Source organism: Agrobacterium sp. ICMP 6402 (assembly GCF_009498615.1).
In the GTDB taxonomy this organism is placed as follows: domain Bacteria; phylum Pseudomonadota; class Alphaproteobacteria; order Rhizobiales; family Rhizobiaceae; genus Agrobacterium; species Agrobacterium burrii.
Window position 1 is genome coordinate 1 of record NZ_QSNV01000012.1, and the last position, 114,108, is coordinate 114,108.

The 114,108-nt window shown below is 60.0% G+C and carries 108 protein-coding genes (1 of these 108 only partly in view); 57 read left to right on the forward strand and 51 right to left on the reverse strand.

The features are described 5' to 3' along the window. Nucleotides 1-199 precede the first annotated feature (199 nt). A complete protein-coding gene (locus DXT96_RS23285; protein ID WP_153516677.1) occupies nt 200-1,477 on the reverse strand; it encodes a D-tagatose-bisphosphate aldolase, class II, non-catalytic subunit in 1,278 nt (425 codons plus the stop codon). Next, nucleotides 1,474-2,463, reverse strand: a complete 990-nt coding sequence (locus DXT96_RS23290) for a sugar kinase (protein WP_153516678.1) — start codon at nt 2,461-2,463, stop codon at nt 1,474-1,476. The genes DXT96_RS23285 and DXT96_RS23290 overlap by 4 nt, the downstream gene beginning before the upstream one ends. A gap of 330 nt (nt 2,464-2,793) precedes the next feature. Here DXT96_RS23290 and DXT96_RS23295 point away from each other — a divergent pair, with 330 nt between their 5' ends. The 10 genes from DXT96_RS23295 to DXT96_RS23345 all read left to right on the forward strand — a co-directional run bounded on the left by DXT96_RS23295 (nt 2,794) and on the right by DXT96_RS23345 (nt 13,058). Next, complete coding sequence (locus tag DXT96_RS23295; protein ID WP_194287724.1) at nt 2,794-4,107, forward strand: sugar ABC transporter substrate-binding protein; 1,314 nt, start codon at nt 2,794-2,796, stop codon at nt 4,105-4,107. Nucleotides 4,108-4,373: 266 nt separating this feature from the next. Then, complete coding sequence (locus tag DXT96_RS23305; protein WP_153516680.1) at nt 4,374-5,144, forward strand: galactitol 2-dehydrogenase; 771 nt, start codon at nt 4,374-4,376, stop codon at nt 5,142-5,144. 16 nt (nt 5,145-5,160) lie between these two features. Further along, nucleotides 5,161-6,171 carry a D-altritol 5-dehydrogenase gene (locus DXT96_RS23310; RefSeq protein ID WP_153516681.1) on the forward strand — a complete coding sequence of 337 codons (1,011 nt, stop codon included), beginning with the start codon at nt 5,161-5,163 and terminating at the stop codon, nt 6,169-6,171. A gap of 116 nt (nt 6,172-6,287) precedes the next feature. Beyond that, the gene (locus DXT96_RS23315) at nt 6,288-7,304 is read left to right on the forward strand and encodes a LacI family DNA-binding transcriptional regulator (RefSeq protein WP_153516801.1); all 1,017 of its coding nucleotides are present in this window, start codon (nt 6,288-6,290) and stop codon (nt 7,302-7,304) included. A 262-nt stretch (nt 7,305-7,566) separates the two neighbouring features. After that, nucleotides 7,567-8,925 (forward strand): NAD(P)H-dependent oxidoreductase, encoded by a 1,359-nt coding sequence (locus DXT96_RS23320; protein WP_194287725.1) that lies wholly within the window; start codon nt 7,567-7,569, stop codon nt 8,923-8,925. Between the two features lie 17 nt (nt 8,926-8,942). After that, entirely contained in the window at nt 8,943-9,245 is a 303-nt protein-coding gene (locus DXT96_RS23325) for a putative quinol monooxygenase (protein WP_149901475.1), read from the forward strand. Nucleotides 9,246-9,257: 12 nt separating this feature from the next. After that, complete coding sequence (locus DXT96_RS23330; protein ID WP_153516683.1) at nt 9,258-10,160, forward strand: NAD(P)-dependent oxidoreductase; 903 nt, start codon at nt 9,258-9,260, stop codon at nt 10,158-10,160. A 21-nt stretch (nt 10,161-10,181) separates the two neighbouring features. Beyond that, nucleotides 10,182-11,177, forward strand: a complete 996-nt coding sequence (locus DXT96_RS23335; RefSeq protein WP_149901473.1) for a DctP family TRAP transporter solute-binding subunit — start codon at nt 10,182-10,184, stop codon at nt 11,175-11,177. A 55-nt stretch (nt 11,178-11,232) separates the two neighbouring features. Beyond that, nucleotides 11,233-11,781, forward strand: coding sequence for a TRAP transporter small permease (locus DXT96_RS23340; RefSeq protein WP_153516684.1), 549 nt, complete (start codon nt 11,233-11,235; stop codon nt 11,779-11,781). Beyond that, a complete protein-coding gene (locus tag DXT96_RS23345; protein ID WP_149901471.1) occupies nt 11,778-13,058 on the forward strand; it encodes a TRAP transporter large permease in 1,281 nt (426 codons plus the stop codon). Before DXT96_RS23340 ends, DXT96_RS23345 begins: the two co-directional genes overlap by 4 nt. Nucleotides 13,059-13,082: 24 nt before the next feature. Here the strand turns inward: DXT96_RS23345 and DXT96_RS23350 are convergent, their stop codons facing one another. Next, nucleotides 13,083-13,979 (reverse strand): LysR substrate-binding domain-containing protein, encoded by an 897-nt coding sequence (locus DXT96_RS23350; RefSeq protein WP_153516685.1) that lies wholly within the window; start codon nt 13,977-13,979, stop codon nt 13,083-13,085. Nucleotides 13,980-14,064: 85 nt separating this feature from the next. Beyond that, the gene (locus DXT96_RS23355; RefSeq protein ID WP_153516686.1) at nt 14,065-15,273 is read right to left on the reverse strand and encodes an MFS transporter; all 1,209 of its coding nucleotides are present in this window, start codon (nt 15,271-15,273) and stop codon (nt 14,065-14,067) included. A gap of 123 nt (nt 15,274-15,396) precedes the next feature. On the opposite strand from DXT96_RS23355, the gene DXT96_RS23360 reads away from it, so the two are divergent. Then, entirely contained in the window at nt 15,397-16,251 is an 855-nt protein-coding gene (locus DXT96_RS23360) for a helix-turn-helix domain-containing protein (protein ID WP_153516687.1), read from the forward strand. Here the strand turns inward: DXT96_RS23360 and DXT96_RS23365 are convergent. Beyond that, nucleotides 16,248-17,138, reverse strand: a complete 891-nt coding sequence (locus DXT96_RS23365; protein ID WP_153516688.1) for a helix-turn-helix domain-containing protein — start codon at nt 17,136-17,138, stop codon at nt 16,248-16,250. The two genes, DXT96_RS23360 and DXT96_RS23365, sit on opposite strands and share 4 nt — an antisense overlap. Before the next feature lie 93 nt (nt 17,139-17,231). On the opposite strand from DXT96_RS23365, the gene DXT96_RS23370 reads away from it, so the two are divergent. The 6 genes from DXT96_RS23370 to DXT96_RS23395 all read left to right on the forward strand — a co-directional run bounded on the left by DXT96_RS23370 (nt 17,232) and on the right by DXT96_RS23395 (nt 25,149). After that, complete coding sequence (locus DXT96_RS23370) at nt 17,232-18,503, forward strand: sugar ABC transporter substrate-binding protein (protein WP_153516689.1); 1,272 nt, start codon at nt 17,232-17,234, stop codon at nt 18,501-18,503. Nucleotides 18,504-18,768: 265 nt separating this feature from the next. After that, nucleotides 18,769-19,629, forward strand: a complete 861-nt coding sequence (locus tag DXT96_RS23375) for a carbohydrate ABC transporter permease (protein ID WP_153516690.1) — start codon at nt 18,769-18,771, stop codon at nt 19,627-19,629. Further along, nucleotides 19,626-20,462, forward strand: coding sequence for a carbohydrate ABC transporter permease (locus DXT96_RS23380; RefSeq protein ID WP_153516691.1), 837 nt, complete (start codon nt 19,626-19,628; stop codon nt 20,460-20,462). The genes DXT96_RS23375 and DXT96_RS23380 overlap by 4 nt, the downstream gene beginning before the upstream one ends. An 11-nt stretch (nt 20,463-20,473) precedes the next feature. After that, on the forward strand, nt 20,474-21,559 hold the full coding sequence (locus DXT96_RS23385; RefSeq protein ID WP_153516692.1) for an ABC transporter ATP-binding protein: 1,086 nt from the start codon (nt 20,474-20,476) through the stop codon (nt 21,557-21,559). A gap of 38 nt (nt 21,560-21,597) precedes the next feature. Further along, nucleotides 21,598-23,601 carry an aldo/keto reductase gene (locus tag DXT96_RS23390; RefSeq protein WP_153516693.1) on the forward strand — a complete coding sequence of 668 codons (2,004 nt, stop codon included), beginning with the start codon at nt 21,598-21,600 and terminating at the stop codon, nt 23,599-23,601. Nucleotides 23,602-23,916: 315 nt separating this feature from the next. Further along, on the forward strand, nt 23,917-25,149 hold the full coding sequence (locus DXT96_RS23395) for a Xaa-Pro peptidase family protein (protein WP_153516694.1): 1,233 nt from the start codon (nt 23,917-23,919) through the stop codon (nt 25,147-25,149). 7 nt (nt 25,150-25,156) lie between these two features. Here DXT96_RS23395 and DXT96_RS23400 read toward each other — a convergent pair whose 3' ends face one another. The 3 genes from DXT96_RS23400 to DXT96_RS23410 all read right to left on the reverse strand — a co-directional run bounded on the left by DXT96_RS23400 (nt 25,157) and on the right by DXT96_RS23410 (nt 27,141). After that, a complete protein-coding gene (locus tag DXT96_RS23400; protein WP_153516695.1) occupies nt 25,157-25,474 on the reverse strand; it encodes a cupin domain-containing protein in 318 nt (105 codons plus the stop codon). A 42-nt stretch (nt 25,475-25,516) separates the two neighbouring features. Further along, on the reverse strand, nt 25,517-26,254 hold the full coding sequence (locus DXT96_RS23405; RefSeq protein ID WP_149901459.1) for a FadR/GntR family transcriptional regulator: 738 nt from the start codon (nt 26,252-26,254) through the stop codon (nt 25,517-25,519). A gap of 89 nt (nt 26,255-26,343) precedes the next feature. Beyond that, nucleotides 26,344-27,141, reverse strand: a complete 798-nt coding sequence (locus tag DXT96_RS23410; protein ID WP_153516696.1) for an NAD(P)-dependent oxidoreductase — start codon at nt 27,139-27,141, stop codon at nt 26,344-26,346. A gap of 137 nt (nt 27,142-27,278) precedes the next feature. On the opposite strand from DXT96_RS23410, the gene kduI reads away from it, so the two are divergent. The 6 genes from kduI to DXT96_RS23440 all read left to right on the forward strand — a co-directional run bounded on the left by kduI (nt 27,279) and on the right by DXT96_RS23440 (nt 33,099). Then, the gene (kduI, locus tag DXT96_RS23415; RefSeq protein WP_153516697.1) at nt 27,279-28,103 is read left to right on the forward strand and encodes a 5-dehydro-4-deoxy-D-glucuronate isomerase; all 825 of its coding nucleotides are present in this window, start codon (nt 27,279-27,281) and stop codon (nt 28,101-28,103) included. Further along, entirely contained in the window at nt 28,100-28,843 is a 744-nt protein-coding gene (gene kduD / locus DXT96_RS23420) for a 2-dehydro-3-deoxy-D-gluconate 5-dehydrogenase KduD (RefSeq protein ID WP_153516698.1), read from the forward strand. Before kduI ends, kduD begins: the two co-directional genes overlap by 4 nt. Before the next feature lie 114 nt (nt 28,844-28,957). Further along, a complete protein-coding gene (kdgD, locus tag DXT96_RS23425; protein WP_153516802.1) occupies nt 28,958-29,869 on the forward strand; it encodes a 5-dehydro-4-deoxyglucarate dehydratase in 912 nt (303 codons plus the stop codon). 24 nt (nt 29,870-29,893) lie between these two features. Continuing rightward, nucleotides 29,894-31,030: a D-galactarolactone cycloisomerase gene (locus DXT96_RS23430; RefSeq protein WP_149901455.1), complete on the forward strand. Its 1,137-nt coding sequence runs from the start codon at nt 29,894-29,896 to the stop codon at nt 31,028-31,030. Beyond that, a complete protein-coding gene (locus DXT96_RS23435) occupies nt 31,027-31,905 on the forward strand; it encodes an amidohydrolase family protein (protein WP_153516699.1) in 879 nt (292 codons plus the stop codon). The genes DXT96_RS23430 and DXT96_RS23435 overlap by 4 nt, the downstream gene beginning before the upstream one ends. 99 nt (nt 31,906-32,004) lie before the next feature. Beyond that, the gene (locus DXT96_RS23440; protein WP_153516700.1) at nt 32,005-33,099 is read left to right on the forward strand and encodes a glycoside hydrolase family 105 protein; all 1,095 of its coding nucleotides are present in this window, start codon (nt 32,005-32,007) and stop codon (nt 33,097-33,099) included. A gap of 60 nt (nt 33,100-33,159) precedes the next feature. Here the strand turns inward: DXT96_RS23440 and DXT96_RS23445 are convergent, their stop codons facing one another. From DXT96_RS23445 to DXT96_RS23465, 5 genes are all read right to left on the reverse strand, one after another. After that, the gene (locus DXT96_RS23445; RefSeq protein ID WP_246670635.1) at nt 33,160-35,664 is read right to left on the reverse strand and encodes a TonB-dependent receptor; all 2,505 of its coding nucleotides are present in this window, start codon (nt 35,662-35,664) and stop codon (nt 33,160-33,162) included. A 91-nt stretch (nt 35,665-35,755) separates the two neighbouring features. After that, nucleotides 35,756-36,706: a FecR family protein gene (locus DXT96_RS27245; protein ID WP_153516701.1), complete on the reverse strand. Its 951-nt coding sequence runs from the start codon at nt 36,704-36,706 to the stop codon at nt 35,756-35,758. After that, a complete protein-coding gene (locus DXT96_RS23455; RefSeq protein WP_188356150.1) occupies nt 36,703-37,227 on the reverse strand; it encodes an RNA polymerase sigma factor in 525 nt (174 codons plus the stop codon). The genes DXT96_RS27245 and DXT96_RS23455 overlap by 4 nt, the downstream gene beginning before the upstream one ends. Before the next feature lie 98 nt (nt 37,228-37,325). Then, nucleotides 37,326-37,493 carry a hypothetical protein gene (locus DXT96_RS23460; RefSeq protein ID WP_194287726.1) on the reverse strand — a complete coding sequence of 56 codons (168 nt, stop codon included), beginning with the start codon at nt 37,491-37,493 and terminating at the stop codon, nt 37,326-37,328. Nucleotides 37,494-37,700: 207 nt separating this feature from the next. Continuing rightward, nucleotides 37,701-37,937, reverse strand: coding sequence for an acyl carrier protein (locus DXT96_RS23465; protein ID WP_046800405.1), 237 nt, complete (start codon nt 37,935-37,937; stop codon nt 37,701-37,703). Between the two features lie 309 nt (nt 37,938-38,246). Between DXT96_RS23465 and DXT96_RS23470 the strand changes: the two genes are divergently transcribed. Further along, complete coding sequence (locus DXT96_RS23470) at nt 38,247-39,344, forward strand: acyltransferase (RefSeq protein ID WP_153516703.1); 1,098 nt, start codon at nt 38,247-38,249, stop codon at nt 39,342-39,344. Nucleotides 39,345-39,726: 382 nt separating this feature from the next. On the opposite strand, the gene DXT96_RS23475 is transcribed toward DXT96_RS23470, so the two are convergent. The 13 genes from DXT96_RS23475 to DXT96_RS23525 form a co-directional block, all read right to left on the reverse strand. After that, complete coding sequence (locus DXT96_RS23475; RefSeq protein ID WP_153516704.1) at nt 39,727-40,014, reverse strand: hypothetical protein; 288 nt, start codon at nt 40,012-40,014, stop codon at nt 39,727-39,729. Nucleotides 40,015-40,601: 587 nt separating this feature from the next. Then, entirely contained in the window at nt 40,602-40,739 is a 138-nt protein-coding gene (locus tag DXT96_RS26990) for a hypothetical protein (RefSeq protein WP_174374970.1), read from the reverse strand. Between the two features lie 87 nt (nt 40,740-40,826). Then, on the reverse strand, nt 40,827-41,099 hold the full coding sequence (locus DXT96_RS23480) for a hypothetical protein (protein WP_149901448.1): 273 nt from the start codon (nt 41,097-41,099) through the stop codon (nt 40,827-40,829). A gap of 146 nt (nt 41,100-41,245) precedes the next feature. Next, a complete protein-coding gene (locus tag DXT96_RS23485; RefSeq protein ID WP_149901447.1) occupies nt 41,246-41,461 on the reverse strand; it encodes a hypothetical protein in 216 nt (71 codons plus the stop codon). A gap of 34 nt (nt 41,462-41,495) precedes the next feature. Continuing rightward, complete coding sequence (rpsU, locus tag DXT96_RS23490) at nt 41,496-41,732, reverse strand: 30S ribosomal protein S21 (RefSeq protein ID WP_046800410.1); 237 nt, start codon at nt 41,730-41,732, stop codon at nt 41,496-41,498. A 27-nt stretch (nt 41,733-41,759) separates the two neighbouring features. Next, nucleotides 41,760-42,047, reverse strand: coding sequence for a cold-shock protein (locus DXT96_RS23495; RefSeq protein ID WP_149901446.1), 288 nt, complete (start codon nt 42,045-42,047; stop codon nt 41,760-41,762). 104 nt (nt 42,048-42,151) lie between these two features. Further along, nucleotides 42,152-42,361 (reverse strand): cold-shock protein, encoded by a 210-nt coding sequence (locus DXT96_RS23500; RefSeq protein WP_046800412.1) that lies wholly within the window; start codon nt 42,359-42,361, stop codon nt 42,152-42,154. Between the two features lie 266 nt (nt 42,362-42,627). After that, complete coding sequence (locus DXT96_RS26995) at nt 42,628-42,801, reverse strand: hypothetical protein (protein WP_194287727.1); 174 nt, start codon at nt 42,799-42,801, stop codon at nt 42,628-42,630. A gap of 334 nt (nt 42,802-43,135) precedes the next feature. Continuing rightward, nucleotides 43,136-44,371, reverse strand: a complete 1,236-nt coding sequence (locus DXT96_RS23505; protein WP_153516705.1) for a Gfo/Idh/MocA family protein — start codon at nt 44,369-44,371, stop codon at nt 43,136-43,138. 19 nt (nt 44,372-44,390) lie between these two features. Then, entirely contained in the window at nt 44,391-45,212 is an 822-nt protein-coding gene (locus DXT96_RS23510; RefSeq protein ID WP_153516706.1) for a sugar phosphate isomerase/epimerase, read from the reverse strand. A gap of 24 nt (nt 45,213-45,236) precedes the next feature. Continuing rightward, nucleotides 45,237-46,400 (reverse strand): dihydrodipicolinate synthase family protein, encoded by a 1,164-nt coding sequence (locus DXT96_RS23515; protein ID WP_371418982.1) that lies wholly within the window; start codon nt 46,398-46,400, stop codon nt 45,237-45,239. Between the two features lie 10 nt (nt 46,401-46,410). Next, complete coding sequence (locus tag DXT96_RS23520) at nt 46,411-47,553, reverse strand: Gfo/Idh/MocA family protein (protein ID WP_188356149.1); 1,143 nt, start codon at nt 47,551-47,553, stop codon at nt 46,411-46,413. 246 nt (nt 47,554-47,799) lie between these two features. Then, nucleotides 47,800-48,498 carry a TetR/AcrR family transcriptional regulator gene (locus tag DXT96_RS23525; protein WP_153516707.1) on the reverse strand — a complete coding sequence of 233 codons (699 nt, stop codon included), beginning with the start codon at nt 48,496-48,498 and terminating at the stop codon, nt 47,800-47,802. A 118-nt stretch (nt 48,499-48,616) separates the two neighbouring features. Here DXT96_RS23525 and DXT96_RS23530 point away from each other — a divergent pair, with 118 nt between their 5' ends. The 4 genes from DXT96_RS23530 (at nt 48,617) to DXT96_RS23545 (ending at nt 52,885) form a co-directional block, all read left to right on the forward strand. Next, nucleotides 48,617-49,906, forward strand: coding sequence for an ABC transporter substrate-binding protein (locus DXT96_RS23530; RefSeq protein WP_153516708.1), 1,290 nt, complete (start codon nt 48,617-48,619; stop codon nt 49,904-49,906). Nucleotides 49,907-49,987: 81 nt separating this feature from the next. After that, a complete protein-coding gene (locus DXT96_RS23535; RefSeq protein ID WP_149901489.1) occupies nt 49,988-50,866 on the forward strand; it encodes a carbohydrate ABC transporter permease in 879 nt (292 codons plus the stop codon). Further along, entirely contained in the window at nt 50,859-51,734 is an 876-nt protein-coding gene (locus DXT96_RS23540) for a carbohydrate ABC transporter permease (RefSeq protein ID WP_063949899.1), read from the forward strand. Before DXT96_RS23535 ends, DXT96_RS23540 begins: the two co-directional genes overlap by 8 nt. Before the next feature lie 77 nt (nt 51,735-51,811). Next, complete coding sequence (locus DXT96_RS23545; protein ID WP_149901440.1) at nt 51,812-52,885, forward strand: ABC transporter ATP-binding protein; 1,074 nt, start codon at nt 51,812-51,814, stop codon at nt 52,883-52,885. Between the two features lie 174 nt (nt 52,886-53,059). Here the strand turns inward: DXT96_RS23545 and DXT96_RS23550 are convergent, their stop codons facing one another. Genes DXT96_RS23550 through DXT96_RS23565 form a run of 4 tightly spaced genes read right to left on the reverse strand, consistent with a single transcriptional unit; the run spans nt 53,060 to nt 57,783 of the window. Then, nucleotides 53,060-53,842 (reverse strand): sugar phosphate isomerase/epimerase, encoded by a 783-nt coding sequence (locus DXT96_RS23550; protein ID WP_153516709.1) that lies wholly within the window; start codon nt 53,840-53,842, stop codon nt 53,060-53,062. Beyond that, nucleotides 53,839-54,855 (reverse strand): hydroxyacid dehydrogenase, encoded by a 1,017-nt coding sequence (locus DXT96_RS23555; protein WP_153516710.1) that lies wholly within the window; start codon nt 54,853-54,855, stop codon nt 53,839-53,841. The genes DXT96_RS23550 and DXT96_RS23555 overlap by 4 nt, the downstream gene beginning before the upstream one ends. Then, nucleotides 54,852-56,729, reverse strand: a complete 1,878-nt coding sequence (locus DXT96_RS23560) for a DUF2264 domain-containing protein (RefSeq protein WP_153516711.1) — start codon at nt 56,727-56,729, stop codon at nt 54,852-54,854. The genes DXT96_RS23555 and DXT96_RS23560 overlap by 4 nt, the downstream gene beginning before the upstream one ends. Further along, the gene (locus DXT96_RS23565; RefSeq protein ID WP_153516712.1) at nt 56,722-57,783 is read right to left on the reverse strand and encodes a LacI family DNA-binding transcriptional regulator; all 1,062 of its coding nucleotides are present in this window, start codon (nt 57,781-57,783) and stop codon (nt 56,722-56,724) included. The genes DXT96_RS23560 and DXT96_RS23565 overlap by 8 nt, the downstream gene beginning before the upstream one ends. A gap of 111 nt (nt 57,784-57,894) precedes the next feature. Here DXT96_RS23565 and DXT96_RS23570 point away from each other — a divergent pair, with 111 nt between their 5' ends. From DXT96_RS23570 to DXT96_RS23600, 7 genes are all read left to right on the forward strand, one after another. Then, the gene (locus tag DXT96_RS23570; protein WP_153516713.1) at nt 57,895-59,187 is read left to right on the forward strand and encodes an ABC transporter substrate-binding protein; all 1,293 of its coding nucleotides are present in this window, start codon (nt 57,895-57,897) and stop codon (nt 59,185-59,187) included. Between the two features lie 160 nt (nt 59,188-59,347). Continuing rightward, nucleotides 59,348-60,277 carry a transcriptional regulator gene (locus DXT96_RS23575; protein ID WP_149901434.1) on the forward strand — a complete coding sequence of 310 codons (930 nt, stop codon included), beginning with the start codon at nt 59,348-59,350 and terminating at the stop codon, nt 60,275-60,277. A 121-nt stretch (nt 60,278-60,398) separates the two neighbouring features. Next, nucleotides 60,399-61,910: an alpha-N-arabinofuranosidase gene (locus DXT96_RS23580; protein WP_153516714.1), complete on the forward strand. Its 1,512-nt coding sequence runs from the start codon at nt 60,399-60,401 to the stop codon at nt 61,908-61,910. A 7-nt stretch (nt 61,911-61,917) separates the two neighbouring features. Beyond that, complete coding sequence (locus DXT96_RS23585; RefSeq protein WP_153516715.1) at nt 61,918-62,991, forward strand: ABC transporter ATP-binding protein; 1,074 nt, start codon at nt 61,918-61,920, stop codon at nt 62,989-62,991. A 72-nt stretch (nt 62,992-63,063) separates the two neighbouring features. Further along, entirely contained in the window at nt 63,064-64,338 is a 1,275-nt protein-coding gene (locus DXT96_RS23590; RefSeq protein ID WP_153516716.1) for an extracellular solute-binding protein, read from the forward strand. A gap of 69 nt (nt 64,339-64,407) precedes the next feature. Beyond that, nucleotides 64,408-65,292: a carbohydrate ABC transporter permease gene (locus tag DXT96_RS23595; protein ID WP_194287728.1), complete on the forward strand. Its 885-nt coding sequence runs from the start codon at nt 64,408-64,410 to the stop codon at nt 65,290-65,292. Next, a complete protein-coding gene (locus DXT96_RS23600; protein ID WP_046800433.1) occupies nt 65,289-66,116 on the forward strand; it encodes a carbohydrate ABC transporter permease in 828 nt (275 codons plus the stop codon). Before DXT96_RS23595 ends, DXT96_RS23600 begins: the two co-directional genes overlap by 4 nt. 18 nt (nt 66,117-66,134) lie before the next feature. On the opposite strand, the gene DXT96_RS23605 is transcribed toward DXT96_RS23600, so the two are convergent. The 6 genes from DXT96_RS23605 to DXT96_RS23630 form a co-directional block, all read right to left on the reverse strand. Beyond that, a complete protein-coding gene (locus DXT96_RS23605) occupies nt 66,135-67,259 on the reverse strand; it encodes a sn-glycerol-3-phosphate import ATP-binding protein UgpC (RefSeq protein ID WP_153516717.1) in 1,125 nt (374 codons plus the stop codon). 40 nt (nt 67,260-67,299) lie between these two features. Further along, on the reverse strand, nt 67,300-68,184 hold the full coding sequence (locus tag DXT96_RS23610; protein ID WP_153516718.1) for an ABC transporter permease subunit: 885 nt from the start codon (nt 68,182-68,184) through the stop codon (nt 67,300-67,302). A 7-nt stretch (nt 68,185-68,191) separates the two neighbouring features. Further along, nucleotides 68,192-69,082 (reverse strand): carbohydrate ABC transporter permease, encoded by an 891-nt coding sequence (locus tag DXT96_RS23615; protein WP_149901428.1) that lies wholly within the window; start codon nt 69,080-69,082, stop codon nt 68,192-68,194. A gap of 87 nt (nt 69,083-69,169) precedes the next feature. Next, entirely contained in the window at nt 69,170-70,513 is a 1,344-nt protein-coding gene (locus DXT96_RS23620) for an extracellular solute-binding protein (RefSeq protein WP_046800504.1), read from the reverse strand. Between the two features lie 258 nt (nt 70,514-70,771). Then, complete coding sequence (locus DXT96_RS23625) at nt 70,772-71,245, reverse strand: VOC family protein (RefSeq protein WP_149901427.1); 474 nt, start codon at nt 71,243-71,245, stop codon at nt 70,772-70,774. A gap of 156 nt (nt 71,246-71,401) precedes the next feature. After that, nucleotides 71,402-71,992, reverse strand: a complete 591-nt coding sequence (locus tag DXT96_RS23630) for an isoprenylcysteine carboxylmethyltransferase family protein (protein ID WP_153516719.1) — start codon at nt 71,990-71,992, stop codon at nt 71,402-71,404. A gap of 299 nt (nt 71,993-72,291) precedes the next feature. On the opposite strand from DXT96_RS23630, the gene DXT96_RS23635 reads away from it, so the two are divergent. From DXT96_RS23635 to DXT96_RS23645, 3 genes are all read left to right on the forward strand, one after another. Further along, nucleotides 72,292-74,076, forward strand: a complete 1,785-nt coding sequence (locus DXT96_RS23635; RefSeq protein ID WP_371418983.1) for a methyl-accepting chemotaxis protein — start codon at nt 72,292-72,294, stop codon at nt 74,074-74,076. Nucleotides 74,077-74,293: 217 nt separating this feature from the next. Continuing rightward, nucleotides 74,294-75,202 (forward strand): lytic transglycosylase domain-containing protein, encoded by a 909-nt coding sequence (locus DXT96_RS23640; RefSeq protein WP_371418989.1) that lies wholly within the window; start codon nt 74,294-74,296, stop codon nt 75,200-75,202. A gap of 148 nt (nt 75,203-75,350) precedes the next feature. Continuing rightward, the gene (locus tag DXT96_RS23645) at nt 75,351-75,764 is read left to right on the forward strand and encodes a hypothetical protein (RefSeq protein ID WP_153516722.1); all 414 of its coding nucleotides are present in this window, start codon (nt 75,351-75,353) and stop codon (nt 75,762-75,764) included. 68 nt (nt 75,765-75,832) lie between these two features. Here the strand turns inward: DXT96_RS23645 and DXT96_RS23650 are convergent, their stop codons facing one another. From DXT96_RS23650 to DXT96_RS23665, 4 genes are all read right to left on the reverse strand, one after another. After that, nucleotides 75,833-79,420 carry a TonB-dependent receptor domain-containing protein gene (locus DXT96_RS23650; RefSeq protein ID WP_246670636.1) on the reverse strand — a complete coding sequence of 1,196 codons (3,588 nt, stop codon included), beginning with the start codon at nt 79,418-79,420 and terminating at the stop codon, nt 75,833-75,835. 147 nt (nt 79,421-79,567) lie between these two features. After that, nucleotides 79,568-80,494, reverse strand: a complete 927-nt coding sequence (locus tag DXT96_RS23655; RefSeq protein ID WP_371418984.1) for a FecR domain-containing protein — start codon at nt 80,492-80,494, stop codon at nt 79,568-79,570. Between the two features lie 86 nt (nt 80,495-80,580). Then, entirely contained in the window at nt 80,581-81,090 is a 510-nt protein-coding gene (locus DXT96_RS23660; RefSeq protein WP_065116490.1) for an RNA polymerase sigma factor, read from the reverse strand. A 141-nt stretch (nt 81,091-81,231) separates the two neighbouring features. After that, on the reverse strand, nt 81,232-82,134 hold the full coding sequence (locus DXT96_RS23665) for a hypothetical protein (protein WP_153516723.1): 903 nt from the start codon (nt 82,132-82,134) through the stop codon (nt 81,232-81,234). Nucleotides 82,135-82,317: 183 nt separating this feature from the next. Here DXT96_RS23665 and DXT96_RS23670 point away from each other — a divergent pair, with 183 nt between their 5' ends. Next, nucleotides 82,318-83,298: a 3'-5' exonuclease gene (locus DXT96_RS23670; protein ID WP_153516724.1), complete on the forward strand. Its 981-nt coding sequence runs from the start codon at nt 82,318-82,320 to the stop codon at nt 83,296-83,298. A gap of 46 nt (nt 83,299-83,344) precedes the next feature. Here the strand turns inward: DXT96_RS23670 and DXT96_RS23675 are convergent, their stop codons facing one another. After that, nucleotides 83,345-84,061: a GntR family transcriptional regulator gene (locus DXT96_RS23675; RefSeq protein WP_153516725.1), complete on the reverse strand. Its 717-nt coding sequence runs from the start codon at nt 84,059-84,061 to the stop codon at nt 83,345-83,347. An 84-nt stretch (nt 84,062-84,145) separates the two neighbouring features. Then, nucleotides 84,146-84,976 (reverse strand): hypothetical protein, encoded by an 831-nt coding sequence (locus DXT96_RS23680; protein ID WP_153516726.1) that lies wholly within the window; start codon nt 84,974-84,976, stop codon nt 84,146-84,148. A gap of 566 nt (nt 84,977-85,542) precedes the next feature. Between DXT96_RS23680 and DXT96_RS23685 the strand changes: the two genes are divergently transcribed. From DXT96_RS23685 to chrA, 5 genes are all read left to right on the forward strand, one after another. Further along, nucleotides 85,543-86,442, forward strand: coding sequence for a hypothetical protein (locus DXT96_RS23685; protein ID WP_153516727.1), 900 nt, complete (start codon nt 85,543-85,545; stop codon nt 86,440-86,442). Nucleotides 86,443-86,491: 49 nt separating this feature from the next. Next, nucleotides 86,492-88,360 (forward strand): tyrosyl-tRNA deacylase, encoded by a 1,869-nt coding sequence (locus tag DXT96_RS23690; RefSeq protein WP_153516728.1) that lies wholly within the window; start codon nt 86,492-86,494, stop codon nt 88,358-88,360. Between the two features lie 227 nt (nt 88,361-88,587). Continuing rightward, nucleotides 88,588-89,130 (forward strand): hypothetical protein, encoded by a 543-nt coding sequence (locus tag DXT96_RS23695; protein ID WP_149901415.1) that lies wholly within the window; start codon nt 88,588-88,590, stop codon nt 89,128-89,130. A gap of 119 nt (nt 89,131-89,249) precedes the next feature. Then, entirely contained in the window at nt 89,250-89,732 is a 483-nt protein-coding gene (locus DXT96_RS23700) for a hypothetical protein (RefSeq protein WP_149901414.1), read from the forward strand. 186 nt (nt 89,733-89,918) lie between these two features. Continuing rightward, nucleotides 89,919-91,127: a chromate efflux transporter gene (gene chrA, locus DXT96_RS23705; RefSeq protein WP_153516809.1), complete on the forward strand. Its 1,209-nt coding sequence runs from the start codon at nt 89,919-89,921 to the stop codon at nt 91,125-91,127. Between the two features lie 6 nt (nt 91,128-91,133). On the opposite strand, the gene DXT96_RS23710 is transcribed toward chrA, so the two are convergent. Next, nucleotides 91,134-92,012 carry a LysR family transcriptional regulator gene (locus DXT96_RS23710; RefSeq protein ID WP_153516729.1) on the reverse strand — a complete coding sequence of 293 codons (879 nt, stop codon included), beginning with the start codon at nt 92,010-92,012 and terminating at the stop codon, nt 91,134-91,136. Between the two features lie 133 nt (nt 92,013-92,145). On the opposite strand from DXT96_RS23710, the gene ampC reads away from it, so the two are divergent. The 3 genes from ampC to DXT96_RS23725 all read left to right on the forward strand — a co-directional run bounded on the left by ampC (nt 92,146) and on the right by DXT96_RS23725 (nt 96,438). Continuing rightward, the gene (ampC, locus tag DXT96_RS23715; protein ID WP_153516730.1) at nt 92,146-93,303 is read left to right on the forward strand and encodes a class C beta-lactamase; all 1,158 of its coding nucleotides are present in this window, start codon (nt 92,146-92,148) and stop codon (nt 93,301-93,303) included. Nucleotides 93,304-93,503: 200 nt separating this feature from the next. Further along, nucleotides 93,504-94,913, forward strand: coding sequence for a diguanylate cyclase domain-containing protein (locus DXT96_RS23720; RefSeq protein WP_153516731.1), 1,410 nt, complete (start codon nt 93,504-93,506; stop codon nt 94,911-94,913). Between the two features lie 196 nt (nt 94,914-95,109). After that, the gene (locus DXT96_RS23725; protein WP_153516732.1) at nt 95,110-96,438 is read left to right on the forward strand and encodes a solute carrier family 23 protein; all 1,329 of its coding nucleotides are present in this window, start codon (nt 95,110-95,112) and stop codon (nt 96,436-96,438) included. Here the strand turns inward: DXT96_RS23725 and DXT96_RS23730 are convergent. Further along, a complete protein-coding gene (locus DXT96_RS23730) occupies nt 96,435-97,283 on the reverse strand; it encodes a LysR family transcriptional regulator (protein ID WP_174375005.1) in 849 nt (282 codons plus the stop codon). The two genes, DXT96_RS23725 and DXT96_RS23730, sit on opposite strands and share 4 nt — an antisense overlap. 104 nt (nt 97,284-97,387) lie before the next feature. On the opposite strand from DXT96_RS23730, the gene DXT96_RS23735 reads away from it, so the two are divergent. Then, complete coding sequence (locus DXT96_RS23735; RefSeq protein WP_153516733.1) at nt 97,388-98,722, forward strand: aspartate aminotransferase family protein; 1,335 nt, start codon at nt 97,388-97,390, stop codon at nt 98,720-98,722. A 172-nt stretch (nt 98,723-98,894) separates the two neighbouring features. Here DXT96_RS23735 and DXT96_RS23740 read toward each other — a convergent pair whose 3' ends face one another. Next, complete coding sequence (locus DXT96_RS23740; protein WP_153516734.1) at nt 98,895-99,806, reverse strand: 2-dehydro-3-deoxygalactonokinase; 912 nt, start codon at nt 99,804-99,806, stop codon at nt 98,895-98,897. Nucleotides 99,807-99,921: 115 nt separating this feature from the next. Here DXT96_RS23740 and DXT96_RS23745 point away from each other — a divergent pair, with 115 nt between their 5' ends. The 9 genes from DXT96_RS23745 to DXT96_RS23785 all read left to right on the forward strand — a co-directional run bounded on the left by DXT96_RS23745 (nt 99,922) and on the right by DXT96_RS23785 (nt 109,648). Then, nucleotides 99,922-100,830, forward strand: coding sequence for a dihydrodipicolinate synthase family protein (locus tag DXT96_RS23745; protein ID WP_153516735.1), 909 nt, complete (start codon nt 99,922-99,924; stop codon nt 100,828-100,830). After that, a complete protein-coding gene (locus DXT96_RS23750) occupies nt 100,827-101,993 on the forward strand; it encodes a mandelate racemase/muconate lactonizing enzyme family protein (RefSeq protein WP_153516736.1) in 1,167 nt (388 codons plus the stop codon). Before DXT96_RS23745 ends, DXT96_RS23750 begins: the two co-directional genes overlap by 4 nt. A gap of 24 nt (nt 101,994-102,017) precedes the next feature. After that, nucleotides 102,018-103,289 carry a sugar ABC transporter substrate-binding protein gene (locus tag DXT96_RS23755; RefSeq protein ID WP_153516737.1) on the forward strand — a complete coding sequence of 424 codons (1,272 nt, stop codon included), beginning with the start codon at nt 102,018-102,020 and terminating at the stop codon, nt 103,287-103,289. Nucleotides 103,290-103,371: 82 nt separating this feature from the next. Further along, a complete protein-coding gene (locus DXT96_RS23760; protein ID WP_153516738.1) occupies nt 103,372-104,298 on the forward strand; it encodes a carbohydrate ABC transporter permease in 927 nt (308 codons plus the stop codon). A gap of 10 nt (nt 104,299-104,308) precedes the next feature. Next, complete coding sequence (locus tag DXT96_RS23765) at nt 104,309-105,139, forward strand: carbohydrate ABC transporter permease (RefSeq protein WP_153516739.1); 831 nt, start codon at nt 104,309-104,311, stop codon at nt 105,137-105,139. A 2-nt stretch (nt 105,140-105,141) separates the two neighbouring features. Further along, nucleotides 105,142-106,224, forward strand: a complete 1,083-nt coding sequence (locus DXT96_RS23770; protein WP_153516740.1) for an ABC transporter ATP-binding protein — start codon at nt 105,142-105,144, stop codon at nt 106,222-106,224. Then, nucleotides 106,221-107,204 (forward strand): NAD(P)-dependent oxidoreductase, encoded by a 984-nt coding sequence (locus DXT96_RS23775; RefSeq protein ID WP_153516741.1) that lies wholly within the window; start codon nt 106,221-106,223, stop codon nt 107,202-107,204. The genes DXT96_RS23770 and DXT96_RS23775 overlap by 4 nt, the downstream gene beginning before the upstream one ends. Continuing rightward, entirely contained in the window at nt 107,201-108,883 is a 1,683-nt protein-coding gene (locus tag DXT96_RS23780) for an SMP-30/gluconolactonase/LRE family protein (protein WP_153516742.1), read from the forward strand. The genes DXT96_RS23775 and DXT96_RS23780 overlap by 4 nt, the downstream gene beginning before the upstream one ends. A 3-nt stretch (nt 108,884-108,886) precedes the next feature. Next, nucleotides 108,887-109,648: an SDR family NAD(P)-dependent oxidoreductase gene (locus DXT96_RS23785; protein WP_153516743.1), complete on the forward strand. Its 762-nt coding sequence runs from the start codon at nt 108,887-108,889 to the stop codon at nt 109,646-109,648. A 63-nt stretch (nt 109,649-109,711) separates the two neighbouring features. On the opposite strand, the gene DXT96_RS23790 is transcribed toward DXT96_RS23785, so the two are convergent. The 6 genes in view from DXT96_RS23790 to DXT96_RS23815 are tightly spaced (at most 32 nt apart) and all read right to left on the reverse strand, a layout consistent with a single transcriptional unit that may run on beyond the window. Then, nucleotides 109,712-110,518 carry an inositol monophosphatase gene (locus DXT96_RS23790; protein WP_153516744.1) on the reverse strand — a complete coding sequence of 269 codons (807 nt, stop codon included), beginning with the start codon at nt 110,516-110,518 and terminating at the stop codon, nt 109,712-109,714. Then, entirely contained in the window at nt 110,515-111,351 is an 837-nt protein-coding gene (locus DXT96_RS23795; RefSeq protein ID WP_153516745.1) for a glycerophosphodiester phosphodiesterase family protein, read from the reverse strand. The genes DXT96_RS23790 and DXT96_RS23795 overlap by 4 nt, the downstream gene beginning before the upstream one ends. 2 nt (nt 111,352-111,353) lie before the next feature. Beyond that, nucleotides 111,354-112,388, reverse strand: a complete 1,035-nt coding sequence (locus tag DXT96_RS23800) for an ABC transporter ATP-binding protein (RefSeq protein WP_153516746.1) — start codon at nt 112,386-112,388, stop codon at nt 111,354-111,356. An 8-nt stretch (nt 112,389-112,396) separates the two neighbouring features. Next, a complete protein-coding gene (locus tag DXT96_RS23805; protein WP_153516747.1) occupies nt 112,397-113,221 on the reverse strand; it encodes an ABC transporter permease in 825 nt (274 codons plus the stop codon). Between the two features lies 1 nt (nt 113,222). Continuing rightward, a complete protein-coding gene (locus DXT96_RS23810) occupies nt 113,223-114,071 on the reverse strand; it encodes an ABC transporter permease subunit (protein WP_336510816.1) in 849 nt (282 codons plus the stop codon). A gap of 32 nt (nt 114,072-114,103) precedes the next feature. Next, a protein-coding gene (locus DXT96_RS23815; protein WP_153516749.1) for an extracellular solute-binding protein crosses the window boundary here: on the reverse strand, nt 114,104-114,108 show its 3' end. 1,147 nt of this gene lie beyond the right edge of the window; 5 of the gene's 1,152 nt are visible here — the last part of the coding sequence; the start codon falls outside the window, past its right edge — the gene reads right to left on this strand; the stop codon is at nt 114,104-114,106.

A 114,108-nucleotide genomic window follows, 5' to 3' on the forward strand; every position in this document is an offset into this window, starting at 1 on the left:
CATCCACACCAGCAATAACAGCACCGATGGCGCAAGCATTACCCGCGCAAGGCCGCTCGTGTTTCGTGTTGCCATTGGTAGTCCTCCCTCACGAATACAGTTATAAGTTTGAGCGGGATTTCAGATGAAAACCGCTCGCACTTCCCCCATTTCGCTCCGGCGGCCTCTGCCGCAGGGGCATCCGGATTTATGATTGCCGTCAGTGGCGGCCTTCGCCCGTCGCCGCGTGATAGGTCGCCAGCACCTGATCCACAGCCGCGATCAAAATCTCTTCCGCGTCCTCGCCCGCAACCGTTGCGAGCGGCAATTCGCCGAGATATTGGCGCAGCAGGGTTTCGGGAATAGTCTTCCCATCCAGCGCCTTATGCAAGGCGGAAACGGCTGCAAGCGCCTCCGGTCGCGTCCAGTAATAGCGGATGCGGTCGCTGTAGCTATAGTGGCGCTGCAATCGGAGCGTGATGTCGTCACCATGGTAATGGCCCTGCCAGTCGCCCGGTGCGCTTAACATCAATTTTTCCATGGTCCGCGCCAGCGGCCGCTCACCATAAGAGCCGACCATTTCGGAGGCGATCATATCAAGGGCGTAAAGCGCTTCCCGGTAAGCGAAGGTCAGGCCCGGTCCCACTTTGAGGATCGGATATCCGTCATGCACGAGGGCGGCGAGCGCGGTCTCGGTCTGGTAATCGGTCGAATGGGCTTCGAAGACCAGCTGCGGTTCGCCGTCCAGCACGGCGCTGAGCGCTGTGGCCGCCTGCGGATCATAAGCGACGACATTGTCGCTGCCGAATTCCACGCCGGGCTGCACGACAAAGGCGATGACCCGTTCGAACGCTTGCGAAAGACCGTGCTGCGCGAATATTTCGCGGTGCAGATCGATGGTGTTGCGCGCCGCCTGCGGCTGCGTTGGTGCGACCGTGTCCAGCACGTGGTCTGCACCGCCCGGTACCGGCACTTCGGTGCCGAGAATATAAAGCGGCTTGGGCAGGCCGGCCTCAGCGGCGGCCTTTTCGGCGACGGCCGCGAGTTTCGCGGCGCGGTGGGCAATCGTCACGTCGTCCAATGCCGCCGGCTCACCGGCGCAGCCCATCGAGGCATCGAGGTGGATCTTGCGAAAGCCCGAGGTCACATAGGCCTCGACCATGGCGGCGGCTTTTGTCAGCGCTTCCTCGGCCTTCTCCTTGCGCCACGGGTTGGGGCCGAGATGATCGCCGCCGAAAATCAGAAGCTCGCCGGGCAGCCCTTCTTCCGAAGCGATGGCGTTGACGAAGGCGATAAAGTCACGCGGGGTCATGCCGGTATAACCGCCGAGATGATTGACCTGATTGCAGGTCGCCTCGATCAGCACGGATGTCCGGCTGGCGGCGGCACGGCGGATTGCGGCGCGCAGGACGACGGGGTGGGCCGAACAGACGGACGTGATGCCCGCGGGCTTGCCGGCGCGACGCGCCGTGGCGAGATTTTCCAGAACCCCGGTCATAGCGTTTCCTCCGACAATTGTGTGGCGATGAAGGCGTCAAGTTCGGCAAGGCTGGCGGCACCCTCCATCGGGCCGCGCCTGATGACGTTGTGGGCGCCTGATGCGTTTGCATAAGCGAGCGCCTGTCGGGGATGCATGCCGAGGCGGCGGCAGGTGAGGTAGGTTGCGCCGAAACAGTCGCCGGCACCCGTTGGGTCGATTTCCTCCACCCTCAGGCCGGGGGCGTCGATGCGGCCATGGGCGCGGCTGAAATGGCTTGCGCCGTTAGCGCCGCGTTTCAGCACGATCTCGCCGATGCCCGACGCGAGCAGCTTTTCGATCGCCGCGTCCTCGTCATCCAGACCCGAGGCGGCCTGAAGCTCCTCGCCGGAGGGCAGCAGGAGGTCCGTGACGCCAAGGAGATCATCGATCAGCCTGCGGCCTTCGTCACCCTGCACCAGTTCCTTGCGAATGTTCGGATCGAAGGAGACCGAACCGCCGCGCGCCTTGATGTTTCTGATTGCCTCGACAATGATCGCGCCAATGCCGGCAATCGCAAAAGCCGATCCCATGACGTGCACATGACCCGCCTTTTCGATGAGCGCCTGCGCCTCATCCGTCATCCGCGTTTCGCTGGCCGCCGAATGGGCAATGTTGAAAACGAAATCGCGTGCGCCGTTTTCGCGGTAGCGCACGAAAGCGCTGCCGGTCGGCCGGTCCGCTATGGTGGCGATGGCCGAGACATCCACGCCGTCGCGACGCAGCCGCTCAATATTGAGGCGGCCGAAATCATCGTCGCCCACCGCAGCGATGATGCCGGCGGTCCCGCCGCACCGCGCCACCTGATCGATGAAGATGGCGGGCGCGCCGCTCGGAAAAGGGCCGATCAGCGTCTGCGGCTCCAGAAAACCGTTGCCCACCGTCGTCGCCATGATCTCCACGAGGATTTCGCCGGCCGTGATGGTCGGGCCTTTCATGTGCGGCGCCAGTGCGGATGCCTGCCTCATCGTCTCCTCCATATACAGTCGGCTCCCATCCTTCCGGCGGGCAAAAATCCCGGGAATTCCGGGTTCGTTGTTTTCCGGATATCAGTTAAAATTTACGCGCGTCAAGATATTAAATGATGAAAAACATGTTGCGTCGCAGCAAGAGAAATCGGCTTGCTAATAATTTTTGTTGACAATATTCGCTATAAAACAAAGGTTTAACGTCTTTTGCGCAAGCGTTGTCACGTCCTCGTTTATTTTTGGATGTTGACAACAAGCGCGGTTTTGCGAGATAAAAAATTTACGCATGTATTATTGTGCGTGGACATCCGTAAAGGAGGAGCGGGTCTCATGAACAAATTCATCGGAATTCTGTCGTCGTCTGTGGTGGGAGCAGGCCTTCTGGCCGGGCTGGCACAGGCGGAAGAAATCAACATCGCCACCGTCAACAATGGCGACATGATCATCATGCAGAAGCTTTCCAGCGCCTGGGAGAAGGAAACTGGAAATAAGATCAACTGGATCGTGCTGGAAGAGAATGTTCTGCGCGAACGGGTCACCACCGATATCGCCACCAATGGCGGCCAGTTCGACGTCATGACCATCGGCGGTTACGAAGCGCCGATCTGGGGCAAGCAGGGCTGGCTGGCCCCGGTCGACGATCTCGGCGACGATTACGATTACGCCGATCTGCTAGACCCGATCAAGAAGGGCCTGACGGTGGATGGCAAGCTTTATGCCGTGCCGTTCTACACCGAAAGCTCGTTCACGCTTTACCGCAAGGACCTGTTCGACGCCGCCGGCCTGAAGATGCCTGACAATCCGAGCTACGCCCAGATCAAGGATTTCGCCGCCAAGCTGACCGACAAGTCGAAACAGCAATATGGCATCTGCCTGCGCGGCAAACCGGGCTGGGGCGAGAACATGGCTTTCCTCGGCACCATGATCAATACCTATGGCGGACGCTGGTTCGACATGGACTGGAAGCCGCAGCTGACGAGCGAGCCGTGGAAAAAGGCGATCGCCGATTATGTGGCGCTGATGAGCTCTTATGGTCCGCCCGGTGCGGCCGCCAACGGCTTCAACGAGAACCAGACCCTGTTTTCCTCCGGCCGTTGCGCCATGTGGATCGACGCCACCTCGGCGGCGGGCCGCGTCTATGATCCCAAGCAGAGCCAGGTTGCCGACAAGACCGCTTTCACGCGCGCGCCGGTCGAAGCGACGCCGAACGGGTCCAGCTGGTCGTGGTCGTGGAACCTTGCGATCCCGAACACCACCAAGAAGCTGGAAACCGCCAAGTCCTTCGTCAAATGGGCGACATCCAAGGCCTATGTGAAGACGGTCGGCGAAAGCGAAGGCTGGGTCGCGGTGCCGCCGGGGACGCGCAAATCCACCTATGAGTTGCCGGAATACAAGAAGGCCGCGCCCTTTGCGGATACGGTGCTGAAAGCCATCATGTCCGCCGATCCGTCCAAACCGACAAAGGATCCGGTTCCCTATACCGGCGTGCAATTCGTCGCCATACCGGAATTCCAGTCCATCGGCACGGTTGTCGGCCAGCAGATCGCGGCAGCCCTTTCCGGCCAGCAGACAGTAGAAGCGGCGCTCGATGGCGCGCAGAAACAGGTCGAGCGTGACATGACCCGCGCGGGCTACATCAAGTAGCCGCGTCCTCCCGACGTGCCGCCCGTTCGCCTTCTGGTGGCGGGCGGCATGGGTGGGTTCACACACCCGCCGCCCTCATTCCTGTGCTTGTCACAGGAATCCAGCCAGCCCAAGTCCTTGGGCTGAAAAGACTCTCTCGCCGCGTAGACACGCGTCGGCTGGATTCCTGTGACAAGCACAGGAATGAGGGGGGTGGAAAAATCGCATCTAACAACAAACGCAGGGCCGAATTCATCGACTGCCCGCCATGCATCACGGAGATCGACATGAGATTGAACAACAAGGTTGCGCTGATCACCGGCGCTGCCCGCGGCATCGGCCTTGGTTTTGCGCAGGCTTTTGCCGCTGAGGGTGCAAAGGTCATCATCGCCGATATCGATATCGCCCGCGCGACGGCGTCCGCCGCCGCCATTGGCCCCTCGGCAAAGGCGGTGCGGCTGGATGTGACCGACCTCACCGGGATCGATGCGGTGGTAAAGGCGGTGGATGAGGAATTCGGCGGCATCGATATTCTCGTCAACAATGCCGCGATCTTCGATATGGCGCCGATCAACGGCATTACCGAAGAGAGTTATGAGCGGGTGTTCGACATCAATCTCAAGGGGCCGCTGTTCATGATGAAGGCTGTCTCCAATGTGATGATCGCCCGGGCGCGCGGCGGCAAGATCATCAATATGGCAAGCCAGGCCGGACGGCGCGGCGAGGCGCTGGTGACGCTTTATTGCGCCTCCAAGGCGGCGATCATTTCCGCCACGCAATCGGCGGCGCTGGCGCTCGTCAAACACGGCATCAACGTCAACGCCATTGCGCCGGGTGTCGTGGATGGCGAACACTGGGAAGTGGTCGATGCGCATTTCGCCAAGTGGGAAGGACTGAAGCCCGGCGAGAAGAAGGCGGCGGTGGCCAAATCCGTGCCGATCGGCCGTTTCGCCACGCCTGATGACATCAAGGGGCTGGCGGTTTTCCTCGCCTCTTCCGACAGCGATTATATTCTCGCCCAGACATATAATGTCGATGGCGGCAACTGGATGAGCTGAAAAGCCGGAGATGACCATGCATGCCATTCAATTCGTCGAGAAGGGACGCGCCGTTTTGGCGGACCTTCCCGTCGCCGATCTGCCGCCGGGCCACGCCCTTCTCCGGGTCAAGGCTTCCGGCCTGTGCTACACCGATATAGACGTGCTGCATGCGCGTTATGGTGACGGTGCGTTTCCCGTTATCCCGGGGCACGAATATGCCGGCGAAGTTGCGGCCGTGGCTTCCGATGTGACAGGCTTCAGGGCCGGTGACCGTGTGGCCGTCGATCCCAATTTGCCATGCGGCATCTGTGCCAGTTGCAGGAAGGGGCTGACCAATCTTTGCAGCTCGCTGAAGGCCTATGGCGTTTCCCACAATGGCGGCTTTGCGGAATTCAGCGTTGTGCGCGCGGATCACCTGCACGGCATTGGTTCGATGCCCTATCATGTCGCGGCACTTGCCGAACCGCTCGCCTGCGTCGTCAACGGCATGCAGAGTGCTGGCATCGGTGAGAATGGTGTGGTGCCGGAAAGTGCGCTGGTGTTTGGCGCCGGTCCCATCGGCCTGCTGCTTGCCCTGTCGCTGAAAGCACGCGGCATTGCGACGGTGACGATGGCCGATATCAATGAAAGCAGGCTGGCCTTTGCCGAAAGTCTCGGGCTTAAGGTGGCAGTTTCCGGCTCGGAAGCACTGCTTCGGCAAGTAAAATCTTTCGATTTTGTGGCCGATGCGACGGGTATTGCCCCCGTCGCGGAAGCGATGATCCCGCTGGTTGCGGATGGCGGCACCGCGCTGTTCTTCGGTGTCTGCGCGCCGGATGCCCGCATTTCGGTGGCACCCTTCGAAATCTTCCGGCGTCAGCTGAAGCTTGTCGGGTCGCATTCGCTGAACCGCAACATACCGCAGGCGCTTGCCATTCTGGAGACGGATGGTGATGTCATGGCGCGGCTGGTGTCGCATCGGCTGCCGCTTGCGGAGATGCTGCCGTTCTTTACGAAAAAACCGTCCGATCCGGCGACGATGAAAGTGCAATTTGCGGCCGAATGATCTTTTGGCCGTTGATAACCGCGTTCGACCGGCTTTTCGTGCGAAGGCCGGTCGATATAGAGTACCACATGTAATATTTCATGGGGGCAAGCACTTTGGCCAAATCTATCAGGACGATGGAAGAGTTTTCGGAATTCGTCGGCCTTTCCCGCCCGACCGTTTCGAAATACTTCAATGATCCGGCCTCGGTCCGCAAGAAGACGCGCGACGCCATCGAGGAAGCGCTGAAGAAATCGGGCTTTCGGCCCAACATCTTCGCGGTCAACCTCAACCGCCGCCGCTCCAATATCATCGGCATCATCATTCCGAATTCGACCGACCCCTTCTATATGGCGCTGACGAGCCGTATCGAGCTGATCGCCAACGAGGCGGGGTTCCTCGCCTTCGTGCTGTCGTCGGATGGCAAGGCGGAAATCGAAGACCGCGCCATCCGCACCTTCAAGTCGATGAATGTCGCGGGCGCGATCATCGCCCCGCTCGGCGTCAAATCGCACCGCGCCACGCTGGAGCAGCTCGCGGCCAGCATTCCGATCGTTTATGTCGATTCGCCGCTCGATGAGACCTCGGCCTTTGTCGGCACCGATAATCGCCAGAGCGTGGGGCTGATGGTGGATTACCTCTGCCGTTCGGGTGAACCGCCCTGTTTCTTTGACATGCCGCAGGTCAACACCAACGCCGCGACACGCCGCACCGCTTATGTGGAGGCGATGCAGCGTCTCGGTTTCGAACCGCATGTGCTTGAGGTGCCGGATATCGTCACCTGGGATTTCGAGCGTTTCGCTTTTGATGAGGCCGGCCGGTTCTTGGACCGGACGGAGCTTCTGCCATCGCGCACCATCCTGTGTTCCAACGACCGTATCGCCTTCGGCGTCATTGCCGCCGCTTTCCAGAAGGGCATCAGGGTCGGCCATGGCGCGGATTACGATCTCAGGGTCGCCGGCCATGACGACCATCCGCTGTCGCGTTATGCCTGTCCGCCGATTACCACGGTGGCGCAGAATTACAACGAGATCGGCAGGCTGTCGATCGAGCTTCTGCTACAGAAGATGAACGAGGGGGCGGATGATGCCGCCACCCGGATGCGGGAGCGCATCCTCCTCAGCGCCGATCTGATGCTGCGCAAATCAGCCTGATGATCTGTTAGAAAAATTAAACGAAAAATCTGATTTTCTAAATAGAACTAATATTTGAACGCTCCTACTCTGTTCTCAAGGTTGCTTTGGGAGGCGACCGCGAGAGCCGGCGCAAAAGCGTGCCGGGATCCGGGAGGAACGCAGAAACGTCATGTCGCCGGTGCCGCGAGGGTTGACCCTTCGCCGCCTCGGTATCGCATGGCCTTCGCCGGGCAGACTGGACACTCTCGCCAGCAATTTCCCCAGCGAAGGATGTCAAAACATGAATCTCTATTCTCTTCTGTCAGCGCGTGCAGCCGGCGGCAAACCTGTGCGGGTTGGTCTCATCGGTGCCGGCAAGTTCGGCTCCATGGTGCTGGCGCAGGCGCAGCGCATCGCCGGTTTCCATATGGTCGCCGTTGCCGATCTCAATGTCGGCAAGGCCCGCGAATCGCTGGAACGCGTCGGCTGGGCGAAGGAGCGTTATGATGCGACGAGCTGCGCCGACGCGCTGAAAAGCGGCAAGACCTATGTTACCGATGATGTGAACGAGCTTTTCGCCTGCGGCGAAATCGAATGCGTCATCGAGGCGACCGGCCACCCGCTGGCCGGTGCGCGCCATGCGCTCGGCGCCATCGAACACAACAAACATGTCGTCATGGTCAATGTGGAAGCCGACGTCATGGTCGGGCCGATCCTGGCTGAAAAGGCGCGGGCCAAGGGCCTGATCTATTCCATGGCCTATGGCGACCAGCCGGCGCTGATCTGCGAGCTGGTGGACTGGGCGCGGGCTTCCGGTTTCGAGGTGGTCTCCGCCGGCAAGGGCATGAATTTCGAGCCGCGTTATCGTTATTCGACACCGGACACGGTCTGGAGCTATTTTGGCTGGACGGACGAGGAAGTGGCCAAGGGCGACTTCAATCCGAAAATGTACAATTCCTTCACCGACGGCACCAAGGCGGCCATCGAAATGGCGGCGGTCGCCAACGGGACGGGGCTGGATTGCCCGGATGACGGTCTGGCCTTCCCGCCCGCCGGCCTGCATGATCTCGCCCGCGTCTTCCGCCCCGCAGCCGACGGCGGCCGCATGGCGCGTTCCGGCCTCGTGGACATTGCCGCGAGCCAGGAGCCTGACGGACGCGAGGTGTTCAACAACATCCGTTACGGCGTTTTCGTCACCTTCAAGGCGCATAATGAATATGCCCGCGCCTGCTTCAAGCAATATGGCCTGCTGACCGATCCTTCCGGCTGGTACGCCTCCATGTGGCGTCCGTTCCACATCATCGGGCTGGAAACCTCGATCAGCGTGTTGTCCGCCGTGCTGCGTAACGAGGCCACCGGTTGCTCCAAGGAGTTCCGCGGCGATGCCGTGGCCACGGCGAAGAAGGATATGCAGCCTGGCGAAATGCTTGATGGCGAGGGCGGTTACGCGGTCTGGGCCAACGCCATTCCGGCCACCCGCAGCCTCGACATCAAGGCGCTGCCGATCGGCCTTGCCCACAATGTCAAGCTGAAGCGCGCCATCAAGAAGGACCAGATCGTCAGCTTCGACGATGTCGAGCTGGTGAACGATCTTGATGTGGTGAAGCTCCGTCAGGACATGGAAAACAACTTCCGCCCGCAAAAAGACGCTGCGGCGTAATGGGCGGAGAAACCGAAATGTCGAACGGTGCTTTTGTGGTGATCGCGGAATTTCGGGTGAAGCCCGGTTCGATGGACGCCTTTCTCGCCGCCGCGCGCGATGACGCCACCCATTCGGTTCAGGACGAACCGGGTTGCCGGCAATTCGACGTGGTGCGGCCGGAAACGGGAAACAATGTGGTGTTCTATGAGGTCTATGACAGCCGTCAGGCTTTCGACGACCATCTGAAAACACCGCATCTCGACCGGTTCCGCGAGGCTTTTCCCGCCCTCATCGAAGAAGAACTGCCGGTACGCTTTTTAAACCGGCAATGGCTCTGAAAGATGGAAACGATGGCTGACATTCGCCAGATCGCCGTTATCGGAACGGGTATCATGGGAGCCCCCATGGCGGGGCGTCTGGCGGAAGCCGGGTTTTCCGTCAAGGCCTGGAACCGCAGTGCTGAAAAAGCTGCGGTTCTGGCGGCAAAGGGCGTGCAGCCGGCGGCCACGGCTGCCGAAGCTGTGGCCGAAGCCGATGTCGTCATCTGCATGCTGAGTTCCGGGCCGGTCTGCGACGAGGTTCTGCTCGGTGCCTCGGGTGTCGTTTCCGTCATGAAGCCCGGTGCTATTCTGCTGGTGATGAGTTCCATCCCGGTCGACAGCGCACGGGAACAGGCGGAGGCGGCAAAAGCTCATGGCGTCGCTTATGTCGACGCACCGGTTTCCGGCGGTGAAAAAGGGGCGATTGAAGGAACGCTCGCCATCATGGCCGGCGGAGAGCAGCGGGATGTGGACGCCTTGCGGCCACTCCTCAATTGCCTTGGCCGCGTCACCCATGTCGGGCCGGTGGGCTGCGGCTCATTGGCCAAGCTTGCCAACCAGTTGATCGTCGCCTCGACAATCTGCGCCGTTGCCGAAGCTTTGACGCTGGTTGAAGCAGGGGGAGCCGACCCGGCGCAGGTGCGGCAGGCTTTGCTTGGTGGTTTTGCCGATTCCACCGTCTTCCGCCAGCACGGAAAACGCATGGTGGAAGGCGATTTCCGCCCCGGCGGGCCGGCGAAATATCAGGTGAAGGATACGTCGACGGCGCTGGCTTTCGCCAAAAGCCGTGGCCTGAAGTTACCGGTTGGCGAGGAGGTTGACCGGCTGTTCCGCTCCATGGTCGAGCATGGTGCGGGCGAGCTTGATCACAGCGGCGTGATCCTTGAAATTAAACGCATAAACGCGTTCGGAGGAACGCGCGAAACAGTCTAGAGACAACAAAGGGAGGAACACATGAAAATTTCAAAACTTTACGGGCTGGCTCTCGCCGCCACCATGCTGGTCGCATCGATTGCACAGGCCGAAACACTCACTCTTTCGACGCCGGATCCGGATAATTCCGAAATTACGCTGGCCGCCAACAAGTTCGCGGAGCTGGTGTCGGCAAAAACGAATGGCGAAGTCACCGTCAAGGTCTTCCCGAACGGCTCGCTTTATGGCGGCGATCCGTCGGGCGCCGTCAAACAGCTGGCGGGCGGATCGCTCGACATGCTACTTTTGGCGACATCGCTTTATGCGAATTTCGACCCGCGTTTTTCGGCGATCTCCATTCCCTATCTTTTTGACGATGAAGAACAGCTTCGCACCTATCTGGAAGGTGAGCAGGGCAAGGAGCTGATTGCCGGGCTGGAAAAGATCGGCATCAAGGCGGTAGATCTGTGGCCGCGCCCCTTCCGCCAGATGACCAATTCCAAGCGCCCGATAACCTCGCCGGATGATCTCAAGGGTTTGAAGTTCCGCGTTCCCAACAATCCGCTCTGGGTGGAATTCTTCAAGAAGATGGGCGCCGCACCAACGCCGCTCGCCTTTGCCGAGGTCTATAATGCCCTGCAGCTGAAAGTCGTCGACGGGCAGGAAAATCCGATCAACGTGCCGCTGTCGGCAAAATTCTACGAGGTGCAGAAATACGTCTCGATCACCAACCACATGGGTGACGGCTGGGTGCTGGGCATCAGCCCCGCCAAGTTCAATGCGCTCAGCGATGCGCACAAGGCGGCCGTCGAGGAGGCGGCGAAGGAAGCGGAAGTGTGGAAGGTGCAAAACGACGCCTCGAGCGCGGAAACGACGATCGCCGAACTGCAGAAACACGGCATGGAGGTCAATCGCCTGACGCCCGAGCAGCAGAAGGCGTTCGTGGAAGTCTCGAAGGGTCTTTATCCCGTCTTCGCCGGGCTGGTGAAGGATCAGGCTTTCTTTGACAAGACGATTGCTGCCGTCGGCAAGAAATAAGGCAATCAGGTCTTCCGGGCCGGCGCACAGCCGGTCCGGTCGGGAGGACAGGTTTATGGACGAAACGTCATCATTTTTCGGCAGGGTCATCAGATTGGCGACCGACGTGCTGGCCGGTCTGGCCGCCATCGGGGTTCTGGCTGTCGTGCTTTTGCAGGTGTCGACCCGTATGTGGGGAAGCCCGGTTTCCTGGACCGAGGAAGCGACACGATATCTTTTCATATGGATGGTGTTCCTGGGTGTGGCGGGCAGCTTCCGCACCGCCGACATGGCGCGGGTAACGGTGTTCATCGCCCTGATGCCGGCCTTTGTGCGGCGTCTCGCGCTGCCCATCTACGTTCTGTCGTCGGTCGTCTTTTTCGGCCTGATGATCTGGACGGGCTGGACGCTGGTGCGCCAGCAATATGTGATGAATGAAGCCGCCGCCACGCTTGCCACGCCCATGTGGATGATCGGCGTCATCATTCCGCTCAGCGCGGCTCTCGGCATTGCCGCCATCGTGGAATCCCTGCGCCAGCATCGCGACCGCATCGAGCTGCCGGAAGGCCTGCAGCCTCTGGCCGATGCCGATCTGGTCGCTGGAAATATGGAGAAACGGCCATGAGCCTGACGCTGCTTGGACTTTTCCTTCTCATGAGCGCCTTCGGCGTTCCGCTTGCCGTCGCACTCGGACTGGCCAGCGTCGCCTCCATCGCGCTTTACACATCGATGCCGATGGACCTTCTGGCGCAAACCATGTTTTCGGGCATGAACTCATTCCTTCTGGTCGCGGTGCCGCTTTTCATTCTTGTCGGTGTTCTGATGGAACGGGGCAAGGTCGCCGAACGGCTGTTTGACTTTGCCGAGGCGATTGTCGGCTGGCTTCCCGGCGGTCTCGGCCACGTCAATGTCGCCTCGTCGGTGATTTTCGGCGGTGTCTCCGGTTCGTCCGTTGCCGATATCGCCTCGATCGGCGCTATCGAGATCAAGGCCATGGAGCGTCACGGTTTTCCGAAGGGATATGCCGTGGGACTGACGCTCTGCACCTCCACGCTTTCTTCGATCATCCCGCCGTCGATCCTTATCGTCATCGCCGGCTCGGTCGCGAACGCTTCCATCGGAACCCTGCTCGTGGCAGGGTTGGTGCCGGGATTGTTCCTCGCATTCGTCTTCATGGTCTACAATCACATCTATGCGGTGCGCAACGGCTTCAACCCGCCCACGCCTTTTAATGTCCGGCGTGTGGTGACGACCGGCCTTGCGGCCATCCTGCCGATGCTGACGCCGGTGATCCTGCTGATCGGTATTGTCGATGGCTATTTCACGCCGACGGAAGCGGCCGGCATTGCCGTTGTCTACACGCTGTTTCTGGCCGTCATACTTTACCGCACGATCCCGTTTTCGGCGCTGCTCGGCATCTTCATGGAAACGGCGCGGACATCCGGCTCGATCCTGTTCATCGCAGCGACGGCAAAACTGGCGGCCTGGGTTTTCACCTTTGACGGCCTGCCGGCGCAGGTTGCGGTTTTCCTTGGCCATATCAGCACCGGGCCGACCATGGCCATGGTTCTGATCTTCCTGTTCCTCATCGTCGTCGGCATGTTCATGGATGCGATTGCCGCCATGTTCATCCTGATCCCCGTGCTTATGCCGCCGGCCGTCTCGCTTGGGGTCGATCCGATCCACTTCCTGATCGTCATGGTCATCACCCTGACGCTTGGGCTTGTCACGCCTCCGGTCGGTGTATGCCTGTTTGCGGTGGCGCAGGTGGCAAAAATGTCGATCGAGGATGTGATCAAGGGCTCGCTTGCGCCGATGTCCATCCTTGTCGCCGCAATCCTCGCCCTTGTGCTGTTCCCGGATCTGACACTCGCGCCGATCAGGCTGATGGGTCTTTACTGACGCGGAGCCGGACTGCCTGAAACATCAGACAACGCGACGGGTTTGCCACTCGTCGCGTTGTTTTCGCATCCACTCCAGAAACAGCATGACTTTTCTCTGCCGCAGATGGGAATGCGGGCAAACGATCCATTGCGTCACGAGCTTGATACGCGGCGCGTCCGTCACGGCCGGGACCAGCATTTTGTCCTGCAGCTCCCGCTCCATCATCAAGGTGCTTTCCAGCGCCACGCCGATGCCGAGCACGGCAGCATCGATGGCCATGTGGCTGCGGTCGAACAGGACGCGCCGCCAGCGCTTTTCAGCCGTGACACCGGCCAGCGGAAACCAGTGGTTCCATTGCGCCTGCGCCTTGACCGAGTGGATCAGCCGCTGGTTCTGCAAGTCTTCGGGCAGAAATTTGCCCGCACCCGGATGGTTTGGTGAGCAGACCGGCAGGAATTCCTCCTCCACCAGCCCTTCCACGAACAGTCCCGGCCAGCGGCCATCGCCATGGCGAAGCTCGATATCGACGAGTTCCTGCGAAAAATCGGTCGGTTCATTGGTGCCGTCAAGGCGCACTTCGAGTTCGGGGTGCTCCTCCAGAAAAGAGCCGAGGCGCGGCAACAGCCATTTGTTGGAAATGGTGGGCGTCGCCCGGATCGTCAGCGTCGTGACCGAACGGAAGCCGCGAATGCTGTCGGTGGCGTCTGATATCTGCTCGATCTGGGCGGTGATCATCGAGAAATAGCGCTCACCGGCTTCCGTCAACGTCACCTTGCGGCCAGTGCGCGCCATAAGCGTCGTGCCGAGCTGGCCTTCCAGCAACTGGATCTGCTGGGAAACGGCCGATGGCGTCACGCTCAACTCTTCCGCCGCCCGCGAAATGCTGCCCGCCCTTGCCGCGGCGTGGAAAACGAGGATCGATTTTATGGGGATTTGCATGGATAGGGCTTTGCTCAACGGATTACGGCGGTCACCTGAGTATCACAGGTGACCGCCGTGTTGAAAAGCGTTGAACGCGAAGCTCTTAGCGGTGGCTTGGCAGTTTTGGCAAAAGCACCGTCAACAGGCCGAGCAGCGGCATGTAGGAGCAGATGCGATAGACGAATTCGATGCCTTCCTTATCCGCATAGACGCCGAGAACCGCAGCCCCGATGCCGCCGAAACCGAAGGCGAAACCGAAGAACATGCCGGCGATGAGACCCACACGACCCGGCACCAGCTCCTGCGCGAACACGACGATGGCCGAGAAGGCGGAGGAGAACACGAAGCCGATGACGACGACGAGAATGGCCGTCCAGAACAGGTTCGCATAGGGCAGCATCAGCGCGAAGGGAATGACGCCGAGGATCGAGAACCAGATGACGACGCGCGAGCCGAACCGGTCGCCGATCGGGCCGCCGAAGAATACGCCCAGTGCCGAAGCGCCGAGGAAGAGGAACAGCAGAACCTGCGCATCCTGTACGCCAAGGCCGAACTTCTCGATGGTGTAGAAGGTGAAATAGCTGGAAAGGCTGGCGAGATAGGCGTTTTTGGTCGCGGTCAGAACCACCAGCACCGCCAGCGTCATCATCACGGTGCCGCGTGCGAGCGGCAGGGTGCGGCTGGCCGGGGCCTTGCCGACATTCGCGCGCCGGTGGCGGGTGTACCAGACGCCGACCCAGGACAATACGCCAAAACCAACAAGCGCAATCACTGAAAACCAGCTGAGGCTGGACTGGCCGAGCGGGATGACGATGAAGGCGGCGAGCAGCGGGCCAATGGCCGTGCCGGTATTGCCGCCAACCTGGAAGAAGGATTGCGCCAGACCATGACGGCCGCCGGAGGCCAGGCGTGCAACGCGGGAGGCTTCGGGATGGAAAATGGCCGAGCCGATACCGATGAGGCAGGCGCCAATCACCAGAACCTCGAAACTATGGGCGAAGGCGAGCGTGATGAGGCCGGCGCAGGTGGACAGCATGGCGACCGGCAGGGAGAACGGCATGGGCCAGCGATCGGTCACCATGCCGACGACCGGTTGCAGCAGCGATGCGGTAACCTGAAAGGCGAAGGTGAGCAGGCCGATCTGCATGAAATCGAGCGCGTAATTGGCTTTCAGCAGCGGATAGAGCGACGTCAGCAGCGATTGCATGATGTCGTTCAGCATGTGGCAGAAGCTGGCGGCTGCGATGATCGAAAACGCCGTGCGTTGCGGGTTGAAGCTGTTGCCGGCGCTGGCGCTGGTGACGGTGGCCATGATGTAGTCCTCTTGGGTTCCCGGCGGAAGACGGGAAACATGTCTTTATTTCCTCCCGCTTTTATTCATATTGTTTCTGGCCTGCATCTGTGTTCTGGACGATTTTCTTTGTGAGTGGGCCAAATGGCAAAAATCAATTCCGTGATGTTCGGCTCCTTTTCTGCCGAAGATCATAATTACATGCTGAAACTGATCGATGGCACCAACGAGCCGGTGCTGGCGATTTGCCGCACCTACGCCAAGGGACACCGGGCGCCAGTCCACAGCCATCTGCGGGCGCAGATCTGGCACGCCCGCCAGGGTGTGGTTCTGGTCAGCACCGCAGATGGTCGCTGGATGATACCGCCCGGCCACGGGCTGATTATTCCCGCCGGGCTGGAACACGAGTCGGAGACCATCTCGACGGTGGAAATGCAATCGATCTACGTGCATCCCGACCTGTTTCAGGCCGAAGTGCCGCGGGTGGTGGAAATCACCGATCTCGCCTCAAGCCTGATTGCCGAATTGCTGGGCGAGGAGCATCAGCCGACCGCTTTTCATCGGCGCGGTCTGGTGCGGGCGCTGTTGCTGGACGAGATCAACCGCCTGCCGGACCGACCGCTCGGATTGCCTTTTCCCGATAATGAGCGTCTGGCGGCGCTGTGCCGGGATTTCCTGAAAAAGCCGGTGGCGCGGGTGGAGATCGATGACTGGGCGGCGGCCATGGGTATCAGTCGGCGCTCGTTTACGCGGCTGTTCCGCAGGGAGCTGGGGGTGAGTTTCGTCACCTGGCGTCAGCAGGCCTGTATCTTCGCCTCCCTGCCGCGACTGGCGGCCGGCGAAGCGGTGACGAATGTGGCGCTGGATGCCGGTTATGAAAACATCCCGGCCTTCACCACCATGTTTCGGCGCATGCTGGGCAGCTCGCCCCGGGCCTATCGTCAGGCGGCGCGGCAGCGCAGCGCTGCGTTTTCCGATCTGGAAGACAGCGCGGATTAAGCCGCAGTTGCCCGCATGTCGCGGCGGAAATCGGAAGGCGACATGCCTGATATCTGGCGGAACGCCTTGTTGAAGGCGCTGACGGAGCCGAAGCCGCTTTCCATGGCGATCTGCAATATATTGTCCTTGCCGGTCATCAGCATCGCCTGTGCGCGGGAAAGCCTGAGCAGGGTCAGATATTTGATCAGCGTCATGCCGGTGGATTTGCGAAACAGGTTCATCGCATATTTCGGATGCAGCGAGGCGGCGCGGGCGATCTCGGTTGCGTCTATGTCGTCGAGAAAATTGGCGGCGATGAAGTCGCACATGCGCACCACGCCGATGGAGGGCGCCATGCCTTCGTCATCGCTCTCCCGTTTGCCATTCACGGCGGCAGAGATGATGGAATAGGGCTCAAGGAACATGCGCTCGACCCTGAGCAGCAATTCCTCCACGGCGTGCTGGGCTTTGGCCGGATCGCCCGAAGTGACGTAACGGAACCAGCGGCCGAAATTTTCCGCGTCGGCCCGGTCCGTCTCACCGCTCACCATCGTCGCACCACCCATCAACAGGCCGGAGACGGCGGCGGGCAGCCGCATGCGGAAGAAATGCACCAGCGGCAGGTGCGCGCCGGTATAAAAGGAATCGTCGGAAGAGCGATCCATCTGGTGCGGTTGTCCGCCCCAGAAGATGCACATCTGCCCGGCATTGAGCGTCAGGTCATGATCGCCCATGCGGTAATGCACCGATCCCGACATCACGTAATTCACCTCTACCTGCGCGTGCCAGTGGGGCCGGAGCATGATGGGCGGATGATTGTGAAAAAGCTGCAGCGTCGTCGGCATGCCTTCGATGCTGCTCGCACCCGGCTGGTAAAAGGCTCTTTCAGCAATCTTACTTTCCGCCAAATCGATGTTCCCTTTTTACGAGACAGATTTCCTGCCGCCGCTAATGTGCCCATGTTCGCTAAAGAACGGCAATTGAAAAAAGGGAGGTTTTCAATGTGCTTTAAATTTCTTGGCGCGTCTACGGCTCTGGTGCTCCTCGCAGCCCCGGCTTTCGCGCAAACAGAAACCGTCACCATCTGGAGCTGGAATGTCGCGGCTTCCGCGCTGAAATCCACGGTGGAAGGCTTCAACAAACAGAATCCTGACATCAAGATCGTCGTTGAAGACCTTGGAAACAATCAGGTTTTTGACAAGACGCTGGCAGCTTGTGCGGCCGGTGGCGATGGTCTTCCTGACATAGTCACCGTCGAGAATTTTGAGGCGGAGCTGTTCTGGAGCCGTTTTCCCGATTGTTTCGCCAATCTGACCGAGCTTGGCTACACGCCTGAGAAACAGGCGCTTTTTCCGGATTTCAAGCGCACGGAGCTGGAGGTTGACGGCACCGCCTACGCCGTTCCGTGGGACTCGGGTCCAGTGGCAGTGTTTTATCGCCGCGACTTCTATGAGAAGGCAGGTGTCGATCCGGCAACCATTAAAAGCTGGGATGATTTCATCGCCGCCGGCAAGAAGGTCATGGCCGCCAATCCCGGCACCGTCATGGCGCAGGCCGATTTCAACGGCGACAGCGAATGGTTCCGCATGATCGCCAATGAGCAGGGATGCGGTTACTTTTCGACCGATGGCGCAGGCATTACCATCAACAAGCCGGCCTGTGTCGCGACCCTTGAAAAGGTCAAGGAAATGAAGGATGCGGGCATCATCACGGCCGCGATCTGGGATGAGAAAATTCAGGCCAATACGGCCGGCAAGGCCGCAAGTCAGATGTATGGCGCCTGGTATGAAGGCACGGTTCGCTCCGGTTCTCCCGATCTCTCCGGTAAGTGGGGCGTGTATCTCATGCCGAGCCTGACGCCCGATGGTCCGCATGCGGCCAATCTCGGCGGCTCGTCACTGGCGATCAGCTCGACATCCAAGAACAAGGAAGCCGCGTGGAAATATATCGATTACGCGCTCACCACCAATGAGGGGCAGGTGACGATGCTGAAATCCTTCGGCCTCGTTCCATCGCTGCTTTCCGCCATCGATGATCCTTTCGTGAAAGAAAAGCAGCCCTATTGGGGCGGGCAGGCGGTGTGGAGCGATATTCTGGCGACCCTGCCGAAGATCGTGCCGAGCCGTGGCACGGCGTTCCAGTCGGATGCGGATGCGATCTACAAGGCGACGCAGACGAAATATTTCGCAGGCGGGTATCCGGATGCGAAAGCGGCGCTGGATGATGCGGCCAAGCAGATTGAAACGGCCACGGGTTTGCCCGTCGCGGAATAAGGCGACGGTTTATGGGCCGAGCGGGTGCCACGAATTTCTTCTCCCCGAGGGGGAGAAGTCCGCGGCAGCGGGATGAGGGGGCAAGGGTGCGATTTGTCACTGGCGTTGCCCCCCCATCCGACCCTTCGGGCCACCTTCTCCCCCTCGGGGAGAAGAAACCTGCCGCACTGCCTTGCTATGGCCTCGCCCTCGCCCTGAAATGGGGCCGGCCTCTTCCAAGCTCTTTCCATTTATCCGGCTTATCATCCGGCATCTGGAGGTCGTCATGCCGTCTAGGAACAGGATCGCCTATGCGTTCCTTGCGCCCTATCTCCTGATTTTCGCCACCTTCTGGGTCTGGCCGATCATCAGTTCGTTCATGCTGTCGTTCCAGAATACGCGCATCAATCCGTGGCGGTTCGCACCCTCCATGAACTGGGGGCGGCTGGTTACCGATCCGGCATTTTATAATGCGCTCTACAATACGCTGATCATTCTGGTCATTCAGGTGCCGGTCATGATCGCGCTTGCCACCGTCATGGCAGTGCTGCTGAACTCGCCGCTCCTGAAGGTGCGGCCGCTTTACCGTTTCGCCTTCTTCGCGCCTGTGGTCGTCGGCGAAGTCGCCTATGCGGCTGTCTTCAGGCTGATGTTCAGCGCCGATTTCGGCATCATCAACAAGCTCATCACGTCCATTGGCCTTTCGCCCATTTCCTGGTTCGACAATGCCAATGCGGCCATGGCGCTGGTCATCATCGCCGTCACCTGGCGGTGGGCGGGGTATAATGCCATCATCATCCTCGCAGGGCTGCAATCCATCCCCGGCGATGTCTACGAGGCGGCGACGCTGGACAAGGTCAGCAAGCGCCAGCAGTTCTTTTACATCACGCTGCCGTTGCTTAAACCCATCATCCTCTTCTGCGTCGTCCTGTCGGTCATCGGCACCATGCAGCTTTTCGCAGAACCCTTCCTCATCACCAACAGGGGCGGGCCGGGCGGCGGCACGGAGACGCTGGGGCTGTTCCTGTACCGGCAGGGCTTCACCTCGCTCAATTTCGGTTATGCCTCGGCCATTGCCTACACCATGGCGGCGCTCGCCATCGCCATTTCCCTGCTTAATCTCTGGGTCGGGAGGGAGCCGAAATGAGATCGAAATCCAGAACGCTTTTCTGGCAGAAGATCGCGCTGCATGCGGCGCTGACCCCGCTTGCCATCATCTGGCTGTTTCCGCTGTGGATGATGTTCGTGTTCTCGACCATGCCGGATTATGGCATTTTCAGCCCTGACATCGTGCTGGTGCCCTCCACCAACTTCATCGAGAACTTCCAGAACCTGCAGGCGGACACCAATTTCCTGCGGGCCATGTTCATCTCGATCACCGTTGCCGTCATCTATACCGTTCTTTCGGTGTTCCTGACGTCGATGGCGGGCTGGGCGCTGGCGCGGTATCGTTTTGCCGGTCGCGGGGTGGTGATCGCCATCATTCTCGGCACCATCACCCTGCCTTTCGCGGTCGTGGTCATTCCGCAATTCATCATGGTGGCGCGGGAGTTCAAACTCGCCAACACCTGGGTGGCGCTGATCGTGCCGCCGCTGTTCAACTCGCTCGGCGTTTTGTTCATGCGGCAATCCTTCTCGATGATGCCGACGGAGCTTTTCGACGCGGCACGGGTGGAAGGCGTCAAGGAATGGCAGATCTTCCTGCGCATCGCCTTGCCCTTGGCGCGGCCCACCATGGCGGCGCTCTCCATCATTCTCTTCCTGGCCTCGTGGAATAATTATCTCTGGCCGCTTCTCATCAATTCCCGCCCAGGAATGATGACCGCTCCCGTGGCGCTTGGCACCCTCATCGGGCTCACCAAAGTGTCATGGGGCGGCATCATGGCGGGGGCGGTGCTGCTCACCGCGCCCATCCTCGTGGTTTTCGTGGCTTTGCAGCGCCACTTCATCGCCGGCATTTCCGCCGGGGCAGTCAAGTAAGGGGAGGCCGCATGGCGGAACTTTCGCTCAAGAACGTGGTCAAGCGTTATGGCGCGCTGGAAGTCATCCACGGCGCCGATCTCGATATTGCCGATGGCGAATTCGTCGTTTTCGTCGGTCCCTCCGGCTGTGGCAAATCCACGCTGCTGCGCATGATCGCCGGGCTGGAAGATATATCCGACGGTGATATCAGCATCGGCGGCAGGACGGTCAACGATGCCGATCCGGCCGATCGCGGCATTGCCATGGTGTTCCAGTCCTATGCGCTTTATCCGCATATGACGGTGGCCGAAAACCTGTCCTTCGGCCTTAGAATGAACGGCAATCCCAAGGCCGATACGCAAAAGCGCGTCAGTCGCGCCGCCGACATCCTGCAGATCAACGAATTGATGCAGCGCCGGCCGAAGCAGCTTTCCGGCGGCCAGCGCCAGCGCGTCGCCATCGGCCGCGCCATCGTGCGCGAACCGCAGGTCTTCCTGTTCGATGAGCCCTTGTCGAACCTCGATGCGGAGCTGCGGGTGCAGATGCGGGTGGAAATCTCGCGGCTGCACAAGCAGCTCGGCACCACGATGATCTATGTGACCCACGACCAGACCGAGGCGATGACGCTCGCCGACAAGATCGTCGTGCTGCGGGCAGGCAATATCGAACAGGTCGGCGCGCCGCTCGATCTCTATGACGATCCCGCCAATCGCTTCGTTGCCGGTTTCGTCGGTTCGCCGAAGATGAATTTTCTCGACGCCACTATCATCGGCAGCGGCGCGGAGAGCGCCACGCTGTCGCTCGACAGCGATCCCGCGGTGCGGCTGACCCTGCCGATAAGGGACCGTTTGAACGAAGGAAGCAAAGTCTCGCTCGGCATCCGGCCCGAACATTTTGCCGATGCGGGTGGGGGTGATGCCGATCTCACCGTGCATGTCGATGTCGCCGAACATCTCGGCAATACAAGCTATGTCTATGCCCGTACCGCAGGCGACGAGCAGCTTATCATCGAGCGGCCGGAATCGCGCGATGTCGGCAATCGCGACCGGCTGACGGTCGGCCTTTCCGCCCGCAAGGCCTTTCTTTTCGATAGCGACGGCACCCGCCTGCGCTGAACCTTTTCCCAAGCACCCACATCAAAGACGAGGATTTCATGACGACCGAACAACCGATCCGCTGGGGCATCATCGGCCCGGGCACCATCGCGAGAACCTTTGCTGACGGTATCGCCCATTCCCGCACCGGCAGGTTAGAGGCCATCGCCACCCGCAATCCGGATAAGCCTGGCCTTGCCGAGGCTTTCGCCGGTGCGCGCATCATCCATGGGTACGACGCGCTGCTTGCCGATCCCGATATCGACGCGGTTTATATCGCCACACCCCATACCGGCCATGCCGAATGGGCGATCAAGGCGATCCGCGCCGGCAAGAACGTGCTGGTGGAAAAACCCATCGCGCTTTCCGCCTATGACGCCGACGCCATTTTCCACGAGGCGAAAAAGGCAGGCGTTTTCGCCGGCGAGGCCTATATGTATCGCCTGCATCCACAGACGGCGAAACTGGTCGAACTGGTGAAGAGCCGTGCGGTGGGCGATATCCGCATCATCCGCTCCAGCTTCGGTTTCAACATGGGCTCGTTCCGGGCCGATCACCGGCTTTTCGCCAATGAAACGGCGGGCGGCGGCATTCTCGATGTCGGCGGTTATCCGGTTTCCATGGTGCGGCTGATCGCCGGTGCCGTGGAGGGCAAACCCTTTGCCGAGCCGGAAAAGGTGGCGGGCGTCGCCCATCTCGGCCAGTCGGGTGTGGATGAATGGGCCTCCGCCGTGCTGAAATTTTCAAACGGCATCGTCGCCGAAGTGTCGTGCTCGATCATGGCGGGGCAGGACAATGTGCTGCGCATCATCGGTTCGGAAGGCCGGATCGAGGTCAAGGATTTCTGGTTCGCCGCCGGCCACAAGGGCGGCACCGGCCGGATCGATATCATCAGGGGCGACAAGGTCGAAACCATCGAGGTGCCGGAGGATCGCTGGCTTTATTCCTTCGAAGTCGATGCGGCCGGCGAAGCAATTCGCCAGGGCAAAAAGGAATTCGATGCACCCGGCATGGCCTGGGCCGATAGCCTCGGCAATCTGCGTGTCATGGACCAGTGGCGGGCTTCCGTCGGGCTGGAATACAGCGTCGAAAAGGCGACATCGCGCAGCGGAAATATTGCCGGTGGCACGGTCGTTGCCGGAAATTCGGTTCCGAAGCGGCAGATACCGGGCCTTGCCAAACCGGCCTCCGTGGTCGCGCTCGGTTTCGAGTTCTTCCCCAATTTCGCCTCCGCATCCCTGACGCTGGATGCCTTTTACGAGGCGGGCGGCAATCTCTTCGATACGGCCTATGTTTATGGCGCAGGCAGGACCGAGGCGATTTTCGGCGACTGGCACACCAGCCGCAACGTGCCGCGCGAGGAAATCGTGCTGATTGGCAAGGGCGCGCATTCGCCGCTCTGCTACCCGGATGTGATCGCGCGCCAGCTCGACCAGTCGTTGGAGCGACTGAAAACGGATTATGTCGATGCCTATTTCATGCATCGCGATAATCCCGACGTGCCGGTCGGCGAATTTGTCGATGCCATGGATGCCGAAGTCCGGCGTGGACGCATTCGCGGCATCTTCGGCGGATCGAACTGGACGCGGGAACGCATGGATGAAGCGGCGGTTTATGCGCAGAAGAATGGCAAACAGGCCCCCGGCGCGCTTTCCAACAATTTTTCGCTTGCCGAAATGCTCGATCCCATCTGGGCGGGCTGCGTTGCTGCATCTGATGACGAGTGGAAGACATGGCTGCAATCGTGCCAGATCCCCAATTTTGCCTGGTCCAGCCAGGGGCGCGGTTTCTTCACCGACCGGGCAGGGCGCGACAAGCATGACGATGAGGAGATCGTCCGCGTCTGGTATTCCGACCGCAATTTCGACCGCCGCGACCGGGCAATCGAGCTTGCGCAGAAACTGGGCCGCCACCCGATCCACATCGCGCTCGCTTATGTCATCGCCCAGCCTTTCCCGGTCATTCCGCTGATCGGGCCGCGCACGATTGCGGAGCTGGAGGACAGTCTTTCGGCGCTGGATATCGCGCTGACGGATGAGCAGGTGAAGTGGCTGGAGGCTTGAAAGACAATGAGGCGGCGGGTTTCCCGCCGCCTCTGTTCGATAGGCAATACGGTGCCACGTGTTTCTTCTTCCCGCCGGGGAGAAGGTGGCCCGAAGGGTCGGATGAGGGGGCAAGCTCTCCGAATATCTCTACCCTTGCCCCCTCATCCCGCTGCCGCGGACTTCTCCCCGGCGGGGAGAAGAAACAAGTTGCATCCGCTCGCTTCAACTGGCGATTCTCAGGGTGGAGATGTTATCTTCCACCTTCTTTCCTCTCCCGGTGACTGCTAAAGCCTAGGTTCAGAAACGCGTTGCCAAACAATCACCGGGGTTCCCATGACCGATATCAACCGAAGCCGTGCGCAGCAGCTGATGCGGGAGGCGGAGATTGAGGCGCTGGTGCTGTTCCAGCCCGAAGCCTTCCGTTATGCGCTCGGGGTTCCTGCCGGCGTGGCGACGATGTGGGGCAGGGCGGGCTCAGCGATTGCGCTGGTGCCGGCAGACGCCGGGGCAGGGCTCGCCGCCGTCGTCAGCGATCATGCCGCCGCGCTCGTCGGGAAGGCCGCGCCTGATGTCGATCTGCGCTGCCATCGCATCTGGATCGATATGGTCGAACTTTCGGGTGTAGAAGCCGCCACGCAGGTGGACGATGCCTATCGCCGCAACAATTCCGGTGGGCCGCGGCCGGAGACATTCGATCGTGCCGCCTGTTTCGGCCTGCTCTCCGATCTGCTGCGGGAGCGTGGGCTGTCTGCGGCGCGCATTGGTGCCGACCTCGAATTCATGCCCGCCGCCGATTTTTTCGCTTTGCGTCAGGCCCTTCCCGGTGTGACCTGGGTGGACGGTTCGACGGTGCTGAAACGTCTGAGGGCGGTAAAATCCGAACGCGAAATCAAACTTCTCAGGCAGGCGGCAGCCGCCGCCGAGGCTGGGTTGGTCGAGATGGCCGCCGCCGTCCGACCGGGAGCAGCTCTTGGTCAACTCTCCGCCGCCTGGAAATCCGGCGTGCAGGCATATGCTGCAAAATCCGGTTTTTCGCTGAGCGGGCATTGGGACTATATTTCCGTCGGTCCGGCCCTGTCGGATATGACGGCGGCGGTCACTCCGGGCGCGCTGATCAAGGCCGATGTCGGCACGCTGGTAGACGGTTATTCCTCTGACGGTGCGCGGACCTTTTCGTGGGGGCCGGTCTCGGCTCTTGCTGCCGATATTTTCAAGGCGCTGGAAGCGGCTTTCGCCTGCGGGCTGGAAGCGCTCCGCCCCGGCAATAGCTTTGGCGCGGTGCACGCCGCCATGCTGGCCTCGATGCGCAGGCAAGGTTTCGGCGAATATTATCGCGGTCATTTCGGCCATTCCGTCGGCGGTGGCGTTGGTATCGAGGAATGGCCGTTCTTTTCCCATGACAATCCGGAAATCATTCTTCCCGGCATGGTGGTTGCGCTCGAAGCGCCTTTTTACGGCGAAGGGATGGGCGCACTGATGATCGAGGATCAGTTCCTCGTGACATCAACAGGCGCAGAGTGCATGAACAGCCTGCCACGCACTCTCAAGGATTTATCCGGGGACTGACGCCGGTTTAGAGAAAGTCGTCGCGGCGCGGGGTGAAGCAATCGATCAGCTCACCCTCTTCCAGACACAGGCAGCCGTGTTCGACATGGCCGGGAATGATCAGGCTGTCGCCCTTTTGCAGATCATAAGCTTCGCCATCGCGGTAAAAGCGGAAGCTGCCGCTGGCGACGTAGGTGGACTGCACATGCGGATGGCTGTGCAGCTTGCCTTCCGCGCCAGTCTTGAAACGGAAGGACACAACCATCAGCTCTGGCGCTTCGGAAAGCACGGTGCGCTCCACGCCGTCATCGGGCGAAACGGTGGGGAATTTGGGAAGCTGCTGCATGTCGTTCTCCTTGGTCTTTTAATGCGGTTGAGGCCGGCCGTCTCAGCGCGGCGCGCGCAGCATGGCGCGATAACGCGTCTGGCTGCTTTTCAGATGGTTGCGCATGGCGCTTCGCGCCGCGTCCTCGTTGCCGTCCTGTATGGCGATCAGGATCGCTTCATGTTCGCCGACGAGGCGGCTGAGATCGGCGGGGGAAAGCACGGTTTCCGAGCCGTTTTCGGCCACGGCGCGGCGCGGAATGACGGTTGAGCCGAGCACCTGCAGGAACTCGCTGAAGCGCGGATTGTTGGTCGCTTCGGCCACGGCAAGATGAAAGGCGAAATCGGCTTCGGCCGTGGGAATTCCCTTTGCGGCGCTGGCGCGGAAGGCGTCGAAGGCCTCGATGATCTTTTCTTCCTGCGCCGGAGAGCGGCGAATGGCGGCAAGGGCAGCGGCATCGCCTTCCACGGCGGTGCGCAGTTCCAGCATTTCGATCAGCGAGGAAACCCGGGCGAGATCGACATTGTGAAAGGGGCGTCGCTCCACGGGTGCGGGCTCCAGCACGAAGACGCCGGCGCCCTGACGCGGCTCGACCAGACCGTCGGAGCGCAGCGAGGCGATGGCCTCGCGCACCACTGTCCGGCTCACGCCGAATTCCTGCGTCAGCTGCGCCTCGGAGGGCAGGCGCTCGCCCGTCTTGTAACGGCCCTTGGCGATCTGGCTGCGGAGTTCCTCCGAAACCTTCACCACAAGCGTCTTGGCTTGCGGAGCTGCCGGTTCGGAGGTTGTCGCTTTTGTCATCTGTGTCGCCGTTCTAAAAAGGGTGCGGGGTTGCTTCCGGATGTCCTCGATACGTTATTCGCGGCCCGGCTTGCAATCCCGCTGATCACTCAGCTCTGCTTGAAGATCGGGTTGTCGACAAACGTGCCGCCCTGAAACCGCACCAACGCATCCTTCGGGTCCGGCTTCGGGGTCGTCTCGGCTATATGCTGACGGAAGGCCTCGGCATTGTCCTTCGGTTTCCAGCCCAGGAAGCCGAGATGCGAATTGTCCCACCAGCCGGCCTCATTGGCCGATGCGCCCCAGACGATGGGGCAGCCGAGCACGGGCGCGCGGAACGTCGCCTCGATCAGCGACACGAAATCATCGTAGGAAAACCAGGTGGACAGCATGCGGTAATTGACAGGCTCCGGGGTGCAGGAGCCGATGCGCACCAGCGCCGTCTCCTGTCCGAATTTATCGAAATACATGCGGGCGAGGTTCTCGCCGAAACATTTGGAGACGCCGTAAAGACCATCCGGCCGCACCGGAACATCGGGGCCGAGCCGCTCGGTTTGCGGGTAATAACCGATCGTATGGTTGGAACTGGCAAAGACGATCCGCGGCTGGCCATGGGCGCGGGCGGCCTCATAGAGATTATAAAGCCCGATGATATTGCCCTGAAGGATCTGCTCGAAGGGCTTCTCCACCGATATGCCGCCCAGATGAACGATGCCGTCGCAACCGGCAACCATGGCATTCACGGCATCCGCATCCGCAAGGTCGCATTGCACGCATTCCTCGTTCGGCCCTGCCGGCTCGAGCGGGGAAAGATCGGCAAGACGCAATATCTCGGCCATCGGCGCCAGACGTTCACGCATGACGCGGCCAAGCTGGCCCGCCGCACCGGTAACAAGAAGCCGTTTCATTGCCATTCTCCCTCAGCTTTGCCCGTCTGCGACGTGGTCGAGATATGGCGTGCCTCTTGACCTTGTCATACAGATCGTACAAAAAGCGGATAACATATATTATGTGCCATACGCAACAATCATGAAGGATGAGTTTGATGTTGACCGTCGAAACAAGGCAGGCCGTGAACCCGGAATATGCAAAAACGCTGGATACCGAAGGGCTCCGCCGGCATTTCCTCGCCAACGACATGTTCCGTTCCGGTGAAATCAGGCTGATCTATACCCATTACGACCGGTTCGTGATGGGTGGCGCGGTGCCGAATGGCGCACCGCTGACGCTCGACAAGGTGGAAGAGACCAAGACGCCGTCCTTCCTCGACAGGCGCGAAATGGGCATCGTCAATATCGGCGAGACCGGCACGGTCAGCGCCGGCGGCGAGACCTACACGCTCAATCGCGGCGATGTGCTTTATCTCGGCGCGGGCAGCGGTGCTGTCACCTTTGACGGGGCAGGCCGGTTCTACATCACTTCCTGCCCGGCGCATCGCAGCCTGCCGGCCAAGCTCGTCACGCTTGCCAATAGCAAGGAAGTCAAGCTCGGCGCGACGGAGACCTCCAACAAGCGCACCATCAACCAGTTCATCCATCCGCTCGTCATGGAAAGCTGCCAGCTGGTGCTGGGTTATACGATGCTGGAGGACGGTTCCGTCTGGAACACGATCCCCTCGCACATTCACGATCGTCGCATGGAGGCCTATCTCTATTTCGGCATGGATGAAAAGTCGCGCGTGCTGCATCTGATGGGCGAGCCGCAGGAAACCCGCCATCTGTTTATTTCCAATGAAGAAGGCGCGCTTTCACCGCCCTGGTCCATCCATTCCGGCGCGGGCATCGGCTCCTACACCTTCATCTGGGCAATGGCTGGCGACAATGTCGATTATACCGACATGGACTTCATCCAGCCGGGGGATCTGAAATGAGAAACCCCTTTTCGCTTGAAGGGCGCAAGGCGCTTGTGACGGGCGCGAATACCGGTCTTGGCCAGGCGATTGCGGTGGGTCTTGCCGCTGCCGGCGCGGAGGTTGTCTGCGCCGCGCGCCGCGCGCCGGATGAAACGCTTGATATCATCGCCAGGGATGGCGGCAGGGCCAGCGCGCTGCTCATCGATTTTGCCGATCCGCTGGCGGCGAAGGACAGTTTTGCTGACGCCGGTTTCGATATTCTCGTCAACAATGCCGGCATCATCCGCCGTGCCGATTCCATCGAGTTCTCCGAACTCGACTGGGATGAGGTGATGGACGTCAATCTCAAGGCGCTGTTTTTCACCACGCAGGCTTTCGCGAAAGAGCTGCTGGCGAAAGGCCGTTCCGGCAAGGTGGTCAATATCGCCTCGCTCCTGTCGTTTCAGGGCGGCATTCGCGTGCCGTCCTACACGGCGGCGAAACATGGCGTCGCCGGTCTCACCAAGCTTCTGGCCAATGAGTGGGCCGCCAGGGGCATCAATGTGAATGCCATAGCACCCGGTTATATCGAAACCAACAATACCGAGGCGCTGCGCACGGACGCCGCCCGCAACAAGGCCATCCTCGAGCGTATTCCGGCAGGCCGCTGGGGGCACTCGCAGGATATTGCCGGCGCGGCGGTATTTCTGGCTTCGCCGGCGGCGGATTATGTGCATGGCGCCATTCTCAATGTCGATGGCGGCTGGTTGGCGCGATAATCTGTGACAGATTTTCTAAATTCATCATACAACATGTATGATGAGTTATTGACAAAGGTGCGGCAAGCGGCTTAGGTGGCTTTCAGTCAGTGAACTTGCAGAGGAATTTCGATGATGAACCCCGAACAAATCAAGACGGCGCTCGGCTCCGGTCTGTTGTCCTTCCCGGTCACCCATTTCGATGCCGAGGGTCGTTTTGCGGCCGATAGCTACAGGGCGCATGTCGAATGGCTTGCCGGTTACAAAGCGCCGGTGCTGTTTGCCGCCGGCGGTACGGGCGAGTTCTTCTCGCTGAAGCCGGATGAAATCCCCACCATCGTCGCCGCCGCCAAGGAAGTGGCCGGCGAAACGGCCATCGTTTCCGGCTGCGGTTACGGCACCGAAATTGCCGTCGATATCGCCCGCTCGGTCGAAAAGGTAGGTGCCGATGGCATTCTGCTTCTGCCGCATTATCTCATCGATGCGCCGCAGGAAGGTCTTTACGCGCATATCAAGAAGGTGTGTCAGTCGGTCGGCATCGGCGTCATGGTTTATAACCGCGACAACTCCGTGCTGCAGGCCGATACGCTGGCGCGTCTCTGCGACGAGTGCCCGAACCTTGTCGGTTTCAAGGATGGCACCGGCGATATCGGTCTCGTGCGCCAGATCACCGCCAAGATGGGCGACCGACTGATGTATCTCGGCGGCATGCCGACGGCGGAACTGTTTGCCGAAGCCTATCTCGGCGCCGGTTTCACCACCTATTCCTCGGCCGTCTTCAACTTCGTACCCGGCCTTGCCAACGAGTTTTACGCGGCGCTACGTGCCGGCGAGCGCGCCACCTGCGAGCGCATTCTCGTAGATTTCTTCTATCCGTTCATGGCCATCCGCAACCGCGCCAAGGGTTATGCCGTCTCCGCCGTCAAGGCTGGTGTGCGCCTGCAGGGCTTCAACGCCGGGCCGGTGCGTGCGCCGCTGAAGGACCTGACCAATGAGGAAATCGGCATGCTCGAGGCCCTGATCGGCACGCATAAGCGTAACGCCTGATCACGGCATAACGGGAGGGGAGCCATGAAAATCACTGCGGTGCGTACGCATCTGCTCGAACACCGGCTGGACACGCCGTTTGAAAGCGCCTCCATGCGCTTTGATCGTCGCGCCCATATTCTGGTGGAGATCGAATGCGATGACGGAACGGTCGGCTGGGGCGAATGCCTCGGCCCGGCCAGACCGAACGCCGCCGTGGTTCAGGCTTACGCCGGCTGGCTTATCGGCCAGGACCCGCGCCAGACCGAAAAGCTCTGGGCCGTGCTTTATAATGCCCTGCGCGATCAGGGCCAGCGCGGCCTCAGCCTCACGGCGCTTTCCGGCATCGATATCGCGCTGTGGGATATCAAGGGCAAACATTACGGCGCTTCCATCTCCATGCTGCTTGGCGGGCGCTGGCGCGAAAGCGTACGCGCCTATGCCACCGGCAGCTTCAAGCGTGATGGCGTCGACCGTGTGTCCGACAATGCCTCGGAGATGGCGGAGCGCCGGGCGGAAGGCTTTCACGCCTGCAAGATCAAGATCGGTTTCGGCATCGAAGAAGACCTCCGGGTCATCGCCGCCGTGCGCGAGGCGATCGGGCCGGATATGCGCCTGATGATCGACGCCAATCACGGTTATACCATCACCGAAGCCATCATGCTCGGCAACCGCGCTGCCGACTATGGCATCGACTGGTTCGAAGAGCCTGTTGTTCCCGAACAGCTGGATGCCTATGCCCGCGTGCGGGCCGGCCAGCCGATCCCGGTTGCTGGCGGTGAGACCTGGCATGGGCGTTATGGCATGTGGCAGGCGCTTTCCGCCGGTGCCGTGGATATTCTCCAGCCCGATCTCTGCGGCTGCGGTGGTTTTTCCGAAACGCAGAAGATTGCCACGCTCGCCACGTTACATGGCGTGCGCATCGTGCCGCACGTTTGGGGCACGGGTGTGCAGATCGCCGCCGCGCTGCAATTCATGGCGGCGATGACGCCCGATCCGGTGCGCGTCAATCCGATAGAGCCGATCATGGAATTCGACCGCACCTATAATCCGTTCCGGCAGGCGGTTCTGAGCAAGCCGATCGAGGCGGTCAATGGCGTTGTCGCCATTCCCGATGGTCCGGGTCTTGGCATCGAAATAAACCGTGATGCCCTTACCGAATTCAGGATGCCAGACGCATGAGTGAGCTTGTACGCCAGCTGACGGGGGAAGCGCCGAACCCTGTTTTTCCGAGGGGCGCCGTCGATACGCAGATGCATCTTTATCTGCCCGGCTACCCCGCCTTGCCGGGCGGGCCGGGCCTGCCGCCGGGCTCGCTTCCCGGTCCCGCCGACTACCGAAAGCTGATGCAATGGCTCGGCATCGACCGGGTCATCATCACCCAGGGCAATGCCCACCAGCGCGACAATGCCAATACGCTTGCCTGTGTCGCTGAAATCGGCGAAGCGGCCCGCGCGGTTGTCATCATCGATGCGAGCACCACCGAAAAGGACATGGAAAGCCTCACCGCTGCCGGTACCGTCGGGGCGCGTATCATGGATCTGCCGGGCGGTGCGGTGAACCTGTCCGAGCTGGAAGTGGTGGATGAGCGCGCCTATGCGGCCGACTGGATGGTGGCGGTGCAGTTTGATGGCAATACGCTGCTCGATCACTTGCCGCGCCTTGAAAAAATTCGCTCACGCTGGGTGTTCGATCACCACGGCAAGTTCTTCAAGGGCATCAAGACCGACGGCCCGGAGATGACGGCACTCCTGAAGCTCATCGACCGCGGTAATCTCTGGTTCAAGTTCGCCGGCGTCTATGAAAGCGCGCGCGACAGCTGGCCTTATGAAGACGTTGCCGCCTTTTCGCGGGCGATTGCGGCCCATGCGCCGGAACGCATCGTCTGGGGCACCAACTGGCCGCATAATTCCATCAGGGAGACCGCAGCCTATCCGGATGATGCAAGGCTTGCGGAACTGGTTCTCGGCTGGTTGCCGGATGACGCTGCGCGCCATCGTGCGCTGGTGGAAAATCCTGAAGCCCTGTTCAAGCTGCCGCCATTCGCCGGGGCATGATTTCAGTCGAGACGATTGGGCAAGGCAGGCCCATCATCCCTGACTGAAGGGTCTTGGCATGTCGGGCTGGCAGGCGTTGTAATCTTGTTGAGAAAACTCATGAAAGCCACTGATTATTTTGATCAATTCTCAAAACAATACCGGCACTACAAGGGTGGCAGCTGGTGTTATGAGGATGGATGTATCTATCGGGGGCTGCAGCTTCTGTTTCAGGCAAGCGGAGACCGGCGCTGGAGCGAGCATCTTCATCGTCTGACTGATGCGCAGATATCGGCCGATGGAACGCTCGCCGGTTACGCGCCGGAGGAATATAATATCGATCATGTTCTCGCCGGTCGCGTCCTCTTTCCGCTGGCGGCGGAAACGGGTGAGGCGCGTTATCTGGCTGCCGCAGAACATCTGGCAGGCCAGCTCCACAGCCATCCGCGCATCAAGGCGGGCAATTATTGGCACAAGAAGCGTTACCCGCATCAGGTCTGGCTGGATGGGCTTTATATGGGGCTGCCTTTCCAGATCGAATATGCGCAGGCGACAGGTCAGCCTGAACTGATCGATGATGCACTTCGACAATTCGCAACCGCGCTTGCACTGACGGCGGATGCCGGCGGGCTTTATGTCCATGGCTATGATGAAAGCCGCGACCAGCGCTGGGCCGATCCTGCAAGCGGCAAATCACCGGCCATCTGGGCGCGTGCGGTGGGCTGGCTTGCCATGGCGCTGGTGGATGCGCTGGTCATCCTGCCGGATGATGACAGGACGGCGGAGCTTCGGGAAAAGACGCGTCTGCTTCTGGCCGGAATTGCCGCACGGCAGACGGAGAACGGCCTGTGGATGCAGGTGCTCGACAATCCGGACCTTTCCGGCAATTACCAGGAAACCTCGGCCTCGGCAATGTTCGCCTATGCCTTGCTGCGGGCGAGCCGGCTGCGGCTTTTATCAGGTAAAGAGGCGGATGTTGCCCGCGCGGCTGGCCGTCGGGCGCTTGATGCATTGCTGGAAACGCGGCTCAAGGCTGACGAAGAGGGTGTCGTCCGCCTTACCGGCATCGTCCATGTTGCCGGCCTTGGCGGCTTTGAGGGCAATTATCGCGATGGCTCCCCGGACTATTACCTGTCCGAGCCGGTTGTCTCCGATGACGCCAAAGGCGTCGGGCCGCTGATGATGGCCTATGCCGAAAGTCTTCAACTAAAGTGATCAACGGGTGAGGGGGCGGAAACGGTTTCCGCCCTCTTGGTTTTCAGCTTGCTACACCGCTTAGAACCTGCGGCTGATCGACAGCTTGAAATTGCGGCCCGGCTGGGCGGCGATACCGTCGCTGAGATAGGGGAAGTAATATTTGTCGAACAGGTTTTCGACTGCGGCATGCACTTCCAGCCCGGCCATCATGCCCTCCTTCGGTGTCCAGTCGAGGGCGATGCCATGCACGGCGTAACCAAGGCTTTCCGGCCGTGCGTAGAAGTATCCGGTACCCTGATTGACCGGTGTGCGCTCCTGATGGGCGACGAACTGGCCGTTCCAGCTCAGCGCCAGATCCCAGTCCGGCAACTTGTAACCCAGTTGAAGGTTGGCGGTCAGCGGCGACAGGTCGTTCATATAGGTATCGGGACCGTAGACATCGTTGATCGCGCCGTTGCGGGAACCGTTCATCCAGGAAAGCCCGAGATTTCCGAAGACGTAGTCGGAATCATAACTCGCCGAGACATCGAGGCCGTAAATCTTGTAGGACGGTGTGTTCCAGTAGAAGGGCACATTCTTGACGCGGGCAAGGTTGGCGCTGCCGAACCGCCGGGTGATGGGATTGGTGACATTGTTGTAAAAGCCGCCGATCGAGGCCGTCAGGCTGTCGCCGTTCTGGAACACGTCATCGAAACGCTGGGAAACACCCAGATTGAAGTTGTTGTTGCGCTCGACCTTCAGGTTACGCGAGGTTCCCGACGCCGTGGTTGCCAGACTCTGGCTTGAATAGAGTTCATCAATGACGGGCGCGCGCATGGCATAGGCCCAGTCGGCAAAGAAGGTGGTGCCGGGCGCCGCTTCCCAGCGCATGCTGAGACCCGGCGTCGCGCCGCTGTGGGACACGGCGGAATAATCGTGACCGGCGGCCGGTGTGTTGTAACGCGGCGCGGCATTGGGCACGCCTTGCGAGCGGATATGGTCGAACCTGATGCCCGGCGTCACCTTGAACGTGTCGGTCAGGCTGATCTCGTCACGGAAGAAGGCGGCGATGGTTTCCTGCTTGCCTTCCGGTTTGATCCATGAGGCATAACGGCCGTAATTATATTGGGCGCTGGTGCGGTTGGCGATGTCGTACATCCACGAGTCCCGCTCATGGCGCATATATTGCACGCCATAATTGGCGACGTGGGACACGCCGCCGAGCTCGAAATTGGACGTGTTTTCCGCCTCCAGCTTGAAGTCGGTATATTTCGTGTCGTCCTGCATGCCGCCGAGCGAGCCTGTCGGAACGAAACCCGGAATGGCCGGACGGGTCATGTCGAGGCGGGTGGCCGAAAAGCTCGCCATTGCCTTGAAATTCACGAGGTCGCTGTCACCGTCATAGGAATATTTCAGCGTTGAGGAAAAATCCTCCATGTCGCGCCAGGCCAGTGCCCTGAGCCGTGCCAGGTCATAACCATAGGTCTTGATGGAATAGGCCGTCAGACCGAGATCACCGCGATTGGCGGCAAGCGGGCCGTAATCGCCAGATTTGCCGTAGATGACCGAAGCGCGCAGCTCGTGGCCGTCATAGGCAGCACCGGCATTGGCGGAGAAAGAGGTGATCTTGTCGTTGGACGCGTCATAGACCTGACCCCCGCCGACGCGCATATTGTCGCTCTTGCGCCAGATGATCGAGGCAAGCCCGTCATAGGTTACAGGCCCGCCGAAATCGGATTTTCCGTAGATCGCCGCCGATCCGAGCTTCTGCTTGTTGGCCGACTGGAAGCTGGTCTTGCCCCATGCGCCGAAGCTCTGGCCCGGTTTCAGCATGTCGGAAGCCGTCTTGCTTTCCATGATGACAGTGCCGCCGAAGCCGCCATTGCCATAACGGACGGATGTCGCGCCTTTTTGGATTTCCACGCGCTTGAGCAGTTCCGGATCGATGAAGACGGTACCCTGATCGTAACGCTCGAAATTCTTCGGTGCGCCATCCAGCAGCAGCCGCACGTCGGATTGGCGGGCAAAGCCGCGAATGGAGGTGGATTGCCCCTGCGAGCGAACCCCGCCGCTTGAACTGACGCCCGGGGTTTTCTGAAGAAGTTGCGGCAGGGAGTTGGACTGTGCGGCCTCAATGGCGGCCTGATCGATCTCGACCACGCTTGGGGCATCGCCGTTGAAGACGCGTCCGCCCTTGAGTGTAATCGGCTGGAGCACTGTGCTTTCACCACTTTCGGAGGCTGTGGCGGAACGGTTGGCCATTTCCATGCGGACGGTTTTTTCGCCGATGAACTGGTAACGAATGCCGGTTCCCGAAAGCAGCCGTTCCAGCGCCTCGGCCGGCGTCATGGTTCCCGATACGGAAGCGCTTTTCAGACCTTTGGCAACAGAGGCGTCATAGACCATCTGCAGGCCGGACTGGCTGGCGAGACGATTGAGCGCGGTCGCCATGTTGCCGGCGGGCAGGTTGATCGCCACCTTCTGGGTTTGCTGCGCCGAGACCTGTGCGGGAATAGCCGCCACGGCCGCACTGGCAAGCAAAAGGGAAAATAATGATGCGCGGGCGCGTGTCCCGTGGCGAAAAGCGGGTTCTGGTCTGGTCATTTCGGGCACCTCTCCGGGGCGGCAGATATTGTTCTGCTCCACGAACGAACGGACCCGTTTTTTAAGGACACCCCCGGCGAAGAAATTTCACTCAATAAAGAACCGTCAGATAAGGGCCGGCTTTGATGACGCCGATTTCCAGCGCGGCAGCCAGATCCGCAAGAGCGGCACCGGGGTTGGAAAGATCGAAATTGCCCGACAGCCGCTTTTGCCGCAGGCCCTCCCGCGTCACGACGATGCGGCCGGGAAGATAACGCTCGAAGGTTTCCACCACTTCGGCAAGCGGCCTGTCCTCAAAGATGAAGCGGCCGTTGCGCCAGGCGGCGACGGAGGAGGGATCGACCGTTTCGATGTTGCCAAGCTGGCCGTCGGACGAATAATCGACGCGCTGGTTTTCATGAACCTGGCCATTCTGGCCCTGCTTGCCCGTTTCCACCTGCACGCTGTGTTCCAGCACCGTCACGCTCGTCGCGTCATGGCGCATATCGACATCGAAGGCTGTCCCGAGCGCGGTGGTCGTGCCACCTGCCGCCTCGACTGAAAAAGGCCTCGCCGCATCGGGGGCGACTTCAACGAAAATTTCCCCGCGCAGCAGTACAACGCGCCGCGCCTCTTTCGAGAAACGCAGTGCAATCGCGGAATGGGCGTTCAGGGTGATGGTCGAACCATCGGGCGTGGTGACGACCTGCCGTTCCGCCGTGCCGGACATATGGTCGGAACGCAGACGCATGGGCATGTCGGTGAGGTAAAAGGCGGAAAGCAGCGAGACGCCGGCAATGGCCGCCGCTGCCGCCTTGGCTTTGCCGCCGCCGCGCCTGCGTGTTGCCTTGGCCAGAAACGCCTGATCGGCCGCCAGAAGCGCGCCGGCGTCGCCCATAAGACATCGGACACGCTCATAGGCCTTTGCATGTCGTTCATCCCCGGCGATCCAGGCATCGAAATGCGCGGCCAGCATGAGGTCGTCCGGGCTTTCCCGTCGCCGCAGGAACCAGTCGACGGCCTCTTCGCGCAGCGTCGAGGCGTTTTTTGCCGATCCCGTCACAGCGTTTCCTCCAGGCACTCAAGGCAATGGAGATAGGCCTTGCGCAGATGACGATCGACCATGTTCTTGCTGATGCCGCTTCGCGCGGCGATCTCAACAGAATTCAGGTTGCCGATGCTGCTGGCAAGGAAGACCTGCCGGCGCTGTAGCGACATGGACATGACCGCGCGGCGCAGCACTTTCAGGCGATGTTCCCGGTCGGCGAGGCTATCGGCATCATTGACCGGCTGTGGCGCGGCAAGCGCTTCCTCCATGCTGCCGGAAAACAGCCTGCGCTCGAATTGTTCGCGGCGGCGGCGGTCGATGCCGAGATTGGCGCAGGCGCGCACCAGAAAGGCGCGGATGAGCGAGGTGTTTTCGGGAAGCCGGGGTTTGCCGGTCAGCCGCACGTAAAGATCATGGACGATCTCCTGCGAAATGGCAGTCGTGTGTCCGCGACGGTTCATGGCCTTGCACAGTTCCTCATAATAGAGCTGTACGGCATCATCGATGCGTGCGCGGGACGTGGGCTTGCTCCACATGAGGCGGGTTCCCGGTCGGAAGGATTGAGCGATCCCCGGCTGCATAGGTGAAAAATCACTCCATGGCAATAAACATGACTAATTTTATCATATATCTTTTACACCCAGCGAAAGATGCGCGGGGCGGATGGTGCCCGGCCGTCTTTCAAGCCCCCGCTCTGGCGAAGATCATGGTCTGGATCAGGCCATTTTTTGTGGTTCGCGATGGTGATCGTGCCGCCGAAGCGTTCGATGATTTCCTTCGCGATGGCCAGCCCCAGCCCCACGCCGGGGATCGATTTGCGCCGCGCAAGGTCCGCCCGGAAGAAGGGACAGCTATTTTCGGCGCTTCGGCACCCCTGCGGGTTGCGGTGCAGAGTGAACCCTCACCACAGGCGATGGAGCAGGCCGGGCCGCAATCTGCTGTCGCCCGTTGCGGCGCTGTCGGCGGGGTAACCCGCCGCTGCCGCGTACGCCCAAAATCAGGCCTGAAATCAGGCCTTGTTTTTTTCGATGAAGCGGATGGCATCACCCACGGTCAGGATCGTGTTTGCGGCGGAATCGGGAATTTCCACGCCGAATTCTTCTTCGATTTCCATGACGACCTGAACGACTTCGAGGGAATCGGCACCGAGATCGTCAGCAAAATTGGCGTCGTCGACGACCGTGGCGGGGTCTACGCCAAGCTGGTCCACGATGATTTTTCTGATACGGTCTGCAATGCTGGACATAATGGGACTCCGCGAAAGTTGCCTGTCTCCGATCCGCCCGGTCAGATTTGCGCTTAGGGTATCCCACAAAAATCGAAGCCGGTTTTCGCGGGGCGTGATGCGCAAAGTCAAAGGGGCAATGCATCGATGACATCCGGACGTAGCACGCCTTTAACGTCTGCGGAAGAGTGTCGGCCAAGGGGAAGTGTTTCATAATATTGCGCAGTGTATGCTGCGTTAAACAGTTTGTGACTGGAAGCGATGAACCGCTGCGCGGTAAACCTCGTTTTTGTGGAATAATATCGTCTAGTCTCACAGAGCCTCAACGCCATGGTCCAAACGTCCCCGGAACGCTTCATATTGCTCGACGGCATAAGGGGTGTGGCTGCCCTCTTCATCGTTCACCGTCATGCCGAGCAGCTTTTCGGAAAAAGCACGGCGTCGAGCTATCTCGCGGTGGATCTGTTCTTTGCCTTGAGCGGTTTTGTGCTGGCGCATGCCTATAGCAGGAGGTTGCTCGAGGGAGCGATTTCCCCCGGCTTTTTCATGAAGGCGCGCTTTGCACGTCTTTATCCGCTTTACGGGTTGGCGCTGGCCTTGATGGCTGCCTATTTCATCTGTCTTTATGTGCTGGGCCTGCCGACGCCGATTGATGATCTTCATCGTCATATCGATCCCGGCGAGCTGGCTTTCGCGTTGGTGACGGGACTTCTCTTTCTGCCGGCTCCCTTCACGCTTACCCTCAACGGCGCGTTGTTCCTCGTCAGCCCGGCATGGTCGCTGTTCAATGAGTTGGTGGTCAATGTGTTTTATGCCCGTTGGGGCGTGCGGGCCACGACGAAACAGACGGCTGCGGTGCTGGCCGTCAGCGCCATTGTGCTGATGGTGGCCGCTGCTGAGTTTGGCAGGCTGCATGCGGGTTTTCGCTGGAATGAAATGTATGCCGGCATGGGGCGGGTATTTTTCTCATTTTTTGTGGGTGCGCTGATTTATCGTTACCGTAACCGCGCGCCGCGGCTGCGGCCGGTACAGGCTGCTCTCTGTCTTCTGCTGGTCTGCTTCATCCTCGCCGTGCCGATGACGCGGGAGCTTCGACCGTTTTTCGATCTTACGGTCGTGCTTTTCATCTGGCCGCTGCTATTGTTCGTCGCAAGCCAGACGGTTCCGGGCCGCGGGACGGCAATGGTGTCGGTGTTTTTGGGGACGGCGTCCTATGCGGTGTATGTTCTGCATATTCCGCTTCTTGCCTGGACGGAGCTTCTGATGCCCGTGGTCGATGGGACGAACATGGCTTTGCCGGCCGGCATCGCTTTCCTGGTCGGGACGACCTGCCTGTCCTGGTGGCTGACGGTGCATTATGATCAGCCCGTTCAGAAATGGCTGAAGAACCGTCTGAAAAAGCCGGCAAAGATCAGCCAGACGGTTTGATCGGAGGTTAAATTTGGGCGGCTTCAGTAATGCGCAAAGATCGGAGCCGTCAGTATGAACGCTGCGACGAGGCTGATGATCGTCAGTTTCGCCGCTCGCATACGCCGCATCCTGCGGCCGCTCCAGTCATACGTCATACTCCACCCTCCACGCAGACGCAAAACTTGCCGATATGAAACCCGGTTCAGACATTGCCGCAAGCCAGTCGTGGCTCTGCAATATCCGATGCTGCAATTCCATACGGGGAGCGTCCCGTATTGCGCTAGAACGCATTCAGGACGCTCCATTTCAGTGTTGCCTGATATATGGCATTTGCCAAGCCGTTATTTTCATCGGTGATTTTGAAGATTGCTCTTCATGTAAGGCACGAGGGGGCATTTCCTCACCGATAGAGCGGCGGCAGGCCCTGGATCGCGTAACGCGGCAGCGGTTTCCACGCCTTCACACGTTCATGTTTGTGAGTGCCGAACAGAAACAGCATTTCCTCGGAAAGATCGTCCGGGTCGGTCAGTCCGTCCTGAAACAGCTGGATCACCTTGCGGGCCGCATTGTTATAAAGAAGGGCTTCATCATCTATGAGGTGGCGGTCATAACCGAGACCTTCGAGCACCGATTGAAGCATTTTCAGGTCTCGTGATGAGATGATGCAATTGTCGCATGTGGAAGACATGACGTCCTCCTTTCTGTGGAGTACACAAAGCCGGAGCGCCAAGCGTCCGCCGGGACGCTGTGGAGGGACGCTTCAACGTTTTGAAACGACGGGCTTTTCCAAAGAAAACCGTTTCCGGTGTCCCGGCCGATGCCGCCGTGCATGTCGTGTAAATTTGCGAAACGGTCCTGTCGGTCAACGACATGCGCAGGACGGGGGCTTGCGGACGGCATAACAGCCTGACGGCGGTAACGCCCATTGATTACCGATGAATAAGCGTGCGCCCTTTGCGGGCGATAGGCAAGTTAATTCGGCTGGTGGTCGCCCGTTCGGAGATATTTGTAATCTGTAATCTTCGGCATTGCGGGCAACAAAAAAGGCCGGGGCAATATTGCACCGACCTTCCTCATATCGCTTTCAACACCAGTGCCAGTACATCCGTGGTCAAAAGTCTAAAGCGACTAAAACAACTGCGAACGACAATTTCATTCGCGCTCACCAGCAGCTGCTATATGAGCTATATAGGTGGGCAATGTGGCCAAAACAAGTCCGGAAGCTAAAAGGATGTTTTACCCTCTATAATCTGCCGGCGGCCAGCTCAAACCCTGTTATTTCTTCTTGCCATCCGCCGTCGTGGCGTTTGCGAACTTGACCTGCGAACCGGTCGGTGCTGCCTCTGCGGCTTTGGTCTTGTCCTTCTTCGGTTTGCGGACTTCCTTGTTGCTGCGCAATTGACCCTTGGCCATGGTGTTCTCCTCGTGTTGAAGCGGTATGTGATGTAACGCGTGAGCATGGTCGCTCAAGGCGGACAGGGGGCGGAACCGGTTTCACCCTCAGGGCGAAGGTGGTCCCGTGAGTGAATGTTTCCCGAAGGACAGGGTCGAGTTGGACAGGCGGATGCGGCCCGCGGGAACGGCTCTCTTCAACACGTCGGTCTGGACGCCAAAATCGGGAAAGACCGAAAAGCAGGTATCGCGATCCTGGCGAACGGCCGTTTCTTCAGCAGCGTTCAGAAGCAGGCGCAGCGATGCATTTTCCCGGTACCCCGCTCCGCCGGTGCGGACGAGGTTGCGTGAAAGGCTTGGTGCATAAAACTCGGAAGACATGACGTCCTCCTTTCGTTTGGGGCGAGGACTGTCTGCCCTCAATCACCAGCGCCCTTCAACAGGTTGCTGACAGGCGAAAGGTGCGCCTGTTGCGTATAAGGTTCAAGAGGTTTTTCGAGTGGACGGCGGCAAAATGCGCAACCGCGCTATTTTTTGCCGGACGGCCTTTTGGCAGGGGTGTGCGGAGTGGCGGCGGTTGCCGCCTCCTGCGCTTCGCGAAGCTGGCGAAGCCGTTCCGTCTTGCGCGCGCGCTGGTCGGATTCGGCAGTGATAATCTGTCTTGCCGCCTTGTCCGTCATCGACGCCTTATCCTGAGAGGACAGTTTTTCGGGTTTGAAAACAGCCTCTTTTGGTTCGGTCATGACGTTCTCCTTTGCGGGAAGGCAGGATTAGCGGTTAGCGGGTGCGGGCAGCCTTTTTAGGAGCCGGCAGCAGTCCCTCGCGCTGCATCTTTTTTCTCGCCAGCTTGCGGTGGCGGCGCACGGCTTCGGCTTCTTCACGAACGCGCTTTGCCGACGGCTTTTCGTAAGCTTCGCGGGCACGCATTTCGCGGAAAATACCTTCGCGCTGCATTCTCTTCTTCAAGACGCGAAGCGCTTGCTCGACATTGTTATCTCTGACGATGACCTGCAAAATATCTCCTTAAAGCAGCCGTTGCTGCTATTTTCTGATTTTGATCGTGTTCGAGTTGATCCAGCTGGATCCCGAAGCACGCGGTGCTGAACTTTCCGCATCCATTACTCGAGATGAGGACGAAGCGGTATCGATTTCATCGGATGCAATGTTCCGTTCGAAGTTCTCGTTCTGAAAACGAACCCTGAAACGAACCAGACCCTGTGTTTCCGGCAGAACCATGACGATCCGGCCGGGACCGCTGGGCTGATTGCCGCCAAGGACGCCCGCCTTGAGGACAATCGCATCGCCGGTGCGGTAAAGATTTTTGCGCATGAGGGCCTCCCATGGCCAAAAAAAGTAAAAGGCCGGGCGTAACCCGACCTCTCAGAATCATTTCGCGCCGCTGCCGTGTTGACGCCAGCGGCGCGAATGAAAAATCAGGCAGCGCGCAGATTGTCGGCGGAGCTTTTGCCCGAGCGACGGTCCTGAACGATGTCGTAGGTGACCTTCTGGCCGTCATTCAGCGAACGCAGACCTGCGCGCTCAACTGCGGAGATGTGAACGAAAACGTCCGTGCCGCCGTTGTCAGGCTGAATGAAGCCGAAGCCCTTGGTGGCGTTGAACCACTTTACAGTACCAGTGTTCATAACGATTTCCTTTCGTAGCAATCGTTGTGGTTCCCGCGATACCTTGCGGGATTGGATCGATTATTTGAGAGGAAATCCAACGAGAGCACAGGGCTGGAGCGTCGGTCACAAGCAATTGTCGATTGGGCAAATATAGCCGGAATTTTCAATTTTGCAACGTGGGCGCGGTGGAAAATACGTGAGGCCATCTTAGTATTTCTTGTAAGTAAGTATTTTACAAACATTTTCCCCGCTGCCTGGCACCCGCGCGCCGCGCAGGATACGTGTCAACCGGCCCCCGGTGAAACATCCTTCGAGTTGTCGCCATCCGGCAGGCTGCCTGCGCCCGGCGTCTTGTCATAATCGGTGAGGGAAGGTTTGGCGTGTGGGCCAGCAGGCGGAATCTCGCTAGCCTTCGAAGGGCCTTTTTCGTCGGTTTGCGGCTTTTTTGGCTGCGTCATGGCGTGTTCTCCTTTGGAAAGAAAACGCCGGGAGAAGCGCGAGGTTCCGCTGCCGCGCATGGTTGTGCGCAGGTGGTAAGCCTTCAGCGGCGGGATCGCGGTTTTTTCTCGTCCCTGTTCATATCGCGTCCCACCCATTTGAAGAAAACAAAGAGGCTGGCGCCGATGATGATAAGCGGAACGAAGGATTCAAAACTGGACATAATTCACTCTTTCTTCCCCCGGCCATCATCTTACCGGGATGGAAGAAGCGCGTAATCTGCGGAATATCGTCCGTTCTTTTTGCCAATTGCAGCGTGCGGCCCGCTATCGAAGGGGCCGCGCGCCGAAGATTCTACAGCGGCAGAGATTTCACGGCCTCAGAGCCGCCCTCACGGGCGCTCTTCAGCGCCGCCACACCACAGAGAACCGACATGGCGCCGGCGCGTGAGCCGGCCCGCTGCCGTAGCCGGTCGTTCGAGCCGGGCTTGAAGATCATGTCGCGCATGCGGTTGTCGCCGCCATAATGGCCGCCCGGCTCATGCGGCACCCAGATGCGTTCGACGCCGCCGCCAAAGCTTTTCACGACAAGGATTTCGTCGGCGGGCGGTTCCGTCCAGGGCTGCTTTTCATATTGGCGCATTTCGATTCGGCCTTTATGGCCGTTGAAGGCAATGTGATGACCCTCGATCGGCATATAGGTGTTGAGCGAATAGGACACCTGCACGCCGCTGGCATAACGGATCGAGGCGCTCATCGTATCAGGAATATCGATCTCCTCGCGGAAGACACAGGCATCGCGCATATAACCGTCGATGCTCGAAGGGTCTTCATAAAGCGCATCGAGAAAGGGATCGGCGCCGAGATCCATGAAATAATCGCACTCATCCTTGTGCGGACAGGTGCGACAGCGCGTTCCGCGGAACGGGCCGTTCTTGCCGTAATGCAGCAATTGCCCGAAACCCTTCACTTCCACGGGGTCGGAATCGAGATACCAGTTCAGAAGATCGAAATGGTGCGTGGCCTTGTGGACGAACAGGCTGCCGGAATGTTCGGTGAAGGCGTGCCAGCGGCGGAAGTAGTCCGCGCCGTGCTGGTTATCCAGATACCAGTGAAAATCGACCGACGTGACGGTGCCGATCGCGCCGTCATCGATCAATTCCTTGATTCGCGCGGCCGTCGGCGAGAAACGGTAATTGAAGGACACATCGACGCGCCGGCCGCTTTTGGCCTCCGCGGCGCGAATGCGGTCGATCTTTTCCGGGGTGGTGGTCATCGGTTTTTCACTGATGACATCGGCACCGCCCTCCAGGGCGCGGATGATGATGTCGTCATGGGTGTCATCAGGCGTGCAGACGATGACCAGTTCCGGTTTCTGCTCCAGCATCATGCGGTCGAAATCGTCGTAAAGCGGTGCAGTCGATCCCATCATGGCGCGGGCGCGTTCGGCGCGCATCAGGTTCAGGTCGCAAATGCCGACCAGCTCGACATAATCGCTCCAGCCGGCCAGAAGTTCGCGGCCCCACATGGTGGTGCCGCGATTGCCGGTGCCGACCAGCGCATAACGTTTGCGTTTCACCCTTTCAGGCATTGTCTCTCTCCCGGATATCTCAACAAACAGTCTTGAAACGCTCGACCACGGTGGACAGAACCTCGTCCATCGGGCGTGCCTGCCAGCGATGCGAAAAAATCTCCACTTCCTGCGGACCATGGAAGCCGGCGGCCTCGATCATGGCGCGAAATGCCTTCAGGTCAATGACGCCGTCGCCCATCATGCCGCGATCATTGAGCGGATCGGTGGTCGGCACCAGCCAGTCGCAGATGTGGTGCGCCAATATCTGCCCGTTCCTGCCGGCGCGCGCCACCTGTTCCTCCAGTTCCGGGTCCCACCAGACATGGTAGACGTCGATGGCGACGCCGGTGCCGGCGCCTAGCCGGTCGCAGAGATCGAGCGACTGTTTCAGCGTGTTGAAACAGGCCCGCTCGGCCGCATAGAAAGGATGCAGCGGTTCGATAGCGAGCGGCACGCCGGCGGCCCGCGCATAGGGCAGTAGCTCGGCCATGCCGTCCTCCACCATCTGCCGCGCGCCTTTGAGGTCACGCGAGCCGGCGGGCAGGCCACCCACGACAAGCACGAGGCAATCGGCCTTCATGGCGGCGGCTTCATCGACGGCGCGTTTATTGTCCTCGATTGCCAGACGGCGGCCTTCCGCGTCGGGAGCGGGAAAAAAGCCGCCACGGCAATGGCCGGAGAGGCGGATGCCGTTCTGCTCAACGATGCGCGCGGCTTGCGCAAGGCCGATACCGTGCACCTGCTCGCGCCAGGGCGAAATGGTGGTGATTCCCTGCGCAAGGCAGGCATCGACAATGGCGTCGAAGGAGCCGCCCTGACGCACGGTGGCGAAATTGATGGAAAGGCCTTCAAGGCTCATCTCTGTATCTCCCCTTGTTCTGCGTCAGTCGATGCCGCGGACGGCCAGAAACGCCTTCATGCGGTGCGTCGCCAAATCCGTTTCGGCAAGCACATTGGCCTTGTCCGCCAGCCGGAAAAGCTCGGCGAAATGCTGCGTGGACCGGGTGCTTTCCTGCCCGCCGACCATGGTGAAATGCTCCTGCAACCCGTTGAGATAGGCGAGGAACACCACGCCGGTCTTGTAGAAGCGGGTCGGGGCCTTGAAGATATGGCGTGAGAGCGCCACCGTCGGCTCCAGAATATCGAAGAATTCATTGTCCGCGCCACGCTTCAGGCTGGCCAGCGCCTTGGAGGCCGCCGGCGCAATGGCGTCGAAAATGCCGAGCAGAGCGTCCGAATGGCCCTGTTCGTCACCGGCGATCAGTTCGGCATAATTGAAGTCGTCGCCGGTATACATGCGCACACCAGCCGGCAGGCGGCGGCGCATGGCGATTTCCTTTTCCTTGGAAAGAAGCGAAATCTTGATGCCGTCGATCTTGTCGGCATTCTCCTCGATCATGGCAAGGCAGGTTTCCATGGCCTGCATGTGGTCGCCGGAACCCCAGTAGCCCTCGAGCGCCGGGTCGAACATTTCGCCCAGCCAGTGGATCACCACTTTCTGCTCGGCGCGGGAAAGCACCTTGGCGTAAGCCTTGAGATAATCATCCCGGGAACGGGCAGCAGCGGCCAGCGCGCGGCTCGCCATCAGGATTACCCGCCCGCCTTCTCCCTGAACAAAATCAAGCTGTTCCAGATAAGAGTCGGTAATCTGGTTTAGATCGTAACCGCCGCCATTCAGATGATCGGTGCCGACGCCGCAGGCAATCAGCGCATCCTTGCGGGTCGCTGCTTCCTTCAGCGAACGGGAGATCAGTTCCTGCGCCTGTGGCCATGCCAGCCCCATGCCGCGTTGTGCGGTATCCATCGCCTCGGCGACACCGAGGCCGAGGTCCCACAGGCGGTGACGGAAGCGCAGGGTTGCGTCCCAGTCGATGGCGGGCGTCAGCCACGGGTCGTTATCGGCAAACGGATCGGCCACCACATGGGCGGCGGCGAAAGCGACGCGGTTGAAATCCGCAGCACTTCGTTTTTCAACGGCGACCGGCGTGCCGGACAGCCGGTAGACCTCGATACTGCGGTCGTCTTTCGGAAGCTTGAGTTCGCTCACGTCAGCCTCCTCAGGAAATAGCGGGAACGTCGAGCCAGCGGCGTTCCTTCCACGATCTCAACCCCAGCTCGGCAAGCTGCACGCCCTTCACACCTTCCATCAGGCCATAGGGCCATGGGTCATTGTCGACGAGGTGGCGCACGAACATTTCCCATTGCGCCTTGAAGCCGTTGTCATAGGTGACGTTGTCAGGAACCTCCTGCCAGGTCTTGTAGAAATCGATGGTTTGCGGCTGGTCGGGGTTCCACACCGGCTTCGGCGTGTTGGTGCGATGCTGGGTAAAGCATTTGGTCAGGCCCGCCACCGCCGAACCATGGGTGCCATCCACCTGAAAGGTGACGAGATCATCGCGGCGCACCCGCACGGCCCATGAGGAGTTGATGTGGGCGATGGCGCCGCCTTCCAGCTCGAAGGTGGCATAGGCCGCATCGTCCGCATCCGCCTTATAGGCTTTGCCCTGTTCGTCGAAACGTTCCGGGATATGGGTCGCGCCAAGGCAGCTCACCGATTTCACCGGGCCAAAGAGGTTGTCGAGCACATAACGCCAGTGGCACAGCATATCGAGAATGATGCCGCCGCCATCCTTCAGGCGGTAATTCCACGAGGGACGTTGCGCCGGCTGCCAGTCGCCCTCGAACACCCAGTAACCGAACTCGCCGCGCACCGAGAGGATTTTGCCGAAAAAGCCGCTGTCGCGCAGCATGGCGAGCTTGCGAAGGCCCGGCAGGAACAGTTTGTCCTGCACCACGCCGTGTTTGATGCCGGCACTTTCGGCGAGCCGGGCAATCGCCAGCGCCTCTTCCATGGTGTCGGAAATGGGTTTCTCGCAATAGACGTTCTTTCCGGCCTTGATGGCCTTCTCCAAAAGGCTGCCGCGCATCTGCGTGGTGCCGGCATCGAAGAACAGCGTGTCATCAGGGTTCGCCAAAGCAGCATCGATATCGGTCGTCCAGCGGGCGACATTATGCTTCCTGGCGATTTCCTCGATCTTCGCGCCGTTGCGGCCGACCAGAATGGGGTCGAGCATGACCCTTTCGCCGTTCTTCAAAAGCACGCCGCCCTGATCGCGAATAGCGAGAACGGAGCGAACGAGATGCTGATTGTAGCCCATGCGGCCGGTGATGCCGTGCATGATGACGCCGATACGTTTCATGAATTTCCTCCCAAGGCGGCTCTCTCCCGAAAGGCCGCTTCCGTCAAACATGGCAATTTGTAACCATTTGGTTATTTGTGGTCGTGAAGGATGCGATCTGTCAAGGTGTTTTTGGCGGACAAAATTCAAATTTCGAGAGGGGCCGCAGCAAGGTGTTTCCACCGCGCCGCAAAAGAAAACGACGCGCTTCGCGGATGCGAATAGCGCGTCGTAGCTGTTGTTAAATGAGAATTCGGTTCTGCCGGCTCAGACTGGCCGCACTGCAGCAAGCAGCGTGTTGACGATGTGCTGGCCCCAGCGTTCCAGTTCGGCTGGGTCGGTCAGGTCGCGCTGGAAGATCGTCGACAGCGTAAACCGGTTCGAAAGATAGAATGCGCCGAGCGACGCGATGGTCAGATAAACGTCGATCGGATCCAGACCATCGCGGAATTCGCCGGTGTCGCGACCGCGCCGCAGCACCTCTTCAAGCTCCGAAATGAAATTTGAATGCATGGCCGCAATCGTCGGAGATTGCCTGAGATAGCGGGCTTTGTTGAGGTTTTCGGTCGCAAGGATGCTCAGGAATTCGGGGTGGTCGAGAAAATAATGCCAAGTGAAAAGCGCAAGCTCCCGCAACCCCTCCGAAGGCGGCTTGCGGGTGAGGTCGAGTCGCCCTTCGGTGTGACGGATATGGCGATAGGCGTCTTCCAGAACGGCAAGATAAAGCGCATCCTTGTCGCCGAAATAATGGTAGATCATCCGCTTATTGGTGCCGGCGCGGCGGGCGACGACGTCTATCCGTGCGCCCGCCAGCCCCTTGGCGGCCACCTCGCGGCGAGCGGCTTCAAGGATGGCGGCCCTGGTTCTTTCCGGGTTTCGAACCTGTGCGGTGGCGCGTTTGCGCTTGGGGGCAGGCGTTTTCTCAGGAGCCGGATCGGGCTGATGGTTTTTTGTCGTTTCTTCCATTTCAGCACCCGCTTGACAATGTTTGCGATCAGTGTTCCCATGTAACCAATTAGTTATAAAACGGCAAGTGTCGTTTGCACTCATCATCAATTTGGCAGTCAATAGGGAGGAGTTGCCAATGTCCGTGATGCTTCACAGGAGAAGTGTGCTTTCAGCGGGGCTTGCGGCCCTTTCACTAGCAACATTGGGGGGCGGTTCAGCGCAGGCTCAGGCCGCGCGGCTGCGGATGTTGTGGTGGGGATCGCAGGAACGCGCCGATCGCACCAATAAGGCGATAGCCGCCTATAGGCAGGCCAAACCAGATCTCGACATTGCCGGTGAGTTTGCCGGCTGGAGTGATTATTGGCCGCGCCTTGCGACGCAGGTGGCCGGCCGCAATGCGCCTGACCTGATTCAGATGGATTATCGTTACATCTTCGAATATGGCCGTCGCGGCGCGCTGGCGCCGCTGGACGATTATATCGGCAAGGGCCTGAAAATCGAGGACTTCGGCAAGATGAACATCGATTCCGGTCGGGTCGATGGCAAGCTTTACGGCATCAACCTCGGGGTCAATTCCAGCGCTGTCTTCTTCGACAAGGCGGCCTGGGAAAAATCCGGCGCGACACCGCCGTCAACCGGACAGACCTGGGAAGAGTTTGCCGAAAACGCCGCCAAGCTCAGCAAGAACAAGCCGAAGCCCGGTTATTACGCCACGGCCGATGCCAGCGGCGTGGAGCCGAGCTTCGAAAACTGGCTGCGCCAGAACGGCAAATCGCTCTACACGCAGGATGGCGGCATCGGCTTCGACCCGACGGATGCGACCAAGTGGTTCACGCTCTGGGCGGATCTGCGCAAGAGCGGCGCCTGTGTGCCGGCCGATGTGCAGGCGCTCGACCAGCTCAATATCGAAACCAACCCGCTGACGACGGGCAAGGCAGCAACTGCATTTGCCCATTCCAACCAGTTCGTCGGTTATCAGAAGCTCAACAAGGCGAAACTTGCCATAAGCTCCTATCCGAAGAGCACGAAGGATGGCCCTTCCGGCCATTATCTGAAACCTTCCATGCTCATCAGTGTCGCCAATGGCAGCGCCGGCATCGAGCAGGCGGTTGGGTTCATCAACTTCCTCGTTGCTGAGCCACAGGGCATCGACATCCTGGGCGTCGAACGCGGCGTTCCGGCCTCGGAATCCATGCGTAACGCGCTTACCCCCAAGCTCGACGAGGTCAGCAAGAGCATGGTGGAATATATTGCCGAGATTACCCCCGGTGTCGGCGATCTGCCGCCGGCGCCACCTCCGGGTGCGGGCGAATTCGCCTTCGTGCTCAAGCGCACGGCGGAGGAAGTTGGCTTCGGCAAGATTTCGCCGGATGAGGGCGGTGACCGTCTCGTCAAGGAATCTGAAACCGTTATCAAACGGAAGTGATGGCGTATGGCATTTCGATCTGAAACTCTTGTGGGGGAGAGCCGTGGCGTGGCTCTCCCGAAACGGGGCGGCGCAAGGCGGATGTTCGATCGCAACATCCACGCCTACCTGTTTCTTCTGCCCTGGCTGATTGGCTTCTTCGGCCTCACGCTGGGCCCGGCGCTCGCGTCGCTTTATCTGTCCTTCACCAATTATGACCTGTTGCAGTCGCCGGACTGGGTGGGGGCGGCAAACTATGTGCGCATCGCCACCGATGATCCGAAATTTGCAGCCGCCATGCAGGTGACCTTTACCTATGTGCTGCTGTCGGTGCCGCTGAAGCTCATCTTCGCGTTGCTGGTGGCGCTTGCCTTCAATCGCGGCATCAAGGGTTTGACGCTCTACCGGGCGATCTTCTATCTGCCGTCGCTGCTTGGCTCCAGTGTGGCGATTGCGGTACTCTGGCGCCAGCTTTTCGCCTCTGACGGTCTCGTCAACATGATCCTGTGGCAGGCTTTCGGTTATGAAGGGCCGAGCTGGATTTCCAATCCGGATTATTCGATCTACACGCTGGTCATCCTGTCCGTCTGGCAGTTCGGCTCGCCGATGATCATCTTCCTCGCGGGTCTCAGACAAATCCCGCAGGATATGTATGAAGCTGCCGAAATCGATGGTGCAGGCAAGATGCGGCAGTTCTTCCGCATTACCCTGCCGCTTCTGACGCCGGTTATCTTCTTCAACGCGGTGATCCAGACGATCGACGCCTTCAAGGCCTTCACGCCCGCCTTCATCATTTCCGAAGGCACCGGCGGGCCGATCAACTCGACGCTGTTCTACACGCTCTACCTCTATCAGGAAGCCTTTGGTTTCTTCCGCATGGGCTATGCCTCGGCGCTTGCCTGGATTTTGGTGATCATCATCTCGCTGTTCACGGCCTTCTCGTTCCTCAGCGCGAAATACTGGGTGCATTACGATGACTGACGCTGTTACCGCTCCCCGGCCGGGACAAGGCCCGCAACGCTCGCCGCTGAAATCGGTGATGCTCCACACCGCGCTGATCATCGCTTCCTTTGCGATGCTCTATCCGATCCTGTGGATGATTTCAGGTTCTTTCCGGCCGCAGGATGAGCTGTTTGGTTCTTCCTCGCTCATTCCCTCGTCGGTCGATATCGGCGGATATATTCGCGGCTGGACCGGGCTGCAGGTGAGTTTCGGGCAGTTCTTCTGGAACTCCTTCTTCATCTCGGTGCTCGCCACCATAGGGAACGTGGTCGGCTGCTCGCTAACCGCCTTTGCTTTCGCCCGGCTTCGGTTCGGCGGGCGCAATTTCTGGTTCGCGCTGATGCTCGGCACCTTGATGTTGCCCTATCACGTCGTGCTCATACCGCAATATATCCTGTTTCTGGAAATGGGCTGGGTGAACACCTCGCTGCCGCTGATCGTGCCGAAGTACCTCGCGACGGACGCTTTCTTCATCTTCCTGATGGTGCAGTTCTTCCGCGGTATCCCGCGTGAACTGGACGAGGCGGCTGTCATGGATGGCTGCTCGCCCTTCCGCATCTACTGGAAGATCATGTTGCCCCTGTCGCTGCCTGTTCTGGCGACGGCCGCTATCTTTTCCTTCATCTGGACCTGGGACGATTTCTTCGGGCCGTTGATCTATCTGAACGACATCAACACCTACACCGTGCAGCTCGGCCTCAGATCCTTCGTGGATTCCACCGGCAGCTCGGACTGGACCTCGCTTTTCGCCATGTCCAACCTGTCACTGGTGCCGGTCTTCCTGTTCTTCCTGTTTTTCCAGCGGCTGCTGATCGAAGGCATCGCCACGACGGGAATGAAACGCTGAACCGAGAAAACATTTTATAAGACCATCAACACTGTCGCGGCTGCCCTTTGCGCGGCGCGACAGTCGGGAGAAACAGCATGGCAAGCAGCATTACTCTGGAAAAAATCGTCAAGCGGTTCGGCGCTTTTCCGGTCATCCACGGCATCGATCTCAAGATCGAACCCGGCGAATTCACCGTTTTCGTCGGTCCTTCAGGCTGCGGCAAATCCACGCTTTTGCGCATGATCGCCGGTCTGGAGGAAATCTCCGGAGGCGACGTTCGTATCGATGGCGAGAGGGTCAACGAGACCGCCGCCTCCAAGCGCGGCATCGCCATGGTCTTCCAGTCCTATGCCCTTTATCCGCATATGAGCGTTTACAAGAACCTTGCCTTCGGGCTGGAAACCGCGGGTTACAAAAAACCGGAAGTCGAGGCGCGGGTGCAGAAGGCCGCCGATATCCTGCAGATCGGCCCGCTGTTGCAGCGCAAGCCGAAGGCGCTTTCCGGCGGCCAGCGCCAGCGTGTCGCCATTGGCCGGGCCATCGTGCGCGAACCGAAAATCTTCCTTTTCGATGAGCCACTTTCCAACCTCGATGCCGAACTGCGCGTGCAGATGCGCGTCGAAATCGCCAAGCTGCACCAGACGCTCGGCAGCACCATGATCTATGTGACGCATGACCAGGTGGAAGCCATGACCATGGCCGACAAGATCGTCGTCCTGCGTGACGGCCGCATCATGCAGGTCGGACGTCCGCTCGATCTCTACAATAATCCCGCCAACCAGTTCGTGGCCGGTTTCATCGGCTCGCCGAAGATGAACTTTCTCTCGGCGAAGGTCGCCTCAGGCGACAGTTCCAACCGCACCATCGAGGTGGCCGGCCAGCGCATCGTGCTGGAAAAACCAGTTGCGGCCGGCGAAGGCGAACCACTGACCTTCGGTGTGCGCCCCGAACATGTGAACCCGCAGGCGCAATCCTCGCTCGGCGAAGCTTCCATCCAACTCGTGGAACATCTCGGCGGCTCGACAGTGGTTTACACCAGCACCCCCGACGGCCAACCGGCCACCGTGCTGCTGGACGGCCAGCGTCAAATCCGTATCGGCGAGACCATTCCCTTTGCGTTTGATCTGGCCAAGACGCATCTGTTCGGGGCGGATGGGCGGCGGATATGAGAACGAGTGGGTGGCAGCTATCTCACCATAGGGCGGCTAACGAAGTCCGCAAAGCTTGCGTTCGTCATCCTCGGGCTTGTCCCGAGGATCTGCAACGTGTTGATTTTGTTCAACGTGATTAGATCCCCGGCACAGGGCCGAGGATGACGTCGCATGTGAGGTTGAAGTCGTGCACTAATCGGTGTGACCGGCGAGGATTTCGCTGAGCGTCACCGCATCTTCCGCAAATTGGCCGATGTCATCACCCTTGACGAATTCCAGCATCGCATAAGCCGGTTTTGTCCATTCGCTCTCCGGCAACGCCTCGACACACGACCGCCAATAATCCGCGCGCTCGGCAAGCGGCAGGCGGCTGGTGTCGGCAAGCCATGCGAAGACGTGCAGATGGCAGATGCGTGAGCCGATTTTCGATATTTCAGCGAGAGCCTTTTCGAGCGGCAGTCCCGGTGCCGGCTGCCAGTAGAAAAAGAGATTGGGCGCGGCCAAATCCTGCGTCAGTTGCAGGGCCGAGTGCAGGGTGTCTGTCAGTGAATTGGGGTGGTATTCGAGGCCGATCGTCATGCCGTAATCTTGCGCCCGGCGGGCAATCTCTGCCAGCGCCTCGGTGGCCCTGCGGCGCTCGGCGGGAGAGTAATCCGTGGAGGGCCGTTTGCGTTGGCCCGGCCAGATACGGATATGGCCGGTGCCGAGAGCTTTGGCGGTTTCGAGAACGGCGGTCAAATCTTGCCGCGTAAAATCCGGCGCGAAGATGTAGGAGCCGTACGAAGAGACGGTCAGGCCCGCTTTAGCGGTCCGCTCGGCCACATCCCTTGCGTTTTCGAGATCGCCTGACGGCGCATGGATATCCGCGCCCCACTCGATTGCCTTGATGCCGTTCGCGACGGCAAGGTCGATGACGGCCTGTGGCGACAGGGAGCGGAAGGTGACAGAGCAGAGGCCGGGCTCGAAAATTCTCATGCGATCAGTTCCAGATGTTCCGGCCGTATCTGCTGTTCAAGTGCCGCGCCCTGACAGAAGCGTTCGATTTCCGCGATTGCCATGTCGCCCAGCCTGGCGCGTTCGAGGCCCACGGCGCCGGCGATGTGCGGCGTCAGGAAGACGTTGGGCAGGCTGTAGAAGGCAGAGTCCGGCGGCGGCACTTCCGGATCGGTCACATCGATGACGGCTTCGATACGCCCGGTTTTCAGTTCCGCCAACAGCGCCTCTTCATCGACGAGCGCACCGCGTGCCGTGTTGATCAGGGTTGCGCCGTCCTTCATCCGGGCGAGCGCTTCCACGCCGATCATATGCCGGGTCTGCGGCAGCGACGGCGCGTGCAGCGAAATGACGTCGCTCATCGCCATCAGCGCATCAAGCGTTACCAGTCGCACACCGAGGCGCTCCGCCTCCGCTGCGCTCAAAAACGGGTCGAAAAGGATGATGTCGAGATCGAAGGGTTTCAGCAGATTGATGACCCGACGCCCGATGCGCGACGCGCCGACCACCCCGACCGTCCGTCCGAGATTGCCGATGGCCTGCGATTGCAGGTGGTCGACGTTTTTCCGCCCGCGGTCTTTTCCATAAAACCGTCGGAAGCTGAATACGCGCTTGCCGGCAAGCAGGATCATCGCCTGCGTAAATTCGGCGACCGGCTGCGCATTGGCCTCCGCCGCACTGCAAACGGTGATGCCGCGCTCAAAGACCGCCTGCGAGAGGAAATATTTCACCGTGCCGGCGGCATGGGAAATCAGCTTGAGCCTTGGCATCAACGCCAGCTCCCGTGCGCCGATATCGGGACAGCCCCAGCCGGTCAGGAGAATATCCGTCCGTTCCAGCTGGTCTTTTACCGATGGATCGTGAAAGTCGCAGATCCGGTTGATATCGATGATATCGACGCTCTGCGACAGCCTTTCTAACGCCTGTGGTGTCAGCACATGCTGCGTCCGCTCCGGGTCCATGGCAAGGCTGAGACGCGGAAGCGGGCTCGTCATCGTGGCTCTCCCGTCGCCGCCATGCTGCTGACCGGGACGCCGCGTTCCGCAAACAGGCGGTCGAGCGCCCTGATGTCCGGGAGCGCTGGAACGGCTGCCAGGGCTTTTTTGCTTTCAGGCCCGGTCAATCCCGCAAAGACGGCGCAGGCAAGCAGAGTTTCGCCGGCTGGAATGTCCCCGCGCAATTGCGGCACCGTGGTTTTGGCATTGACGAGGTTGGTATTGGGTAGCGCCTTCAGTGCGACGCCTTGGCGGGATATGACAGAGCCGAGATCGATGATCGCGGAAATGTCGGTGCCGCAATCCGCCGTCGCCCGGCCGGCCGTCTCGGTTACGGCATCCCTGTCGCCGTCATTGCGATTGATGGCGAAACCGCCTTCGGTCACGGAAAGCGGCCGGGCGGAGGTGATCCGATGCAGCCGGATGTGCCAGTCGCCGGCGGCAACCAGCGTCGTTTCAACCGCAACGTTGGGGAACGGTTTCCATGTCGCCCGCAGATTGTCCCCGGCCAGCAGAACCTTTTCGTTGGTTTCGCGCACGCGGTAATGCAAACCGTCATCAGAGAAGGCCAGCATATTGTCAAAACCATTGGTCTTGAAGCCGCGCTCATCCACTTCCACACCAAAACCATAACGGGAGGAATAGGCGAATTTGGCATATTTCTCCGACCCACCGCGCATGGAGAGGGTTTCCTGTCCGCTGGAAAGTGCCGTTACGTTGCCTTTGGTCCGCATCATCACCATGCCGGGATGAATGAGCGGCCGTGGTTTGGTGGAGGTTTCAGGCAGCTTTTCTTCCGCCTGCCAGAAGGGGTGATTTTCCGGCAAGGCGAGCGGCAGGAAGGCCTTGAAGGCCCAATAGGGCGAACCGGCTGAATTATAACTTTCCGACATGGTCAACTGCGGGTAGGCGTAACCGATGGAGAGAACGCCGTCGCGATCGGCGATCGGCTTTTGCGCCCACCAGCGCAGATGCTGCAGATAAAGCCCCTTGATCTCGCCCCAGGGCAGGGCTTCTTCATCGGCAAAGGCAAGGCCGGCCCAGAAGCCACCACAGGCGAAACGATAGGTCATGGACCGGCCGAAGGCGAGCGCGCCACCATCCTCATCGAACCAGCTGGCAAAATCGCCGGCAAACAGGCGGGCGCGTTCGCGGTAACGTTCGGCACAAGCATCATCAGGCTTGCTGAGTTTGGCGTAGATCAGGCCGTAAAAATGCATGGCGAAGGCGATATAGTGGTCGATGCGGCGATAATCGCCGTCCCGATACCAGCCGTCGGCAATGTAGAAGCCGTCCAGCTCCGCCTGGAAGGTGTCCGTCAGGCTGCGGTCGAAATCTACGCCCAGATGATCGAGCGCCATGTCGACCATCACCCGGAAGAACTTCCAGTTGTTGTCGGCATAATTGCGCTCGCGGGCGGTGAGCAGATAGCGGCGGACATTGTCCTTCTGCGCGTCGGAAAGGGGTTCCCAAAGATGTTGTGGCGCAAGCCTAAGGGCGAAGCCCAGAGCTGCAAGTTCCACCAGCCGCTGATCCTTCTGGCGCACGTCGCCCCAATAATCGGGATGGGCGGGATCGGTGCCGTTGGCGATACCTTTTGCCAGAAGCGGCCAATGGTCGAACGTATCGCCACTGAGCGCCAGCGGCGCGATGCCCCAGAGCGGCCGGGCAAATCCTTCCAGATCGGCCGCTGCCCGGTCAAAATGCGCGGCAGTGCCGCTGAGCGTCACCCTTGCGCCGCTCTCTGAAAAATAGGGCAGGAGCGGTGCGAAACTGTCATCCAGCGCCTTTCTGACATCGGCGCGGGTTTTAAGCGGATTGCCGTAGAGCGGATTGAAACGGGTCATCGGATCATTGTTTGCCGCATCATGCATGACGTATCGCCTTTCCCGTCTTTTTCGCCTGTCCGGCGGTCTCTCCTTCCACCAGCTGCACGCCCAGCTGAACCTGCCGGGCATTGGCGGAAGGTTCCGTCAGCCGGCGGCGCATCAGTTCCACCGCCTCGCGGGCGATTTCACGGCGGTCGACGCGGATGGTGCTGAGGCGCGGGGTGGAGAGTTCGGCAAAGGGCAGATCATCGAAGCCGATGATGGAAAGATCATCCGGCACGCCAAGGCCAAGCTCCTGCGCTGCCCCCAGCGCGCCGAGCGCAATGGCATCATTCATGCAGAAAATGCCTGTCAGGTCAGGGTTTTTGGCCAGTAGCTGGCGAACCGCATCGCCCGCCTGTCCAAAGCCGCTATCCACCGTCGTCAGCAGGAATTCCTCATAAATGGCTCCCTGTTCGAGGATGGTGTGGCGGAAGCCGCGCATGCGCTCGCGTATGGTGTGACGGTGGTGCGGGCCGATATAGGCGACCTTGCGGTGGCCGAGTTCCAGAAGCCGCCGCGCCGCCATCGCGCCGCCGTAAAAGTTGGAGGGCGAAACGCAATCCAGCGTCATCGAAGGGTCGGCGCTGTTGACCAGAACCGGCTGCAGCACACCCTGGGTAATGCGATGGATGATCTCCTCTTCGGGGTCGAGACCGATGGCAAGAAGGCCATCCGCTTCGCAGACCCGCTGCGTCAGGGCGTCATCCACCTGTTTCTGGTGCAGCAGTCGGATATCGAGTTCAAACCCGTCCGTCTGGGCGAGGCTGCGCAGCATGTCGAAAATGTCGTGATAAAAAGCGCCGATATCGCCGGTTGCCCGTTCGGCGGACATCAGGGCGAGAACCTTTTTGCCCTCCAGCGGCACGCCGCCAGTCTGGCTGGTGACCGGTCGCAGCGGATAACCAAGTTCCGCCGCAACCCCCAAAACCTTGGTCTGGATCGAAGCGCTGATGCCTTTTTCCCCGGCGAGAACACGAGAGACGGTGCTGATGGAGACGCCGGCGCGCTGGGCGATATCCGACTGGCGCGGGCGGCTGATGTCGGGCGTATCGTTCATGTCGTCTCCTGCGCTTGCAAAAAAATCTAATATGATGCAAATATTGCAAATACAGAAAATTTGCAAGAATTAAGTAGTCAGTGAAAAATTTGCAAAACGCGGGAGGAGCAGATGCAAACTATCGATAGACGTGGATTTTTGGTGACGGCGGCGCTGGCCGGTCTTGGGGTCGCGGCGGGCGGTTTTCGCGCGCTGGCGGCAGAGACCCGGCTTCGTTGCGTGTGGTGGGGATCAGCCGATCGCAACAAACGCACCAATGATGTGATCGCCCTTTACCAGAAGGCCGATCCGCAGACGGTGGTCAGCGGCGAAATGATCGCCGGCTCCGACTATTGGACCAAGCTTGCGACCTCAATGGCCGGACGCAATGTCGCCGATATCTTCCAGTTGGAACCATCCACCATCGCCGATTATTCCGGCCGTGGCGCCTGCATGGAACTGGACAAGTTCGTCGGTTCGTCGCTTGATCTTTCCAACTTCGGCAAAAGCGAGATCGATCTGTGCCGCATTGACGGCAAGCTCTACGGCGTCGGTCTCGGGCTGAACTCCTTCTGCATGATGTATGATGCCGAAGCGCTGAAGGAAGCCGGCGTTTCCATGCCGGAAGGGCAGATCACCTGGACGGCGCTGGCGGAACTAGCGCGCGATTTCAAGAAAAACGGTCCGGCGCGGCGCAATTATTGGGCCATTCCCTATGGTGCGCGTTATCATTATGTCTTCGATGTCTGGCTTCGCCAGCGCGGCAAGCTGCTGTTTCAGGATGGCACCATCGGCTTCAACAAGGAAGACGCCAAGGAATGGTTCGCCTATTGGGAAAAGCTGCGCGAGGAAAAGCTCTGCGTTTCCGCCGATATTCAGACGCGTGATGACAATACCATCGAATCCAACGCCTTGACGCTGGGCAATTCCGCCACGGGTTTTGCCTATTCCAACCAGCTTGTGGGTTATCAGGCGCTCAACAAGAAAACGCTGTCCATCGGCATGCTGCCGGGTGAGGGGGCTGGCAAGCCGACCGGGCATTATTACCGGCCGGGGCTTATCTGGTGCATATCGTCCACCTCGACCAATCCGGAAGCGGCGGCGAAGTTCATCAACTTCTTCGTCAACGATCTGGAAGCCGGCAAGGTTCTCGGCGTGGAACGCGGCGTGCCGCCGGCGAAGAAGGTGCGTGAGGCGGTGTTGCCGAGCCTCAACGATACCGAGCGAAAGACGGTGGACTACATCGAAAGCCTGTCCGGAAAGACCGATGCCTATCCGGAACCCGCCCCGATCGGAGCCAACGAGTTCGACCGTGGTGTGATGCGCCCCATCGCCGACTCACTCGCCTTTGGCCGCGCCAGCGTGGATGAAGCGGCGCAGAATCTTGTCGACACCGGCACGCGGACCCTGCGCAAGCGCGGTTGACGACAAAAGGGGCATCGCCACGTGGCCTCAAAGCTGCGTGGCGATGCCTTTTTCATGCCTTTAACCTTCAGATATGCCTGAACGATAAACAACACTGGACAAGTATAGGGTATTTAAGCCAGAAATCCTGATCTGGATCGATAAATCTGAAGATTAGAGAATGGCCCCCAATTTCCTCCTGGTTGATGCTGAAAAAGAATTCGATGTCCTGAAAGCGGCCGCATCGTTGATCCGCGTGCAGATATTGAAGCTGCTGCATGAGACGAGCGGTCTGAATGTCAACGAGATCGCGCAGCGACTGGAGTTACCCCAGTCCACCGTTTCCGCCGGCGTGGCGGTTCTTGAAGAAGCCGGGTTGCTGCGAACCGAGACGCGCAAGGCGCGCAAGGGCAGCCAGAAAATCTGCTTCGCCACCTGCGATGAACTCATCGTATCGTTCCGAAAACCCGAGACGCCGGCCGCCTCCAATTACATTGCGGTGGCCATGCCGCTTGGTCTCTATACGCAGAGTTCGGTAACGGCACCCTGCGGCATCTGTTCGCCTGATGGTATTATCGGGCTTCTCGATGTGCCCGATACGTTCATGGACCCTGATCGTATGAAGACGGCGCTCTTATGGTTGACGTCGGGCTTCGTGGAATATCAATTCCCCAATAATGCCAAGATTCAAGGCCGAAACGTCGAGGAAATCGAGTTTTCGATGGAGGTCAGTTCCGAGGTGCCGGGAACGCACAGCAACTGGCCATCGGACATAACCCTCTCCGTCAATGGCAGGGAAATCGGCGTGTGGACCTCGCCGGGTGACTTCGGTGACAAGCGGGGTGTGTATACGCCCGATTGGTGGAAACTCTCCGGTTCCCAATATGGCATGCTCAAAACCTGGCGCATCACCGCGCAGGGAACCTATGTCGACGGCACCCGCATCTCGGATGTGACGCTTGAGGATATCGATCTGGTGAGCCATCGTTCCATCCGGCTGCGCATCGAGGTCAAGGCCGACGCGAAACATCCGGGCGGGCTGAATATCTTCGGCCGGGGTTTCGGAAATTACGATCAGGACATCGTCCTGCGCCTGCGCACGGCAGACTGAGCATTTCAAATTTTAAAAGTATGATTTTCGCGGTTGACAGGCGCGGATTCCCTCGGCAACTATATTATCAAATATGGTTCATACCATATTTTAAGATATAAATGCGCAGGGAGGAGAGCCTATGAAAGCGCGGGTTTCAGTCCACCGGGATTTCCGGATTGGGCGTATCGACGATCGCCTATATTCCGCCTTCATCGAGCATATGGGGCGGGCGATCTATGGCGGGATTTACGAGCCTGGCCATCCGCAGGCGGATGAGAACGGCTTTCGCCGGGATGTCCTGAAATTTGTGCAGGACCTGAAAATTCCCGCCATCCGTTATCCCGGTGGCAATTTCGTATCGGCCTATCGCTGGGAAGACGGCATTGGTCCCCGCGACAAGCGGCCTATCCGCCTGGACCTTGCCTGGCGGTCGAAGGAAACCAACCAGATTGGCGTCAACGAATTTGCGGACTGGGCCTCAATGGCAGGCATCGAGATGATGCTGGCCGTCAATCTCGGCTCCCGCGGCCTGGATGATGCCCGCAACTTCCTTGAATATGTGAATTTTCCTGGTGGCACCGAACTTAGCGATCTGCGCCGCAGCCACGGCACAGAGAAACCGCATGGCGTGAAGATGTGGTGCCTCGGCAACGAGATGGACGGCCCCTGGCAGATCGGCCACAAGACGGCGGTGGAATATGGCCGGCTGGCCAATGAAACCGCCAAGGCTTTCAAAGGCTTCGACCCGACAATTGAAGCGATTGTTTGCGGCAGTTCCAACGACGGCATGCCGACCTATCCCGAATGGGAACGCGAGGTGCTGGAAGAATGCTACGAGAATGTCGATCATATCTCGCTGCACAAATATTTCGGCAATAACAGCCGCGACACGCTGAATTATTTCGGCAAGATCGAAGAGACCGGTCGTTATATCCAGACGATTGCCGGCGTCATCGACTATGTAAAGGCCAAGAAGCGCGCCAAGAACGATGTCTCCATCTGCTTCGACGAATGGAACGTCTGGTACCATATCCGTGAAGACGACAGCAAACGCATCAAGAGCTGGGACTGGCCGGAAGCGCCGGCGCTGCTGGAAGAGACCTATAATTTCGAGGATGCTCTCTTCGTTGCCGGCCTGCTCAATGAGTTTATTCGCCGCTCAGACCGGGTGCGCATCGCCTGCATCGCCCAGCTCGTCAACGTCATCGCCCCCATCCGCGCGGAAAAGAACGGGCCGGCCTGGCGCCAGACGATCTATTATCCCTATCAGTTCGCCTCGCTTTATGGCCGTGGTGTTGCGCTGAATGTCGCGGTCGATTGCCCGACCTATGATTGCAACGCGGCTGACGACGTCAAATATCTCGATGTCGCGGGCGTGTTCGATGAAAACGAGGGCGTGGTGACGCTGTTTGTCCTCAACCGCCATCTCACCGAGGCGGCAGAGCTCAATGTCAGCCTTACCGGCTTTTCGTCCGCGTCGCTCAGCTTGCATCTTGCGATGGCGGGATATGACCTGCGGGTCGGAAACGGCCCCGACCAGCCCGACCGCGTCGTGCCGGTGCCGGGCAGCGGTGTCGCCGTCGAGGATGGGGCGCTCAAAGGCTCCGTGCCGGCGCTGTCCTATCATGTGCTGCGCCTGAAGGTTCAGTGAGGCGGTCATGGGTGTCCGTCTCAACAATATCGCCAAGTCCTTCGGATCGTTCGCAGCGATCCGGGACGTCTCGATGGAAATCCCGACTGGCAGCTTCGCGGTGTTCGTGGGGCCTTCCGGTTGCGGAAAATCCACCCTGTTGCGCATGATCGCCGGGCTTGAGGAAACCAGTGGCGGCCGTATCGCCATTGACGACCGCGACGTCACAGCGGTCGAACCGGCGGATCGCGGCGTGGCGATGGTCTTCCAGAACTATGCGCTCTATCCGCATCTGACGGTGTTCGAGAACATGGCTTTCAGCCTGCGGCTTGCCCGCCGGCCGAAGGCGGAGGTGAATGAGAGGGTGGGCGAGGCCGCCCGTATCCTGCAGCTCGACGAACATCTGCACAAAAGGCCCTCCCAGCTTTCCGGCGGCCAGAGGCAGCGTGTGGCCATCGGCCGCGCCATCGTGCGACAGCCGAAGGTCTTTCTGTTCGATGAACCCCTGTCCAATCTGGACGCGGAACTGCGTGTCCAGATGCGGCTGGAACTGACACGGCTTCACCGCAAGCTCGGCGCGACCATGATCTATGTCACGCATGATCAGGTGGAGGCGATGACGCTTGCCGACAGGATCTTCGTGCTGAAGGGCGGCATCGTGCAGCAGGCGGGGGCACCGCTCACGCTTTATGACGATCCCGACAATCGTTTCGTGGCGGGCTTCATCGGGTCGCCGGCGATGAATTTCCTGCAGGCCGATGTGGTGGAGCAGCGCGATGGCCGCGTGACGCTGACGCTCGAAGGCGGCGAGCGGCCTCTCGAAGCGCGGTTGTCACAGCCGGTTTCGCCCGGCCAGCGGCTCGAGATCGGCATCAGGCCCGAACATCTGGCGATCACGGATGAAGGCGCCTTGCCTGTCATCGTCGAGGTGGCAGAGGAGCTTGGCGATCTGTCTTACCTCTACACCCGCACCGGGGCGGGAAAGGAGCTTGTCGTGCAGCGGCAGGGCTCCCGGGAGCAGCTGGATGGCCGGTCCGTCTCGCTCAGCGCCTCGCCCGACAGGATTCTGGTTTTCGATAGCGACGGCAAAAGGTTGCGATAGGCGCGAGGAGGCGCCTGTCGATGCAGCAAACCATCCCCTGACGGGGTGTTTCAAGAAACGGGAGGAATAACGATGCGATTGATCAAGACATTGCTTATCGGCACGGTTCTGGGTTTGACCGCCATGCCGGCGCTTGCGAAACAGGATATCATCTGGTGGGACTTTCTGGCCGGTGGTGACGGCGTGCGCATGAAGGCGCTGATCGAGGCCTTCAACAAGGAACATCCCGATATCCAGATCAAGGGCACGACGCTGGAATGGGGCGTTCCCTTTTACACCAAGGTGCGAACGGCCTCTGCCGTGGGCGCGGGACCGGATATCATGACCTACCACCTGTCGCGCGCGCCGCTTGGCCTTGAAGAAAAAGTGCTGAGCGAAATCACCGCGAAGGATCTTGAAGATGCCGGGTTGAAGACGGAAGATTTCTTCAGCGCACCGGTGGAGGCGGCCACCCAGGACGGCAAGCTTTACGCCGTGCCGTTCGATATTCACGCCCTCGTTCTTTATTACAATGCCGATCTTCTGAAGGGCTCTCCCTATCTCGATGCCGAAGGCAAGCTGACCGGCATCAAGACGATCGAGGATTTCGAAAAGGCGCTGGCCTGGGCGAAGGAAAATGGCGTGCAAACGCCGATCACCTATCAGTCGGGCGGTGAAGGCGGGGTCTGGCGGGTGTTTTACACGCTGCTGTCGCAGCAGGGTGGCGAACTCGTCACCGGCAAGGAGGTTCTGGCCGGCGACAATGCCGAAAAGGCCGCCAAAGCCATCGACACAATGTCCAGATGGCGGGAAAACGGCTGGGCGCCGGAACAGGCGGAATATGAGGCCTCGGTGGCGCTGTTTTCCGCCGGCAAATCCGCCTTCCAGCTGAATGGCGTCTGGGAAGTGCCGACTTACAAGGATCTGGAAAAGAACGGCAAGCTCGGTTTCAAATGGAGTGCGGTGGAAGTGCCGCCTTTGATGGGCAAACGCGCCACCTGGGCGGATTCCCACGCTTTCGCAATCCCCAATGAAGGCGACAACACGGTTTCCGGCGAAAAACGCGCCGCCGTCATGACGGTGATCGGCTGGATGGAAAAACACGCCATCAGCTGGGCCGATGCCGGACATATTCCGGCTTATAAATCGATCACCGAAAGCAGTGACTACAAGGCCATGCAGCCCAACGCCACCTATGCCACGCTGGCGGAGGCGGCGGTGTTTGACCCCAAGACCACGATTACCGGGGTTGCCTCGCCGGCCTATGACGCGGCGCTCAACGTCATCGCACCGGCCATTCAGGGTTTTGTTGGCAGCGCGGAAGCCGTCGAGCAGATCCAGTCCGAACTTCAGGGCAAACTCAAGTAATCCACGCCTGCCCTCCGGCCCCAATGGCTGGAGGGCATCGCGCAATGCGCAGAGGCCCGGAGGCATTTAATGGCAATGATTGAAAACCGGCGGAAGAAGTCGCTGATCGCGCTGTCGATGGTGACGCCATTTATCGTCGTCTTCGCCACCTTCTTCCTTTATCCGCTAATCGAGATGGTGCGCATCAGCTTTACCGATGCGCCGTTGATCGGCGAGGGAAACTGGGTCGGGTTTGAGAACTATGCGAAACTGCTGGGCGACCGCCTGTTTCTCACCTCGCTGAAGAACAACGGTTATTTCGTTCTCTTGACCGTGGTGCCGACCACCATCATCGCGCTGATGATTTCACTCGCCGTCAGCCGGCTGTCGGGCATCGGGCAGACAATCGCCATGAGCCTGTTTTTCCTGCCTTACGTATTGCCGGTTTCTGTGGTGACGGAGATCTGGGCCTGGATGCTCGATCTGCAATTCGGTGTTCTGCAGCCGGTCATTTCGCTGCTGGCGGGCAAGCCGGTCGCTGTCTTCAAGAACCCCTATTGGGTGATGCCGATGGTCGCTGTCGTCACCATCTGGTGGACAAACGGTTTTAACGTGCTGCTGTTCATAGCCGGCCTGCGCAATATTCCAACCGAGCTTTATGAAGCCGCGGCGCTGGATGGCGCCACCACCTGGCAGCGCTTCCGCCGCGTTACCTGGCCGCTCCTGTGGCCCGTGACAGCACTTGTCCTGACGCTGCAACTGATCCTGCAACTGAAGATATTCGACCAGATCTATCTTCTGAGCGGCGGCGGCCCGTTCAATTCCAGCTTTGTGCTTCTGCTCAAGGTCTACCGGGAGGCCTTCCAGATGAACAATGGCGGTTATGCCTCGGCGGTTGCGACCGTGCTTTTCCTGTTGATCGTCATTGTTTCCGTTCTTCAGTTCCAGCTGCTGCGCATCCGGAGGAACTCATGAGCCCGACCAGAAAACTCGAGAACATCGTTCTGACCCTGCTGACCTTTTCGGCAGCGCTGGTGTGGATTTTTCCGCTCTACTGGAGTTTCGTCACGTCGCTTCGTTCCGATGAGAATGTTGCCGGCAACACATCGCTGCTTCCGGACGAGTTCCAGCTGGGCGCCTATGTGAACGCGATCTTCAACACGCGGCTGCTGACCTGGTATGTCAATTCCATCGGCACCGCCGTCATCGTCACGGTGTCCGTCCTGTTCATTTCGATGCTGTGTGCCTATGCGCTGTCGCAGATCCGCTTTCCCGGCCGGCGGCTGCTTTATGGCATCGTGCTGGCAAGTTTCATGGTGCCGGCACAGACGCTTGTCGTCACGCAGTTCATCCTGATGAAGAACCTCAACCTCATCAACACCTGGGCGGGCATCATCCTGCCGCAGCTGATCACCCCCATCGTCATCATCGTCTACAAGCAGTTCTTCGACAGCGTGCCGAAGGAGATGCGCGAAGCGGTGGTGCTGGATGGCGGCGGCGAATACACGATCCTGTTCCGGGTCTATCTGCCGCTCAACTGGGGGATCACGACCGCCATGGCGATCGTGACCTTCATTTCCGTGTGGAACGCCTTCTTCTGGCCCTTCCTCGTCGTCACCTCTGAAAACATGATGACCATCCCCGTCGGTATCACGCAGGTCAACGACGCCTTCGGTGTTGCCTATGCGCGCCTGATGGCCGTTGCAATGCTGGCAGCGCTACCGGTCATCATCGCTTACGTTATCTTCCAGCGACGCGTGACGGAGGCCATCATGATTTCGTCAGGCGTGAAGGGATAAGCCGAAAGCCCTTGTCTTTTAGACCGCCAGCAATGTCTCCTTGCCGACATTGTTGGCTTCGTTTGCTCCTTCCGTTTCGATCCGCTTGCCGGTGGCGGGGTCGAAGAAGTGCAGGTGCGCAGGCGGCATGGTGAGGTGGATGCGCTGGCCGGGTTTGACCGAAAGGTCTTCGCCGATTGCGGCGGAGAAGGTTTCACCGGCGATCTCGGCATGCACGATGCGGCCGGAGCCGAGTTCTTCGACGAAATCGACGATCGCCGGTACGCCCGCGCCTTCTTCCGTGCTGACAAGGCACTGTTCCGGGCGGATGCCCACGGTCAGGTCGCGGCCGCGCAGTTCGAGACCGGTTTCAGGGAAGAGCCTGACGGCAGCGCCACCCAGCATCACGGCAGGCGATTCGACTTCGACCCTTGTCGTAAACAGGTTCATGGCCGGCGAGCCGATGAAGGATGCGACGAAGGTGGTGGCCGGGCGATGATAGATATCGAGCGGATGGCCGACCTGTTCGACATTGCCCTTGTTCATCACCACCAGCCGGTCGGCCAGCGTCATCGCCTCCACCTGGTCATGGGTGACGAAAACGGAGGTGGCGGACAGGCGCTGATGCAGCTTGCGGATTTCGGCGCGCATGGTGACACGCAGCTTGGCGTCGAGGTTGGAGAGCGGCTCATCGAACAGGAAGACCTGCGGTTCGCGGATGATCGCACGGGCCATGGCCACACGCTGGCGCTGGCCGCCGGAAAGGGCGGCCGGCTTGCGCTCCAGATAATCGGTAAGGCCGACGATCTTTGCGGTTTCCTCGATGCGGCGCAGGCGCTCGGCCTTGGCAACACCGGCGACCTTCAGTGCATAACCAATATTGCCGGCGACCGACATATGCGGGTAAAGCGCGTAATTCTGGAACACCATGGCGCAGCCGCGCTCACGCGGTTCCAGCTTGTTGACGACGCGCCCGCCAATGGCGATTTCGCCTGATGTGATCTCTTCCAGCCCGGCGATCATGCGCAGAAGCGTGGATTTTCCGCAGCCCGACGGGCCGAGAATGACGACGAATTCGCCGGATTCGAAAGAGAGATTCACGCCGTGCAGGGTCTGGGTCTTGCCATAGGATTTGCGGGCCTGGCGAATATCGATCTGAGCCATGATAGGAGAACCTTGTTGTTGAAAACCACGCGCCGTGCCGTCACTTGTCGGACGAGACGAGGCCGCGGACGAACCAGCGTTGCAGGAAGGCCACGACGAGAAGCGGCGGGGTGATGATGATAAGGGAACCGGCGAGCGTGACGTTCCAGTCCGGCGTGCCGTCTTCGGCCGGCAACAGCGCGCGTAGCGACATCATCACCGTCTTGTAGGAGGGATCGGTGACCATCAGCAGCGGCCAGAGATACTGGTTCCAGGCATAAACGAACATGATGGTTGTGAGCGCCAGCATGTTGGTGCGCGACAGCGGCAGCAGCATGTCGACAAAGAAGCGCACGGCGCCTGAACCGTCCATGCGGGCGGCTTCGGCCAGTTCGTCAGGGACCGTCATGAAGAATTGCCGGTAGAGGAAGGTGCCGGTGGCCGTGGCGACCAGCGGCAAGGTGAGGCCGGCATACGAGTTCAGCAGGTTCCACTCAACCGTCACCTCAATGCCGAACAGCCCCAGAATGGCGCGGAACGGCTGGAAAAGATCGGCGGCCACCGAATAGGTCGGCACGACGCGCACTTCCAGCGGCAACATCAGGGTGATGAACACCGTCCAGAAGAACAGATGTTTGAGCGGCGAGCGGAAGAACACGATGGCAAAGGCTGTGCAGGCCGAAAGGGCTACCTTGCCGATCGTGACCAGCGTTGCCATGATCATGCTGTTCAGGAGGGCGTTGCCGAGATTGGCGCGTTTCCAGGCTGCCTCGGCATTGGCGAAAAATTCGCCTTGCGGCATGAAGTTGAACGGTACGCTATTGACCTGCTGGATCGTCTGGCTGGCGCCGGAAATGACGACGATGAACGGGCCGATGAGCAGGAAAAAACCTACCACCATGATCGCGTAGGTCAGGGCGTCGGCATAGGGTGTGCGCTGGATCATCGCCGCCTCACTTGTAATGGACTTGCCGCTCGACGAAGCGGAACTGGACGAAGGTGAAAATCATGATGAGACCGATGAGGACAAGGCTCTGCGCCGAGGCGCCGGAATAGTTCAGCCCCTCGAAGGCTTCGCTGACGATGCGGTAAACCATCACCTCGGTGGCGCGGTTGGGGCCGCCTTCGGTGGTGGAGGCGACGATGCCGAACGTATCGGCCCCGACGAAGCCTTCGGTCATCATGATGACGGTCAGGAAGAACAAAGTGGGGGCAAGCAGCGGCACCTGAATGTCGATGGCGCGGCGAATGGGGCCGGAACCGTCCATGGCGGCGGCTTCCGTCAAGGAGCGCGGCACCGATTGCAGGCCGGCGAGCACGAAGATGAAGGTATAACCCGCCCATTTCCAGACAAAGATGGCGATGACGAGGATCAGCGCGTGCTCGCCGTATTTGGCCGGGTTCCAGATATCCGGCCACCAGGCGTTGAGGGAGGCGGCAAGGCCGCGTTCCGGCGACAGGATGAAGCGGAAGGCCATGCCTGCGGCGGGACCGGCGATGGCGAAGGGCAGGATATAAAGCACCCTGAAGAAACTGGAGCCGGGCAGCGCACGATCGACGCAAAGCGCCAGAACGAGGCCGATGAGAATGGTGAAGAATGGGCCGGCAATGGCGAAGACCATGCTGACGAGCACCGAATGCCAATAAAGCGGATCGAGAAAGGTCTCCTCGAAATTGGCGAGACCGACAAATTCCGCAGCGCCGCCGAAAGGTGGTTCGAGCGTGAAGGCCCAGTTGATGACCGCCGCCACGGGCCAATAAAAGAACAGGAAGATCAGCAGAAGCTGTGGCAGGGCGAATAGCACGGGCAACCACGTGCTTTTGAAGACGGCGCGCTTTTCCATAAAAAAACCGGCAATACTGGAGAGATGGGTGGACTTGCCCTAAAGCTTGAAATTCTAAGGGCAAGTCCTTCGAAAAGTTACGGAAACTTAGTTCAGCTTGGCGCCGGCATAAGTCTTTTCGAAGCGGCGCAGGCCGGCGTTCGAGCGCTCGACAGCCTTGTCGAGTTCAGCCTGAACATCGGCATTCTGCATGAAGATGGCTTCGAGCGAGGTGGCGACTTCCTTGCGGATCTGCGTGAAACCGCCAAGGCGGATACCACGGGTATATTCCGAAGGCGGCGTAAACGTCAGGCTTTCGATGGCCTTTTCACGGCCCTTATAGGGAGCCTTGTCGTAGAAACCATTGGCCTTCATGGCGTCGAAGCCGGTCTTGGTGACCGGGATGTAGCCCGTGACGGTCGACCACCACTGAACCATCTCCGGCTGGGCGATGAAGTTCAGGAACGCGGCTGCACCTTTGTATTCGGCATCCGGACGGCCGGCCATGACCCATAGCGACGCGCCGCCGACCAGCGAGTTATGACGTTCAGTGCCTTTCCAGACCGGCAGCATGGCAACGTCCCACTTCACGCCTTCCGGCATGGTCTTGGCGACGGTGCCGTGATTGGCGATCGAGGTCATGAACATCTGGCAGGTCTGCGAGGTGAAGGCGGGCAGAATGTCCATGCCGAGCTGCTTGGTCTTGACGACGAAGAGCTTCTCGTCCTGCATCTTCTTGAAGAACTTGACGTGATCGACGAACTTCGTCTTGTTGATCGTCAGTTCGGCGTCGAGGCCCTGGTAACCGTTGCCCTTGGTGGCGATCGGCTGGTTATGGATGGCCGAGAACTGCTCCATCAGCATCCAGGTGTCGAAGTTGAAGGCCAGCGGGCATTCAAAGCCGGCGGCCTTGAGCTTCGTAGCGGCTTCCTGAACCTGTTCCCAGGTATCCGGCTTGAAGGTGATGCCAGCTTTTTCGAAAGCGTCGATGTTGTAATAGAACATCGCGGTCGAGGAGTTATAGGGGAACGAGTTCAGCTCGCCCGCAGCGGTGGCATAATAGTTGGCGATGCCGGGGAAATAATTGTCCCAGTCGATCTTGTAGCCGTTGTCGGCCATCAGTTTCTTGGCGGGAACGAAAGCCTTGGACAGCATCATGTCCAGCGTGCCGGCATCGTAGATCTGGGTGATGGCGGGCTGCTTCTTGGCGCGATAGGCGGCAATGGTGTTCTGCAGCGTGGCGTCGTAATCGTTCTGCGAGGTGCAGACGATTTCGAATTCAGCCTGCGAATCGTTGAACTTCTTGCAGGTTTCCTGAACGCGATCGCCAAGATCGCCGGAAAGGCCGTACCAGAATTCGAACTTGGTCTTTTCTGCGTGGGCAGCCGTGGCGCCGAAGGCGGCAGCAATGGCGACGCCGGCCACGAAAGAGGTCAGAGCGGAAGATTTCATGAGTTGAGCCCCGTTGATGGATGATGGCATGATCGGCAAGAACATCATGTTCCCAGCACGAAGCCACGGGCTCTGCTAACAGCCGTCTTTGACGGATCGCTTACACTTTGTTGAACGTTTTATGATGACTTGCCGCGCAGGACGATCTGCGCGGCGGGGAAAGGCGATTAATTCCGAGAAATCGGATTTTCCCTTATTTTTCGGGTGTTTCCGGGTTCCCGTTAATTTCGCTACTTACTGCTGAATAGTGCGGGAGCGTCAACCGCGGCGTGCGGCTTCGATGGCGGCGACGTCGATTTTCTTCATGTCCATCATCGCCTCGAAGGCACGTTTGGCCTCCGCGCCGCCGGCGGCCATGGCGTCCATCAGCACGCGCGGGGTGATCTGCCAGGAGACGCCCCACTTGTCCTTGCACCAGCCGCAGGCGCTTTCCTCGCCGCCATTGCCGACGATGGCGTTCCAGTAGCGATCGGTTTCTTCCTGATCTTCGGTCGATATCTGGAACGAGAAAGCCTCGCTTTGTTTGAAGGCCGATCCACCGTTAAGCCCGATGCAGGAAACGCCGGCCACGGTGAACTGCACCGTCAGCACATCGCCCTTCTTGCCGGAGGGGTAATCGCTCGGCGCATGGTGAACGGCGGTGACCGCACTGTCGGGAAAGGTCTCGGCGTAAAATCTGGCGGCGGCCTCGGCGTCCTTGTCGTACCAGATACAGATCGTGTTCTTTTTCATCTGCTTGCTCCTCCAGGTTGGAACTCGTCATCTTGCCTGAACAGGCAAGGAAATTCGCCGGCCCATGGCCGGCCCCCCATTCGGCATAAAATGCCTGCGACGGATGAATGTTCCGAAAAAGCTGAAGGCCGCGCCACGGTTCCGGTTTGACTATCGTCAAAGCCAGCGCCGCACCCGGCGCCGATAGGCGTCATATGCCGGACCAAGCTCTTTCGTCAGCACACGTTCTTCAATAGTCACCTGCAGCGACACGGCGATGACAAGAGCGATGGCGACAACAAGCTGTAGAGGCGATGGAAACACCAGCACCAGCCCGGCAAACAGCACGATCTGACCGACAAAGACCGGATTTCTGGAACGGCCGAAAGGACCGGTATCCACGATCGTGCCAAGATGGCCCTCGGCCGCGCCGATGCGCCATGACCTGCCCATATGGTTCTGCGCATAAAGCGCGATGAGGCCGCCGGCCAGCACCATTACCATGCCGCCAATCCGGATTGCGGCACCAAGATCGCTGCGGTTCAGAAGCCAGACCGGATTTTGCGGCTCCAGCCACAGGGTGATGAGCGGCAGCAGAGCGCCGAGGAGAAAAGCGAGGCGGAAGAGCATGGCGGGAACAGCCTGTCGCTCACGGCCCTTTGCGAAAAGCCAGATCGGTTCTCCCATCTGCTTCGCCAATCGCGCCGTCAAAAATAGAAATCCGGCAATATAGGCCCATACGGCGAGCGCGGTTGCAACGTCAATCATGGTTTCTCCCGAAAACAGTGGCAAGCCGCAACGTATCAGCGAAGGACAGCCTTATCCGATTCGTCTGATGCGCAGAGTATAAACAGCAATAATACGTCCTTGTTACAACGGTCTCATGGCCTTGGTGTGAGTGGATGCGGCTAAGGAAAGAAACGGTGGTGGGTTTAAATTCGGCATGAATTTTGTAGTCTGCGTGATGGAACATAAACCTTATTCTTAAATATTATTTAATATTGTAACAGTAATATTATTGAATGATTTTAATAGAGAATCATTTGTCTGCCATCGGAGGATCGCGCGTGAGTTTTCTTGATCGTGGTGCCAATGCTTTCGCGGTTCTTGCCGCGCTTTCTAAATCTCAGGCCATCATAGAATTTGACCTTTCCGGGAAAATTCTTACCGCCAACGAAAATTTCTGTCGTGCGCTCGGTTATGAGCTTGCGGAAATCGTCGGCAGGCATCACAGCATGTTCGTCGAGCCCGCGCTTGTGTCTTCGCAGGACTACAAGATCTTCTGGGCAAAGCTTTCCGCCGGTCAGTTCGACCAGCAGCAATATAAGCGCCTCGGCAAGGGCGGCCGGGAAGTCTGGATCGAGGCCTCCTATAATCCGGTGTTTCGCCGCGGCAAGCCGGTGAAGGTGATCAAGATCGCCACCGACATCACCGGGCGCAAGCTGAAGGCGGCGGAAGATGCGGGCAAGATCGACGCCCTGTCGCGGGCGCAGGCCATCATCGAATTTTCACCTGATGGCGATGTCCTGACGGCCAACGAGAATTTTCTGGCGGCGCTGGGTTATTCGCTGGCGGAAGTGCAGGGCAGGCATCATTCGATGTTCTGCGAACCGGCCTATACGCAGTCGACGCAGTATAAGCAGTTCTGGGAAAGGCTCGGCGGCGGTGATCTCGTGGCGGATGAATTCATGCGGCTCGGCAAGGGGGGCCGCAAGGTCTTCATTCAGGCCTCCTATAATCCGATCTTCGATCTGAACGGCAAGGTGTTCAAGGTCGTCAAATTTGCGACCGACGTGACCGGTCGTGTCGAAAATGTCGAAAAGCTCGCGCAGTGTCTCACAGACCTGGCTGATGGCGATCTGTCGCAGAGCATCGACAAGCCATTCATCCCCTCGCTTGAGAGATTGCGGACGGATTTCAACGCAGCCTCGGAAAAGCTGAAGAGAGCGATGACGCTGGTATCTGAAAATGCCGGCGCGATTTCCTCGGGCTCCAACGAGATACGCTCCGCCGCCGATGATCTTGCCAAACGCACGGAACAGCAGGCCGCCTCTATCGAGGAGACTGCCGCGGCGCTGGAGGAGATCACCACCGCCGTCAACGATTCCAGCCGCCGGGCCGAAGAGGCCGGCACGATCGTCGCCCGGGCCCGCGACCATGCCGAACATTCGGGCCAGGTGGTGCGCGATGCGATCGGCGCCATGGATCAGATAGAAAAATCATCGCGCGAGATTTCCAACATTATCGGCGTGATCGACGAGATCGCCTTCCAGACCAATCTGCTTGCGCTGAATGCCGGCGTGGAAGCGGCGCGTGCAGGTGAAGCGGGCAAGGGTTTTGCAGTCGTCGCGCAGGAAGTGCGCGAGCTGGCGCAGCGCTCGGCAACGGCTGCGAAGGAAATCAAGAGCCTGATCAACGCGTCCGGCTCGCAGGTGGAAAACGGCGTCGGTCTGGTTACCAAAGCGGGATCGGCGCTGCAGGAAATCGCGGCGCAGGTTCGTGATATCAACAGCAATGTCGTGGCGATTGTCGAAGCCGCCCGTGAACAGTCCACCGCACTTGCCGAAATCAATCAGGCGGTCAATACCGTCGATCAGGGCACACAGCAGAACGCTGCGATGGTGGAGGAGCAGACTGCCGCCAGCCACAGCCTTGCGCGGGAAGCAACGGCCTTGTTCGAGCTTCTGGGGCAATTCAGGTTCGATGAGGCTCCGCGTTCGGCATCTTCCTCACGAAGCAGCCCGGAGATGCGGCCGGCGCCGGCTCAATCGCGCCGTCCGGTATCCCGGTCCGTTGCGGCGCGTGGTTCTGTTGCGATTGCCCTCAATCACGATGAATGGCAGGAGTTCTAGACGGCTTCTCGCCAGAGCGGGTAAATGACAAGTCCAGCCGGTCCGGCAATCGGGCCGGCTGGATGTTTTACGCCGAGCCTTTTGATAGCGCGGATGCACATCGGCAGCGCGAAACCGAAACGACCATTGAACAGGACCGAAGGTCGGGGCATATTTTCGCGATTGCCGATAATCGGTGCTTTGCGTCTGAAAGTGTGGGGTCGTTTGCTTGGCAGGGATATGGACAGGCCGTGTCGTTCTCGTCTTCTGCCTGCTGGTGACAGCCGGCGGTGCCGCCCGGGCTGAAGAGCCGGCAGCGGGGAAAAACGCCTGTGCCTATAGCCATGCCGTTGCGCCGGAACTGTGCATTCGGGTGGGCAGCTACAATAGCGATCTGTGTCATGCCATCGAGGTTTTGGCCGGACGTTACGCCGTGCCGCCGGATTATTTCGCCCGGCTCATCTGGCGCGAAAGCCTGTTCCGCGCCGATGCGGTCAGCCCGAAAGGGGCCGAGGGTATTGCGCAGTTCATGCCCGGAACGGCAAGGCTGCGTGGTCTCGAGGACAGTTTCAACATCATTGCCGCGCTTGAGGCGTCGTCGCGTTATCTCTCCGAGCTGAATGGTCAATTCGGCAATTTCGGTCTTGCCGCCGCGGCCTATAATGCCGGTGAGGCGGGGTTGCGGACATTCATCGCCACCGGCCGCCTGCCGATGGAAACCCGCGATTACGTGTTTGCCATCACCGGATATCCTGTCGAGAACTGGAAAGACAACCCGCCGGAAAAGGCCGCCCCGGCGCTGGATGAGGCCCGTTCCTTCCTCGATGCCTGCCTGCGTCTGGCCGACACCCGTACCATGAACGATCCCGTTCTCATCTCCTCGGCCGACTGGGCGCCCTGGGGTGTGCAGCTTGCGGCGCATTACAATCCGGCTGTGGCGAACCGGCTGTTTACCCGCGCGATTGGCGGATTGTCGGAACCCCTCAATGCGGAACGTGCCCTCATCATCAGGCAAAGAGGCGGGAATTTCGGCTCGCGCCCGCGTTATGCCGCCCGCATCGGCCGTGAGACCCGCGCCGAAGCCAACAGGCTCTGCGGAGAGATCCGGCAGGCCGGCGTCCCCTGCACCGTGTTCCGCAACAGATAGAGGCGCTTGACGCCCGTCGATCATAACAAGTTGATCGGGATTTCGGTCCGCCCTCCTTTCAGCATAAAATCATTGACCCTAGATTTGCGCCGCAGCGGCAGTAGGCAAGCTATGCGGCTGGCGATATTTTGCGAGGGGACGATTGAAAATGAGATGGATTGAAACCGGATGTCTGGCGGCTGCGCTGATGATTGTCACCGCCTGCACCTCAACCGGAGAAACCGATATTTCCCGCACGGTCGCAGCCTTCGTGGGGCAGCCGCAGGACGCGGCCATTGCCAGGCTTGGTCGCCCCAACAAGGTGGTTATCGAAAAGGGCGCAACCGAATCCTACTGGCTGAAGGTTGACGTGGAGACCTATGCCGGGCTGAGCAACCGGCGTGAATACAAGTCCGTGGATGGACAGACCCAGATGACGCAGACCGAGGGTATGAAAATCAAGGAACACCGCCGCGATTGCATCATCAAGATCACGGCGGATGCCGGCTCCATCATCAAGACCAGCGAGATCATCGGCAATCCGGCGAGTTGCGAAACCATTCTCAATCGTCCTGTTTCGTGAGCGACCTTATGTTTCTGTGAGCCGCGCGGCAGGCAGGCGCACGGCTCGAAAGTTTGAGGAGAGGTTCCTCAGAAGCGATAGTTCAACCCGACCTTGATGGCATGCAGGTTCAACGAGTTCGAGGCATTGCGACCGTTTACAATTCCGGATGTCCCGACATGGTCCACATATTCGTAGATCGGTGATTCATAGGGCTCGCAGATTTCCGGCATGGAATCGCAAAGCCAGGCCATGTTCGGATCATTCTTTAAGCCGGGATCGACCATCTCGGTGCCGGTCTGTTCGCTGGTGCGATAGTCTTTGCCGGTGCCGGCACGGGCGTTCTTGAACTTGAACGATTTGGCGCGGAAATGGCTGTAGCTGTAATCCGCACGGATCGACCAATTGTCGTTCAGCGCATATTCCGCGCCGAGGCCGACGGTGAAGCCGGCACGTGTTCCGGAAGCCTTCTCCACGAAGAATGCCGTCGTTTCGGAGCCGAGAGGATTGGTCGCGCTCGCGCCGTCTGAAATATACTGGTCGCGCCACTGGGTTTCTTTCGCCAGCGCCAGACCGGCGGTGGAGTAAACGAGCAGCTTGTCATTCACGGCGTAACCGAGCTTCGCCCGCAGACCGGCCGTCCAGTCGATATCGTAGCTGGTCGTTGCGTCCAGGTGGCCGCTCTTCGCCAGCACCGGATCGGTGGAACCGAACTTTTCGATGCCACGAAGATAGGCCTTGGTGTAATCGGCTTCGACGCCGACGACGACGCCGTTTTCCAGCTGCCGGTCATAACCGGCCTGTAATCCGAATGCGCCACCCCGCAGGTTGAAATCAGCGGATTCCCGTGCGGCCGCGCCGTTGAATGTGCCATCCAGCGAGGTCGTATTTCCCGCAAAATTCAGGAAATCGCCGCCCGCATGGGCACCCACATGGAAGCCGGTCCAGTCACGCACGAAGGAAGCGTCCGTCGGGCTGCTGAAGGGCGAAAGGCCGGGCAGGGCCTCGCCGCCGCCGATCGTCGCGGTAAGGCTGGCATAGATGGTGCGGCCGGGACCGGGCTGCGTGACGAGGCCGAGCGGATCGACATAAAAACGGTCGAACAGGTTCTCCACCCGCAGGCTCGCTGTCATGTTGTCGTTGATCTTGTATTCGGTAAACAGATCGACCAGCGTATAGGGCTCCCAGTCGACAAGCGCGATGAATTCCGACGCGCCCTGCGCTGTGACGTCGCCGTGACCGATGGCGCGCGGGCCGACATAGGAGATGCGGCCCCCGACCGTCAGCCGGTCCTCGAGGAATTTCTGCGAAAGTGTCAGGTCGACCGTATATTCCGGCTGAACATGGTTCGTCGCATAGTCGCCATAGAGAGACTTGCTGTCGCAGGTCTGCGTCGTGCGGCAATATTCGACATTCAGGAAGTAGTTTGCAGAAAGATCGGCCGAAAATCCGCCATTGGTGTAACGGCCGGAAAGTTCGAGACCGGAAAATTTGGCGCGCGGAATATTGCCGATATTCAGCGTCAGCTGCGGTTCGGTCACGACGGTTCGCGAGATGTAGTTCTTCACATCCCAGTTGAAATAACCGAACTTGATCATGGCGGTGTCATCGTCGGAGAAGATGCCGTCGCGAATGATGTTGGTGCCGATTTCCCAGTTGCTGGAGCGTTCCGGCAGGACACCCGAATTTGCGATAACACTGTTGAAGGCCGAGACAGATTCAATGATGGATGGCGAGCGCAGCGTATTCGAATAATTGACGTAGAACTGGGTGTTGTCGAACGGTTCCAGCGTCACTCCGGCAGACGGGCTGAACCCGCCATCATCCACTTTCAGGCCAACCGGCTTGCCCTGCACCTGGTAACGCTCATAGGGATCAAATCGGTCTTCAACCCAATAATGGGAGTATCGCAGGCCGCCATTAAGGGTGAGCCAGTCCACCGGCTTGTAAGCTGCCTTGGCAAAGGCTGCACCTTCATGGCGGATGGCGTCGCGCGGTGTCAGCCAGCCCTCCAGAACGGCCGTGTGGTCGCTGCCTTTTGTGTCTTCGGCGCGGTAGGAAAATCCGTAGTTCAGGTCGAAATCGCCGTAATCCAGGCTGAATTGCGAGCGGTTGGTAATCTCCGCTCCCCACATATTGGTATCGGTGCCCACCCGGAAGCCCGATGGCAGGCCGATCTTCTCCGGCGTCAGGCCACGCCCGCCGCGCACGGGGTTGCGGACTTCGAGATGGTTGAAATAGAAATTCGACTTGAAGTCGATGAGGTCATTGTCTTCGGGGTTCCAATTGTATCTGGCGGTAAATGTATCGAGGCTGGTGCTGACGGTCTGGTCCTGCTGCTGCGCCTGTCCGGTATTCGAGGTCAGCCGCGAGGCAAGCCTGTCTCCGGCCTCGCTTCTGTATCCCATGTAACCGATCTGGAATGTCTGGTCGTCTGATAGACGCGCCGTGACCTTCGCCAGAAGCGATTGCGTTTCCAGCTCGGTATTGAGGACTTCCTCGCCGCCGCGATAGTTGACCAGGCCTTCATTGATCATCGTGTTGGGCAGAGTGCCGCCCCAATATTTCGTGTCGCCGATGTTTTTCGGGGACGCGACAGGACCATGGCTGCCGGCGTGATAATTGCCCTGACGGCGATGCGCATATCCGGCGACGACATCGATGTCCTCGCCCTTGTAAGCGCCGATGACGCTGCCGGAACCGGTCGTCGGCTTCAGGAAGGCTGGCTTGTCCATGCCGTCGGCGGACGGTGTCGCGGTGCCTGCGCCAGACTGGTAGCTATAGCCGCTCAACGCGCCTTCGGTCGGGCTGGACGAATTGGTGCCGAAGCCGCCCTTGACCTTTAGCCCCCATTTCTCGCCCGGCTTGACGATGTCGTCGGCGCCGACCGTTCGCATCGCCACCGATCCGGCATTGCCGAAGGAAGCGGCATCGGCTCCCTTGGTAATGTCTACACCGGCGATGAAATCGGGATCGACATAGGTGCGGTTCGAGACGCCCTGATAACCCTGATAGACCGTCACGGAATTTTCCGCGCCGTCGATCGTCGTGGCGACGCGGCCCATTCCCTGCATGCCGCGAATATTGACGTCGATGGCACCGGCACCGTTTCGCGCTTCGCCGGACATCACGCCGGCCGTGCCACGAAACATGTCGGCCGGGCTTGAGCCGCGGAAGCGCTCGATATCCTCGCCCGAAATGAAGGCGGTCGGGGCATCGTTGCCATATGGCGCGTCCGGACTGCCATATCGTCCGGTCTTGCCGGTGACGGTGATTGTTTCGAGAACGAGCGAGCCATCCGCAGAGGTTGCCTCCGGTGCCTGTGAGGCGTTGGAAACCGTTACGCGATCCGGCGCAGTGAAGCGGAAGCTGAGGCCGGTGCCGTCAAGCAGCTTGCCGAGTGCTTCCCGCGGCGGCAGGGAACCGGCCGCGCCGGAGGTCTTGAGCCCGCGTGTCAACGATGCGTCGTAGAAAATCTGGATACCGCTTGCGGCGCCAAAGCGCGTCAGCGCCACATCAAGGGACCCGGCGGGAATGGAAAACTGGCGCAGCTCCTGCGCAACAGCCTGGGTGTGGACATATAGGGATACGGAGCAGGCCAGTGATGCGCAGAATGCTGCAAGCCTCAAACGCCGTTCGCGACCACCGGATTTATGTCCCGTCGCCAATAAAGTCATCCCCGTCTTCCCTTCCATTTCGCCGCCTTGCTGCGGCCTCTGATAGGGAAGACGACCGAGGCGCAGGAACCCGAAAAGATTTGTGGAGTTTTTTTGTAATATTTTTCGGATCGTCCGGAATCCAGGGCTGTCTCCGGTTTGAACGGTTCAGACGAGCAGCAGTATTCCGCCTGCGCCGACCGCATGAAGATGCAGGGTTTCTTCAAGGTGGGCGATAATGTCCTGCGGCCGGTTGAGCTGAAAGACGCCCGAGACATGCAGGGAGCGCAGGCTTTGACGGGTAATGATGATCCTGCCGCGCCGGTGGCGGTTCAGGCTCGCGACGATGTCTTCCAGCGGACGGTTGTTGAAGACCAGCATGCCTTCACGCCATGCCGATGCCGTCTCGAGGTCGATTGCCGATTTTTCCCCAAGGCCAGCGTTCGAATAGACGATTGCCTCTCCGGGAAGCAGCTGCGCATCGCCGAGACAGTACACGCTGAGCGGGCCGGACAGGCATTCCACCGTCACGCCGCTGGCATTGTGGGTGACGCTGAACGTGCCGCCAGAGGTCTGCACACGACCATTGCCGGCTTTGACCACAAAAGGAATATTCGCCGCCTGCTGGACGGTGAAAACCGCTGCACCTGCCGTGAGATCGAATTGCCGTTCGCCGCGCTCCAGCGACAGGGCGGAGCCGCCATCGAGAAAGGCGGTCGATCCATCCGGCAGGCTGACATTCTGCTGTTCGCCGACGCCAGTTGAAAAATCCGCGAGCATTGCGCCGATGGAGGGCAGGTAACCGAGTTCCGGCAGCGCGACGGCAATGCCGGCAAGGCCGGCGGCAAGGCTGCCGCCCACCAGAAAGGATCGTCTGGATGTGGCTTTGACGCGGGTCTGCGCCTGCGCCTCCAGAGCCGGGCCAAGATCGCGCCAGAGCGCCGACGCCTCGATGAAGGCGCGTTCGTGATCGGCGCTGAGGCTGCGCCAGTGGCGGAGCGCCTCCGTATCCTCAACCGTGGCCGCGCCGGAGCGCAACCTGACGATAAAGGACGTGGCCATTCTTCTGAGCGCATCGGATCCTTCGTTCAACACGCAACCCCTATCAAAAAACCGTCTGGATGCCGGAATTTCACATGAACCTCATTAGCTCTAACGATCACAAACGGTAAATCCGAAAATTATCTGCGCCGCTCATGTCCCATTTTCTCGATGCAGTAATTGAGGGCGCGGTTGATTTCCATTTCCACCGTGCGGGTGGAGACATGGAACTCTTCCGCGATTTCGGCATAGGGACGAAATTCCAGCCGCGCCGCGACCAGCATCTTTCTCTGTCGATCCGGCAGCTCACCGATGACCCGCATGAGCTGCCGGATCTGGTCGCGGTCGATCACCTGCTGGTCCGGCCCCGGGCGCTCGTCGCGAATGGAAAGGGCATCCTCGATCTGTTCGGTCGTGGCTCGGTGCCTGCGGCCCCGCCCGTGATCGATTGCCAGCGACCTGGCGATGCGCTTGAGATAAGGCACTGGTGCTGCGGATGCATTCGAGCTGTTTCTCGCCAGCTTGATCCATGCCTCATGGGCAAGATCTTCGGCATCCTCGCGCGAACCCGTCATCCGCGTCAGATATCGCTTGATATCCGACTGGGTTTTCAGGAATGCCGAAAGGAATTTGTCGTCGCGCTGCGTCATGACCGACCTGGAGATTGAACTTCAGGCGATACCCCGTGGCAGACGCAAATTCAATACTTAACTAAAATAATCATGTTAAAGCCGGCACGGCCGTGATCGCGGCGGCCGTGCATGTCCGAGCCGCTCCGGCCTGGGAAGGTGTTACAGCTGCATCTTGATCGTCAGCATATATTCGGTGCCTTTCGCCCGGTCGCGGGTGCGGGACACTTCAAGGGTGACTTTTTCCAGCTTGCGTTCGAGGCTCTCCTTGATCGTTCCGCCGGGCGTGTCCTCGCGGCGCAACGAGGTGTTGCCATAACCAATGCCGATTTTGCGCGTGATGGCGTTTTCCGTATAGGTTCTTCCGAACATGGCAGACGCCTGCCCGCTGCGGACAGTCGCGTCGAAACCACGGGAATCGATGTCGCGATAGGCCGAGCCGCTGATCGAATTGTCCGACTGGCTATAGCTGCCACCCGCACTTATTCTGGCAAGTCGGTGTCCGTCGTGCTCAAGCGAAACATTGCCGTCGGCTGATGGTCCGAAAAGCCCGCCATTCATGCTGTCCTTGTAGGTGAATCGGAAGCGGCCGCTGCGGGCATCGACCTGATAATTGTAGGAGGCGTCGCCGCTGCGCACCTGAATGCCCGGGGCCGGTTCGCTGCCGAGGATCGGCGAAACCTTGTCGGCGAAATTGAAGAGGGGTCTGGTGACCTGTTCGAATTCCGTCTGCGACAGCTGAACGGGCTTTCCCTCCGCATCGAAACCGCCGACCGCGAGGCAGGGGCGCTGATTGATGACGCTTTTCAGGGCAAACAGCGTGCAATTGTCGCTGGTCATGCCGGCAATGGCGGCGTGGACGGAGTTGCGCAGTGTATAGCTGCCGCAGCAGGAAAAGGCGTCGTTATCGGCGCTCGCATCTCTCGTATAACCGGTGAAGACGATGCCGCTTGCTCCGGTGGAAATGTTCACATTGGCGAATTGCGGGCCGCTTTGCAGCGGAAACAGCTTCAACCGGCTCTGGTCAGCGAGCGTTTTCGGGTTGGAAAGCGATGGGATCGGCATTCGTTTTCTCTCCTTGAACACGGAACAGTGTTTCCCTTCTAACACCGCAACGAGAAGGTGCAACCCGCAACCTGTGTGGGTCAGTTTCTGTGGATGAAAGCAACCGCTGTTGTTACCGTGAGCCTCTGCACATATGCTGGACTACTTAAATCACGATTTCCGGACACGGCGGACAGGCGCATAATGAGCTCCCAGTTGGATTTTTTCGGTTCCGCGGCGGCGCGGCTTCCCCAGGGTGAACGGGGACGAAAAGCGGCCGGCCGCGAAACGGCAAAGGCGAATGTTGCGGATGACGAGACGCTTGCCGGATATCTTGAATCCACCGGAAATTACCGTGTTTCACGCCGGCTCATGCCACGTTCCGTCGTAGACAGACCGCGGCCGGAGTTCCCCCGTCAGGGCATTATCCTTGATACCGAAACCACGGGCCTCAATCATCGAACCGACGAGATTATCGAGATCGGCGTTATCGCCTTCACATTCGACGATCATGGTGCGATCGGCGACGTTACCGGCGTCTATGGCGGCCTGCGGCAGCCCGGCGTCACTATCCCGGAAGAGATCACGCGCCTGACCGGGATCACCGACGAGATGGTCGCCGGACAGGTGATCGACATGGACCGCCTGAGCGCGCTTGTTGCTCGGGCGGATCTGATCATCGCCCATAATGCCGGCTTTGACCGTCCGTTCTGCGAGGCCTTCTCGCCGATTTTCCGCGAGAAGGCATGGGCCTGTTCGGTTTCCGAGATCGACTGGCGGGCGCGGGGTTTTGAAGGCAGCAAACTTGCCTATCTGATTGGGCAGTCCGGTTATTTCCACGACGGCCATCGCGCCGTCGATGATTGTTTTGCGCTTCTGGAGGTGCTGGGTCATGCGCGTGCGGGGCAGGGCGAAGCACCCTTCGCAGAACTGTATCAGGCAAGCCAGCGCTCAAGGGTCCGCATTTATGCGGAAAACAGCCCCTTCGACATGAAGGATCATCTGAAAAAGCGCAGCTACCGCTGGTCGGATGGTTCGGATGGCCGGCCGAAAGCCTGGTGGGTGGAAGTAGCCGAAGAAAAGCTCGATGAGGAGCTGCATTTCCTGCGGACCGAGATTTACCGCTGGGAGGCCGATCCCCCGGTCAAGCACCTCACAGCTTTCGACCGCTTCAAGGCAAACTAGCGCATTCGTGTCCGAGCAACCGACATTGCCGGCCATCCGCCAGCGATCAGGAGAGCGGTGTCAGCGCGTTTCTCAGGCTGACACCCTGCTTCGGCTGCAGATCGAGATCGGCCTCGATATGATCGAGGTGATGGATCATAAGATCTGAAGCGCCTTTTGCATCGCCCTTTGCGACAAGCTCGAGAATGGCAAGGTGTTCATTGTGGCCGCAGCTCGAAATACCCGAGCGGCCATAAAGGGCGACGACCAGCGAGGAGCGGGCGACCAGTTCATCCATAAACCGCTGGAGGATGACATTCCCGGACAGGGCCGCCAGCAGGAGATGGAAATCGCCCGAGGCCTTTATTTCCGCCCGGCGCGCGGCCGGGCCACGCTCATTCATATATTGCGCCTCTTCGACGAGGTGATGCTGAAATCGCACAATATCCGCAGGCGTGATGTGCTCCACCGCCGCCGCGATGATGCCCGGCTCGATCAGGCGGCGCGAGGCGAAAATCTGGCGCGCTTCTTCCGGCGAGGGCGTGGAAACGAAGGCCCCACGGTTACGCTCGGTCTTCACCAGCCCCTCGAAGGCCAAAATCTGCAAAGCGGCACGCGCCACCGTGCGGCTGACGTCGAAAAGCGCCCCGACCTCCGCCTCCGGGAGCTTCGTTCCCGGCGCGATCCGCCGGTCGATGATGGCATTGCGCAGGGATTCGCGGATCAGGAGCGAGCGATCCTCGATTGTGGCATCCACGGCTGGGGTCTTTTCTGGCAGGGTCATGTCACGCATCCGGTATCGCTTCTTCTAACCCGGCGGTGTCGGTTTTCCTAGTGGCGCCATTGTCGCGAGCAACCGCTGATGCCGTCAGGCTCTCAAAATCCCCAGCCACACGACAACAAATGCCAGTTGCTGGGCGATATCCCTTTGCACATTCTGCAATGTCCTGTCGCTTAGAAGTATGCGGGACCCGTCCCTCTTCAGAATGGTCAGACGTTCTGCCTTGGCCAATAGGGCGGTGACCTGGGCGCGGCTTACCCCATAGGCGCGCGCAGCCGCCTTGCGGGAAAACTCACAATCTGAAGCATCGGATTTGCTAGTTTTGGCCGCAGACAGCAGATCCAGCAGCAGAGGAAACCCGGGGGCATGGCCCAGGAACATCAGGGTTTCCATTGATGTCGGGATAAACTCCTGCGGTTGCTTCAAAAGCCAGCCGACGCCACCGATAAGGCTGTTGATGCCGATGTCATCTTTCGCCGGCCTGTCCATAACCGGTTGCGCCCCCCATGGCGCGGCTGCGGCAAGATAAGCCTCGGCGAGCGTCTCGATCGCCATGATCAGCCAGCCACACAACGACCACGGACGTTCGCGGTTGTCGTCACGGGGTTGATGCCGCCGGGCGGCGCCTTCGAGTTCCAGCCAGTCGATCAAGGCCCGTGTCCTGCGGCTGGAGGCCCAGCCCCGGGGGACGACGATGGCCTGAACCGCAGCCAGGGTAAATTGGCCGCCATGGATCGACGCCAGAGCGATGGCGCACAGTATCGTTGCGAATGCGCCGAAATCACCGATGGCGCGGACGAGGCGCGGCTCCTGCTTGAAGACCGTCGATATCTGCGAGCAAAAACGGATGGCAGTCTCGTCAAAAGCGGCATCATTCAGGATCCGGTTTGCAAGGGGTGTCAGCCTCTCCTGAAGCATGTCCGGCTGCGGCCGAACGGGGTCTCCTTGCGGGAGCGATTTTGAATCCTGCGCAACTGCTTTTCCAGATGCCTTTCTCCCACGGAATTCTAAGTTTCGCTACTTTATGGCGAATTTTAAAATATGAATTTTGTTCGCCGGCTGCGGCCGTTCAGGCTCGCATGACAGCTGAAATGTTCCGGGTTCGGGAGATGCGTGCAATTTGTTGCACTCCCGCGCCGCTCTCCTTGAGGGTATTAAAAAATACTCTCATAAATTGAGTGTTAAAGGACGCATTGAAATATGTGCCCTTTTGGAACGGTTTGCGAGAGCGGCGATAATAACAATTTTATCGTCTGTTTTTATTGCATAATTTTATTTGGCTTCGGACATAAAATCTTTCGTTGGGCAATCGAAAACACAATCTTTGATGGTTGTTTTTTCGGCCTTGACGGAGTGGCGAAAACTGCATTCCGAAGCCGCCAGGCATCCGCATGTTTCTACCGAGTTTCTGGCGCGTCCGGCAGCAATGCCGGGTGGGCCACGGCACGTCCATTCACCACAATTCTCAGAAGGAGGATAAAGCGATGCAACTTCGACATGTTATTTTTGCCGGCCTTGCGGCAATCGCGATGCAGTTTGACATTCCGTCCATGGGCCAGCCGGCCATTGCAAATGCGGCCGCCCTCACCACCGAGCAGGTGGCGGCTTTCCAGTCAAAACTTGAACAGGCGGAAGCAAGCCGGGAGCTGCTCGGCCGCCGATCCGTGTGCCTGATGGAACATCTGACGGCGCAACAGCAGCTCAGCGCCGAACGGGAGAGGGCGCTGGGAGAGGCCATGTACCTGCAGATCGAGCTGGAACGGCAGGTGGCGCAGTCCGAAACCAGCGTGAAGGGCTACGAGGAGCTGGTTCAGTCCGAGAGCGAGAACGTCAGGGCGCGTCAGGCCACCTTCGAAAAAGCCCGTAGGGAAAGGGACGAGCAGGCCAAGAGAGTAACGATATGCAGCGGCGTCCTCTTCTTCCTGCCGGGAATTTGCCAGGCCGGTGACGCCGCGGTCAAGGCGTTCGGCTGGATGAACGATGCGGAGAGGGAATACCGCATCGCACAGCCGCGGCTGGACAATGCCCGGGCGGCGCTTGAGGGCGTTCGCAACCAGCTCGAAAACAATCGCCGCCAGCTGATTGCGGCACAGCAGAGCCACGCGGAAAACCAGAGCGCGGTGAAAAATCTGGAAGAGCAGATCACCAGGCTCAAAGCGGCGATTTCCACCATCAACGGCAAGGTTCAGGACTTCAACATTCAGGTGGGCAACTTCACCAACGCTCTGAAGGAAGCGAGCGAGGTCAATCCTGACGACGCGAAAATACGCCAGGTCGACCGGCTGTCCGCCGAGATCGACGGCCTGACCAAAGACGTGCCGCAGTTTATTTCCTCCACCGAGGCCGGACTGCCTGAAGACGCCAGGAAACAATGCGGATCGTGAGCGATCAACCCCATGACTGTCCGTAACAACCATTAACAGGAGCATGAAAATGAATAATGTCGTGACCTTTGAAAGCCGGGAAGCCAAAATCAAAAGCGAGATCGACGCCAGTGTCGATACGATCCTTTCGCAGCCGAAGTTTAATCTTCCCAAGTCAGATACGGCGCTCGTCCGGTCCTATGTCGACAAGATCCAGGGAACTTACGATGTCGAGCGGGCCAAGCGCGATACCGACAACGCGATCGATCTGCTCTACATCGCCTACAACACCACCCCGCAGGAGGAAGGCGACGTTCGCGTGCGCATCAGCGCGATCATGAACAAGCTGATAACGGCGCAGCAGAAAAGCGAACTCACCATGCGAAACGCGATGGATGAGGCCGGCAGGATCGGCAAGGCGATCGCCGATCTGTTCCCGGACTGGCTCGACGTCCGGGAGGGAAACGATCAGGCCGAGATCAAGACATTTGTCTCCAATGATCTGATTAAACTCGCCAAAAACATCCGCGACAGGGCGCTGAGTGTTCGCAACGAGCTTCTGGTTATCGCGTCCACCTATGATGTCATCATCAAGGACACGGTGCAGACAACGGACAAGAGCGAAACCGTTTTGAGCAAACGGCTTGTCGACAAGGCCGCGATTGAACGGGAAATCACCGAAGCGGGCGCGCGACGCGAACAGCTTGAATCGCTCGTCAACGACCTGAGGGTGCAGGTCGCCGAATTCGAGAAGAAAGCGAGTGAATACGAGAAGCGCGCCAATACGGCAGAGCAACGCGCATTTGTCATGTCGATCGTTCGTGTCGGCGCGCAGATGATCTCAAGCGCCATTCCCGCCATCGCCATGGTGGCTGGTGGTCCTGCCTCGATGCTGGCGTCTTCGGTCGGCGGCGCGCTTTCGGGGCAACCCAAAGGTGGTCAGGATGCCGATGGGCAGGGGCAGGGCGGAGGCTCGCGCAACCCGGCGACAGGCGGCGGCAAGAACGATGCAGCCGCCAAGCAGAGCGAGCTTTCCGAACAGAAAGCCGAGCTCCGCAAAAGCCAGGAAAAGCGCGATGCCTTGAAGGGCGATATCAAATCGCTGGAGGAATCGAAGTCGAAGCTGGCGGATGAGGCTACAGGCGCCGATCCGAAATCGAGCAAGGCGGTCGAACTTGCCGAACTCGAAAAACGTCTGAAGGCGCGGTCTGACGAACTCAAGATGCAGGAGGAAAAGGTTGCAAAGCAGGAAACCATCGTTTCCAGCCTGCAGGCTTCGCTCGATGCCCTGGACAAGGGGCTGGGCAAGCTTTCCGACGAGCAACAGCAACAGGCGGCGAGCCTGCGTGAAATCCAGATGCAAATGATCGACAAGGCGGAAGCCTATGAAAAGGAACGCCGCACCCAATCCGCCGAACTGGTGAAAATCAACGCCCTGCTCAAAGGCAAGCAGACCGAAGACGACAAAATCCAGCTTGCGGTCCAGTCGCTGAATGTCAGTCTCTCGGCCCTGAAGCGCATGAAGGAGATCATCGAGGAGGTTGCATTTTTCTTCAAGACCTTCGCCGACTTCATGCAGGCCATCGCCGATGACGCCCAGCACCAGATCAGCGGCATCGAAAGCGTTGCCGAACTGGAAGTCATTCGAAAGAACCGCTTCGCGCAGCTCGTCCGCTCCGTCGATGAGTTTTTCGTCAGGCAAACCGGTCAATGGCATGCGGTTGTGATTGTCTGCGACAGGTTCAGCCGCAGTTTTGCGGATGGCTGGTCGAAGCTGAACAAGCTGCAAGGCAAATATCTCTCGGGCATCGAACTGACGAACTATATGGCCGAGGCCTCGGTGAAACTCACCGAGATCGTCGCCGAACGCGAAGCCGCAGCAGATGCAAAGATCGCATCGTTGCAGGCCTATCGTGCGGATCTGAACAAAAGCGCCTGATGCGCCAGAGACTGCCATTCCTGCCCCGGCCCGGCAGGAAGCGTATCCATGGTCTCAGCCGGAATCGTCCCCTTGGCATGGATCATGGGCAATGTCCTGCCGGCGAATATGCCGGCAGGACGGCTAGGAACGAAATCTCACCATTCACCAACGCAAAATCAACGACGGGCATCCGGACGCCATCGAAGCGCAACCTGTGCTGCGTCATTTTCAAGAAGGAGAAGACCGTGCCGACAGTCAACAACCCTCCCGTTTTGGTCCCTCAGGGCACCCCCGCCTGGTGCTTTGCCGCCGTCGAGCAGATGGTGCGGGCCTATCGTGGGCTTCCTGCGGCCACGCAATACGACATTGCGAGACGCAATACCGCAGCGCTCGCGACCGTCGACCCGCAGGTTCAGGAACGCTGGGAGCTGGCGCAGGTTCTGGATCAATCCGCTGGCATCCTTGAACTGGGCGGGGCAAATCCGAACAGCAATATCGTCAAGCTGGTTTCCAGCCAGTGGAATGCCTTCGATCACACAACGACCAACGGCCACTTCGTCAATGGTCTGACCACCGATATCGTCAGACACGAGATCGACAACAACCGCGTCTTCGTGATCGGCACGGAGTACCATTATTACCTCGTCTACGGCTACACCGTGGATGGCAAGGATCTCGAACTTCATATCCTCGATCCATGGCCGGCCGGGCGGGGTGGCACCAGAACACGCATCGGCCTGCAGGAGTTCCTGGGAATGCCGGCCCGCGTCGCCATCACCTTCGGCTAGGCCGCCAACCACACTCCCTTCGATTGCCGGTCGGCACCGAAGCAACCAAAAATTCCACCATGCGATCCTGCACGTCAACGTCCGGGACAGGTGGCTCATGTCCAAAAAAGGAGACACACATGCCAATTCTCAGCAATTTCGTGGTCAAGCATATCCGGCCCTTCGGTGAAGCGGGTTATAATGCTTTCGGCAATGACCAGACCATCGAGTTCCTATCAAGCCTCGGGCTTAGCACGGGGGATATCGCCAATATCTTTGCCGCATGGCGTCTTGCGGCCCTGGCTGATCCTGTCGGCGAGAGCAATCTTCTCGTTGCGGCAGCAAATGCGCTGGCGCAGGCGCGATGGGAAAACCTTTATGAGACCCAGATGAGCACGGTGCTTTTCCTCGATGATGTCCAGCTCGAATCCCTCAGCCATCTCGAACCCGGGGCGAACCGCAATTTTTCGTGGCGATCCCCGACCCCCATCGCCGCCGCAGTGACTATCCACAACGGCAGCAACAGGCATCACATCATCTGGGAGGCAACGGGTTTTTCCGGCGGCACCGATGAAAATGGCTGGATTTCGCACTTCGCCGACCTCTTGCCGACCGGGCGATAGGCCCTTCGCCGGATAGTCGCCAAACGACACCGGAAAGTTATCGTAACTTTCCGGTGTCGTTGCGGCCAGCCCCTTCATATGCCTGTCATAGTGGTATCTGATACCGAAACCGTTTTTAGGCTGATATGTGTTGACGAATAGCCGTTGCACGCAGGGAGTTCTTTGGTGAAATCGTCAACGCGAATCATGGAGACCGAAGTGCGCAGCCATAGGCACGGCACGCCCGGTGAAGTTTTTGCTGCTTTCCTGAAACTTGGTGTCACTTCTTTCGGTGGTCCCATCGCCCATCTCGGTTATTTTCGCGATGAGCTGGTCGTACGGCGCAAATGGATCGACGAGGCCGGTTATGCCGATCTCGTGGCGCTCTGTCAGTTTCTTCCCGGCCCGGCCTCCAGCCAGGTGGGTTTTGCGCTCGGGCTTTTGAGGGCCGGGCCGCTCGGCGCTATGGCGGCATGGACGGCATTTACCCTGCCATCCGCCATCCTGCTTTTGCTGTTCGCCACCATCGCCGCTTCGATCGAGGGGCCGGTGGGCACCGGCCTGCTGCATGGCCTCAAGATCGTCGCCGTCGCCGTGGTGGCGCAGGCGGTCTGGGGCATGGCAAAAAGCCTTGCGCCGGATCGGCAGCGGGCCAGCATTGCGCTTTCCGGCATTGTCTGCGTGGTTTTTCTGGCCGGAGCCTTCGGACAAATCCTGGCGCTTGCCGTGGGCGCCATTGCCGGGCTTGTCTTCTGTCGCGACGGTGCGGTGCGGGAAGCTTCTCATCTCCAGTTCCGGGTGCCGAAAAGCGTCGGATATATCGCGCTCACAGCCTTCATCCTGCTCCTCGGCCTGTTGCCGCTGCTTGCGGCGATAGCGGGATCGCAGGGTCTCTCGTTGTTCGATGCGTTTTATCGCGCCGGCGCGCTGGTCTTCGGCGGCGGGCATGTGGTCCTGCCGCTGCTGCAGTCCGAAGTCGTCGCCACCGGCTGGGTGACGGAGGATGCATTTATCGCCGGATATGGAGCGACACAGGCCGTTCCCGGCCCGCTTTTCACCTTTGCCGCCTATCTCGGCGCGGTGGTTGGGCCGCAGCCAAACGGCGTTTTCGGTGCGGCCATCGCCCTTGTCGCGATCTTCCTGCCGGGCATGCTGCTTCTCATCGGTGCGCTGCCCTTCTGGGAAGGGTTTCGCCGGCATCTTCTGGCGCAGGCGGCCATGCGTGGTGCAAATGCGGCCGTTGTCGGCATTCTTGGTGCCGCACTTTATGATCCGGTGTGGACCAGTGCCGTCTTTACCCCGAAGGATTTCACGCTGGCCCTTGCGGGTTTCATCCTGTTGACGGTGTGGAAGACGCCGCCATGGGTCGTGGTGGTGATCTGCGCTGCCGGCGGCGTTCTGCTGGCGCTGCTGTAAGCCATGTCAGGCAAAGTCAGCATGGGTCGACATCCAGTCCGAGAAGGCCTGCATGGCGGATGTCTGCGGTTTTGATTGCAGCCGCGTCAGCCAGTAGCTTCCAAGCGATATGGTGACGGGGAAGGGCTGGATGATTGCCCCGGACGCCAGATGCCGCGAAAACATCGATGGCGGAGCCAGCGCCACGCCCAGCCCCTGCAGCGCGGCCTCCATCATGCCGAGCGAGGTATCGAAAACGATCCCGGCATTCACCTGCGCTGTGGGCGTCACGCCGGCGGCCGCAAACCATGTGCTCCATTCGTCGGACCGGTAGCTGCGCAAAAGCGTCGCCTCGACAAGATCGGCAGGTGTTTTTAAAGTCTCCGCCAGTTTGGGCGTGCAAAGCGGCGAAAGCGGCGCATCGAAAAGCCGGAAGGCATCGGTGCCGTGCCATGAACCCTGACCGAAGCGGATGGCAAAATCCAGCCCTTCGGCCGCCATGTCCACCCGGTTATTGTTGGTGGAAACCCTGATATCGATGAAGGGATGCTGCTTTTGAAAATCCTTCAGCCGCGGCAGAAGCCAGCCGACGGCAAAGGTGCCAACGACCCCCAGAAACAGCAATTCACGCACCTGTCCGGCCTCGATCCTGTCGAGCGTCGTCGCCATCTGATCGAAGGAACTGGTGACGGTGGGCAGAAGCGCTTCACCCTCGGCGGTGATTTTCAACCCGCGCGGAAGCCGCTGAAACAGCGAGACGCCCAGCCGCTTTTCCAGCACCTTCACCTGCTGGCTCACCGCCGCCTGCGTGACGCAGAGTTCGATGGCCGCGCGCGTGAAGCTGAGATGTCTTGCCGATGCCTCGAAGGCCCGAAGACCGTTTAAGGGAAGGAATTGCCGAACCATTTGAGGCCTAGATTTTCTTGTATCTCTTCCGAGATATCATGGTTTGTTCGTGCAAAGTAGGGCGGCTAAAGCTCTTTCGCTGGGGACGGTGCAAACGCCGGTCATCTACCTGAGGTTTTGGAGAATGCGAAAGATGAAACTCAATCACGGACATATTGCCTTTGCCGCGCTGCTCTCGGCCGGCCTGTTCACACAGGCCTCCGCCGCCGATGAGGCGAAGTTGAAGGCGATAACGGATGCCGCGATAAAGCCGGTCATGGAGAAAAACGGCATTCCGGGTCTGGCTGTCGCCATCAGTGTCGGCGGCGAAAATCACGTCTTCACCTATGGCGTCATGTCCAGGAGCACCGGCCAGCCGGTCACGCCGCAGACCTTGTTCGAGCTCGGCTCGATCAGCAAGACATTCACTGTGTCGCTCAGCACCTATGCCGAGATGAACGGCCAGCTGTCGCTGTCCGGCAAGGTTGCGGATTATCTTCCGTCGATGAAAGGCAGACCGTTCGGCGATGTTACGCTGATGCATCTCGGCACCCACACCGCCGGCGGCTTTCCGTTGCAGGTACCAGATAACGTCAAGACGGAACAGCAGCTTCTGGCCTATCTCAAGGACTGGAAGCCCTCCTACAAGGCCGGGACCCATCGCACCTATGCCAATCCCAGCATTGGGATGCTGGGTTATGTCACCGCAAAGGCAATGGGCCAGAGCTTTGATGATGCGATGCAGGGCACGCTGTTGCCCGGACTGGGGCTGAAGAACACCTTTACCGTGGTGCCGAAGGCAAAGATGGGGGATTATGCGCAGGGCTATAAGCGCAGTGGAGAACCGGCCCGCGTGACGCCGGCCATTCTCTCCTCGGAGGCTTACGGCGTCAAATCGTCGGCAAGCGACATGATCCGTTTCGTCAATGCCAATATGGGTCTTGAGACGCTGGACGGAAAAATGCAGCAGGCGCTCCTCAACACCCATACGGGATATTTCGGTGTCGGCGCGATGGTGCAGGACATGGTCTGGGAGCAGTATGCCTATCCGGTTGCCCTGAAGACGCTGGTCGATCTGAATTCCGGCGCCCTTTTGAAGACGGTCCCGGTTTCCGAAATCACCCCGCCGATGAAACCGCGTCAGGATGTCCTCATCAACAAAACGGGTTCCACCAATGGTTTTGGCGCCTATGTCGCTTTCATACCGCAGCAGAAACGCGGCGTCGTCATTCTGGCCAATAAAAACTATCCCAATGAGGACCGTGTCGCCCTGGCCTATGAGATTTTGACGGCGCTTGACAAGGCGCAATAATACGCGCGGGCCGGTCCGCTGCCGGCCACTCCGGCGCGGGAGTTGAATTGCTCCCGCGTCAAGGCGGATTGCGCTTTCGTCGAAACGCCCGCTGGCGTCAGGAACCAAGCGTTAACCGACCTGCCTGAAATTCCCGCTTTGGTAACGGCGATGAAACGTGCCGCGTCGAAAATGACATCCGACAAATAATCGGACCATAAATGACGATGCGTTTCACCCAACTCAGGCTTGCCGGACCGGCCGCAGTGCTTATTGCCATATTGCTGGCGGGGCTGGCGGCCATTCCCTATTATGGTGTTGCGCGTCTGGACGCGGAGCTTCGCCAGCGGCAGGAAACACTGGTCGGGCGCAATATCTCGATATGGATTTCCGATGTGGAGTTTGCCCTGACCGCATGGACGATCTGGGATGAATCCATCGCCAAGATCGACAATCTGTTCGACCTCGAGTGGACCGACCGAAATATCGGACGGTCGCTCATCGGCACCTCACGCACCCGTTTTGTCAGCATTCTCAACGGCGACGGTGATCTGATCTACTCGAAGACGGATGACGAAGTGCTGCAACGCCCGTTTTTTGCCCGGGGCGCGCCAGTGATTGCGCAGGATGCGCGCTCGCTTGTGGATGCCGTTCGTGCAAAGGAACGCGGCGAAAGGCCGGAGGGCATTCCGCAGCCGATCGCCTTCAGCAAGATCGAGGTGATCGGCGATGACGCCGTCCTTCTGACGGCCAGCCTCTTCCAGTCGGATTTCAGGACAGCGACGCCCCGCAGTGGGCGCGCGCCAGTGCTGATTTCCGCAATCCCCATCGCCGGCAGCCTGCAGGAGTTTCTTGGAAACCGCTTCCTTCTGGACGATGCCTCCGTCGGGCCGGCCGGCAGCGTTCCGGCGGATCGCGCAAGGGTGGAGATCGCCATGGGGCCGAATGGGCAGACACAGGCGCTGTCCTGGCAGCCGCTGACCCCTGCGCGGGATCTGCTTCGCCAATCCCTGCCGCTTGCCGTCACGGTTCTTGTCGTCCTCATAGCCGGCGGCATCTTCGCGGTGCGGATGTCCCGCCGTGCGGTTCAATCGCTTGTCGAGGCCGAAAAACAGATGCGACATGCCGCGACGCATGATTTCCTCACGGGGCTGGCCAACAGGTCGCTTGTCTCTTCCGAATTCGCAAGGCTGTCCCAGCAGGGAGACCTGACTGTCGCCTGCCTTGATCTCGACGGTTTCAAGGTCATCAATGACAGCCACGGACACGCCGCCGGTGATGCATTGCTCAAGGCGGTCGCCGCCCGCCTTCGCGCAGCCTGTCAGGACCGCGACGTGGTGTTCCGGTTGGGCGGTGACGAGTTTGCCGTGTTGATGCCCGCCATTTCCCCTGCCGAAGCCGAAATGCGCTGCCGGCAGCTGTGCCTGCTTCTCTCCGAGCCCTATGTTGTCGATGACAGCGTGATGATCATCGGTGCGTCCTTCGGATTGAGCAGCGTCATCGGGGCGGAAACGTCCTGCGACGAGGCCTTCCGCTGTGCTGACGAGGCGCTTTATCGCGCCAAGGGTGAAGGCCGCGGCAAAGTCATGACATCGGTTTGCGAGATCGAACCCGTTCGCCGGTTTGGCTGAACTGAGGGGTGGGTAACCTTTCCATGCCCGATGACAGCAGCCGGCAATCGCGCTACCGGAGATAGGATGCGCCGCCACCGATTCGGTCCGGGACGACGGTCGCATATCACATAAAGACAAATCTTTTTATGCGGCTGCGATCTGCAACGGGGACGTTCGTCAAAATCGCGCCAGCCGCTTTCTGGGGGACGTGACGATGAGCAATACGGGTGGCTATTTTCCGCGCTGGCGATTGAAAACCGAAGGGCGCATCATGCCGGATGAGCGGTTGCCCGCCGGGCAGACCGCGGTTCTCGGTTTGCAGCATGTTGTCGCCATGTTCGGCTCCACGGTGCTTGCACCACTGATCATGGGGTTCGATCCGAACGTCTCCATCCTGTTTTCGGGCATCTCGACGCTGATCTTCTTTATCGCCGTCGGTGGCCGCGTGCCGAGCTATCTCGGTTCGTCTTTCGCTTTCATCGGTCCCGTGCTGGTGGCGACCGGTGCCGCTGCCGGTGCGGCGAGCCCTAATATCGCGCTTGCCCTTGGCGGCATCATTGCTGCGGGCGTGCTTTATGCCCTGATCGGCGTCATCGTCATGATTGCCGGCCATAACTGGATCGAACGGCTGATGCCGCCGGTTCTGACCGGTGCCATCGTTGCCGCGATCGGTCTGGTGCTGGCGCCGATTGCCATTGCCAGCGCCTCCGGCACCGGCCCCGGTAATCCCGATGGCGACCAGCTGTCGCGCTGGATTGCGATTTTGACCGTCACATCCGTCGGCGCAATCGCGGTCTATGCGCCCGGCATGGCGCGACGCCTGCCCATTCTCCTCGGCGGCGCCATTGCCTACATCGCCTATCTGGTGCTGGCCAACAGCTTCGGCCTCGGCAAGCCCGTCGATTTTTCCGGCGTTGCGGCCGCCTCCTGGTTCGGGCTGCCAACATTCACAACGCCGGAATTTTCCGCCTCGGCTATCGCGCTGATTGCGCCGGTCGTCGTCATTCTGGTGGCGGAAAACCTCGGACATATAAAGGCGATCGGCGCGATGACCGGCCGCAATCTCGATCCCTATCTGGGCCGCGCCTTCATCGGCGATGGCATCGCCACCATCTTTTCCGGCGCCTTCGGCGGAACGGGAATGACGACTTACGCCGAAAATATGGGCGTCATGGCAATCACCCGCATTTTCTCGACGCTGGTGTTCCTTGTGGCAGCACTGGTCGCCATCCTCCTCGGCTTTTCGCCGAAATTCGGTGCGCTCATTCAAACGATACCAGGGCCTGTCATCGGCGGTCTTTCCGTCGTGGTGTTCGGCCTGATCGCCGCGACCGCCGGGCGCATCTGGGTCGAGAACAAGGTCGATTTTTCCGAGCCGCGCAATCTCATCACCGTGGGCATCGCGCTGGTGCTGGGTGCCGGCAACTTCAAGCTCAATGTCGGCGGTTTCACGCTTGATGGTATCGGCACGGCGACGATCGGCGCCATCGTCTTTTACCATCTTCTCAGCCTCGGCGCTCCGGCCCAGGGGAAATCACGCTAAAGACTGAGGCTCGGAAGAACCGCTCGAATGTGATCGCCGAGGGCCTTGGCCGCCGATGATGTCTGGGGATCGGAAAATGCGATGGCTATTCCGATCGTCGGCAGCGGCGGCAGGCCGTTTTTGATGATGTGAAGGTCGGGCGGAACGGCTGTTTTCGTCAGTACGCTGATGGCGTGGCCGGAGCGGGCGATGGCGATGAGGCCGGCAAGGCTGGTGCTGGCAAAGGCAACCCGGTAGCGGCGATTGGCGCTTTCCATGGCATCGCAGGCCGCGCGGTGATCCAGCGTCGCCGGTGCCGAGAGCGCCAGCGGCAGCACGTCCTTGGCCAGCAGGTCGGGTTCCGGCCTGTCCGCCACCCAGACGAAACTTTCCCTGCGCAGAACCTCGGGATGATCAGGATCGGCCTGTGAGACCAGCGCCATGTCGATCTGGCGGCGGCGCAGCAGCGGATGCAGCTCGATGGTTGGCGCGCAGACCATCCGCAGGTCGACTTTCGGGTAGGTTGCGCAGAAGCCCCGCAGCAGTTCCGGCAGGAAGGCGATGGAGTAATCCTCCGGGCATCCAAGGCTGACGGTTCCCTGAAGGATCGCCTCGCTCATATCCGCAAGGATTTCATCATGCCGCGCAAGCAACGCATTGGCGTGCGCAAGCAGCTTTTCTCCCGCCGCAGTGACCCGCACCCCCGAACCCGTTCGCTGCAGCAGGCTGTGGCCCACCTGTTCCTCAAGTCGCTGCATCTGCGTGCTGAGCGCCGATTGCGTGCGTCCGACCTGCATGGCGGCGACGCTGATGGAGCCGGCGCGGGCGACGATGACGAAGTTCTTGAGAAGCGTAAGGTCGAGCATGGCGATATCAAAATTATCGATATCTGCTTCAGATACTATCAATTGGACTGCTTGCGCAAGGGCCTGTTACCGTTCGTCAGGATCACCTCTTTGGGGAACGTGTCATGGACAACATTTCGAAAAACGCCATTTCTTTGAACGATGAGCCGGCCTTCTGGGCCGCCGCCAACAAACACCTGACCCGCTATGGGCCGGCCTTTGAAGACATCATTGTCGAACGCGCCGCGGGAAGTTTCGTTTACGATGCGGATGACCGCGCCATTCTCGATTTCACCTCTGGCCAGATGAGCGCCCTGATCGGGCACACTCACCCGGATATTGTCGCTACCGTCAACCGGCAGATGGCCTCGGTTGCGCATCTCTTCTCCGGCATGTTGTCCCGCCCCGTCGTCGAACTTGCAGCGCGGCTGGCGGCCCTGGCGCCCGGTCTCGACCGCGTGCAATTGCTGACGACAGGGGCGGAATCCAATGAAGCGGCAATCCGCATGGCAAAGCTTGTCACCGGCGGCCATGAGGTCGTCGCTTTTGCCCAGAGCTGGCATGGCATGACCGGCGCTGCGGCGTCTGCCACCTACAGCGCCGGCCGCAGGGGCTACGGCCCGGCGACGGCCGGTTCGCTCGTCATTCCCGCCCCGAATGCCTATCGCCCACGCTTCCGCAACCCGGATGGATCGAATGACTGGCAGGCCGAGCTTGACGATGCCTTCGAACTGATCGATCGCCAGTCGACCGGCAATCTCGCGGCCTTCATCGCCGAGCCCATCCTGTCGAGCGGCGGCATTCTGGAACTGCCCCTCGGTTATCTCGCCGCCCTCAAGAAGAAATGCGAGGAGCGCGGCATGCTGCTTATCCTCGACGAAGCCCAGACCGGCGTCGGCCGGACGGGGCACATGTTCGCATTCCAGCGTGATGGTGTGACACCGGATATCATGACGCTCTCCAAGACGCTGGGCGCCGGCCTGCCGCTCGCGGCCGTGATGACAAGCGCCGAGGTGGAGCAGAAAGCCTTCGAAAGGGGCTTCCTGTTTTATACGACACATGTGTCCGATCCCTTGCCGGCTGCTGTCGGCGTGACAGTCCTCGACGTGGTTGCGCGTGACAGTCTTGTGGAACAGGCGATTACCCGCGGAAAGCGTCTGAAGGACGGGCTTTTGTCGTTACAGCAGAGGTTCGAGTGTGTGGGTGACGTGCGCGGTCGTGGGCTCCTGCTGGGGCTGGAAGTCGTTGCCGACCGGCATACGAAAGCCCCCGGTTTTGAACTCGGTGCGCGCATCATGCACGAAGCGATGCTGCGTGGCATGAGCATGAATATCGTCAAACTGCCCGGCATGGGCGGCGTCTTCCGTATCGCGCCGGCGCTGACCGTGTCGGATGCCGAAATCGACCTCGGATTGGACATATTGGCGGATTCGATCCAATCGGCGCAGGCGACGCGATAGGGTATCGACGACGCTCGTCTTTACGCTTGCCTGGAGCTCAAAGGTTTCAGGCGAGCAGGTCTTCGTCGCAGCTGGTGCCGATGCTGACCGGAAAATTGTATATGTCGGTTCTCAAAAACCGCTAATCTTAAAGCCGGACGCCGCCGTTTCGGCATCCGGCCATCGTCGGCGCTCAGGAAAGCGTCTGTTTGAGGACGGCCAGCGCCCCTTTCGTCAGGGCGTCGTCCGCGCCCATCGATGTCTTGAGCCCGAACACATCTGCGGCAACCAGATAAAGATCGTTCAGCCCGTCATTGCCGACGATAGCTGCCTCGTCTCCCTCCGCATACCATCCGGCATCGCGTGCCTGCCGAAATTCCTGCCCGATGACCAGTCCCCGCACATAAGAGCGCAGCTGATCCGGTGAAAGCCGGCCGGCAAGCCCGCCGGTTCGCGCCGAAAACAGCAGCGACAGCATGGCGGCGGATCGTTTTGCCTCTTTCAGACCCCAGCGATAGGCCTCCGGATCATCGACCGGCGGCTGCGTGGAACCGCGCGCGATGAAGGAATGATTGATGAGCAGGTTGAAGATTTCACCGGTCACGAATGTCTGGAAGCCATCGATCCGACCCGCCTTCACCCGCGCCCATTTGCTGTGGGTTCCGGGGATGATGAGGGTGGCGTCTTCGCCAAGGCCGCGGCCGACGATCTGGGTTTCTTCGCCGCGCATCACGTCCGGAAAGGGCTGGCGGGCGGGGTCGTTGAGACCCGGCAGGAAGACAAGATCGGACCCGTTCGGCAGCGATCTGCGCACCGTGCCGGCGGCAAGTTCCGCCGGGCCTGCCGGGCATGGTACATAAGCGACTTCGACCCAGCCATTGCGGCTGGTGATCATGCCGAGGGCGGCGACGGGCAAGGCCCCGCAGCGCGAGAACCAGGGTGCGAGTGCAGCCATCAGCGCCGCCTCATGCTCACCCTTGCCAAGGCTCGAAATACCGTCGGCGGTTTCAAGATGATCGAGTTCTTCGCCGCCTTCACCGACGAGCGCCGCCCTCAGTGATGTCGTTCCCCAATCGACGATGATCGATGTCGCCGGTGCTGTCATGTCTTGAACCTCCTCGTTCATTTCATCTTGGGGCTTGTCATAGGGTGCGAGTCTATGTAGTGTCAATTAGTGAATTCAAGGTATCAATATATGATACTTAATTGGGAGGAGAAAGATGGTGGCTGGCCTCAAGGGGATTTTGCCTGTTCTGCCCACGCCGTTTCTGGCTGATGGCGGCATTGACGAAGCGGGTATGAAGCGGCTGGTGGTCTTTGCGCTCGACAAGGGCGTGGATGGTGTCGTGTTTCCCGGTTTCGCCAGCGAGGTGGAGACTTTGAATGCCGCCGAGCGCGCAACGCTGCTGAAGATCGTCGTGGATGTGGTGGCTGGCCGGGTGCCGGTGGTGGCCGGCGCCAGTGCGGCCGACTGGCGTGAGGTTGTCGAGCATGGGCGGGCGGCATCGGCGCTTGGCATTCGCCACCTGATGGTGCAGCCGCCCAAGTCGGTCGGCACGGATGCGCCGGCGCTGATCGAATTCCTCGGCCGGATTGTCGAGGCGCTGCCCGAAGTTGAAATCATCCTGCAGAACGCGCCTGCGCCGCGCGGCTCCGACCTTTCGCCGCAGGCGATCGTGGAGATCGTGCGCGCCTTGCCGCGGGTCACCTATGTCAAGGAAGAGACGCTTCCCGCCGGCCCGGCCATCAGCCACATCATCGCCCATGCGCCTTCGACGCTGAAGGGCGTCATCGGTGGCGGCGGCGCGCGTTACATTCTCGACGAATACGCCCGTGGTGCGACGGCGGCCATGCCGGCGCTGGAGATCGCCGAGGAACATGTGGCCATCGACCGGGCGCTTGTTGCCGGGCGGCAGGAAGAGGCTCGCCGGATCTATGTCCGCACCCTGCCGCTTCTGGTGTTGCAGGCGGTCTATCGCATGCGGCTGACCAAATATGTGCTCGCCCGTCGCGGCGTGATCGAAGGCGTCGGTGTGCGTGCGCCGACACCCGAGCTTGATGCGGCGGCCATTGCCGATATCGACGCCAATCTGGTCGAACTTGGCCTCGTTGCCGCGGAGGCCGCATGAACAGCCCCATCGCAACAGTCGAAGTCTTCACGCTGACCCAGCCACGCAAAGTTCCCTATCTTGGTGCGCTCAGGGAAGGCGAGGTGGTCAATCCCAACGGCTACATCGTGCGTAAGGGCAATCGCACGGTCTACCCCACCTTTGACCGCAGCGTGCTGGTGCGCATGACCACCGGGGCTGGCACCGTCGGCTGGGGTGAGACCTATGGCATCGTCGCCCCCGGCGCGGTCGCAGCCCTCATCAATGATCTTCTCGCCGGTTTCGTGATTGGCCGCGATGCGTCCGATCCTTCGGCTGTTTATGACGACCTTTATGACATGATGCGGGTGCGCGGTTATACCGGCGGCTTTTACGTCGATGCGCTTGCCGCGCTCGATATCGCGCTCTGGGATATTGCCGGGCAGGAAGCCGGAAAATCGGTTCGCGAGCTTCTCGGTGGCGGGGTAGATACGTTTCCGGCCTATGTTTCCGGTCTGCCTGAAAGGACGCTGAAGGCGCGGGGAGAGCTGGCGAAATACTGGCAGGATCGCGGTTTCAACGCCTTCAAATTCGCAACGCCGGTGGCTGATGACGGCCCGGCGGCGGAAATTGCCAATCTCCGGCAGGTGCTTGGCCCGCAGGCGAAGATCGCCGCCGACATGCACTGGAACCAGACGCCGGAACGGGCGCTGGAACTGATCGCCGAAATGCAGCCCTTCGACCCGTGGTTTGCCGAGGCACCCGTCTGGACGGAGGACATTGCCGGTCTGGAGAAGGTTTCGAAAAATACCGACGTGCCGATTGCCGTCGGCGAGGAATGGCGTACCCATTGGGATATGCGCGCCCGCATCGAACGCTGCCGCATCGCGATCGTGCAGCCGGAAATGGGCCATAAGGGCATTACCAATTTCATCCGCATCGGCGCTCTTGCCGCCGAGCACGGCATTGACGTGATCCCGCATGCCACCGTCGGCGCCGGCATATTCCTTGCCGCCAGCCTGCAGGCCTCGTCGACATTGCCGATGCTGAAGGGACACGAATTCCAGCACTCGATCTTCGAGCCGAACCGCCGCCTGCTGGAAGGCGACATGGATTGCCGCGAAGGTAGATATCACCTGCCGTCGGGACCGGGACTTGGGGTAAGACCGTCGGAGGCGGCGCTCGGTCTGATTGAACGTATCTGATTTGGTTTTTTGGAGGAGGAAACCATGACCAAAAGAATGAAGAAGCTGGCGCTCGGCACCGCGACCGCCGTTTTGATGACGATGGGCGCTGTTGCGCCCGCCATGGCCGATACCGTGCTGAAGTTCATTTCCTGGCAGACCGACGATGCCGGAACGGGCGAATGGTGGCGTTCCGCCATCGCCGCCTTCGAGAAACAGCATCCGGGGGTGAAGATCGAATTCACCAAGGCGGAGCGCAGCTCCTACGCGGATACAATGACGACGCTTTTCGCCGCCAACCAGCCGCCGCAGATCGTGCATCTGGCGTCGTTCGAATTCCAGATGTTTGCCGATAGCGGTTGGCTGGAACCGCTCGACCCATGGCTGAAAAAGGACGGCATCGACATGACGGGCTGGGCCGGCCAGCAGAAATGCGAATGGAACGGCGAAACCGTCTGCATCATGACCAACTATTTCGGTTTCGTCATGGCCTATAACAAGAAGCTGCTGGAAGAAGCGGGCGTTGCGGTTCCGAAGACCTATGACGAGTTCCTGGCCGCTGCAAAAGCCACGACCAAGGATCTGAACGGCGACGGCATCATCGACCAGTTCGGCACCGGCCACGAAACCAAGGGTGGTCCGGGGCAATATCTGACGGAAATGCTGAACTACATCATCGATGCCGGCGCCTACTGGACCGACAAGGATGGCAACATCACCATCGATACGCCCCAGATGGTCGAGGGCCTTTCACGCTGGAAAACCGTGATGAAGAGCGGCATCAGCCCGGTGGACATGAGCGCCAGCGACGTGCGCAAGCTGTTTGCCGATGGCAAGATGGCCATGCGGCTCGATGGACCGTGGCTTTATGGCACGACTGAAAAGGGTTCGGCCAAGAGTGACATCGTTTATGTCGCGCCGCCGCTTCATCCGCCACTTGGCGGATCGTCCAACGTGCTGGCCATGCCGGCCGATATTCCCGACGACCAGAAGGCATTGGTCTGGGATTTCATCAAGCTGACGATGACGCCGGAATTCCAGCGCAGCTACGCCACCCTGGGCGGCAACACCCCGCCAAGCCCGAAGGCGGATGTCTCGGGTGTTGAAAAGACCATCCAGCATTTCCCGGTGCTGATCGAAACGATGAAGGCCGCGTCTGAGGCCGGTATCGACCGCATTCCGACCGGGCTTGAGCTTTTCTACAACGAGTTCAGCAAGATGGTGATGGAAGAAAGCCAGCGGATGATCATTCAGGATCTCGATCCGGCGGCGTTGGCGAAAACCATGCAGGCAAAGGCCGAAGCCATCAAGGGTTGATCCCCATTGTCCTGATCTTGTTGTCCTGCCATGGCCCGTCAAGGGCCATGGCCATCATCCGCATCCGGCAGGAGGACCATCCATGACCGAACCCGTTCGGGCTGGGCGTCGCAAGTTCTTCGATCTTGCGCGTCCCAGCCGGCAACATCTCCTCGGCTATATTCTGATCGCGCCCGCGGTCCTGATGGTTGCCGCCATCATCGTCTGGCCGCTCGTGCTGGCCATCGACCTGTCGTTCCAGCAGGTCAAGATACCAAGGCTCGGCGGCGCCAGCCGGCCGTTTTCGCTGAGCAACTACACCTGGCTGTTCTCGTCGCCGGAATTCTGGCTGGCCTGCTGGGTAACGCTGAAACTGGTCGTGGTCGTTACCGCCGGTAGCGTCGCGGTTGGTCTCAGCACGGCGCTTCTCGCCAATAACCGTTTCAAGGGCCGCACCATTGCGCGGCTGGGAATGGCGCTGCCCTGGGCGGTGCCGGAAATCATCGCGGTCGTCATCTTCGCCTGGATGTTCGACACCTCCTTCGGCCTGTTCGGGTGGCTCGCGATCCAGCTCGGTTTCACCGATCAGATGATCCCGTGGGTCAGCAGTTCCACGGCCGCCTTCTGGGCCGTGGCGATCACCATGGTGTGGAAGGGTTTTCCTTTCGTCTCGATCATGTGTCTGGCCGGCCTCCAGTCCATTCCAGCCGATTATTATGCGGCGGCGAAGGTCGATGGCGCGAGCGTGTGGCAGCGGTTCCGCTGGATCACCATGCCGCTTTTGATGCCGGTACTGGGCGTGACGCTGGTGCTGACGCTGTTGTGGGTATTCCGCGACTTTTCCATCATCAAGGTTCTGACCGGCGGTGGGCCGCTGCGTTCAACCCAGACACTGTCGATCATGACCTATGACCAAGCCTTCCAGTATCACAATTTCGGTCGTGCCGCCGCCGTCGGCGTGCTGACGCTGGTGATCTGCATCGTCGCGAGCCTCTTGATGCTCGGCCGGCGTTCAAAATCGATCTATTGAGGAGGCTTTGATGAAACGGACATTTTTACAGAGCCTTGCCCTTTACGCGACTGTGATCTTCACGCTGGTGATGATCCTGTTCCCGGTCTACTGGCTGCTGGTTACCGCACTTTCCACCACCGATGAACTCTACCGCCTGCCGCCGACCTTCTGGCCGGACGCTCCGCAGTGGGACATCTTCGCCCGGGTCTGGGCAGCAAAACCGATCCTGGTGTGGCTTTGGAATTCCATGCTGGCAGCCATCGGTTCGGTGGCGCTGTCGATGCTGGTCTCGGTCAGCGCCGGCTATGCGCTGTCGCGTTATTCCATGCGGGGCGGCGCAACCATGGGGATGTTCGTGCTCACGGCAAAGATGCTGCCAGCGACGCTGCTCGTCATTCCGCTGTTTTCGATCTTTTCCAGCTTCGGCCTGATCGGCAGCCTGTGGACGCTGGTTCTGGCGCATTCGACGATGATCATTCCTTTCGCCACATGGATGCTGAAGGGTTATTTCGATACGATCCCGAAGGAGCTGGAGCAGGCCGCCATGGTGGATGGCTGCTCGCCCATTGGCGCGATGGTGCGCGTCGTGCTTCCCATCGCCACGCCGGGCCTTGCCGCCACCGCACTTTATGCCTTCGTGCTCAGCTGGGCAGACTATGCCTATGCGCGCACCTTCCTCGTCAACTCGCCGGACAACTGGACGGCCAATCTCGGCATCACCACGATGCAGGGCGAATATGTCACCTACTGGAACGACATTTCCGCCGCATCCGTGTTCATCGCGCTGCCGATCATCGCAATCTACCTGTTCCTGGAACGTTATTTGGTCGGCGGCCTCACCGCTGGCGCGGAGAAATAAGCATGGCCAATATTTCCATTCGCAACGTCAGCAAGTCCTATGGCGCGCTCAACGTGCTCAGGCCGTTTTCGCTTGAGATCGAGAACGGCGAGTTCGTGGTGCTGGTCGGGCCTTCCGGCTGCGGCAAGTCGACGATGCTGAAAATCCTCGCCGGTCTCGAACCGGCAAGCGAAGGCCAGATCTTCATCGGCGACAACGAAGTAACGGATCTGGCGCCGGGTGACCGCGACATCGCCATGGTGTTCCAGAACTATGCGCTTTATCCGCACCTCACCGTTCGCCAGAATATCGGCTTCGGTCTGAAGATGCGCGGCACGGACAAGGCCGAGATCGACCGCCGGGTTGATGATGCGGCGCGCATTCTGGAAGTGACACCCTATCTCGATCGCAAGCCCAAGGATCTCTCGGGCGGCCAGCGCCAGCGCGTGGCACTTGGCCGTGCCATCGTGCGCCAGCCGCAGGCCTTCCTGATGGACGAGCCGCTGTCCAACCTCGATGCCAAGCTGCGCGTCCACATGCGTGCCGAAATCGGCGCGTTGCACAAGCGCATCGGTGTCACCACCGTTTATGTGACGCATGATCAGGTCGAGGCGATGACGATGGCGGACCGCGTCGTCATCATGCAGGGCGGCATCATCCAGCAGATTGCCGCACCCGACGAGCTTTTCAACAATCCGGCCAATCTTTTTGTTGCCGGTTTCATCGGCTCGCCGGGCATGAATTTCCTCAATGCCGAACTGCGTGACGGCACTGTTACCCTGTTTGGGCAACCGGTTTCCCTGCCGGGCGCTGTCGACCGTCAGGGCAGCGTGATCGTGGGCTTGCGGCCGGAACATCTCGTTCTGGGCGATGCGCCGGTCACCTTCGATGTTCGCCCGACGCTGGTGGAAAGCCTGGGATCGGAAAAATACGTTTATTTCGATGCGGATGGCGCAAGGGTTGCGGATGGCGAGGAGGGCAAGTCCAAGGGGCTGATCGCGCGCGTTTCGCATACCGGCAACCTTCCCGGCAATGAGGCGCTCCGGCTCGGTTTCGATCCGGCCCAGCTTTATCTCTTCGATGCAAAGACAGGAGCACGGCTATGATCCTCGTTACCGGATCGGCAGGCCGTGTCGGCCGTGCCGTTGTCGCCGCCTTGCGCGCACAGGGACGCGCCGTTCGCGGTTTTGATCTCAGACCATCGGCAACCGGCGGCGAGGAAGTCGTCGGGTCGCTGGAGGATGCGCAGGCACTGTCCGACGCCATCAAGGGTGTGAGCGCCGTCCTGCATCTGGGCGCCTTCATGTCCTGGGCTCCGGCGGATCGCGACCGCATGTTCGCCGTCAATGTCGAGGGTACGCGCCGGCTTCTGGATGCGGCTTCGGCGGCTGGTGTGCGGCGGTTCGTCTTCGCTTCGTCGGGTGAGGTCTATCCGGAAAACCGGCCGGAGTTCCTGCCGGTCACCGAGGACCATCCGCTTTGCCCCAATTCACCCTATGGTCTGACCAAGCTTCTGGGCGAAGAGCTGGTGCGCTTTCACCAGCGAAGCGGCACCATGGAAACGGTGATCCTGCGGTTTTCGCATACGCAGGATGCGGCGGAACTGCTGGATGAGGAGAGTTTCTTTTCCGGTCCCCGTTTTTTCCTGCGGCCGCGCATTCGTCAGCAGCAGAATTTCGGAAATACTGCCATCGCCGAACTGCTCCAGTCCCGCGATATCGGTGAGCCGTCGCACATTCTGGCGCGCAACGAAAACGGCCGACCGTTCCGTATGCATATAACCGATACGCGCGACATGGTGGCGGGCATTCTGCTTGCTCTCGATCACCCCGACGCGGCGGGTGGCACCTTCAATCTGGGTGCCGATGAGCCGGCCGATTTCGCCGCGCTTCTGCCGAAGATTGCGGCGCTGACCGGCCTGCCCATCGTGACAGTCGATTTTCCCGGCGACGGCGTTTATTACCATACGTCCAACGAGCGGATCAGAAACACTTTGGGGTTTGAAGCGGAATGGACGATGGACCGGATGCTGGACGACGCGGCGGCCGCAAGGCGGCAGCGACTCGCGAAGGAGCAGAGGCAATGAAACCGGAGACGCCGGGCGGCACGGCGGCGCTGGCCAAGGGGCTGACCCTGCTCGACATGGTCGCCGATGCGCCGGAACCGCTGCGTTTTGCCGAGTTGCTGCGCGCCTCCGGCTTGCCGAAGCCGACATTCGCGCGCATCCTGCGCACCCTCATCGCTTATGGCCTCGTCCGTCAGGATGAGGCCCGTGGCACCTATGTGCTGGGCCAGCGTTTTCTGGAAATGTCCCATAAGGTCTGGGAGAGCTTCGATCTCGTCTCGGCGGCGACCCCGGAGCTGGAGCGGCTGGCGGCTGAACTGGGGGAGACGGTTGCGCTGTGCCGGCTTGACGGCACCATGACGCAATATCTCGCCGAACGCTCGCCGAACGGTCTTTCGGTGCGCGTCGAGGTGGGACGCCGCGTTCCCCTGCATTGCACTGCACCGGGCAAGGCGCTGCTCGCCTTTCAGGATCCCGCCGTTGGCCGCGCCCTGCTGGATCGCCTGACGCTCGATCTGCAGACGCCCAAGACCATCACCACCCTCGATGCGCTGCAGGCCGATCTGACGCTGACGCGGGCGCGGGGTTATTCGATTTCCTACGAGGAGCATCTGCCGGGGGTGAATTCGGTCGCCGCCCCTGTCATGGGCCGGGACAATACGCCGATGGGTGTGCTCGTTGCGCTCGGGCCGTCATCGCGACTGGATTCCTCCAATATCCATCCCGCCGGGCGTGAATTGATTGCTGCCGCTCGCCGCATTACCGGTGCAGCCGGGGCCGTGGCGATCAGCTCGCGGCCGCGCCCGCGTTCGGCAACGGGTCGCCCCAGCGCCGAACTCAGCTGCATTCTGCCATGGGGTGCGCAGCTGGGGGAAAGCCCGGTCTGGCACGAGGGGGAAAACGCGCTCTACTGGGTGGATATCCTGCATCCGGCGGTGCACCGCTTTAATCCCGCCACTGGCCGCAACGAAACCTGCGAAACCGGCAAGCTGGTCAGCGCCGTCATTCCGGTCACCGGCGGGCGATTGCTGGTGGCGTCGCAGGACGGCGTCGAATGGCTGGATTTCGCATCCGGCCGGCTGACACCCTTCGTCAGCCCGGAGGCGGGCATCGCCGACAACCGCCTGAACGACGCCAAATGCGGTCCGGATGGCGCGATCTGGGTCGGCTCGATGCGCATCGATGCCTCCAAGCCCACGGGTGCGCTTTATCGCATCAACGCCAATGGCGCATCCGAGCGCAAGGAAGGCGGCATCATCGTTTCCAACGGTCTCGGCTGGAGCCCCGATGGCAGGACCTTCTATTTCGTCGATACCGTGCCCGGCCTCATCCACGCCTATGATTGCGATCCGGCGACGGGCGCGCTGTCGCAGCGCCGTGAATTCGCCCGCATTCCCGTGGCCGATGGCCGGCCGGATGGTCTGGCCGTGGATGCGGAAGGAGGGGTCTGGTGCGCCATCTGGGATGGCTGGTGCGTGCGCCGATATCTTCCGAACGGCAAGCTGGACCAGGTGGTAGACATGCCGGTGCCGCGCCCTTCCAGCATCGCTTTTGGCGGGCCGGACCTGTCGACACTGTTCATCACCAGCGCCCGCACGCGCCTGCCGGCATCCACACTCGCCGACGCGCCGCTCTCCGGCGGCCTGTTCTCCTGCCGCCCGGGAATTGCCGGCGCGCGCATCTCACTGTTTGAAGGATAAAGGATGCGTCTCGAAAGCGTCTTTGGGTTGAAGGGTCGCACGGCGCTCGTCACCGGTTCCAGCCGCGGCATAGGTGCCGCCATTGCCGAGGGGCTGGCGGGCGCGGGCGCCCATGTCATCCTGCATGGCGTGAAGCCGGGCGCCGCCGCAGCCGTGCAGCACCGGATCGTCGCAAGCGGCGGCACGGCGCAGGAACTGGCGGGCGATCTGTCCGAGCCTGGTGCCGGTCGTGACGTCATCGAACGCGCCGAGGCGGTCGCACCGGTCGATATTCTTGTCATCAATGCCAGCGCCCAGATCAATGCCGTGCTGTCGGAACTGACGCCGGACGATCTGGCGTTTCAGCTGGCGGTCAATCTGGGCTCGACGGTGGATATGCTGCAGGCGGCCCTGCCGCGCATGGCGGCCCGCAAGTGGGGCAGGGTGGTTTCCATCGGCTCGGTCAATCAGCTGCGGCCGAAGGGCATCGTCACCGCCTATGCCGCCACCAAGGCTGCGCAGCATAATCTTATCCAGAGTCAGGCGCGGGATTATGCGCGCGACAATGTGTTGCTCAACACGCTTGCTCCCGGCCTCATCGACACCGACCGCAATGCCCATCGTCGTGATGAGGACCCCGAAGGCTGGGCGGAATACGTCCGGACGCTGAACTGGATGGGCCGCGCCGGGCAGCCGGAAGAAATGGTGGGTGCCGCCATCTTCCTGTCGTCGCAGGCCTGCAGTTTCATGACCGGTGAAACCGTGCTGATGACGGGCGGTTACTGATCACGCTCTCCTTCGCAGGCCCGCGCATATTGGCGGATACGCGCTGACCACGCGCCGCGCCGCTCACGGATCCTTGGGCGGAACGCCGCGAAGCCGCTCGAGAAGATAGGCATGAGTTGCGGCATTGGCGACGATCAGCGTGCCGGTTCGCTCGTAGATTTCAGGCCCGCGCCCCCACCAGTCCGTCACGATGCCGCCGGCTTCCTCAACGAGCAGGATACCGGCTGCGGTATCGACAAAACCCGTCTCCTCGTAATAACCGGTAAGCCGGCCGCAGGCCACGTAAGCGCAGGAATTGGCGGCGCTGCCGACGACCCGCACCGCGCCGATGGGGGCACGAATATCGTCGAGACGCTGATAGGCGCCGGGATAAAGCGAAAGATTGGGTGTTGGCAGGCCGGTGCCGACGCACATGAGCGCGATATCGTTGCTGGCATTGACGCGCAGGCGTTCGCCGTTGAGATATGCACCTTCGCCCTTGATCGTGGTGAACATCTCGTCGGCGACGGGATTATAGACGAGCCCGCAGATCGTCTCGTTGCCGCGGCGCAGCGCAATGGTGATGGTGTAGTGCTGGCCATAGATGAAATTGGTGGTGCCATCGATGGGATCGACCAGCCAGCGATGTTCGGCATCCGACCCGTCAACCGGAGCGAATTCCTCGCCGGTCAGCCCCCAGGGATACCGGCCGAGCAGGTGTTCGCGGATCAGCGTTTCGGACTGCCGGTCCGCATCGGACACGAAGTCGCCCGGTCCCTTGACGCCGATCTCGATGTCGCGGAAGCGCCTGAAATGCTCGAGCGTCAATGCGCCGGCCTCGCGGGTGGTGGCGATCATGTCTTCCAGAATGGCGGTGTAATTGACGGTCATTGGCTGAATGCCTCGGTTAGCCCTTCCGGGTCATCGGTGGTGATCTGGTCGACCTTGAGCCGCAACAGCCGCTCGACATCGGTGATCGATTGCGGCGTGATGCGGTTGATGGTCCAGGCATCGACACGGCGGCGGGCGGCGTGGACTGGGGCGATGATATCGATGCCGGCATCGTCAGCGGCAAGGACGATACGGTAATCGAGATAGATCATTCCGGCAGCCGGTGCCGTGGCGAGCGCCTGTTCGATGAAGTTGGAAAAGTCTTCGCCCGTCTGCAGCCTGGTGAGTGTGTCGTCCTCACACGGGTCATATCCCGTCTTAAGATCGGGGACCGATGCGGCAAGCGCGGCGATGGCGTCGAAATCACCGCCGGACAGGATCATGGAGCCCGCCAATGGCGCGATGCTTGCGCTGAAACCGGCGATGACCTGCGGGGTGAGGGCGTGCCGGTCTTCCTTGAAATCGAGCTGCAACAGGGCATCGGGATGGATGATCTCGCGGGCGAGCAGGGTGCAGAGGTCTTCGAGCAGCATCACCCTTGAGGATACCGGCTGGCCCTGATTGTCGCGCAGATGCAGCTGGCGCAGGCTGGCGGCGGAGGCGTCTCGCACCCTTCCGGTGCCCGTGGTTTCCCGCTCCAGCGTCAGATCATGCAGCACGGCGCAGCCGTGGTCGGCGTGAATGACGAGATCGACTTCGATGCTCGCGCCAAGGCACATGGCCTCGATGATGCGCTCGCCGGTGAAGGCGGGATCGGCGGCGCGGCGGCGGCCGCGATGCCATTTGAGCCAGGTGCGATGGCCGTCGCGTTCGAGGAGGATAGGCATGTTCATGGTCAGCTCCGGTAGATTTGCCGGTTGTCGCGAAAGGCCGTGACGGCGCGCGGCAGGATATCGACCCCCTGTCCGGCCCGGAAGAGATCGGGATGGGCGACCATCGATTTGATCCTGATACCATCGGGCAGATCGAGATCGACAAGGCCATGGGTACCGTAATCTGTCACCCGGTGAACGCTTGCCTGCGGCGTCTCGGATGCCGTCAGATCGACGGCCTCGGGGCGAATGGCGAGAATGGCGGGACCGTCGGAGACGGGCAGCGCCACGGTCATGCCAGCATGGGTGAAGGCTCCGCCCGAAACCACGCCTTCGATCAGGTTCATGGTGCCGATGAAGCCGGCGACGAAGGGGGTCTGCGGTTCGCGGTAGATGACGTTCGGCCGGTCGATCTGTTCGGTCCTGCCATCCTTCATCACGACAATGCGGTCGGCCATGGAAAGAGCCTCGTCCTGCCCATGCGTGACGAACAGCGTGGTGATGCCGAGACGCTGCTGGATATCGCGCACCTCTTCCCGCAGACGCTCGCGCAGATGCTGGTCGAGGCTGGCGAAGGGCTCATCCAGAAGCAGGATTTTCGGCTCGAGGACGAGCGAGCGGGCGAGCGCCACGCGCTGCTGCTGTCCGCCGGAAAGTTGGCTGGTGGCGCGTTCGCCATAACCGGAAAGCCCAACCAGTTCGAGTACGGCCTCGACCTTCTCCTTGATGAGGGAGGCTGGCATGCGTCGCAGCTTGAGGCCGAAGGCGAGGTTCTTGAAGACATTCATATGGGTCCAGAGCGCGTGGCTCTGGAACACCATGCCGGTTGGTCGGCGCTCCGGTGACAGATGGGTGACGTCTTCACCGTCGATGGTGATCTGCCCGCCGGTCGGCTGTTCGAAACCGCCGACCATGCGCAGCAGCGTCGATTTGCCGGAACCGGACGGGCCGAGAAGGCAGACGAGTTCACCATCGGCGACGTCGAGCGAGAAGTTGTCGACTGCCTTGGTGCCACCGACGAAGGTTTTCGTGACCCCGCGGATATGAAGTACGGACATGAATATTCCTAACCGCCGAAGCCGCGGGCGAAGGCGCCGCCGCCGATGACGCGGCGGGCGAACATGAGGGCAATGAATGACGGCACCCAGAGCACGACGGACAGGACCGCGCCATACTGGATGACCATTTGGTTGTTGATGTAGCTGATCATCAGCACCGGCATCGTGCGGATGCCGGGTGCGCCGATGAGCCATGCCCCTTCGGTTTCATAGAAGGTGCCGACGAAGCTCAGGAGCACGGCGGCGGCAATGGTCGGCCCGGCCTGCGGCAGCGTAATCGACCAGAAGACCCGCAGGGGACTGGCCCCGACATCACGGGCCGCCTCTTCCATGCGGCGGTCGACGGCCTGAAACGCGGCGACGGGTATCCAGATCATGAACATCAGCGTGCCAACGAGCTGGATCAGGACGACGCCCCAGAAGGTGCCGATGAGGTTGAGCTGCAGAAAGATTGCCGCAATCGCCACCAGCAGCCCGAATTTCGGGAAGGCATGACCGGCAAGGAAGGAGAAGAACAAAAGGTTGCGGCCGGTAAAGCTCATGCGGGCAAAGGCATAGGCGGCAGGAAGGCAGATCAGCGCCGAAAGCAGGGTCACAGTCGTCGATAGTTGCAGGCTCAGCATCAGGGCGTTCCACACGTCGGGGCGTCCGAGCGTCTGGCCCCAGAAGCGGAAGCCGAACTGTTGCGGCACGACGTTGGGGTAACGCCAGACTTCGGTGAATGCCCAGGTGCCGACGACGATGAGCGGCCCGACGATCGCAACGGTCAGAAGGACGGCGAAGAATATGCCGGGCCAGTCGAGACGCCTGCGCGCCGGTGCAAAAGCGGCCATGTTACTTCCCCTGATTGCGTGCGACTGAGCGCACATAAAAGAGGCCGAAGGCGATGCAGAAGCCGAAGGCGATAACGGCTTGGGTCATGGCGCCGATGGGATCCTGCACGTCGCGAAGGGTGCGCTGCATGAAGGGACCAATCATTTCCGGCGATGCGGGGCCAAGCAGATAAGGAAGGGTGAAGGAGGAAAAGATACCGAGCACCGAAAAGGAAAGCGCCACGAGAATGGAATTGGAAATGCGCGGCAGGATGATGTGCCAGAAAACCTGTAGCGCATTGGCCCCCACATCCCGCGCCGCTTCCACGGACTGGTTGGCGACGCTGCCGAGGCCCGCCAGAAGGATCAGCACCGTCAGCGGGATATTATCCCAGACAAGGCCGATGACCGGTCCCCAGGGGGTCAGATAGGGCGTGCGGATTTTCGGCAGGTCGACCGCGTTGAGCAGAATATCCACCATGCCATTCGGCCCAAGCACGCGGATGAAGGCGAAGGCGAGGATGATGGAGGGCACGAACATCGGAAAGATGGCCAGCGCCTGCACATAGGCCGAAAGGCGGCCTTGGGAAAAACGCAGATAGAGCGCGATCGGCAGGCAGACCACCAGAAGAAGCATGGCGCAGACCAGCGTGGTCCAGAGCGTGACGGCAAGATTGTCGAGGCTGTAGCGATCCGAGAAGAAGAAGACGTAGCTCGAAAGATCGAACGTCGTTTCTCCATTGGTCCCGGTACGCCAGACGGTGCGGCCTATGGCATTGATGGCCGGCCAGATGACGAGCCAGATCACCAGAAAAACGGGAATGGCGACGAGCAGGAGGCCGATGGGCCTCCTGCCTGCCGTATTGTCGATGAGCGGACGGACCGCTCCTTCTGCTGCCTCGGTCACG

Coding starts and splice junctions, on each gene's coding strand:
- DXT96_RS23285 (WP_153516677.1), bottom strand. CDS start 1,477: ATGACCGGGGTTCTGGAAAATCTCGCCACGGCGCGTCGCGCCGGCAAG.
- DXT96_RS23290 (WP_153516678.1), bottom strand. CDS start 2,463: ATGAGGCAGGCATCCGCACTGGCGCCGCACATGAAAGGCCCGACCATC.
- DXT96_RS23295 (WP_194287724.1), top strand. CDS start 2,794: ATGAACAAATTCATCGGAATTCTGTCGTCGTCTGTGGTGGGAGCAGGC.
- DXT96_RS23305 (WP_153516680.1), top strand. CDS start 4,374: ATGAGATTGAACAACAAGGTTGCGCTGATCACCGGCGCTGCCCGCGGC.
- DXT96_RS23310 (WP_153516681.1), top strand. CDS start 5,161: ATGCATGCCATTCAATTCGTCGAGAAGGGACGCGCCGTTTTGGCGGAC.
- DXT96_RS23315 (WP_153516801.1), top strand. CDS start 6,288: ATGGAAGAGTTTTCGGAATTCGTCGGCCTTTCCCGCCCGACCGTTTCG.
- DXT96_RS23320 (WP_194287725.1), top strand. CDS start 7,567: ATGAATCTCTATTCTCTTCTGTCAGCGCGTGCAGCCGGCGGCAAACCT.
- DXT96_RS23325 (WP_149901475.1), top strand. CDS start 8,943: ATGTCGAACGGTGCTTTTGTGGTGATCGCGGAATTTCGGGTGAAGCCC.
- DXT96_RS23330 (WP_153516683.1), top strand. CDS start 9,258: ATGGCTGACATTCGCCAGATCGCCGTTATCGGAACGGGTATCATGGGA.
- DXT96_RS23335 (WP_149901473.1), top strand. CDS start 10,182: ATGAAAATTTCAAAACTTTACGGGCTGGCTCTCGCCGCCACCATGCTG.
- DXT96_RS23340 (WP_153516684.1), top strand. CDS start 11,233: ATGGACGAAACGTCATCATTTTTCGGCAGGGTCATCAGATTGGCGACC.
- DXT96_RS23345 (WP_149901471.1), top strand. CDS start 11,778: ATGAGCCTGACGCTGCTTGGACTTTTCCTTCTCATGAGCGCCTTCGGC.
- DXT96_RS23350 (WP_153516685.1), bottom strand. CDS start 13,979: ATGCAAATCCCCATAAAATCGATCCTCGTTTTCCACGCCGCGGCAAGG.
- DXT96_RS23355 (WP_153516686.1), bottom strand. CDS start 15,273: ATGGCCACCGTCACCAGCGCCAGCGCCGGCAACAGCTTCAACCCGCAA.
- DXT96_RS23360 (WP_153516687.1), top strand. CDS start 15,397: ATGGCAAAAATCAATTCCGTGATGTTCGGCTCCTTTTCTGCCGAAGAT.
- DXT96_RS23370 (WP_153516689.1), top strand. CDS start 17,232: ATGTGCTTTAAATTTCTTGGCGCGTCTACGGCTCTGGTGCTCCTCGCA.
- DXT96_RS23375 (WP_153516690.1), top strand. CDS start 18,769: ATGCCGTCTAGGAACAGGATCGCCTATGCGTTCCTTGCGCCCTATCTC.
- DXT96_RS23380 (WP_153516691.1), top strand. CDS start 19,626: ATGAGATCGAAATCCAGAACGCTTTTCTGGCAGAAGATCGCGCTGCAT.
- DXT96_RS23385 (WP_153516692.1), top strand. CDS start 20,474: ATGGCGGAACTTTCGCTCAAGAACGTGGTCAAGCGTTATGGCGCGCTG.
- DXT96_RS23390 (WP_153516693.1), top strand. CDS start 21,598: ATGACGACCGAACAACCGATCCGCTGGGGCATCATCGGCCCGGGCACC.
- DXT96_RS23395 (WP_153516694.1), top strand. CDS start 23,917: ATGACCGATATCAACCGAAGCCGTGCGCAGCAGCTGATGCGGGAGGCG.
- DXT96_RS23400 (WP_153516695.1), bottom strand. CDS start 25,474: ATGCAGCAGCTTCCCAAATTCCCCACCGTTTCGCCCGATGACGGCGTG.
- DXT96_RS23405 (WP_149901459.1), bottom strand. CDS start 26,254: ATGACAAAAGCGACAACCTCCGAACCGGCAGCTCCGCAAGCCAAGACG.
- DXT96_RS23410 (WP_153516696.1), bottom strand. CDS start 27,141: ATGAAACGGCTTCTTGTTACCGGTGCGGCGGGCCAGCTTGGCCGCGTC.
- kduI (WP_153516697.1), top strand. CDS start 27,279: ATGTTGACCGTCGAAACAAGGCAGGCCGTGAACCCGGAATATGCAAAA.
- kduD (WP_153516698.1), top strand. CDS start 28,100: ATGAGAAACCCCTTTTCGCTTGAAGGGCGCAAGGCGCTTGTGACGGGC.
- kdgD (WP_153516802.1), top strand. CDS start 28,958: ATGAACCCCGAACAAATCAAGACGGCGCTCGGCTCCGGTCTGTTGTCC.
- DXT96_RS23430 (WP_149901455.1), top strand. CDS start 29,894: ATGAAAATCACTGCGGTGCGTACGCATCTGCTCGAACACCGGCTGGAC.
- DXT96_RS23435 (WP_153516699.1), top strand. CDS start 31,027: ATGAGTGAGCTTGTACGCCAGCTGACGGGGGAAGCGCCGAACCCTGTT.
- DXT96_RS23440 (WP_153516700.1), top strand. CDS start 32,005: ATGAAAGCCACTGATTATTTTGATCAATTCTCAAAACAATACCGGCAC.
- DXT96_RS23445 (WP_246670635.1), bottom strand. CDS start 35,664: ATGACCAGACCAGAACCCGCTTTTCGCCACGGGACACGCGCCCGCGCA.
- DXT96_RS23455 (WP_188356150.1), bottom strand. CDS start 37,227: ATGTGGAGCAAGCCCACGTCCCGCGCACGCATCGATGATGCCGTACAG.
- DXT96_RS23465 (WP_046800405.1), bottom strand. CDS start 37,937: ATGTCCAGCATTGCAGACCGTATCAGAAAAATCATCGTGGACCAGCTT.
- DXT96_RS23470 (WP_153516703.1), top strand. CDS start 38,247: ATGGTCCAAACGTCCCCGGAACGCTTCATATTGCTCGACGGCATAAGG.
- DXT96_RS23475 (WP_153516704.1), bottom strand. CDS start 40,014: ATGTCTTCCACATGCGACAATTGCATCATCTCATCACGAGACCTGAAA.
- DXT96_RS26990 (WP_174374970.1), bottom strand. CDS start 40,739: ATGGCCAAGGGTCAATTGCGCAGCAACAAGGAAGTCCGCAAACCGAAG.
- DXT96_RS23480 (WP_149901448.1), bottom strand. CDS start 41,099: ATGTCTTCCGAGTTTTATGCACCAAGCCTTTCACGCAACCTCGTCCGC.
- DXT96_RS23485 (WP_149901447.1), bottom strand. CDS start 41,461: ATGACCGAACCAAAAGAGGCTGTTTTCAAACCCGAAAAACTGTCCTCT.
- DXT96_RS23495 (WP_149901446.1), bottom strand. CDS start 42,047: ATGCGCAAAAATCTTTACCGCACCGGCGATGCGATTGTCCTCAAGGCG.
- DXT96_RS23500 (WP_046800412.1), bottom strand. CDS start 42,361: ATGAACACTGGTACTGTAAAGTGGTTCAACGCCACCAAGGGCTTCGGC.
- DXT96_RS26995 (WP_194287727.1), bottom strand. CDS start 42,801: ATGACGCAGCCAAAAAAGCCGCAAACCGACGAAAAAGGCCCTTCGAAG.
- DXT96_RS23505 (WP_153516705.1), bottom strand. CDS start 44,371: ATGCCTGAAAGGGTGAAACGCAAACGTTATGCGCTGGTCGGCACCGGC.
- DXT96_RS23510 (WP_153516706.1), bottom strand. CDS start 45,212: ATGAGCCTTGAAGGCCTTTCCATCAATTTCGCCACCGTGCGTCAGGGC.
- DXT96_RS23520 (WP_188356149.1), bottom strand. CDS start 47,553: ATGAAACGTATCGGCGTCATCATGCACGGCATCACCGGCCGCATGGGC.
- DXT96_RS23525 (WP_153516707.1), bottom strand. CDS start 48,498: ATGGAAGAAACGACAAAAAACCATCAGCCCGATCCGGCTCCTGAGAAA.
- DXT96_RS23530 (WP_153516708.1), top strand. CDS start 48,617: ATGTCCGTGATGCTTCACAGGAGAAGTGTGCTTTCAGCGGGGCTTGCG.
- DXT96_RS23535 (WP_149901489.1), top strand. CDS start 49,988: ATGTTCGATCGCAACATCCACGCCTACCTGTTTCTTCTGCCCTGGCTG.
- DXT96_RS23540 (WP_063949899.1), top strand. CDS start 50,859: ATGACTGACGCTGTTACCGCTCCCCGGCCGGGACAAGGCCCGCAACGC.
- DXT96_RS23545 (WP_149901440.1), top strand. CDS start 51,812: ATGGCAAGCAGCATTACTCTGGAAAAAATCGTCAAGCGGTTCGGCGCT.
- DXT96_RS23550 (WP_153516709.1), bottom strand. CDS start 53,842: ATGAGAATTTTCGAGCCCGGCCTCTGCTCTGTCACCTTCCGCTCCCTG.
- DXT96_RS23555 (WP_153516710.1), bottom strand. CDS start 54,855: ATGACGAGCCCGCTTCCGCGTCTCAGCCTTGCCATGGACCCGGAGCGG.
- DXT96_RS23560 (WP_153516711.1), bottom strand. CDS start 56,729: ATGCATGATGCGGCAAACAATGATCCGATGACCCGTTTCAATCCGCTC.
- DXT96_RS23565 (WP_153516712.1), bottom strand. CDS start 57,783: ATGAACGATACGCCCGACATCAGCCGCCCGCGCCAGTCGGATATCGCC.
- DXT96_RS23570 (WP_153516713.1), top strand. CDS start 57,895: ATGCAAACTATCGATAGACGTGGATTTTTGGTGACGGCGGCGCTGGCC.
- DXT96_RS23575 (WP_149901434.1), top strand. CDS start 59,348: ATGGCCCCCAATTTCCTCCTGGTTGATGCTGAAAAAGAATTCGATGTC.
- DXT96_RS23580 (WP_153516714.1), top strand. CDS start 60,399: ATGAAAGCGCGGGTTTCAGTCCACCGGGATTTCCGGATTGGGCGTATC.
- DXT96_RS23585 (WP_153516715.1), top strand. CDS start 61,918: ATGGGTGTCCGTCTCAACAATATCGCCAAGTCCTTCGGATCGTTCGCA.
- DXT96_RS23590 (WP_153516716.1), top strand. CDS start 63,064: ATGCGATTGATCAAGACATTGCTTATCGGCACGGTTCTGGGTTTGACC.
- DXT96_RS23595 (WP_194287728.1), top strand. CDS start 64,408: ATGGCAATGATTGAAAACCGGCGGAAGAAGTCGCTGATCGCGCTGTCG.
- DXT96_RS23600 (WP_046800433.1), top strand. CDS start 65,289: ATGAGCCCGACCAGAAAACTCGAGAACATCGTTCTGACCCTGCTGACC.
- DXT96_RS23605 (WP_153516717.1), bottom strand. CDS start 67,259: ATGGCTCAGATCGATATTCGCCAGGCCCGCAAATCCTATGGCAAGACC.
- DXT96_RS23610 (WP_153516718.1), bottom strand. CDS start 68,184: ATGATCCAGCGCACACCCTATGCCGACGCCCTGACCTACGCGATCATG.
- DXT96_RS23615 (WP_149901428.1), bottom strand. CDS start 69,082: ATGGAAAAGCGCGCCGTCTTCAAAAGCACGTGGTTGCCCGTGCTATTC.
- DXT96_RS23620 (WP_046800504.1), bottom strand. CDS start 70,513: ATGAAATCTTCCGCTCTGACCTCTTTCGTGGCCGGCGTCGCCATTGCT.
- DXT96_RS23625 (WP_149901427.1), bottom strand. CDS start 71,245: ATGAAAAAGAACACGATCTGTATCTGGTACGACAAGGACGCCGAGGCC.
- DXT96_RS23630 (WP_153516719.1), bottom strand. CDS start 71,992: ATGATTGACGTTGCAACCGCGCTCGCCGTATGGGCCTATATTGCCGGA.
- DXT96_RS23645 (WP_153516722.1), top strand. CDS start 75,351: ATGAGATGGATTGAAACCGGATGTCTGGCGGCTGCGCTGATGATTGTC.
- DXT96_RS23650 (WP_246670636.1), bottom strand. CDS start 79,420: ATGACTTTATTGGCGACGGGACATAAATCCGGTGGTCGCGAACGGCGT.
- DXT96_RS23660 (WP_065116490.1), bottom strand. CDS start 81,090: ATGACGCAGCGCGACGACAAATTCCTTTCGGCATTCCTGAAAACCCAG.
- DXT96_RS23665 (WP_153516723.1), bottom strand. CDS start 82,134: ATGCCGATCCCATCGCTTTCCAACCCGAAAACGCTCGCTGACCAGAGC.
- DXT96_RS23670 (WP_153516724.1), top strand. CDS start 82,318: ATGAGCTCCCAGTTGGATTTTTTCGGTTCCGCGGCGGCGCGGCTTCCC.
- DXT96_RS23675 (WP_153516725.1), bottom strand. CDS start 84,061: ATGACCCTGCCAGAAAAGACCCCAGCCGTGGATGCCACAATCGAGGAT.
- DXT96_RS23680 (WP_153516726.1), bottom strand. CDS start 84,976: ATGCTTCAGGAGAGGCTGACACCCCTTGCAAACCGGATCCTGAATGAT.
- DXT96_RS23685 (WP_153516727.1), top strand. CDS start 85,543: ATGCAACTTCGACATGTTATTTTTGCCGGCCTTGCGGCAATCGCGATG.
- DXT96_RS23690 (WP_153516728.1), top strand. CDS start 86,492: ATGAATAATGTCGTGACCTTTGAAAGCCGGGAAGCCAAAATCAAAAGC.
- DXT96_RS23700 (WP_149901414.1), top strand. CDS start 89,250: ATGCCAATTCTCAGCAATTTCGTGGTCAAGCATATCCGGCCCTTCGGT.
- chrA (WP_153516809.1), top strand. CDS start 89,919: ATGGAGACCGAAGTGCGCAGCCATAGGCACGGCACGCCCGGTGAAGTT.
- DXT96_RS23710 (WP_153516729.1), bottom strand. CDS start 92,012: ATGGTTCGGCAATTCCTTCCCTTAAACGGTCTTCGGGCCTTCGAGGCA.
- ampC (WP_153516730.1), top strand. CDS start 92,146: ATGAAACTCAATCACGGACATATTGCCTTTGCCGCGCTGCTCTCGGCC.
- DXT96_RS23720 (WP_153516731.1), top strand. CDS start 93,504: ATGACGATGCGTTTCACCCAACTCAGGCTTGCCGGACCGGCCGCAGTG.
- DXT96_RS23725 (WP_153516732.1), top strand. CDS start 95,110: ATGAGCAATACGGGTGGCTATTTTCCGCGCTGGCGATTGAAAACCGAA.
- DXT96_RS23730 (WP_174375005.1), bottom strand. CDS start 97,283: ATGCTCGACCTTACGCTTCTCAAGAACTTCGTCATCGTCGCCCGCGCC.
- DXT96_RS23735 (WP_153516733.1), top strand. CDS start 97,388: ATGGACAACATTTCGAAAAACGCCATTTCTTTGAACGATGAGCCGGCC.
- DXT96_RS23740 (WP_153516734.1), bottom strand. CDS start 99,806: ATGACAGCACCGGCGACATCGATCATCGTCGATTGGGGAACGACATCA.
- DXT96_RS23745 (WP_153516735.1), top strand. CDS start 99,922: ATGGTGGCTGGCCTCAAGGGGATTTTGCCTGTTCTGCCCACGCCGTTT.
- DXT96_RS23750 (WP_153516736.1), top strand. CDS start 100,827: ATGAACAGCCCCATCGCAACAGTCGAAGTCTTCACGCTGACCCAGCCA.
- DXT96_RS23755 (WP_153516737.1), top strand. CDS start 102,018: ATGACCAAAAGAATGAAGAAGCTGGCGCTCGGCACCGCGACCGCCGTT.
- DXT96_RS23760 (WP_153516738.1), top strand. CDS start 103,372: ATGACCGAACCCGTTCGGGCTGGGCGTCGCAAGTTCTTCGATCTTGCG.
- DXT96_RS23765 (WP_153516739.1), top strand. CDS start 104,309: ATGAAACGGACATTTTTACAGAGCCTTGCCCTTTACGCGACTGTGATC.
- DXT96_RS23770 (WP_153516740.1), top strand. CDS start 105,142: ATGGCCAATATTTCCATTCGCAACGTCAGCAAGTCCTATGGCGCGCTC.
- DXT96_RS23775 (WP_153516741.1), top strand. CDS start 106,221: ATGATCCTCGTTACCGGATCGGCAGGCCGTGTCGGCCGTGCCGTTGTC.
- DXT96_RS23780 (WP_153516742.1), top strand. CDS start 107,201: ATGAAACCGGAGACGCCGGGCGGCACGGCGGCGCTGGCCAAGGGGCTG.
- DXT96_RS23785 (WP_153516743.1), top strand. CDS start 108,887: ATGCGTCTCGAAAGCGTCTTTGGGTTGAAGGGTCGCACGGCGCTCGTC.
- DXT96_RS23790 (WP_153516744.1), bottom strand. CDS start 110,518: ATGACCGTCAATTACACCGCCATTCTGGAAGACATGATCGCCACCACC.
- DXT96_RS23795 (WP_153516745.1), bottom strand. CDS start 111,351: ATGAACATGCCTATCCTCCTCGAACGCGACGGCCATCGCACCTGGCTC.
- DXT96_RS23800 (WP_153516746.1), bottom strand. CDS start 112,388: ATGTCCGTACTTCATATCCGCGGGGTCACGAAAACCTTCGTCGGTGGC.
- DXT96_RS23805 (WP_153516747.1), bottom strand. CDS start 113,221: ATGGCCGCTTTTGCACCGGCGCGCAGGCGTCTCGACTGGCCCGGCATA.